The organism is Streptomyces sp. NPDC093097 (assembly GCF_044754325.1).
Classification (GTDB): Bacteria; Actinomycetota; Actinomycetes; order Streptomycetales; family Streptomycetaceae; genus Streptomyces.
On record NZ_JBIVOW010000001.1, the window covers coordinates 229,399 to 344,741 of the forward strand.

The window sequence follows — 115,343 nt, forward strand, 5'->3', positions numbered from 1 at the left end:
GGGTCGGCAGCGGGACGCCCCAGGTGCGGGTGTCCCGGTTCCGGACGGGCGGTCCGAAGGGGGCGCGCACCGTGCGGCCGACGAGCGGCGGTTCGGATCGCCGGCGGGCCCGGGCGACCCGGGCCATGGCGGCCGGCCGGGCGACCGCGGTCAGCGCGGAGGCCAGAGTTCCGCCGGAGAACCTGCCGTTGGTCCGCACGAAGCCGTCGATGCGCAGCGGGACGCCCTCGGGGAGCAGCCCCACCGTGTAGTGCACGCCCAGGTCGTACGGGACGGAGTCGAAGCCGCAGGCGTGCACGAGCCGCGCCCCGGACGCGCGGGCGGCGGCGTCGTGGCGCAGGTACATCCGGTCCACGAACTCCGGCTCGCCGGTGAGGTCCAGGTAGTCGGTGCCGGCCGCGGCGCAGGCCGCCACCAGCGGTTCGCCGTGCAGCAAGTAGGGCCCGACGGTGGTGGCCAGGACGCGGGTGCCGGCGGCGAGGGCGTGCAGGGTCTCCGGGGCGGCGCTGTCGGCCCGGAGCAGCGGCAGCTCCGCGCAGGCCGGGTTGACGGCCGCCAACTGGGCGCGCAGGCGCTCCAGTTTGGCGGTGCTGCGGCCGGCGAGCGCCCAACGGCAGTCGGCGGGGGCGTGCCGGGCCAGGTACGCGGCGGTGAGCGCGCCCACGAATCCGGTCGCTCCGTACAGCACGAGGTCGTGGTCCCGTCCTGAGATGTCCTGCCGTGGCATCTGCGTCCTCTCTGGTCCGACGTCCGAACCCTAGTGCCGCGGCACCAGGCAGCCGTGCGCGGGGCGTCAACGCACACAGGGGAGGGGAGCGTTGGGCGGCGGAACCGGGGAGGGGAGTGCGTCCGGTCTTGACGCGGGGGCGGGGCGGGGCCAGATTCATGCGGTGGCAGGGGACATCCGACGTCCGGTTCGGTCGTGTATGTGACGGCGAGGGGCCGGGCGGCTTCTGGAGGAGGCCGCTTCCCGTGAGGACGCACCCCGCGGACACCCCGGACCGGACGCCGCGCCGCGCCTGGTACCACGAGGTCACCCTGGGCCAGTGGAAGGCGCTGTCCGCCGCCTGGATCGGCTATCTCCTGGACGGCTTCGACTTCGTCCTGATCACCCTGGTGCTGACCGAGATCGCCCACGACTTCCACCTGGACACCGCCACCGCCGCCTCGCTCGTCTCCGCCGCCTTCATCACCCGATGGCTGGGCGGTGCGCTCCTGGGCGCGCTGGGCGACCGCCACGGCCGTAGAACGGCCATGGTCGTCAGCATCCTGCTCTACTCGCTCGGCACCTTCGCCTGCGGGTTCGCCTGGGACTACACCAGCCTGTTCGCCGCCCGGCTGGTGATCGGGCTGGGCATGGCGGGGGAGTACAGCAGCAGCGTGACGTACGTCCTGGAGAGCTGGCCCGTCCGGCTGCGCAACCGGGCGTCCGGGTTCCTCATCTCCGGCTACGCGGGCGGCACGGTCCTGGCCGGCCAGCTCTACGCCTGGGTGGTGCCCACAGGGGGCTGGCGCTGGATGTTCTGGATCGGGGTGCTGCCCGTCCTGGTCGCCGTGTGGATGCGCAGGTCGCTGCCGGAGTCCGGGGACTGGCAGGCCGAGATCGGCGACGCCTCGAAGGGCGGGACCGGGGGAGCGGTTCCGGAACACCCGCATCCGTTCCGGCTGCTGTTCGCCCGCGGGCCCCGACGGCCGGTCAACGCCGCGCTGACGGCGGTCGCCTTCGCCGCGCTGTTCTGCGTCTTCACCCCGCTGGGCGCGGGGTTCGTGCCCTGGTCGGCCACGGTCGCCGCGCTGTGCCTGGTCGCCTTCGCCGTACAACTGGGCGGCCGCCACGGCTGGCTGCGGTACGTCGCCCTGATGGTGACGGTGTTCTGCGCGTTCCTCTACAGCTGGCCGGTGCAGTCCCTGCTGCCCACCTACCTCAAGTCGGAACTGGGGTACACCCCCGCGCAGGTCGGCGAGGTGGTGTTCTTCGCCGGCTTCGGCGCCATGGTCGGCTGCTGGCTGGCCGGGTTCACGGGCGATCTGCTGGGGACACGACGTGCCTACGCCCTCACCCTGGTGGCCTCGTTGGCCTTTGTGTTCCCGGTGTTCGCGGTGCGCGGGAGCCTGGTGGGGCTGGGGGTGCTGCTCTTCGTCCTGCTGGCGCTGGGGCAGGGCATTTCCGGGATCCTGCCGAAGTACATCGCGGGGCACTTCCCGACCGCGACCCGCGCCGCCTCGCTCGGCTTCGTCTACAACGTGGGAGCGCTGGGCGGCGCGGTGGCGCCGGTCCTCGGGGCGCAGCTCGCCCGGGGCATGCCCCTGGGGCGGGCGCTGGCGGTCCTCACCTTCGGGCTGACGCTCCTGGTCGTCGTCCTGGTGGGCGGCGATGTACCCCGGCGGCTGGGGCGGTTGGTAGAGCGTCAGGAGACCGGTGACCACCTCGTGCCCGGTCCGGGGCGGGGTCCGGAGCAGGGCGGAGCGCGCCGGGCGGGCGCCTCGGAGGCCGACGGCGGGGAGGCGTCGGCCGGTGCGGCGTAGCGGTGGCGGGATTCCGGAGGCCGGTCCGGCGCATCGGTGGCGGCTCGGGGCGGTTCGGCCGCACGCGGAGGCGGCCGCTCCTCACTCCGTACTGTCGCCGTGCCGCCCCAGCGACACCCCGCGGACGCCGTCCAGTTCCGTCAGCGCCTCGATCAGGGGGTGCGCGGAAGCGCTGCCCTCCAGCCGGAGCAGCACCTCGGCCGCCGTGGTGACGCCGTCCGGAGCGGTCGCCACCTGGACGTCGGTCACCCGGAACCCGCTGCCGGTGCACAGCTCCAACATCCGTCCCAGCAGCCCCCGTTGCGTCTGGTAGACCAGGCGCAGTTCGACCTGGTCGTAGCCGGCCCCCGGGATGATCCGCTCCGACACCTTGGAGAAGCCGCGCACGACCAGGAAGTGCACGGCCGTCGCACCGATCCCGAGCAGCGGCAGCCCACCGCCGCACGCCATTCCGATGGCACAGGTCAGCCAGATGGTCGCGGCCGTCGTCAGCCCCCGGACCGCGTCCTTCCGCACGAAGATCAGGCCGCCGCCGATGAAGCCGATGCCGGAGACGACCTGCGCGGCGACGCGTGACGGGTCCAGCACCACGCCCTCCGTGCCCAGCAGCGCACCGAAGCCGTGGATGGACACTTCCATGAACAGGGCGCTGCCCACCCCGACGAGGGTGTGGGTGCGCAGCCCGGCGCTTTTCTGTCGGGCCTCGCGCTCCAGCCCGATCAGTGAGGACAACAGCAGGGCTATCGCCAGCTCGGCGAACTGACGCAGCCCCTGGCCGGCGTGGATGTCAAACAGTGCGGCGGCGAGGTGTGACATGACGACATTGTCCCTCCGCCGGCCCGGCGTTCGGTGCTCCGCGGGCCGTTGTCAGTGGTCGCGGTTAGCGTGTTCGGCGAGGGGTTGCGCGGGCGTACGCGCGGCCCGCCGGGTGGCGCCGTGGGCGGCGTCGGACGGGGGAGCGGACGTGGAGGACGGCATGGGCAGGGCGGCGCGGCCGACGGCGGCACCGGAGCGGGCCGGGGCGATGGCGCCCGGCCGCCGGATATCCGCCGTGCGGCCCATCGACCGGCTCGGCGGGGGATAGCGGCGCGGCGGCAGCGGCGCACGAAGGCCCGTGGCGGCGATGGCGGTTGAGCATCGGCGCGACGGGCCTTCGGGCGTTGGCGGCCACTTGGCACGGGGGTCTTGTGGAAAGTGGAACGCGTTCTTAACATCACGAGTGTTACATCAGAAGTGTCACAGTGCGGAAGGCGTGGGGCGCGATGACACAGTCAGGGAACGGCCCGCTGAGCGGTGTGCGGGTGGTGGAGCTCGCGGGCATCGGCCCCGGCCCGTTCGCGGCCATGCTGTTGGCCGATCTCGGCGCCGACGTCGTCCGGGTCGACCGGCCCGGAGGCGCGGGGTTGGGCATCGACCCGGCGTCCGACCTCACCAACCGCAACAAGCGCTCGGTGCTGGTGGACCTCAAACAGTCGGCCGGCGTCGCGCAGGTCCTCGATCTGGTCGAGCGCGCCGACGTCCTGATCGAGGGGTACCGCCCGGGGGTGGCCGAGCGGCTGGGCGTCGGGCCCGAGCCCTGCCTGGCGCGCAACCCCCGCCTGGTCTACGGCCGGATGACCGGCTGGGGACAGCAGGGCCCGCTCGCCGGCACCGCCGGACACGACATCGGCTACATCGCCATCACCGGCGCCCTCGGCATGATCGGCCCGCCCGACGGCCCGCCCGCCGTCCCCGCCAATCTGCTCGGCGACTACGCCGGCGGCTCCCTCTACCTCGTCATCGGCGTGCTCGCCGCGCTCCAGCACGCGCGCACCGAAGGCGGGTCCGGCCAGGTCGTGGACGCCGCGATCGTCGACGGCACGGCCCATCTGACGGCGATGATCCACGGCATGCTGGCGGCCGGCGGCTGGCAGGACCGGCGCGGCGCCAATCTGCTCGACGGCGGCGCGCCCTTCTACGGCACCTACGAGACCGCGGATGGCCGCCACATGGCCGTCGGCGCCCTGGAGCAGCGGTTCTACGCCGAGTTCATCCGCCTGCTCGGCATCGAGGACGAGGTCCCCGGCCGGGACGACCTCGCCGCCTGGGGGGAGCTGCGCACCGCCATCGCCGCCCGCTTCCGGACCCGTACGCGGGACGAATGGACCGCCGTCTTCCAGGAGTCCGACGCCTGTGTGGCCCCCGTGCTCTCCCTGCGCGAGGCCCCCGGACACCCGCACCTCGCCGCCCGCGGCACGTTCACCGAGCACGCCGGCCTCACCCAGCCCGCCCCCGCCCCCCGCTTCTCCGCCACCCCCGGGACGGTCCGCAGACCGCCCGCCCGCCCCGGTGCGGACACCGACGAGGTCGCCCGCGACTGGCAGGTGCCGAGCCTGACCGCCCCGGACGGCGGCCCGCGCGGCACCGAGGGGAAGGAAGCGGTCCACTGATGGCACCGTCCACCACCGTCCCGTACGCGGCCGCACCGCGGCGCGCCGCCGAGGAGGCCGGCGGCTCCGGCGGCCGGCCGCGCGAGACCGGCCCCGCGACGCTCGACGCCCCGCCCGCAGGCCCCGATCCCGCCGCGCCCCTCGGAGCCCGTCACGAACCGGCGCCGAGGGGCCCGCACGAGGAAGCGCCCGCCGGGGAGCCCCCGGGCCCCGGCCGCGCAGCCGGCACCGCCGTCCACCCACGCCCATCCCCCGAAGGGACAGCAGAGTGAAGCGCCAGATCTTCACCGAGGACCACGACGCCTTCCGCGAGACGGTGCGCACCTTCCTCGCCAAGGAGGTGACGCCCCACTACGAGCAGTGGGAGAAGGACGGCATCGTCAGCCGGGACGCCTGGCGGGCGGCCGGCCGGCAGGGGCTGCTGGGCCTGGCCGTCCCCGAGGAGTACGGCGGCGGGGGCAGCACCGACTTCCGCTACAGCGCCGTCCTGGCCGAGGAGTTCACCCGCGCCGGCGCCCCCGGATTCGCCGTCGGGCTGCACAACGACATCATCGGCCCCTATCTGACCTCGCTCGCCACCGACGAGCAGAAGCGCCGCTGGCTGCCCGGCTTCTGCACCGGCGAGACCATCACCGCCATCGCGATGACCGAGCCCGGCGCCGGCTCCGACCTCCAGGGCATCCGCACCTCCGCCGAGGACCGCGGCGACCACTGGATCCTCAACGGTTCCAAGACCTTCATCTCCAACGGGATCCTCGCCGACCTGGTCGTCGTCGTCGCCAAGACCACCCCCGAGGGCGGAGCGCACGGGCTGAGCCTGCTGGTCGTCGAGCGCGGCATGGCGGGCTTCGAGCGCGGCCGCAACCTCGACAAGATCGGCCAGAAGTCCCAGGACACCGCCGAGTTGTTCTTCCACGACGTCCGGGTGCCCAAGGAGAACCTCCTCGGCAAGCTCAACGGGGCGTTCGTGCACCTGATGACCAACCTCGCCCAGGAGCGGATGGCGATAGCGATCGCCGGGATCGCCTCCGCCGAGCACCTGCTGGAGATCACCACCCGCTACGTCAAGGAGCGCGAGGCGTTCGGCCGGCCGCTCGCCAAGCTCCAGCACATCCGGTTCGAGATAGCCGAGATGGCCACCGAGTGCGCGGTCACCCGCACCTTCCTGGACCGCTGCATCGCCGACCACTCCGAGGGCACCCTCGACGCGGTGCACGCCTCCATGGCCAAGTGGTGGGCCACCGAGCTCCAGAAGCGGGTGGCCGACCGGTGCCTGCAACTCCACGGCGGATACGGCTACATGAGCGAATACCCCGTCGCCCGGGCCTTCACCGACGGCCGCATCCAGACCATCTACGGAGGGACGACCGAGATCATGAAGGAGATCATCGGCCGCTCCCTGCTCGGCTGACCCTCCCGACTGTGCCGTCCGGGCCGTGATCTCGGCGGCCGACGCCGCGGCCCCGACCCCGGGCCGGAAACGAAAGGCTTTTCAGTGAGCACCGAAGCGTATGTGTACGACGCGATCCGCACCCCCCGCGGCCGCGGCAAGGCCAACGGCGCACTGCACGGCACCAAGCCGATCGACCTCGTCGTCGGCCTGATCCACGAGGTGCGGCGGCGCTTCCCCGGCCTCGACCCGGCCGCGATCGACGACATCGTGCTGGGCGTCGTCGGCCCGGTCGGCGACCAGGGTTCCGACATCGCCCGGATCGCCGCGATCGCCGCCGGGCTGCCCGACACCGTCGCCGGCGTCCAGGAGAACCGCTTCTGCGCCTCCGGCCTGGAAGCGGTCAACATGGCCGCCGCCAAGGTCCGTTCGGGCTGGGAGGACCTGGTCCTGGCGGGCGGTGTCGAGTCGATGTCGCGGGTCCCGATGGCCTCCGACGGCGGCGCCTGGTTCGCCGACCCGATGACCAACCTCGACACCGGCTTCGTCCCGCAGGGCATCGGCGCCGACCTCATCGCCACCATCGAGGGCTACTCCCGCCGCGATGTCGACGAGTTCGCCGCGCTCTCCCAGGAACGGGCCGCCGCGGCCTGGAAGGACGGCCGCTTCGACCGCTCCGTCGTCCCCGTCCGCGACCGCAACGGCCTGGTCGTCCTCGACCGCGACGAGCACATGCGCCCCGGCACCACCGCCGACTCCCTGGCGGCGCTGAAGCCGTCCTTCGCCGCCATCGGCGACGCCGGCGGCTTCGACGCGGTCGCGCTCCAGAAGTACCACTGGGTCGAGAAGATCGACCACGTCCACCACGCCGGCAACTCCTCCGGCATCGTGGACGGCGCGGCGCTGGTCGCCATCGGCTCCAGGGCCGTCGGCGAGCGCTACGGCCTTACCCCGCGGGCCCGCATCCTCTCCGCCGCGGTCTCCGGTTCCGAGCCGACGATCATGCTCACCGGCCCCGCGCCGGCCAGCCGCAAGGCCCTGGCCAAGGCCGGCCTGACCATCGACGACATCGATCTGGTCGAGATCAACGAGGCGTTCGCCGCGGTCGTCCTGCGCTTCGTCAAGGACATGGGCCTCAGCCTGGACAAGGTCAACGTCAACGGCGGCGCCATCGCCCTGGGCCACCCCCTCGGCGCCACCGGCGCGATGATCCTCGGCACCCTCGTCGACGAACTGGAGCGGCAGGACAAGCGCTACGGCCTGGCCACCCTCTGCGTCGGCGGCGGCATGGGCATCGCCACCGTCATCGAGCGCCTCTGACCCTCGTCCCACCCACAACGGAGTACGTACCCATGAGTGAGTCCACCACCATCCGCTGGGAACAGGACGAGACCGGCGTCGTCACCCTCGTCCTGGACGACCCCGACCAGTCCGCCAACACCATGAACAGCGCCTTCAAGGCCTCCCTCACGGCGGTCGCGGACCGCCTGGAGGCCGAGCGGGACGGTATCCGCGGCATCATCTTCACCTCCGCGAAGAAGACCTTCTTCGCCGGCGGCGACCTGCACGACCTGATCGCCATCACCCCCGACCAGGCCCAGCAGGCGTTCGAGGTGGGCAACGGCATCAAGCGCGACCTGCGCCGGATCGAGACGCTGGGCAAGCCCGTGGTCGCCGCCGTCAACGGCGCGGCGCTGGGCGGCGGTTACGAGATCGCCCTGGCCTGCCACCACCGCATCGCCCTGGACACCCCCGCCACCAAGATCGGCCTGCCGGAGGTCACCCTCGGCCTGCTGCCCGCCGCCGGCGGCGTCACCCGCACCGTCCGGCTGCTGGGCATCACCGACGCGCTGCTGAAGGTGCTCCTCCAGGGCACGCAGTACAACGCCGCCCGCGCAAAGGACAACGGGCTGATCCACGAGGTCGCCCAGAACCCCGACGAACTGCTCGCCAAGGCCCGGGAGTTCATCGACGCCCACCCCGAGTCCCAGCAGCCCTGGGACGTCAAGGGCTACAAGATCCCCGGCGGCACCCCGGCCCACCCGAAGTTCGCCGCCAACCTCCCGGCGTTCCCCGCCAACCTCAAGAAGCAGCTCAACGGCGCCCCTTACCCGGCGCCGCGCAACATCCTCGCCGCGGCCGTCGAGGGCTCCCAGGTCGACTTCGAGACCGCGCAGACCATCGAGGCGCGCTACTTCGTCGAGCTGGTCACCGGCCAGACCTCCAAGAACATGATCCAGGCGTTCTTCTTCGACCTCCAGGCCGTCAACGCCGGCCGCAGCCGCCCCAAGGGCGTCGAGCCGCGCACGGTCCGGAAGGTCGGCGTGCTCGGCGCCGGCATGATGGGCGCCGGGATCGCCTACTCCTGCGCCAAGGCCGGCATCGACGTAGTCCTCAAGGACGTCACGGTGGAGGCGGCCCAGAAGGGCAAGGCCTACTCCGAGGGGCTGCTCGCCAAGGCGCTGGCCAAGGGGCGCACGACCGAGCAGAAGCGGGACGAGCTGCTGGCGCGGATCACCCCCACCGCCGAGCCCGCCGACCTCGCCGGCTGCGACGCGGTCATCGAGGCGGTCTTCGAGGACGTCGCCCTCAAGCACAAGGTGTTCAAGGAGATCCAGCACATCGTCGAGCCCGACGCGCTGCTGTGCTCCAACACCTCCACCCTGCCGATCACGCTGCTGGCCGAAGGCGTCGAGCGGGACGCCGACTTCATCGGCCTGCACTTCTTCTCGCCGGTCGACAAGATGCCGCTGGTCGAGATCATCAAGGGCGAGCGGACCGGCGACGAGGCGCTGGCCCGCGCCTTCGACCTGGTCCGCCAGATCCGCAAGACGCCCATCGTCGTCAACGACTCGCGCGGCTTCTTCACCTCCCGCGTCATCGGCCAGTTCATCAACGAGGGCGTGGCGATGATCGGCGAGGGCCTGGACCCCGCCTCCGTCGAGCAGGCCGCGGCCCAGGCCGGCTACCCGGCCAAGGTGCTGTCCCTGATGGACGAGTTGACCCTCACCCTCCCGCGCAAGATCCGCAACGAGACCCGGCGCGCTGTCGAGGAGGCCGGCGGCACCTGGCAGCCGCACCCGGCCGACGCCGTCATCGACCGCATGGTGGACGAGTTCGAGCGCCCCGGCCGCAGCGGCGGCGGGGGCTTCTACGACTACGGCGAGGACGGCCGGCGGACCGGCCTGTGGCCGGGGCTGCGCGAGCACTTCCAGCAGGAGGGCGCCGCCATCCCGTTCGTGGACATGCAGGAGCGGATGCTGTTCTCCGAGGCGTTGGACACCGTCCGCTGCCTGGAGGAGGGCGTGTTGACCTCCGTCGCCGACGCCAACATCGGCTCCATCCTGGGCATCGGCTTCCCGGGCTGGACCGGCGGCGTGCTCCAGTACATCAACGGCTACGAAGGGGGCCTGCCCGGGTTCGTCGCCCGTGCCCGGGAGCTCCAGGCCGCCTACGGCGAACGGTTCGCGCCGCCCGCGCTGCTGGTCGAAAAGGCCGAGCGGGGCGAGAAGTTCAGCGACTGAGCCGGGCGTACGGGGGCGGGCCCACGCGGTCCGCCCCCGTCGACGGGACCTAGGCCGGGTGATCGTCCGCGCCCCGCGGCGCGCCGGTCTCCCGGCCGTCGCGGTCGCCGGTGCCGAGCCACTCCCGCAGCTCCTCCTTCATCGACCGCTGGAATGCGGTGACGAGTGCCTGCACCACCATCGGCTGCATGTGCGCGGACAGCGACTTCATCCGCGCCACCTCCGCCGCGTCCGGCCCGCCGTCCCCGCACGGCTCCCATACCGCGTCCTTGAAGAGCCGGCTGAGTTCCCGCGCCGCCGAGCGGGAGTGCTCGATGACGACGGTGCGCGCCGCCAGGATCGTCTCCAGCGGGATCGGCACGTCGAGCAGCCGCGTGCCCAGGTGCAGCAGCCCCGGGTCGACCCGGAAGACCTCGGGGTCCTCGGTCCGCACCAGGACGTTCATCGCCGCAAGCCGGTCGAGGTCCTCCTCGGTCAGCTCCCGGCCCACCCGCCGCTCCAGCTGGTCCCGGGTCGCGTCCTCCGCCTGGTCCGGTATCCAGCCGGCGACCAGCGCCCGGTGGATGGCCAGGTCCTGGGCGCTCAGATCGGGCGGCAGCTGCGCCAGATAGCGTTCGATGGCGGACAGGGTCAGGCCCTGGTGCTGGAGCTCCTCGATGAGCGCGAGCCGTGAGAGGTGGTCGGGTCCGTAGCGGCCGACCCGGCGCGGGCCGATCTCGGGGGGCGGCAGCAGTCCGCGGGTGCTGTAGAAGCGGATCGTGCGGACCGTGACGCCGGCGCGGGCGGCGAGTTCGTCGACGGTCAGGTCGGGGACGGACTCCATCATGTTCAACAGTATTGCTGTCTCACCAGTCCTGTGAAACCTACTTCGCCGCTCCGGGATGCGGCCGGGCCCGCTCCGCGCGGAGGTCGAGCGGGGCGTCGGCGGCGGCCGAAGCGCAAAGGGAAAGTCAAGCGATTTTCGTCGCCAGACAGGGAAGAGGCGGCCGCAAAGTGGCGGAGTGACGCCCGCGTTGAAGCTCCAACGGCATGTTATTTGCCACAAATACGGGCAAAGCCTGGGGCGAATGTGCGCCATGTGATCCCGCCCACAGACGGGGGGCGGCTCTTCGGGGAAGGTGTGCCGGTCGGTCGTCGCGCGATCCGCTGCGCCGGTCATGGTCAAGCTCTCCGAAAGCGAGATGAACCAGTAGTGAGCACAGAAACCGTCGTGGACCCGCAACAGCGGTCGTCGGACGGGGGGAGCAAGATCCAGCAGGACGCGGGGGACGTCGGCTACAGCAAGAGCCTCAAGAGTCGGCACATCAACATGATCGCCATCGGCGGCGCGATCGGCACCGGCCTCTTCCTGGGCGCCGGCGGCCGACTGCACTCCGCCGGTCCCGCGCTGGCCATCGCCTACGCGGTCTGCGGCCTCTTCGCCTTCTTCGTCGTCCGGGCCCTGGGAGAGATGGTGGTGCACCGCCCCTCGTCCGGCTCGTTCGTCTCCTACGCTCGGGAGTTCCTGGGCGAGAAGGGCGCCTACGCCGCGGGCTGGATGTACGTCGTCAACTGGTCGACCACCGGTATCGCCGACATCACCGCGATCGCCCTGTACACGCACTACTGGAGCATGTTCACCAGCATCCCGCAGTGGGTGATGGCGCTGATCGCGCTGGCGGTGGTGCTCACGATCAACCTGATCTCGGTGAAGATCTTCGGTGAGATGGAGTTCTGGTTCGCGATCGTCAAGGTCGCGGCGCTGGTCGCCTTCATGCTCATCGGGATCTTCCTGCTGGCCACCCAGCACCCGGTCGACGGGCACACCCCGGGCCTGCACCTGATCACCGACAACGGCGGCCTCTTCCCGACCGGTCTGCTGCCCGTGGTGATCGTGCTCCAGGGCGTGGTCTTCGCCTACTCCGCGGTCGAGCTGGTCGGCGTCACCGCCGGTGAGACCAGCGAGCCGCACAAGGTCGTACCCAAGGCCGTGAACTCGATCATGTGGCGGGTGGGGATCTTCTACGTCGGCTCGGTGATCCTGCTGGCGATGCTGCTGCCGTGGAACGTCTTCAGCGCCAACGAGAGCCCGTTCGTCACCGTGCTGTCCCACGTCGGCATCCCGCACGCCGGCGATGTGATGAACCTCGTCGTGCTCACCGCGGCGATGTCCAGCCTCAACTCCGGGCTCTACTCCACCGGCCGCATCCTGCGCTCGATGTCCATGGCCGGCTCCGCGCCGAAGTTCGCCGGCCGGATGAACCGCAGCCACGTGCCGTACGGCGGCATCATGCTCACCTCCGCGGTGTGCGTGCTCGGCGTCGGGCTCAACTACTGGCTGCCGGGCAAGGCGTTCGAGATCGTGATCAACATCGCCGCGCTGGGCATCATCAGCACCTGGTGCACGATCATGCTCTGTCACATGGTGTTCGTCCGCCGCTCCAAGGAGGGCCTGCTGGAGCGCCCGCGCTTCCGCCTGCCGGGCACGCCGGTCACCGACATCGCCACCATCGCCTTCCTGCTCGGCGTGATCGTGCTGATGTGGTTCGACAACGGCGTCGGCCGACAGACCGTGCTGATGATCCCGATCCTCGCCGCCGCGCTGGTCGGTGGCTGGTTCGTGGTCCGCAGCCGGGTGCGCCGGATCGCCGAGGGGCGCGAACTTGCCGAGTAGACCGCGCGGGGAGTGACACCCGCACCGACCGGGGCGGCCGCGGAGCCCGAGGGGCACCGCGGCCGCCCCGGCGCGTCCGGCCCGTTGTCAGTGGCCGTCCGTACCGTTGAGGCATGGTGGAGCGAACGGGGAGCGCGACCGCAAGTGCCCGTGCCGGCCGTGCCGTTGCCGCGGTGCGGGCCGGATCAGCCGCCGATGACCGGGTAGTGGTCGGAGAGGTTGGTGTAGGTGTACTTCTTGCCCCAGCTGGAGACGGTCCAGGGCGCCGACTCCTCCTTGATCACGGTGTTCCGCCAACCGGCCGGCCGCGCATGGCCGTTGCGGAACAGCACATAGTCCAGGTCCTCGCGGGGATCGTTCGGATAGCGGTCCGAGGCGATCGAGTTCTGCTGGGTGTCGAAGGAGTACGGGTGGCCGGTGCGGTCGTCCGCGGGCGCGAGGTCGGCGTTGGCCAGCAGCGCCTGGTACTCCGCGCCGCGGGAGTCGATGTTCATGTCACCGGTGACGATGACCTCCTCGTCGGCCGGGATGTTCTTGGCGTCGAGGAAGGCGTCCATCTCCTTGAGCTGCTTGGCGCGGTCGGCGGCCGCCTCGCCGGCTCTGCAGCCCGAGTCGGTGGACTGGGTGTGGGTGCCGACCACGTGCACCCTGGCGCCGGCCACGTCCAACTCCGCATAGACGAAGCCCTTGTTGGAGAGGGCGTCCGAGCCGCAGGCGTCCTTGTATATGTACTGCTCCTTGCGCAGCACCGGCCACTTGCTCAGCAGGGTGACCCCGCCGTCCTCGGGCACCAGGGACGAGTAGGCGCCGCCGGTGGCGTCCCAGCCGCTCTTGCTGCGGCCGACCACCGGGGTCTGGTGCGGATACTCCGCGGCGGCCCGCGACTTGAGCGCGTCGGAGGAGGAGTTGTCGAAGGCCTCCTCCAGCACGACCACGTCGTTGCCGTGGAAGAAGTCCGCGGACGCGATGGCCTGGGCCCGGTGGTCCTGGCCCCAGTTGGGATAGAGGTTCTTGCTCATCAGGAAGGTGTTGTAGGTGAGCACCTTCAGGTGGGGGGCGCTCGCGGCCGAGGCGGTGGGGGACCCGATGGCCAGGGTGGCGGCGAGGGCCGAGGCGATCGCGGCGGCCCGGGACGTACGCAGCGCGGAGTGCGGCACGGAAGCTCCCTGTTCAGGTGGGGGGAGAGGGACAGGAACCGGCGACGCACATCAAACCAGCCGGCATTACTTATAGGTAACCGCTCGGGGGGTAGGAGATGGACGGAGCGAGGATCCTGCCGAAGAGGCGAGGCGAGGCGAGGCGGCGCTGCCGCCGCCGCGGATCGCCCCGGCACGGTCACCGCTTCCCGGGACGCCCCCGCCCGCCGGCGCCCCGTGGATCCGCCGCCCGCCGGGAGCCGCCGTATGATGCGTAACCGTATGGACACGGAACGCAGCGCCCCCGACCGCACGGACCCCGCACCCCCGCCGCCCGGTGGCGTGCTCTGGACCCTGACCGGGGACATCAGATCGCTGCTGTCCCTGCCCGCCGCGCTGACCCTCCAGGTCGCCCATCGCGCGGTGGGCGCGGGCGTCGACGACCACTCGGTCTTCCGCACCGACCCCTGGGGCCGCGGCGAACGGTCCCTGGCCTCGCTCCAACTGTGGGTGTACGGCGGCCAGGCCGCCGCCGAGGAGGGCCGGCGGCTGCGGAAGCTGCACCGCACCGTCCTCGGCACCGACGCGCACGGCCGGAAGTACCACGCGCTCACCCCCGCCTACTACGCCTGGGTGCATGCCACCGGCTACCCCGTCTACCGGCACGCCCAGCGCTACCTCGGCCGCCCCTTCACCCCGGCCCAGGAGCGGCAGCTCTACGCCGAGTGGCTCCGGGTCGGCCGGATCCTCGGCATCCACGACCGCGATATGCCCCAGACCATCGAGGAGTTCTGGCCCTACTACCGCAAGGTCCTCGCCACCGAGATCGAAGAGACCGTGGTGGTAAGGGAGTTGATCGCCGTCGACCAGCCGCTGCCCGCCCCGGACCGCGGCCCCCGCTGGCTGCGGACGCTGCTGCGGCTGACCTGGCCGGTGCTGCGGCCGGGGCTCGCGCGGTTCCGGCGGTTCGTCACCATCGGGCTGATGCCGCCGGACGCCCGGCGCGCCATCGGCCTGCCGTGGACCGAAGCCCAGGAGCGCCGGCTGCGCCGACTGGGGCTGGTGGTGCGGCTGGTGGTGCCCCTCCTGCCGGAGCGGCTCCGGTTCCTGCCGGCCGCCCGGCGGGCACGTCAGGCCCACCGCGCGGCCCGTCGATAGCGACGCCGGCGGGCGGAGCCGGGCGCGCCCGGACCCCGCCCGCCGCCCCGGTCAGTGCCCGTCGTGCACGTCGTGGGTGGCCGCGATCTGCTTCCAGGACTTGGGCTGGGCCACCAGCCCCTGCGCGGCGAACGCCCGGACACCCGCGCCGGCGGCCGGCTTGGCGGGCTGGAACAGCCAGGTGTCGAAGAAGTCCGCCAGCGGCTTCCCGGACTTCTGCTCGGCGAACTTCACGAAGTCCGCGACACTGGCATTGCCGTACCGGTGCTCCGTCGGCCAGGACTTGAGCAGACCGAAGAAGACCTTGTCGCCGAGCTTGACGCGGAGCGCCTGGAGGGCCAGCGCACCGCGGTCGTAGACCGCCGAGTCGAACTGCTTGTCCGCGCCCGGGTCGCCCGGCTTCACCGTCCAGAACGGGTCGTCGGCCGGGTGCTGGGCGTAGACGTAGTCCGCCAGCTGCTGCGCGGTGCCCTCGCCCTCCTTCTCCGACCACAGCCACTGGCTGTACGCGGCGAAGCCCTCGTTGATCCAGATGTCCTTCCAGTCCTTCAGCGAGACGCTGTCGCCGTACCACTGGTGGGCCAACTCGTGTACCACGACCGAGACGTTGGTGCCGTTGTCGAACGCCTTCTTGCCGTAGAAGGGGCGGGTCTGGGTCTCCAGCGCGTAGTGCGCCGGGACGTTGGGGACGTAGCCGCCGACCGCGTTGAACGGGTACGGGCCGAAGACGCTCTCCAGCCACTCGGTGACCTCGGTGGTGCGCTCGATGCTCGCCCGCGCGGAACCGAGGTTCGCGCCCAGGTCCGGGCTGACCGCGTTGATCACCGGCACGCCGTCCGCGGTGGTGTCGGTGGTGATGTCGAACTTGCCGATCGCGAGCGTCGTCAGATACGTCGCCTGCGGCTTGTCCGAGCGCCAGTTGTAGCGCGTCCAGCCGAGCTTGGAGGTCTTGGAAGCCAGTACGCCGTTGCTGAGCGCCTGGGTGCCGTCCGGCACCGCGACGGAGATGTCGTACGTCGCCTTGTCGCTGGGGTGGTCGTTGCTGGGGAACCACCACACCGCCGAGTCCGGCTCCTGCGCCACCACCCCGCCGTCCGGCGTCCGGGCCCAGGCCGTGAAGCCGTCGATCTTCAACTCGGAGGGCTTGCCCGCGTAGCGGACCACCACGCTGATGTCCTTGCCCTTCTCCAGCGGCGCGGCCGGAGTGACCTCCAGCTCGTGCTTGCCGGAGGTGGCGTAGGTGGCCTTCTTGCCGTCGACCCGGATCTCGCTGACCTTCAGGCCGAAGTCCAGGTTGAAGCGGGAGAGGTCCTGCGTGGTCTTGGCCAGCAGGGTGGCGGTGCCCTCCAGCAGGTCCGTCGCCGGCTGGTACTTGAGCCGCAGGTCGTAGTGGGAGACGCGGTACCCGCCGTTGCCGCTCTCGGGGTAGTAGCTGTCGCCCACACCGGGGGCACCGGGCGTGAAGTCCGCAGCCGACGCCGGGATCGCCAGCATCAGGCTGAGCGCCGCCGCACCCGGGACCAGGAGTCTGTGACGCACGAGTCCTCCAACTCGTAGGGGAGGTGGATCTCTTTGGAGCTTATGTACGCACTGAACACCACGTCATGTCCATGGCCCCAGCTGACACATGACCGACATCTGGCCGACACGAGCCTCGGACGCGCCTCTTCTGCACGGGAGTTGACCCGCGCTACCGTCCGCCCGTGACGATACGCACGGGAACTCCCCACCCCCCTTGGACATCCCTCGTCCTGACCGCCGTGCTCGCCCTCCTCGCCCTGCTCGCCGCCCCCGGCGCGGTGAACGCGGCCCCGGCTCCCCGGGAGAGCACCCCCGTCTACTCCTACGACCGCGCCCTCCGCGAGACGGTCTGGGTGGACACCGGGCTCGACGGCGACGGCGACGGCCACCCCGACCGGGTCGCCGCCGACATCATCCGGCCCTCCGAACCCGCCCGGCAGGGCCGCCGGATCCCTGTGATCATGGATGCCAGCCCCTACTACTCCTGCTGCGGACGCGGCAACGACAGCCAGAAGAAGACCTACGACGCGCAGGGCCGCCCGGTCCAGTTCCCGCTCTTCTACGACAACTACTTCGTGCCCCGCGGCTATGCGACCGTCCTGGTCGACCTGGCCGGCACCAACCGCTCCGACGGCTGCGTCGACGTCGGCGGCCGCTCCGACATCCAGTCCGCCAAAGCCGTCGTCGACTGGCTGAACGGCCGGGCCCGCGGCTACTCCGCCCGCTCCGGCGGCAGACCCGTCACCGCGGACTGGTCCAACGGCAACACCGGCATGATCGGCAAGAGTTGGGACGCCACCATCGCCAACGGCGTCGCGGCCACCGGCGTCCCGGGCCTGAAGACGATCGTCCCGATCGCCGGTATCTCCTCCTGGTACGACTACTACTTCGCCCAGGGCGCCCCGCTCTACGACGGCGGCCCCGACGGGCTCGCCAGTGCCGTCGAGAGCCCCGGCGCGCACAAGAACTGCGCCGCGGTCCAGAAGAAGCTCGTCGACGGCGCCCCGCGCAACGGCGACTGGACCGGCCTGTGGACCGAACGGGACTACGTCCGGCACGCCGACAAGGTCCGCGCCAGCGTCTTCCTCGTCCACGGCATGCAGGACCTCAACGTCCGCACCAAGCACTTCGGCCAGTGGTGGGACGCGCTCGCCCGGCACGGCGTCCAGCGCAAGATCTGGCTCTCCCAGACCGGCCACGTCGACCCCTTCGACTACCGCCGCACGGACTGGGTGCGCACCCTCCACCAGTGGTTCGACCACTACCTGATGGGCTACGGCAACGGCATCGAGCGCGCCCCCATGGCCGATATCGAGCGGGCCCCCGACTCCTGGGCCACGGACGCCCGTTGGCCCGCGCCGGGCACCACCGCGGTCACCCTGCACCCGCGCAACGGGACCACCGCTGGCGTCGGCGCACTCGGCACCCGGCCCACCCCGGCCGGCCAGACCGCGGCCTTCACCGACGACCCCGCCCTCGGCGAGGCCGACTGGGCCGGCGCCGTCGACCGGGCGACACCGGCCAAGGCGGGCTTCACCACCGGCCCGCTTACCGCACCGCTGCGGCTCTCCGGCGCCGGCACGGTGACCGTCACCGCCACCCCCAGCACCACCAGCGCCCACCTCTCCGCCGTCCTCGTCGACCTCGGCCCCGACACCATCCGCAACTACGCCGGCGACGGCGAGGGCATCGTCACCCGCACCACCACGAGCTGCTGGGGCGCCGGCACCAGCGGCGACACCGGCTGCTTCAAGGACACCGCCGCCGACACCCGCACGGTCGGCTTCACCGTCTTCAGCCGCGGCTGGGCCGACCTCGGCCATGCCACCGACCCGCAGCACGGCCACCCGCTCACCCCCGGCAAGCCCTACACCCTCACCCTCCAACTGGCCGCGAGCGACCACGTCGTGCCCGCCGGGCACCGGCTCGCGCTGATCGTCGCCGGCACCGACGCGAACCTGATCGACCCGCCGGCCTCCCGCCCCACGCTCACCCTCGACCTGGCCCGCACCACCGCCCGGCTCCCGCTCACCGGCGGCGCCCCGGCCCTCGCCCGGGCCACCGCCGGCACCCCGGCCGCCCCACCGGCCCGGACCGCGCTGGGCGGCATCGCCCCGCCGGTGGCGCCCGACCGGCTGCCCTGACGGATACTGACGGCGACCGACCGGTCACGGCCGCCCCCGCGCAGGGGGCGGCCCACCGCCGTCGCCGATCTCCGGAGGCTCTGGTGTCACCCCTGCGCGCACTGCGCTCCCGCGGCCGACGACCGGGCCTCGCCCTCGGCGCACTGGCCGTCGCCGGCACCGCCGCGTTCGCCCCGTCCGCCTCCGTGCCCACCGCCCCGACGCCCCCGCCCCGCACGGGATTCGAGACCAGCCACGGCGCCCGCTGGACCAGCGGCGCGGAGGAGACCGCGTTCCTCGCCGCCGTCGGCCGGGCCTCCCCGCGCGTCCGCATCGACCGGATCGGCCGCACCGCCCAGGGCCGCCCGCTGCGCCTGGTCCGGATCGGCGCCCCGGCCCCCGCGACCCCCGCCGTCGTCCGGCACGGCAACTCCGTCCTGCTGATCTGCTCCCAGCACGGCAACGAACCCGCCGGCCGAGAGGCCTGCCTGACCACCGTCCGCGACCTCGCCCGCGCCCGGGACGCGGCCACCGCGCCCTTCCTGCGCCGCACCAGCGTCCTGGTCGTCCCCACCGCCAACCCCGACGGCCGGGCCGCCGACACCCGCGGCAACGCCGACCGCACCGACATCAACCGCGACCACCTCGCACTGGCCACCCCCGAAGCCCGCGCGATCGCCGCCGTACTCCGCGACTACCACCCCGACACCGTCTACGACCTGCACGAATACCGGCCCACCGCGCCCTGCTACGACAAGGACCTGCTCTCCCTGTGGCCGCGCAACCGCAACACCGCGGCCCCCGTCCACCGCGCCTCGACCGCCCTGTCCCGGGACTTCGTCGCCCCCGCCGCCCGGCGGGCCGGCTTCACCACCGGCGTCTACGGCATCTGGACCGACCCGCTGACCGGCGCCCCCGTCAGGCAGGTCGCCGGCGACGGCCAGGAGCGGATCCTGCGCAACACCGCCGGGATCAAGGGCTCCCTCGGGCTGCTGGTGGAGACCCGCGCCGTTCCCCTCACCGAGGCCGAGCGGGCCGACCCGGCACGGTTCAACCGGCGCCGGGTGGCCGCCCAACGCGCCGGTCTGAAGGGGCTGTTCGCCTTCCTCGGCCGGCAGCGCGGCCGCATCGAGGCGGCCACCGCGGCGGCCCGGACGGCCGGCCTCGCCGACCGCGGCCCGGTCCACCTCGGCGGTGCCGCCAACGAACCCCCGGCCGCGGACCGGATCCTGACCCGCCCGCCGCGCGCCTACCGCCTGGACGCCGCGCAGCTCACCCGGGTCCGGGCGGCCCTCACGGCACACGGGGTGCGCTGGCGACGGGACGGCGACGGCGGCGCCACCGTCCCGCTGCGCCAGTCACTGCGCACGCTGGTCCCGCTGCTCCTCGACGGACGGGCCCCGCATCACCTCGTGGCCGGCACCCCGACCGATCACTGAGGGGGCGGCTACCCAACGGGCAGCAACCGCACCGGGCGCACGAAGCTCGCCCGGCTCACCCGATTCACCCGGCCACCTCCGCGCGCACCAGCCGCAGCACCTCGTCCGCGCACCCCCAGGACACGGTCACCCCGGCACCCCCGTGCCCGTAGTTGTGCACACACACCGTCCCGTCCGGCAGCCGCTCCGCCGCCAGCCGCACCGTGGGGCGGGCCGGGCGCAGCCCCACCCGGTGCGCCAGCACCCGGGCCCGCGCCACCTCGGGGAAGTACCGGGCGCAGCGCGCCACGATCGCCTCCGCCACCGCCGGATCGGGCTCCCGCGACCAAGCGCCCTCCCGCGCCGTCCCGCCCAGCACCAGCCCGAAGGGCTGCGGCAGGACGTACGCGGTCTCCACCGCGCCCGCCTCGGCAGCGGTGAACCACTCCCGGACGCCCGGGTTCTCCACGATCACCAACTGCCCCTGCACGGGCTGCACCCCGGGATCCGGCACCAGCTCGCGGGCGCCCAGACCGGAGCAGTTCACCACCGCCACGGCGCCCTCGGCCGCCTCCGCCAACGACGCCACCGGGCGCGCCTGCACCGTCCCGCCGGCCGCCGCCAGCCGCCGCTCCAGATACCGCAGGAACACCGGCATCTCCACCAGCGGCGCATGGGCCCGCCAACCGGAGCCGCAGCCCGGCGGAAGCTCCTCGGCGCGGGCCCGCCGCAGCCCCGGGAGCGCCGCGTACCAGTCACCGAGGCCGTCCGCGGGGCCGTTGTCCCCGGCGGGCGCCCCCGGCTCGTCGGCCATGACGCCCGCCACCAGCCGCGACCCGGTCTCGGCCGGCGCACCGGCGAGGTCGGTGAACACCTCCAGGGAGCGCAGCGACCACCGGATCGCGTCGTCGTACGGCTGGATCCGGTACGGCCAGCACAGGCCGCCGGCCACCGCCGAGGTGGTGTCGGCGGCCGCGTCCCGGGCCACCACCCGTACCCGGTAACCGGCCTCGGCGAGCACGACCGCCGAGCTCAGGCCGATCACCCCGCCGCCGACCACGCATATCTCCGGGGCCACCGACCCGTCCGCTCCCGACGACCGCTGCTGCGCCATCTCCGTGCCCTCCTCGGTTTTCCTGGTCCGTGGTCTGCGGTACCTGTCCGATTCCCCGCCGACTGTGATCTTGTCCTGGTGTGATCTCCGCTTAACCCTCCCGTAGCGGGTTGGACGGAAGCAGAACGTACGCTGGTAGTGCCCCCGGTGGCCCGGCCCCGCGCCGCGCCACCGACCGGGCCCCCGGCACCGTCGGCCGATGACGCCCCTCGGAACCGCCCGCGGCCCCCATGGCCGCGCCCCCGCATTCCGTTCGTCCGTCTTCGCCCGAGGAGGCCCATGCTCCGCCACCGGCGCGCCCTGCCCGCCTGGCTCGCCCACCCCCTCCGCTGGCAGCGGCTGCCCGTGCCGTGGGCCGCGGTGGCCAGGGGGGCGCTCTGCGTGGGACCGCTGCTCGGCGCGGGCATCGCCACCGGCCACCCGGCCCCCGGGGTGCTCACCGCCGTCGGCGCGATGCTGGCCGGTGTCAACGACCGGCCGGGCACCCGGCGCACCGGCATCGTCCACATCGGCCTGCCCGCGCTGGCCTCCACGCTCGGCACGCTGATGGGCGCGTCCCTGCGGGCGGCCGACGCCGGCTGGTGGTTCGTGCCGGCCCTGGCCGCGGTTGCCTTCGTCTCCGGCGCGGGCAGCGTGGCCGGCCCGGTGCGCTCCACCGCGGCGATGCAGATGCTGGCCGCCACCGTCCTCGGCGCGGGCATGCCGCTGCCCGGCGCACCCTGGGCGAAGGCGCTGTACGTCCTCGCCGGATGCCTCTGGCTGCTCCTTCTGCGCCTGGTGCTGCGGACGCCGCGCCGGTCCGGCGGCCCGCTCAGCGGGGAGCGGGCCGCCGTCGCCACGGTCTTCGACGCGCTCGCCGACGCCCTCGCGGCGGTCGGCGGGTCCGGCGCGGAACCGGCCCGGCGCCGACTGACCGCCGCCATGGACCGCGCCGACGAGGCGCTGCGGCTGCGCCGGCTCACCAGCCGGCTGCTGCGCCGCCCCGCCCGCCCCGAGGAACTGCTGCTGGCGGAGCGGTTCGCCGCCGCCACCGCGCTCTGCGAGGCCAGCGTCGCGCTGCTGTGGGAGGCCCGGCCGCTGCCGTCCCGGGTTGCCGAGAGCCCGCGCCGGTTCGCCGAGGCGCTGCGTACCGGCCGCCCGCCGGGCCGGCTCTCCGCCCCGGAGAACAGCTCCGCCGGCCGCGGCGCCTTCGACCATGCGCTGCTGGACGCCGCCGTCGCCTTCGCCCGGGAGCGGCCGCTGCCGCGGCCCGCGGCCGGCGCCGACACCCCGCCCGCCCGGACCGCGCGGGCCCGCGGCTTCCTCAGCCCGGTCGCCCGGGAGTACGGGCTGCGGGTCGCCGTCTGCATCGGGGCCAGCGCCGCGGTGGCCCTGCTGCTCCGCGCCGAGCACTGGTACTGGCTGCCGGCGACGGTCACCTTCCTCGTCAAACCGGACCTGGGCCCGCTGTTCTCCCGTACCGTCAACCGCTTCGCCGGCACCGCCGCCGGCGTCCTGGTCTTCGCGGCGGCCGGGCTGGTGTTCCCCGGCAGCTGGTGGCCGGCCCTGGTGGCCGGCGCGGCCGGTGCGCTGCTGCCGTTCGCCACCCGGCACTTCGCGCTCCAGACCGGGGCGATCACGCTGATGGTGCTGTCGTTCGTGTACGTCGGCGGCGCCCCCCGGGCCGCCGGCGAGCGGATCGTCGACACCTCCATCGCCTGCGCGATCGTGCTCGTCGTCGGGCACCTCCCGCACCTGGCCGACCCGCGCCGCCGGATCGGCCAGCGGGTCACCGAGGCGCTGCGGAGCACCGAGCGCTTCCTGCGGTACGTCCTGGAGTCCCAGCCCGCCGGGGACGCCGCCGAGGCCGTCGGCCCCGCCCGTACCGGCGCGGTCGCCGCCCGGCGGCTGGCGCTGCGCCGGGACGCCTACCGAACGCTGGCCCAGGCCCGGGCCGCCGCCGAGACCGCCGCGGCGGAGTTCCGCGCCGCCCGCGCCGCCGACCCCGACTGGCTGACCATCGTCACGGCGGTGGAACGCATCGTGGACGCCGCCACCGCCTGCGCCATCCGCCTCGACCGCGGCGCCCGCCGCCCGAGCCCGGAGGAGGCCGAACGGCTCTGCCGTGCCCTGGCGGCGATGACCGACGCCCTGGAGGACCCCCGCCGCCGCCCGACCGGCACCCCGCCACCGGCCCTGCGACCGGTCCCGGACTGCGCGACCCTCACCGACGTCGCCGCCGAACTGGAGCGGCTGCGCGAGTACGCCGGGGCGCACTGACCGGTGGCCGTCCGTCCCGCTCACGCGCGGGGCGGACGGCCACCCGGCGACGGGGCTTCCTCAAGGGGCTCCGCGGAGCCCGGGCATCGCGGAGCCGAGTGGCGGCGGGGCCGTCTCCGCTGCCGTTACGGGGCGGCCACCGGCGCGCCCGTGGAACCGCCGGCCGCCCGCCGGCGCACCCGCACCGCCTCCGCCGCCCCGCCGAGCGCCAGTGCCGCCGCCACCAGCAGGGTGCTGCCCCACAGCGGAGCCCGATAGCCGAAGCCCGCGGCGAGCGCGACGCCGCCCAGCCAGGGGCCGGCGGCGGCGCCCACATTGAGCGCCGCGGTCGCGAAACCGCCGCCCAGGGTGGGCGCCTCGGTCGCCGCGTAGAGCACCTGCGCGATCAGGGTGGAGCCGACCGCGAACGACAGCGTCCCCTGGACGAAGACCAGCACCACGGCGGCCACCGCGTTGCCCGCCGTCAGCGCGAAGAGCGCCCAGCCCACGAGCAGCGCCGTCCCGCCGGCCGCGAGCAGCGGGCGCGGCCGCCGGTCCGCCAGCCGCCCGCCGGCCGTGACACCGGCGAACGAGCCCAGCCCGAACAGCGCCAGCACCACCGGCACCCCGGCCGCACCGAGCCCGGTGACGCCGGTGACCAGCGGCGCGAGGTAGGTGAAGGTGCAGAAGGTGGCGCCGTTGACCAGCGCGCCCAGCAGCAGGGCCACCAGCAGCTGCGGACGGCGCAGCGCCCGCAGCTCACCCCGCGCGTCCGGCGCCGCGGCGCCCGCACCGGAACCGGTCGAACCGGCCGAACCGGTTGAACCGGCCGAACCGGTTGAACCGGTCGAACCGGCCGAACCGGCCGAACCGGCCGTAATGGCTGAACCGGCCGGAACGGACCGCACGAGGGCGACGACCGCCGGCACCGACACCGCGGCCACCGCCCAGAACGCCGCACGCCAGCCCCACTCCTGCCCCAGCACGGCACCCGCCGGAACGCCCGCGATACAGGCCAGCGTCGTGCCGCCCAACAGGACGGAGGTCGCCCGGCCCTTGGCGTCCGGCGCGACCATCGCGGTCGCGGTCGCCAACGCCACCGCCAGGAAACCGGCGTTGGCCAGCGCCGCCACCACCCGGGTGGCCAGCAGCACCCCGAAGCTGGTGGTCACCGCGCCGACGAGGTGCACCAGCAGGAAGGCGACCAGGAAGACCAGCAGGGCGCGCCGCCGCGGCCAGCGCCGGCTCAGCAGCGCCATCAACGGCGCCCCGACCACCATCCCGGCCGCGAACGCCGAGGTCAGCGCGCCCGCGGCCGGGATGGACACCTGCATGTCGGCGGCGATGTCCGGGATCAGCCCGGACAGCATGAACTCGGACGTGCCCTGCGCGAACACCGCCAGCGCGAGGACGTAGAGAGCAAATGGCATGTGAAGATCTCCGCAACCACACCGTGGACCGGCACGGACCGCGGGCGGCGTCGGCGGACCGACGACGCGCGGTACGGCCGGTGAGGGAAGCGGCAGCCCCGGCTACCGCAATGACAAGACCTGCCCTGCGCGGGCGGTCCGGTGGTGGGAGAACTCCTCGATGCGGCGGCGCGGAAGCGCGCCCGCCGGCACGACGGCAGCCCGAAGGCGGCGGCGCCGCGGCCGCGGAGCGGCAACGTGAGGAGCCACCGGACGACGCCCGGTGGCTAGCGTCTTGAGGACTCGGGGCTGAGCATGATCGACAGGCTAACCACCCGCTCCGGCCCCCGTCCACGGTTTATCCGTGCGGGGTCCCCGCCGGCCCGTCCCGACTCGATGCCGGGTACGTCGACACCGACGCGACCCCGCCCGGTACCTCATGCCCTCGCCCGCACACCGCCCCCCGTCGCCGCCGTGCCCCCGCCGCCTCAGCGCGGAGACCGCGGTATCTGCGCGAAGACCTCGATCCAGAAGCGCTGCACCTCCGGCGCCGCCCCGACCAGATACGTCGCCCGCAACTTCGGCGGCAGCAGCGGGACCAGCCGGACCACCACCGCCCGGTGCTCCTTCAGCTGCGACAACTCCGCGTTCGCCAGCACCTGGTGGACCATGTCGCTGTCGTTGGTCCCCTCGCCGGACGCCTCGGCGGCCGTCCGCAGCCGGGCCTCCCAGGCGTCCGCGTCCCGCGCCAGTTCCGTCAGGCCGGTGACCGGGCGGTCGTTGAGCCGGTCGATCAGCGCGGTCAGCGGCACCGGGGCGTACTCGCCGTCGCCGAGGTAGACCGTGCCCATCTCCAGTGGCAGACCGCGCTGGTGGAGCTTGATCAGCCGCTCGATGGTGCGCTTGGTGATCCAGGCCCGGCCCTCCTCGTCGATGTCGTGCTTCCACCACTCCAGGACCGTCTCGGCGACCGCGCCGTACTTCGCGATCAGCCACTCGTTGGCCGGGATGTCGCCCGGCTCCACCGTCAACGAGGCGGTGAAACGCGTCGCCTGCGCGATGTTGTTGCGCGCGACCAGCAGCTTGCGGCCGAGGTGGTAGGGCGGATTCTGCACCGCTATCTGGGCCTTGAGGTGCGGGATCGGGCGCCCGGCCAGCGACCACTCCTGGGTGATCTCCATCAGCTTGGCGAACGCCGCCTTGTCCTTGGGGCGGTTGTACTCGTCCCAGACGATCGCCTTGGGCTCCGGGCCGAGGAACGGCGCGGCGAGGAGGGACTCCAACGCCCCGTCGGCGGTCGGGATCGGCGCGCACAGGTCCTCGACGTTGGTCACCGGCATCGAGAAGTACAGCGGCTCGCGGCCGCCCAGGCCCGCCCGGACCGTCTCCCGCACCAGCTCGGTCTTGCCGCACCCGGGCGGCCCCTGGAGCAGCACCGTCCAGCGGTTGCGCAGCGCGGCCCGCACCACCGCCCGCACCGGATCGGGGACCGTGGCGGGATTCTCGGCGCCCACCGCCGCCGCGATCCGGTCGAGGATCTCCGCCGTGCGGTCCGTGCCGCCCTTGCCGCCGGGCCGTTCCTCGACCAGCCTCAGCCGCTCGCCGTTGACCAGCGGCAGCCCCCAGCGCAGCGGAAAGCCCTCGCGGGCGTTGGCCAGGATGTGGTCCAGGGTGCGCGGCGAGAGGAGTTCGCGCAGCGGGAGCGGGAGCGCGGCCCAGGTGGTGAACACCTCGCGCAGATCCCACTCGTGGTACGTGGCCGCGAGCCGGTGCCGCCAGGAGGTGTCGTTGGCGGTCAGCCGGATCGTCACCATCCGGTCCAGCACCGCCAGATCGCTGCGCCGGGCCGCGGTCTCCGCCAGCGACTCGTTGTCGGTGAGGAAGACGCCGATGCAGCCCAGCTCCCGCAGATCGTGCTCGCCCAGCGTCCAGTTGCAGGCGATCTGCATCAGCTGCGACTGGAGCGTCGGCCCGGCCTGCAACGAGTCGTCGATCAGCAGCACGAACGGCCTGCCCGGCCGCAACTGGCTCATCACCAGCTGCCGCAGCACCAGTTCACCGGTCAGGGCGTCCCGCACCGGGGCGTTGGCGAGCAGATCGTCCGGGGTGAGGTTGGCGGCCGGGACGAAGACCAGCTCGGCGTCCGGATACGCGGCGGGGAGATGCGAGAAGAAGGTGGCCGTCTTGCCGATGCCGTGCTCACCGAAGATCTGGCCGGTCTGGCCCATGTCGATCATCGCGTCGATGAACGACTCCAGCCGGGACACCCCCGTCCACCCCTCCGGCGGCTCGGGGTAGGTGGCGTTCGCCCGCCAGCTCACCGGGGCCGGCTTCGTCGGTGTGGCGGTGCTCATCGGTCTCCTGTCGTCACGCGATGGCAGGCCATCGGCGGGGTGTGGTGGTCGGGCCAGTCGTCGCCGCCCTCCGTGATGAGCCAGATCCACTTGTCCGGCTCGGCGGGGGTGATCGCGGGGGCGTGGCCGTCGGTGAGCATCACCACGGCGTCCGGTATCTCCTCGAAGGGGCGGCCGCCCACCGTCGTGCGGCCCTCGACGTAGTCGGCCACCGCCTGGAAGCTGGTGCCCCCGCCGCCGTGCACCCCCTCACCGGGACGGAACGGCATCACCACGCCGTCGAACGACATCCAGTGCGCGCTCACCCCGTCGATCGAGCCGACCAGATCGGTCAGCCACGCGACCACCCGGTCCGGCATCGATCCCGAGGTGTCATACGCGATGACCAGCACCTTCTCGCGGACCGGGCCGCGCCGCGAGAGCAGCGGATCGTGCCCCAGCGCGGCCAGCAGCGCACCGCGCTTCTTCGGATAGACCAGCCGCTCGCCCTCCGCCAGCTTCGAGGCCAGCACATCGACCAGCCAGCGCTGCCACCAGTCGACCCGGCCGGTGCGCGGGGTCCGGCCGCGCAGCATCCCCGCGCCCAGCCGCCCCCACACCCGGCTCGCCCGCTCCGTCGTCCCGTCCGTGCGGTCCATCAGATCGAGCAACTCCCGCTCCGCGACGGGGTGTCCGCGGCGCGCCGCGAGCAGCGCGTTGAGCAACGCGGTGGAGACCGTGGCGTCGAGGGTGTCCTGATCGCCGCCGGCCACCGCGGGGTCGGACAGATGAGGGCAACCCGCCGCCGGCACCGGTGGGTCGGCCATCCGCTTGAGCTCGGTGAACACCCGCAGATCGGTCTCGACGAACGCGTCGTAGGGGAGCGGCGCCAGGCCCTGGGCCGTCAGGTCGGCGACGTAGTCGGCATGGACCGCGCGCGGATCGACGCCGGTCGGCTCGCCGTCCAGCAGCGGCAGCCCGGCGCGCCCGAGCCGCACCAGCGCGACGTGGTTGATGGCCACCTCGGCGGCCAGGGTGAACACCGGGTCGGCGCGCAGCTCCGGATCGGCCAGGAGATGGCGGTGCACCAGATGCCGGGACTCGTGGAACAGCACGAACTTGACGCCGTCCAGGCCCAGGCGGACGAAGAACTCCGGGTTGTAGAGCAGGAGTTGGGTGCCGTCCCCGGAGGCGACCACGGCCGCCGTCGCCACCGCCGTCGTCGGGATCTGGTGATGGCACTTGGCGTAGATCCACGATGCCACCACCGAGGCGGTCAGCCCGAAGTCCATCAGCGCGGCCTCCTTGAGCCGCCGCGCCTCGGCCACCACCTCCGGATCCGCCGGCCGCCAGCCCTCCAGGGCCCGCCGGTCGGCCGTCCCGATCACCGGCCGATGCCCGGCCGCCGTCATGTCGAGCGCCACGCCCCACCCCCGTTCTCAGCTGCCTTCATGGATACCAGCAGGCACTGACAACGGTCCGTGACGGGCGATTTGGCCGGGGGCCGGGCCGTGCGGCACCGGGAGTCGGCCCCCGCCGACCAGCCGGGCAGGTCCTACGCCACCGCCCCCGCCGGCGGGGGCGGCCCGAGCCGGTCGACACCGCCGCGCGGCCCGGGCCCTCGATCAGACCGAGCGGCAGCGGGCCGTCGTCCCGCTGCCGCTCAGGCGGAGCGCCGAAGCTCAGCGACCGCCCTTGCCGCCCAACAGCCCGGCCCGCCGCAGCGCGTCCGCCATCGCGTCGTTGACCGGCCCGGCCTCCCGGCCGCCGCCACGGCGCTCGCCGCCCCGCTGGCCGCCGCCCTGCCGCTGCCGCGGCGCACCGCCCCGGCCGCCCTCGCGCGCACCCCGGCCGCCGCCCGCGCCGCCGCGCCGCTCGCCGCCGCCGGCCGGCGCGCCCTTGGCGGGCTCGTCGTCCAGCCGCAGCGTCAGCGAGATGCGCTTGCGCGGGATGTCGACGTCGAGCACCTTGACCCGGACGATGTCGCCGGGCTTGACCACGTCCCGCGGGTCCTTGACGAAGTTCTTCGACATCGCCGAGACATGCACCAGGCCGTCCTGGTGGACGCCGATGTCCACGAACGCCCCGAAGGCGGCGACGTTGGTCACCACGCCCTCCAGGAGCATCCCCGAGGCCAGGTCGCCGATCTTCTCCACGCCCTCCTTGAAGGTCGCGGTCTTGAACTCCGGCCGCGGGTCCCGGCCCGGCTTCTCCAGTTCCTGGAGGATGTCGGTCACCGTCGGCAGACCGAAGGAGTCGTCGACGAAGTCCTCCGGGCGCAGCGAGCGCAGCACCGCCGTGTTGCCGATCAGCGAACTCACCTCGCTGCCCGCCGACTTCACCATCCGGCGCACCACCGGATACGCCTCGGGGTGCACGCTGGAGGCGTCCAACGGGTCCTCGCCGCCCCGGATCCGCAGGAAGCCCGCGCACTGCTCGTACGCCTTCGGGCCCAGCCGCGGCACGTCCTTGAGGGCCTTGCGGGAGCGGAACGGGCCGTTGCCGTCCCGGTGGGCCACGATGTTGTCGGCCACGCTGGAGCTGACGCCGGAGACCCGGGCGAGCAGCGGCGCGGAGGCGGTGTTGACGTCCACGCCGACGCCGTTCACACAGTCCTCGACCACCGCGTCCAGCGAGCGCGACAGCTTGGTCTCGGACAGGTCGTGCTGGTACTGGCCGACCCCGATCGACTTGGGGTCGATCTTGACCAGTTCGGCCAGCGGGTCCTGGAGGCGGCGGGCGATGGACACCGCGCCGCGCAGCGAGACGTCCAGGTCCGGCAGCTCCTGGGAGGCGAAGGCGGAGGCCGAGTACACCGAGGCGCCGGCCTCGGACACCATCACCTTCGTCAGCGTCAACTCCGGCTGCGCGGCGATCAGTTCGGCCGCCAGCTTGTCGGTCTCCCGGGAGGCGGTGCCGTTGCCGATCGCGATCAGGTCGACGCGGTGCTCCTCGGCCAGCCGCGCCAGGGTGGCCAGCGCCGCGTCCCACTTCTGCTGCGGCACATGCGGGTAGATCGTCTCGGTCGCCGCCACCTTGCCGGTCGCGTCGACCACCGCCACCTTCACACCCGTACGGAAACCGGGGTCCAGGCCCATCGTGGCGCGCGTACCGGCGGGCGCCGCGAGCAGCAGATCGCGCAGGTTCGCGGCGAAGACCCGGACCGCCTCGTCCTCGGCGGCCTGCCGCAGCCGCAGCCGCAGATCGAGCCCCAGGTGCACCTGGACGCGGGTGCGCCAGGCCCAACGGACCGTGTCCTGGAGCCACTTGTCGGCCGGCCGGCCGCGGTCGTTGATCTCGAAGCGGTGCGCGATGGACCGCTCGTAGGAGCTGGGGCCCTCACCGGCCTGCGCCGGGTCCTCCGGCTCCAGGTCGAGGTCGAGGACGTCCTCCTTCTCACCGCGCAGCATCGCCAGCACCCGGTGGGAGGGCAGCTCGGTGAACGGCTCGGCGAAGTCGAAGTAGTCGGCGAACTTGGCGCCCTCCTCCTCCTTGCCCGCGCGCACCTTCGCGGCGACCCGGCCGCGCGACCACATCCGCTCGCGCAGCTCGCCGATCAGGTCCGCGTCCTCGCTGAACCGCTCGGTGAGGATCGCCCGCGCGCCCTCCAGGGCCGCGACCGGATCGGCGACGCCCTTGTCCGCGTCCACGAACGCCGCGGCGGCCGCGGCCGGTTCCACCGACGGGTCGCTCAGCAGCCCGTCGGCCAGCGGCGTGAGGCCCGCCTCCCGCGCGATCTGCGCCTTGGTGCGCCGCTTCGGCTTGAACGGCAGATAGATGTCCTCCAGCCGGGCCTTGGACTCCGCCCCGCGGATCTGCGCCTCCAGCGCGTCGTCCAGCTTGCCCTGCGACCGCACGGACTCCAGGACGGCGGTCCGCCGCTCCTCCAGCTCCCGCAGATAGCGCAGCCGCTCCTCCAGGGAGCGCAGCTGCGCGTCGTCGAGCATCTCGGTCGCTTCCTTGCGGTAGCGCGCGATGAACGGGACGGTCGAGCCGCCGTCGAGCAGTTCGACCGCGGCCTTCACCTGCCGCTCCCTGACGCCGAGCTCGTCGGCGATCCGCGCTTCGATGGACCCGAGGGGCCCGTTGGGCTCAGTGGCTGCCGTCACGTTGATCCTGCCCGCCTTCCAGCGACTTGCCTTGCGCCTGCATTCTGCCGGTTGGCGGCCCGGGCTGTCGCACCGCCCGGCCGGCGGCGCCGGGGTGTGAGAAGACGCACGCCCCCCGGCGCCGCCCTCGGGTCACTCCCTGCCGAACAGCGCCTGGGGGAACGCCCCGGCCTCCATCAGGCGCGCGGTGAAGCCGGCCGCCAGCTCGGTCAGCCGGGCCACGCCCGCCGCCCCCAGGTGCTCGTACGGCGCCCGGTCCAGCCGGTCCGTGGTCCGCTCCAGCTCCTTGCGCAGCGCCGTCCCGGCCTCGGTCAGCCCGTCCGCGGCGTCCAGCAGCCCGCGGGCCCGCAGCCGCTCCTGTGCCGCCGTCAGTTCCTCCGGCGTCCAGCCGCGGGTCGCCAGGATGCCGCGGTGGCTCATCCCGTGCCCGCTGGCGGCGTGCGTGACCAGCGCCTCCACCGGGTCCAGCCCGGCGTCCAGCAGCGCCACCAGGTGGCCGTCGCCGCGGTGTTCGCGCAGCAGCGACGCGGCGTGCCAGTAGGCCAGGTGCGGCGCGTTTGGCACCGGCAGGTCCGCATGGGCGGAGTACAGCGGCCGGGCGTGCCGGGTGCAGCCCTCGGCGGCGCGCAGCGCGAGCTCGGCCGCCTCCGCCATCTCCGGCGACTTCAGCACCGCGTCCCCGAGCTGCCGGTGCGCGGTGGCGTCCACCGCGCGCAGCCGGGCTGCCAGGACGGCCTGCGGTGTGGTGACCGTCCAGACCTGCGGGATGTGCTGCGCGATCAGCTCGGGCTTGAAGGAGTAGAAGGTCGCGGCCACCGTCCCGGAGCCCACCGCACCCATCGGCGCGCTCCGCACGGCGAAGTACCCGGTGCGGCTGTCCGACATTCCCAACTCGGCCAACTCACCGGCGAGTTCCGGAGCGAAGTAGTGCGCCGAGTGGAAGGGGTTGAGGGCGTTGTGGCAGTGCCGGCCGGCCCGTTCGGGCAGTGCGCTGGAAGAGGTCATGCGGGCAGGCTACCGACCCGTTGGTATGGCGCCACCCCCGCGGGGTGCCGGGCGGGTGCCCGACCGGCTTGGCAGGAATGGTGGGAAATCCGTCATTGCCGCCATCGGCCCCACTGGCCAGGATGGACGGCATGGAACAGCGCGACGTGCTGGCCGTCCTCTTCGACGGCGTGCAGAGCCTCGACGTCACCGGACCGGTGGAGGTCTTCAACACCGCCGGGCGCGGCGCCCCCGGCGCATACCGCATCCGCACCGCGAGCCTGGACGGCGCCCCGGTCCGCACCACCAGCGGTCTGACCCTCGTCCCGGACACCGCCCTGGACGCCGCCGACCCCCCGCACACCCTCCTGGTACCGGGCGGCGAGGGCACCCAGGCCCCCGACCCGCGGCTGATCGACTGGTTGCGGGCGCACGCCCCGCGCGCCCGCCGCAAGGTCTCGGTGTGCAGCGGCTCCTTCCTGATGGCCGAGGCCGGCCTGTTGGACGGCCGCCGGGCCACCACCCACTGGCTGCTGTGCGCCCAACTCGCCGAGCGCTACCCCGCGGTGAGCGTCGCCCCCGAGCCGATCTACGTCCGCGACGGCGACGTGGCCACCTCCGCCGGCGTCACCGCCGGCATCGACCTGGCACTGGCCCTGGTCGAGGAGGACCTCGGCCGCGACCTCGCCCTGGCCGTCGCCCGCCAGCTGGTCGTCTTCCTCCGAAGGCCGGGCAACCAGACCCAGTTCAGCGCCCAGCTCGCCGCCCAGACCGCCGAGCGCCGCCCGCTGCGCGACGTCCAGCAGTGGATCACCGAGAACCCGGCCGCGGACCTCACCGTCGAGGCCCTGGCCGCCCGCGCCCGGCTCTCCTCGCGGCACTTCGCCCGCGCCTTCCGCGCCGAGACCGGGATGACCCCCGGCCGCTACGTCGAGCGGGTCCGCCTGGAAGCGGCCCGGCGGCGCCTGGAGGACACCGTCGACGGCATCGAACAGATCGCCCGGCGGTGCGGCTACGGCACCCCCGAGGCGATGCGCCGCGCCTTCGTCCGCGTCCTCGGCACCTCCCCGGCCGAATACCGCCGCCGCTTCCGACCCGCCCCCTAGACCACCACAGCGCCACGGAACACCTCACAAGGAAGAAGGAAAGAGGCCCCCATGCAGATCGCCGTCCTCCTCTACGACCGCTTCACCGCCCTGGACGCCCTCGGCCCCTACGAGACCCTCGGCCGTCTCCCCGGCGCCGACGTGGTGTTCGTCGCCGAGCGCACCGGCACCTACCGCAACGACCAACGCACCCTCGGCCTGGTCGCGGACGCCGCGCTCTGCGACGTCACCTCGCCGGACATCCTGGTCGTCCCCGGTGGCCCGGGCCAGCTGGCGCACATGCAGGACGGCCCGGTGCACGAGTGGATCCGCACCGTGGACGCCGGCACCACCTGGACCACCTCGGTGTGTACCGGCTCGCTGATCCTCGCCGCCGCCGGCCTCCTCAAGGGCCGCCGGGCGACCTCCCACTGGCTCACGCTGGACCAACTGCCCACCTACGGCGCCGAGCCGACGGGGGAGCGGGTGGTCTTCGACGGCAAGTACGTCACCGCCGCCGGCGTCTCCTCCGGCCTGGACATGGGGCTCTCCCTGCTCGGCCGGATCGCCGGGGACGCCGTCGCCCAGCGCGTCCAGCTCGGCATCGAGTACGACCCGCAGCCGCCCTACGACGCCGGCGCCCCGGAGAAGGCCCCGGCCGAGATCGTGGCCGCCATGCGGGAGGAGAGCCGCGCCATCCTGTCCGGCGGGCAGTGACGGCAGGCCCTGGTGCCGCGGCACTGGACGGGGCGTGACCGGAGGGCGGCGCCCTCCGGTCACGCCGGCCCGTCAGTACGGGAGACGGCGGCCGACTCAGCCCGCGGGCCACCGGAACCGCGGCGCCCGCCGCTCCAGGAAGGCCGCCGCCCCCTCCGCGAGCTCCCCGCTCTCCCGCGCCTGCGCCACCCAGTACGCCCCGCGCGCCTCCGCCTCCCCGGGCGGCACGTCCCACGTCCCGTCGGCCAGCTCCTTCGCCGCGGTCTGGGTCAGCAGCGACCGGCTCGCCAGCACCGCGGTGAACTCCGCGACCCGCTTGTCCAGTTCGCCCTCGGCCGCCACCTCGTCCACCAGCCCGGTCCGCAGCGCCCGCGCGCAGTCGATCAACTCCCCGGAGAACAACAGGTACTTGGCGGCCGACGGCCCCACCAGCCGGACCAGCCGCCGGGTCGCGGACGCCGGATACGCCACCCCCAGCTTGGCCGGCGTCACCCCGAACAGCGCCCCCTCCTCCGCGAACCGCAGATCGCAGGCGGCCGCCAACTGCGCGCCGCCGCCCACGCAGTAACCGCGTATCGCCGCCAGGGTCGGCCGGGGAAAGGCCGCCAGCGCCTCCTCGGCCGCCACCGCCAGCCCCTGCGAGTCCCCCGACGCGTCCCGCAGCGAGGCGATGTCCGCCCCGGCGCAGAACGTCCCCCCGTCACCGGTCAGCACCAGCGCCCGCACCGCGCGGTCGCCCGCCAGCCGCGCCAGCAGCGGCGGCAGCTCCCGCCACATCCGGACGGTCATCGCGTTGCGCTTGCCCGTATTGCTGATCGTGACGGTCGCCGTACCGCCGCCGACATGCGTTCTCAGACCCGGTTCCATGCCCGGATATTAGAGCGACCGCCGGGCGCCCGGCCGGATACGATCGGCGGTCTGATGTCTGCCACCCTCGTCGCCAAAGACCTCGCCGCCGGCCACGGCGAGCGCGTCCTGTTCTCCGGCCTCGACCTGGTCGTCGCCCCCGGCGACGTGATCGGTCTGGTCGGCGCCAACGGGGCGGGCAAGTCCACCCTCCTGCGCCTGCTGGCCGGTCTGACGCCCCCGGAAGAGGGCGCCCTCGCCCTCAGCCCGCCGACCGCCACCGTCGGCCACCTCCCCCAGGAGCCCGAGCGGCGCCCCGGGGAGTCCGTCCGCGCCTTCCTCGCCCGCCGTACCGGCGTCGCCGAGGCCCAGCGCGCCCTGGACACCGCCACCGCGGCCCTGGCCGACGAGCGCCCCGGCGCCGACGACGCCTACGCCACCGCCCTGGAGCGCTGGCTGGCCCTCGGCGCCGCCGACCTCGACGACCGCGCCGAGGAGACCGCCGCCCAGCTGGGCCTGGCGGTCAGCCTCGACCAGCCGATGACCTCCCTCTCCGGCGGCCAGGCCGCCCGCGCCTCGCTCGCCTCGCTGCTGCTCTCCCGTTACGACGTCTTCCTCCTCGACGAGCCCACCAACGACCTCGACCTGGACGGCCTGGACCGCCTGGAGGCGTTCGTCACCGGCCTGCGCGCCGGCACGGTCCTGGTCAGCCACGACCGCGAGTTCCTGGCCCGCACGGTCACCCGCGTCGTCGAGCTCGACCTCGCCCAGCAGCAGGTCAACGCCTACGGCGGCGGCTACACCGCGTATCTGGAGGAGCGCGAAAGGGCCCGGCGGCACGCCCGCGAGCGGTACGAGGAGTACGCCGACACCAAGACCGCCCTGGAGACCCGTGCGCACACCCAGCGCAACTGGATGGAGAAGGGCGTCCGCAACGCCCGCCGCAAGGCCTCCGACAACGACAAGATCGCCCGCAAGGGCCGGGTCGAGGCCACCGAGAAGCAGGCCGCCAAGGCCAAGCAGACCCAGCGGATGATCGAGCGGCTGGAGGTCGTCGAGGAGCCCCGCAAGGAGTGGGAGCTGCGGATGGAGATCGCCGCGGCACCCCGGGCCGGTGCGGTGGTGGCCACCCTCCGGCAGGCCGAGGTGCGCCGCGGCGACTTCCGCTTCGGCCCGGTGGACCTCCAGATCGACTGGGCGGACCGGGTCGCCATCACCGGCCCCAACGGCTCCGGCAAGTCCACCCTGCTCGCCGCCCTCCTGGGCCGGCTGCCGCTGGACTCCGGCGCGGCCTCGCTCGGCCCCGGCGTGGTGGTCGGCGAGATCGACCAGGCCCGCGGCCAGCTGTTCCACGGCAGCGGCGACCCCTCGCTGATGGACGCCTTCCGGGCCGCCGTCCCGGATCTGACCCCCGCCGACGTGCGCACCCTGCTCGCCAAGTTCGGCCTCAAGGCGGCGCATGTGCTGCGCCCCGCGCGCACCCTCTCGCCCGGGGAGCGCACCCGCGCCGCACTGGCCCTCCTCCAGGGCCGCGGGGTCAACCTCCTGGTGCTCGACGAGCCCACCAACCACCTCGACCTCCCCGCCATCGAGCAGCTGGAGTCCGCGCTCGCGACGTACCCGGGCACCCTGCTGCTGGTCACCCACGACCGCCGGATGCTGGCGGCGGTGCACACCACGCGCCGGATCGAGGTCGACGGCGGACGGATCACCGACCGGCCGGTGTGACCGTCCGCGGCGCCGCCCGGGGACCGCTCCGGTATGCGATTTGGTTCCTGGCCGGTGGCCCCGTAAAGTAATCCGAGCCGACGCGGGGTGGAGCAGCTCGGTAGCTCGCTGGGCTCATAACCCAGAGGTCGCAGGTTCAAATCCTGTCCCCGCTACTCGAAGAGAGCAACAGGCCTGGTGCACACGCACCGGGCCTGTTGTCGTCTCCGCATCCACAGACGCCCTTCGCTCGCCCTGCCCTCTCCCGACATAGGGGGTATACCGGGAAAAAACGGTCCTTGATCGAGGAGGCGGCGATGGTCGGCAGGTCACAGTCCTCCCGGCGCAGTCCGGCGGCGGCCCGGCTCGGGCGCAATTTCGGGCTGCTCGCGGGGCTCGGCGTCATCCTCGTCCTGGCCGGGATCGTCGGGCTCATCTACGTCGGTGTCGCCACCCTCACGACGATGCTGCTCTTCGGCTGGCTGCTGCTGATCGGCGGCCTGGTGGGTCTGGCGCACGCCGTCACCTCCCGCGGCACGAACTTCTTCTGGCTCGCGGTGGTCGTCGCGGCGCTGAACATCGCGGCCGGGGTGGTGGTGATCCGCCGACCCGACGCCACCGCCGCCGCACTGACCATGTTCGCCGCCCTGCTCTTCCTGGCCGGCGGGCTGTTCCGCCTGGTCGGCGCCGTCGTGGTGCGCGGGCCGCAGTTCGGCTGGACGCTGCTCCAGGGCGTCATCGGCCTGCTGCTGGGCGTGCTGGTGCTCGGCAACTGGCCGCAGAGCAGCCTGTACGTCATCGGCTGCTTCTTCTCGCTGGCGCTGCTCTTCGACGGGCTGGGCCTGCTCGCCATGGGGCTCAGCGGCCGACGCGTGGTCGGCATGGTGGAGGACAGCAGAGTGGCTTGATCCATACCCCGGAAGGGACGGTTTCCGCCGGGTGCGGAGCGCACCTCGCGGCGCCGCGTTGAAAATACGAAAGTAAAACGACGGAAGGTGTCGCGAGGTCAATCAATTCCGCCAGAGCCGGCCAATTGCCGTCGATAGGCGCTGACTTGCGTTCAGGAGGCCGGCCCGGACCGGCACATTCTCAACACTCGTCGTGTGAGGATGCCTTCCGGACCATCAGCAGAACCCCCCGAGGAACTGACCTCCCCGCACGCGTACGAAGGTGTCTGGCGGTTCACCGCCCCGGCACTGGAGTCGTCGGTGCCCCAGGCGCGCCACGCGGTCCGGGACCTGCTCACCGAACAGCGCGTGCCCGTCGCCGACGACGTCCTCGACGGGCTGCTGCTGATCGTCTCCGAACTGGTCACCAACGCCGTCCGGCACGCCGCGCTGCTCTCGCCGGAGATCGCCGTCCAGCTCACCCTCGGCGCGGGCTGGCTGCGGATCGCCGTCGAGGACGACCACCCCTACCGCCCCAAGGCGCTGGAGGCGGACGAGGGCGACGTCGGCGGCCGCGGGCTGTGGCTGGTCAAGGCGCTCACCGCGGAGGTGGGCGGCAAGTGCGACGTGGAGCTCACCGCCGGCGGCGGCAAGGCGATCTGGGCCGAACTGCCGCTGGCCCCGCTCGCTACCAGCCCACCGGCTTCCCGGTGAGCTCGCGCACCGCCGGCCGCGCCGCGTCCAGCACGGTCATGAACCACGCCGAGAACGGCACCTCGGCGTGCCGCTCGGCCAGCTCCTCCGGCGTGACGAACGCGACCTCGGCGATCTCCTCGGGAGCCGGCGCCGGCTCGGTGCGCAGCAGCCCCACGAACAGGTGGTTGTACTCCTGCTCCACCAGGCCGGAGTCCGGGTCGGGGTGGTTGTAGCGCACCGTCCCGGCCTCGGCCAGCAGCGCCGGGGCGACCCCGAGCTCCTCCGCGGTCCGCCGGGCCGCGGCCGCGAACGGCGTCTCCCCGGGATACGGGTGGCCGCAGCAGGTGTTGGACCACACACCGGGGGAGTGGTACTTCGACAGCGCCCGACGCTGGAGCAGCAGCCGCCCCTTCTCGTCGAAGAGGAAGACCGAGAACGCCCGGTGCAACTGCCCGGGAGGCTGGTGCGCCGCGAGCTTCTCCGCGGTGCCGATCGTCGTGCCGTCCTCGTCGACCAGCTCCAGCATGATCGGCTCGGCGGCGCCGTCCGGCGCTCCCACCGCGGCGGTTCCGGCGGTCTGTCCGTTGGCAGGTGTGATCGGCATGCGCATCCTTGTCGTCGGTCGTCGACGCCAAGTCTGCCCCACCGGGCTCCGCATCAGTGGCAGAGCGCCGCCGGGCGCCGCGGCGCCCGCGCGCCGGCGCCCGGCATGGCCCTCGCCACAGCAGACGCACAGCAACCGTGACCAGCCCCCGCATAACAGGCATCCGGGCCGGCGGCCAGTTGTTCCGGCGCGGCCCGATCCACCATGATGATCGTGGCAGGCGCAGCCGTAGCTCACTCGATCGAGTGGTGAATACGTGGTGAACGGCCGCATCCCGCGATCAGATAACCTCTGCCGACGTGCCCCCCGGCCTCCCAGGGCTGGTGTGCCACGCCCGCCGCCCGGGTAGTTCGTGTCGAATGCGGACCGACCGGCGCTGCTCGTCAGCATCCAAGGAGTGAGTTCGTCTGTCGACCGCTATCCTCACCGGTCCGCCGGTCGCCGGGTCGTCGCTCGAAGCCGACCTGCGCACACTGGGTTTTGAGGTCCGTACGGTCGGTGACCCGGCCGGCGCCGCCGAGCTGCTCGCCGAGGTACCCGCCCAGGAACGGGTGGCCCTGGTGGACCCCCGCTTCGTCGGCCACCTGCACGCCCTGCGGCTCGCCCTGACCGACCCCCGCTTCCCGGCCGCCGCGGCGCCCGGCGCACTCACCGTCCAGCCCGACGCCCGCGCCGCACTGGACCGCGCCGCCGGCCGCATTCCGGTCGGCGCCGGCACCGCCCACCTGACCGACCTGCTCACCGACACCCTCACCGACGCCCTGGACCGCGCGGACGTCGGACTGCACCGGGTCGAGCTGGGCAGCCTGGTCGCCACCATCGCGCTGACCCCCGCCCAGCGGGAGGAGGCCCGCGAGGCGGTCGCCGCGGTCGACGACGAGGCGGTCCGGCTGCGCACCGCGGTGAAGTCCCGCGACGGCTTCTTCACCACCTTCTTCATCAGCCCCTACTCCCGCTACCTCGCGCGCTGGTGCGCCCGCCGCGGGCTGACCCCGAACCAGGTCACCACCGCCTCCCTGCTCACCGCGCTGATCGCGGCGGGCTGCGCGGCCACCGGCACCCGCGGCGGCTTCGTCGCCGCCGGCCTGCTGCTGCTGTTCTCCTTCGTCCTGGACTGCACCGACGGGCAGCTGGCCCGCTACTCGCTCCAGTACTCGACGCTGGGCGCCTGGCTGGACGCCACCTTCGACCGCGCCAAGGAGTACGCGTACTACGCCGGACTCGCCCTCGGGGCGGCCCGCGGCGGCGACGACGTATGGGCGCTGGCGCTCGGCGCGATGATCCTCCAGACCTGCCGCCACGTCGTCGACTTCGCCTTCAACGAGGGCAGCGAGTTCGAGGGCGGCGCCGGGGCCGGGGGGCCCGCGGTGGCCCTGTCCGACCGGCTCGACCAGGTCGGCTGGACGGTCTGGGTGCGCCGGATGATCGTGCTTCCCATCGGCGAGCGCTGGGCCATGATCGCGGTGCTCACCGCGCTCACCACCCCGCGCATCGTCTTCTACGCCCTCCTCGTCGGCTGCGCGCTGGCCGCCTGCTACACCACCGCCGGCCGGGTGCTGCGCTCCCGGGCCCGGCGCGCCCGCCGCACCGCCCGGGCCGCCCGGGCGCTCGCCGACCTCGCCGACTACGGCCCGCTGGTCGAACTGCTCACCGGCGGCGGCCGCGGCCGGGGCCGGACCGGTTCCCTGCTGGCGCCCGTTATGGCGTTTCTCTCGTCCGCGGTGCTGCTGGTGTGGCTGATCACCCAGCCCGAGCCCGCGTCCTGGCTCACCGTCGGCGTCGCCGTCTGCTCCGCGCTGCTGGCCGCCGCGGCCGTGTCCCGCCCGCTCCAGGGCGCCCTGGACTGGCTCGTCCCGCCCTTCTTCCGGGCCGGCGAGTACCTCACCGTGCTGCTGCTGGCCGCCCGCGCGGGTGCCCACGGAGCGCTGCCCGCGGCGTTCGGGCTGGTCGCGGCGGTCGCCTACCATCACTACGACACGGTCTACCGCATCCGCGGTGGCACCGGGGCCCCACCGCGGTGGCTGGTCCGGGCGACCGGTGGACATGAAGGACGGATCCTCGTGGTCTGCGTCCTCGCCGCCGCGCTGCCCGCCACAGGTTTCGCCATCGCGCTCACGGCACTCGCCGTGATCCTCGCACTGCTGGTGCTCGCCGAGAGCATCCGCTTCTGGGTGTCCTCCGGAGCACCCGCCGTACACGATGAAGGAGAACCCGCATGATCGGCCTCGTGCTGGCCGCCGGCGCCGGACGGCGTCTGCGCCCCTACACCGACACCCTGCCCAAGGCGCTGGTGCCGGTCGATGGGGACACGACCATCCTGGACCTGACGCTCGGCAACTTCGCCGAGATCGGCCTGACCGAGGTCGCGATCATCGTCGGCTACCGCAAGGAGGCCGTCTACGAGCGCAAGGAGGCCCTGGAGCAGAAGTACGGCCTCAAGCTCACCCTCATCGACAACGACAAGGCCGAGGAGTGGAACAACGCCTACTCCCTGTGGTGCGGGCGTGACGCGCTCAAGGACGGCGTGATCCTCGCCAACGGCGACACCGTGCACCCGGTCTCCGTCGAGCAGACCCTGCTCGCCGCCCGCGGCAACGGCCAGAAGATCATCCTCGCGCTGGACGCCGTCAAGCAGCTCGCGGACGAGGAGATGAAGGTCGTCGTGGACCCCGCCAAGGGCGTCCAGAAGATCACCAAGCTGATGGACCCGGCCGAGGCGACCGGCGAGTACATCGGTGTCACCCTCATCGAGGGCGAGGCCGCCGCCGACCTGGCCGACGCCCTGAAGACCACCTTCGAGCGGGACCCCGACCTCTACTACGAGGACGGCTACCAGGAGCTGGTCAACCGCGGCTTCAAGGTCGACGTGGCCCCGATCGGCGACGTCAAGTGGGTCGAGATCGACAACCACGACGACCTCGCGAAGGGCCGTGACATCGCATGCCAGTACTGACCCGCCTCATTCCGTCCCCGGTCGTCGTCGACATCAGCGCCGGCGCCCTGGACGACCTGGCGGGTCTGCTGGCCGACCAGCGCATCTCGGCCTCCGGCAAGCTCGCCATCGCGATCAGCGGCGGCTCGGGGGCCCGGCTGCGCCAGCGGCTGGCCCCCGCCCTGCCCGGCGCCGAGTGGTACGAGGTCGGCGGTGGAACCCTGGACGAAGCGATCAAGCTCGCCGACGCCATGAAGAAGGGGCACTACGACGCGGTCGTGGGCCTGGGCGGCGGCAAGATCATCGACTGTGCGAAGTTCGCCGCGGCGCGCATCGGCCTGCCGCTGGTGGCGGTCGCGACCAACCTGTCGCACGACGGGCTGTGCTCGCCGGTCGCCACCCTCGACAACGACGCGGGCCGCGGCTCGTACGGCGTGCCCAACCCGATCGCCGTGGTGATCGACCTCGACATCATCCGCGAGGCCCCGGTCCGCTTCGTCCGCTCCGGCATCGGTGACGCGATCTCCAACATCTCCGCGGTCGCGGACTGGGAGCTGTCGCACCGGGAGACCGGCGAGGCGATCGACGGACTGGCCGCGGCCATGGCCCGGCAGGCCGGCGAGGCCGTGCTGCGCCACCCCGGAGGCGTCGGCGACGACAACTTCCTCCAGGTGCTGGCCGAGGGCCTGGTCCTCACCGGCATCTCGATGTCGGTGGCCGGCGACAGCCGTCCCGCCTCGGGCGCCTGCCACGAGATCAACCACGCCTTCGACATCCTCTTCCCCAAGAGGGCGGCGAGCCACGGCGAGCAGTGCGGCCTCGGTGCCGCCTTCGCCACCCACCTGCGCGGCGACCACGCGACCGCGGCGCTGATGGTGGAGGTGCTCCAGCGCCACGGCCTGCCGGTCACGCCGGGCGACATCGGCTTCACCGACGAGGAGTTCGTGCAGGCCGTCGAGTTCGCTCCGAAGACCCGTCCGGGCCGCTACACGATCCTGGAGCACCTGGACCTCTCTACCGACCAGATCAGGGACGCATACGCCGACTATGCCGAAACCATCAGTAGCTGAACTCCGCCCGGTCGTTCACCCCGAGGGCGTGAAGGACCGGCGCAGCGGTGAGCACTGGGCCGGCCGCCTCTACATGCGGGAAATCTCGCTGCGCTGCGACCGGTACCTGGTGAACACGAAGGTCACGCCCAATCAGCTGACCTACCTGATGACCGTCTTCGGTGTCCTGGCCGCCCCGGCACTGCTGGTGCCGGGGATCTGGGGCGCCGTGCTCGGCGTGCTGATGGTCCAGCTCTACTTGCTGCTCGACTGCATCGACGGCGAGGTGGCCCGCTGGAAGAAGCAGTTCTCGCTCGGCGGTGTCTACCTGGACCGGGTCGGCGCGTACCTGTGCGACGCGGCGGTGCTCGTCGGCTTCGGCCTGCGCGCCGCCGACCTGTGGGGCCCGGGGCGGATCGACTGGCTCTGGGCGTTCCTGGGCACCCTGGCCGCGCTCGGCGCGATCCTGATCAAGGCCGAGACCGACCTGGTCGGCGTGGCCCGTCACCAGGGCGGTCTGCCGCCGGTCAAGGAGGCGGCGTCCGAGCCGCGTTCGTCCGGTCTGGCGCTGGCCCGCAAGGCCGCCGCCGCGCTCAAGTTCCACCGGCTGGTCCTCGGGATCGAGGCGTCGCTGCTGATCCTGGTCCTGGCGATCGTGGACTCGGTGCGGGGGGACCTGTTCTTCTCGCGGCTCGGGGTCGCGGTACTGGCCGGCATCGCGCTGCTCCAGACCCTGTTGCACCTCGTGTCCATCCTGGCCTCCAGCAGGCTCAAGTGACCGCGGCGTCCGGTATGCGACTCGGAGCGGTTGTCCTCACCATGGGCAACCGCCCCGAGGAGCTGCGCGCGCTGCTGGAGTCCGTGGCCCGGCAGGCCGGCGAACCGATCGAGGTGGCGGTGGTCGGCAACGGCGCCCCGCTGCCCGAACTCGACGTTCCCGGGCTGTCGGTGCGGACGGTCGAGCTGCCGGAGAACGTCGGCATCCCGGCCGGCCGCAACGTCGGCATCGAGGCGTTCGGCCCGGGCGGCCGGGACGTCGACGCGCTGCTGTTCCTCGACGACGACGGGCTGCTGCCCAACACGGACACCGCGCAGCTGTGCCGGGAGGCGTTCGCCGCGGACCGCAAGCTCGGCATCATCAGCTTCCGCATCGCCGACCCGGACACCGGCCTGACCCAGCGCCGGCACGTCCCGCGGCTGCGTGCCTCCGACCCGCTGCGCTCGTCGCGGGTGACCACCTTCCTCGGTGGCGCCAACGCGGTGCGCACGGCGGTGTTCGCCGAGGTCGGCGGCCTGCCCGACGACTTCTTCTACGCCCATGAGGAGACCGACCTGGCCTGGCGGGCGCTGAACGCCGGCTGGCTGGTCGACTACCGGGCGGACCTGGTCCTGCACCACCCCACCACGGCCCCGGCCCGGCACGCGGTCTACCACCGGATGGTGGCCCGCAACCGGGTCTGGCTGGCCCGCCGCAACCTCCCCGCCCCGCTGGTTCCGGTCTATCTCGGCGTCTGGTTCCTGCTCACCCTCGCCCGCCGGCCTTCGCTGCCGGGACTGCGGGCGTGGCTGGGCGGCTTCAAGGAGGGCTGGGCCGCACCGTGCGGTCCCCGGCGTCCCATGAAGTGGACTACCGTGTGGCGCCTGACCCGGCTGGGCCGCCCTCCCATCATCTGACAAGCTCGTATCTGAGAGCATCAGGCGCGAACCGGGGCGTCCCCGGCAGCGCACCTTGAGGACGAAAGTGTCAACTGTGAGCGAGACAACGCACGACAGTGCGGTCGCCATGAGTGCCCCGCCATCCGCCGACGAAGGACTGACGGCCCTCCAGAGGGCCGAGAAGTACGGACTGGCGCAGAGCGGGGCCCGGCCCAGCCTTGTGGAGTACGTCGGGCAACTGTGGGCCCGCCGGCATTTCATCTCCGCCTTCGCCAGCGCCAAGCTGACCGCGCAGTTCAGCCAGGCGAAGCTGGGTCAGGTCTGGCAGGTGGCGACGCCGCTGCTGAACGCGCTCGTCTACTACCTCATCTTCGGCCTGCTGATCGGCACCCGTAAGGGCGTCCCGGACTACGTCCCGTTCCTGGTGACCGGCGTCTTCATCTTCACCTTCACCCAGAGCTCGGTGATGGCCGGTACGCGGGCGATCTCCGGCAACCTCGGTCTGGTGCGCGCGCTGCACTTCCCGCGGGCCTGTCTGCCGATCTCGTTCTGCCTGATGCAGCTCCAGCAACTGCTGTTCTCCATGGGCGTGCTGGTGGTCATCCTGCTCGCCTTCGGGCAGCTGCCCACGTGGTCGTGGCTGCTGGTGCTCCCCGCGCTGGTGCTCCAGTTCGTGTTCAACACCGGCCTGGCGATGATCATGGCCCGGCTCGGCAGCAAGACGCCGGACCTGGCGCAGCTGATGCCCTTCATCATGCGGACGTGGATGTACGCGTCCGGTGTCATGTTCAGCATCAGCGTGATCCTCCAGGGCAAGCACGTCCCGCACTGGGTCGAGGTGCTGCTCTACGCCAACCCGGCCGCCGTCTACATCGACCTGATCCGGTTCGCGCTGATCGACAGCTTCAAGGCCAGCCAGCTCCCGCCGCATGTGTGGGCGTTCGCGTTCGGCTGGGCGCTGCTGGCGGGCGTCGCGGGCTTTGTGTACTTCTGGAAGGCTGAGGAGCGGTACGGACGTGGCTGAGCAACTGGACGGCGTCCAGCCGACGGAGGCGGCGCAGGAGTGGGTCCCGACCGTGATCGCGGACGATCTGCACATCGTCTACCGGGTCTACGGCACCGGTACGGGCAAGGGCAGCGCGACCGCCGCGCTCAACCGCATCATCCGGCGCCGGCCGTCGGTGGGCGTGCGCGAGGTGCACGCGGTCAAGGGTGTCTCCTTCACCGCCTACAAGGGCGAGTCGATCGGCCTGATCGGCTCCAACGGCTCCGGCAAGTCGACGCTCCTCAAGGCCGTGGCGGGGCTGCTGCCCGCCGAGCGCGGGAAGGTCTACACCCATGGCCAGCCCTCGCTGCTGGGCGTGAACGCGGCGCTGATGAACGACCTCACGGGCGAGAAGAACGTCGTCCTCGGCGGTCTGGCGATGGGCATGTCCCGTGAGCAGGTCCGCGAGCGCTACGAGAGCATCGTCGACTTCTCGGGCATCAACGAGAAGGGCGACTTCATCTCGCTGCCGATGCGCACCTACTCCTCCGGTATGGCGGCCCGGCTGCGGTTCTCCATCGCGGCCGCCAAGGACCACGACGTGCTGCTGATCGACGAGGCGCTGGCCACCGGCGACCGCAAGTTCCAAAAGCGCTCCGAGGCCCGCATCCGCGAGCTGCGCAAGGAAGCGGGTACGGTCTTCCTGGTCAGTCACAACAACAAGTCGATCCGGGACACCTGCGACCGCGTGCTGTGGCTGGAGCGGGGCGAGCTGCTGATGGACGGCCCGACCGACGAGGTCATCAAGGCGTACGAGAAGGAGACGGGCAAATAGCCCGTCCGGCGCGCAAGGCCCTCGCGAGTTCGGTTCGCGGGGGCCTTCGAGTGTGAAGGAATGGTCAACTCCGCTGGATGCGGGAACAGTTGGGTCCTCCGCGGCGTTGACCAGATCGTTGCCTGAGGCTTCGGTACCCACGCGAACATCGCCCAGATGTACGACGTAAGCTGTACAGGTGCTGAACGGCACAAGTAGTGCAAGTCGGGCAAATATTCATCCGAGTGAGCGGCGAGAGCTTGCACGGAGCGCGTCGCGAGCCCGCGGCGTGTCCGAAATGGGATGTTTTGGCTTGGCGGTGTAGAACGGGAGACGTGACGGCAATGGCTACTGGTTCGCTCCGGCTCCACAACGCGCCGGGTAGCCCCCGGTGAGCCGAGGAGACGAGCAGGCGCGTCGCGCCTTCCTCCGGAGGGTGGCGGTGAGTGGCGGGAGGGACCACACGCGCACCGTGCTCGATCAGGCCGCGCACGAGAACTTCCCCGTAGCGCCGTTCTTCCTGCCCCGCGCCTGGCGCGCCGACCTGATGGCCCTGTACGGCTTCGCCCGTCTCGTCGACGACATCGGCGACGGCGATCTGGCCCCCGGCGGCGGCGACGCCGTCCTGCTCGGCCTGGACCGCGCCCAGTACGACGACCGCCCGGCGCTGCTCGACGCCCTGGAAGCGGACCTGCACCGGGTCTTCAGCGACTGCGCGCCCGGCCCCAAGCACCCGTTGATGCGCCGGCTCGGCCCGACCGTCCGCCGCTGCGGGCTGGCCCCCGGGCCCTTCCTCGGCCTGATCGAGGCCAACCGCCAGGACCAGCGGATCAGCCGCTACGCCACCTACGGCGACCTCGCCGCCTACTGCGAGCTGTCCGCCAATCCCGTCGGCCGGCTCGTCCTCGGCGTCACCGGCACCGCCAGCCCCGAGCGCATCCGGCTCTCGGACGCCATCTGCACCGCGCTGCAGATCGTCGAGCACATCCAGGACGTCGCCGAGGACCTCCGCCGGGACCGGATCTACCTCCCCGCCGAGGACATGAAGCGCTTCGGGGTCACCGAGGCCGACCTCGCCGCGCCGACCGGCGGCCCGTCGGTGCGCGCGCTCGTCGCCTTCGAAGTGGAGCGCGCCGGAGAACTGCTGGACCAGGGCGCGCCGCTGGTGGACAGCGTGCACGGCCGGCTCCGGCTGCTGCTGGCCGGCTTCGTCGCCGGCGGGCGCGCCGCGCTCCAGGCGGTCGCGGCAGCCGATCACGACGTACTCCCCGGACCGCCCAAGCCGACCAAGCTCAGCCTGCTCCGCGAGGTGGGGGCGACATTGCGACGAGAGGGGTGAGTCGGACCATGGAGGCAACCACACAGATGTCCCCGCCGGTGCTCGCTGCGTACCGCTACTGCGAGACGGTCACCGGGCAGCAGGCGCGCAACTTCGCGTACGGGATCCGGCTGCTGCCGGCCGACCGCCGGCAGGCCATGTCGGCGCTCTACGCCTTCTCCCGCCGGGTCGACGACATCGGCGACGGCGCTCTGGACCTGGACGCCAAGCGCGAGCGCCTGGAGGGCACCCGCGCGCTGCTGGCGCGCATCAAGGACGGCCGGGTCGCCGAGGACGACACCGACCCGGTGGCCGTCGCGGTCGCCGACGCCGCCCGGCGCTTCCCCATCCCGCTCGGCGCGCTGGACGAGCTGATCGACGGGGTGCTGGCGGACGTCCGCGGCGAGACCTATGAGACCTGGGACGAGCTGAAGGTCTACTGCCGCTGCGTCGCCGGGGCGATCGGCCGGCTCTCGCTCGGCGTCTTCGGCACGGCGCCCGGCGCGCTCGACGCTGAACGCGCCCCCGAATACGCCGATACGCTCGGGCTTGCGCTCCAACTGACCAATATCCTCAGGGATGTTCGCGAGGACGCGGGCAACGGACGGACGTATCTGCCGGCCGAGGATCTCGCCAAGTTCGGTTGTTCCGCGGGGTTCGACGGCCCGGTGCCGCCGCCCGGTGCCGACTTCACCGGACTGGTGCAGTTCGAGGTCCGGCGGGCCCGCGCGCTGTTCGCGGAAGGCTTCCGGCTGCTGCCGATGCTCGACCGGCGCAGTGGTGCCTGTGTGGCGGCGATGGCCGGGATCTACCACCGGCTGCTGTCGCGGATCGCCGACGATCCCGGGGCGGTGCTCCGCGGCCGGGTCTCGCTGCCCGGCCGGGAGAAGGCGTTCGTCGCGGTGCGCGGGCTCTCCGGGCTCGACGCACGGGCGATCGGCCGCCGGCAGGCCGCGAGCAGGAGGCGTGGATGACGTGCCGGACCGTCTGCACCGGTCACGGTCCGGCATCGGTGCGACGGGCAACCCTTCGCCGGATGTTGGCGTCCTTGACAGGCGTAAGGGGGAAAAGCACATGACAGCGGGGCGCGACGCCGTCCGACCCTCCGGCCGTCCCGAAGGGGCGGCCGCGGTGGTCATCGGGGGCGGACTTGCGGGCACCACGGCGGCGTTGGCGTTGGCCGACGCGGGCCTGCGGGTCACGCTGGTCGAGGGCCGGCCGCGGCTGGGCGGACTGGTCTTCTCCTTCCGCCGCGACTCCGCCGTCGGCCCGCTGACCGTCGACAACGGCCAGCACGTCTACCTGCGCTGCTGCACCGCCTACGGCGGCCATCTGGCGCGACTCGGCGCCGAGCGCCTGGCGCCCCTCCAGGAGCGGATGGACGTACCGGTCCTGGACGCCGACCTCATGCGGCTCGGCCGGCTCCGGCGCACCGCCCTGCCGGTGCCGCTCCACCTGGCGAAGGGCCTGGCGCGCTACCCGCACCTCTCGCTCGCCGAGCGGGCCGGCGTGGTCCGCGCCACCCTCGCCCTCCAGCGCCTGGACCCGGCCGATCCCGCGCTGGACGCCACCGACTTCGGCAGCTGGCTGCGCCGCCACGGGCAGAGCCCGCGCGCCGTCGAGGCGCTGTGGGACCTGGTCGGCGTCGCCACCCTCAACGCCCCTGCCGGCGACGCCTCGTTGGGCCTGGCCGCGAAGGTCTTCAAGACCGGGCTGCTCTCCGAGCCCGGCGCCGCCGACATCGGCTGGGCCCACGCCCCGCTCGGCGAACTCCACGGCACCCGCGCCGCCGCCGCGCTGGACAAGGCCGGCGTCCGGACCACCCTGCGCACCCGCGCCACCGCCGTCACCCGCGACGGCGACGGCTGGCGGGTCGAGGTGGCGGACGGCCCGCACGGCACTGCGACGCTGCGCGCGGACACCGTCGTCCTGGCCGTACCGCAGCGCGAGGCGCACGCCCTGCTGCCCGACGGCGCCCTGCCCGAGAAGGACCGGCTGCTGGACATCGGCACCGCGCCGATCCTCAACGTCCATGTCCTCTACGACCGCAAGGTGCTGCGCCGGCCGTTCTTCGCCGCGATCGGCTCCCCGGTCCAGTGGGTCTTCGACCGCACCGACGCCTCCGGGCTGGCCCGCACCGCCGGCCAGGAGCGCAGCCAGTACCTGGCCCTGTCGCAGTCGGCCGCGCAGGAGGAGATCGACCAGCCGGTGGCCAAGCTCCGCGCCCGCTACCTGCCCGAGCTGGAGCGGCTGCTGCCGGCCGCCCGCGGCGCCCGGATCCTGGACTTCTTCGTCACCCGCGAGCGCACCGCGACCTTCGCGCCCGCACCGGGCGTCGGCCGGCTCCGCCCGGTCGCCCGCACCCAAGTCCCCGGCCTGTTCCTGGCCGGTGCGTGGACCGCCACCGGGTGGCCCGCGACCATGGAGGGCGCCGTCCGCAGCGGCACCACCGCCGCCCGCGAGGCCCTCTTGGAACTCGGCGTCCCCCAGGCCCAGTTGCCTCAGGAGGCGGCATGACGACGCATACGCGCGACCGCACGAGCACAAGCATCGGAAACAGAGGAGAAACCGTGGCTTCCCCGGCTATCGACACCGCGAGCGTCACCGCGCTGCTGGAGCGCGGGCGGACACTCGCCACTCCCATGCTGCGTGCCGCCGTGGCCAGGCTCGCCCCTCCCATGGACACCGTCGCCGCCTACCACTTCGGGTGGATCGACGTGACCGGCAACCCCAGTGCCGGTGACGGCGGCAAGGCCGTGCGGCCCGCGCTCGCCCTGCTGTCCGCCGAGGTCGCCGGCGCCGACCCCGAGGTCGGGGTGCCCGGCGCGGTCGCCGTGGAGCTGGTGCACAACTTCTCACTGCTGCACGACGACCTGATGGACGGCGACGAGCAGCGCCGGCACCGCGACACCGTCTGGAAGGTGCACGGCCCCGCCCAGGCCATCCTCGTCGGCGACGCGCTGTTCGCGCTGGCCAACGAGATACTGCTGGAGCTCGGCACCGTCGACGCGGGCCGCGCCACCCGCCGGCTGACCCTGGCCACCCGCAAGCTGATCGACGGTCAGGCCCAGGACATCTCCTACGAGCACCGCGAGACGGTCACCGTCGAGGAGTGCCTGGAGATGGAGGGCAACAAGACCGGCGCCCTGCTCGCCTGCGCGGTCTCCATCGGTGCGGTCCTCGGCGGCGCCGACGACCGCACCGCGGACACCCTGGAGAAGTACGGCTACCACCTCGGCCTCGCCTTCCAGGCCGTCGACGACCTGCTGGGCATCTGGGGCGACCCGGAGGCCACCGGCAAGCAGACCTGGAGCGACCTGCGCCAGCGCAAGAAGTCGCTGCCGGTCGTCGCCGCGCTGGCGGCCGGCGGACCCGCCTCGGAGCAGCTCGCCGAGATCCTGGCCGCCGACGCCAAGAAGAGCGAGACCGAGATCGCCGACTTCACCGAGGAGGAGTTCGCCTCCCGCGCGGCGCTGATCGAGGAGGCCGGCGGCCGCGAGTGGACCTCCCAGGAGGCCCGCCGCCAGCACGCCACCGCCATCGCCGCCCTGGACGAGATCGACATGCCCGAACGGATCCGTGCGCAGCTCGTCGCGCTCGCGGACTTCGTCGTCGTACGAGAGAGATGATGACCATCAACGCGAACTAGATCGCAGTCGCCGGCCGGTGCCGCCCGGGTACCGGCCGACGGAATCCCTGACCACGCATTGATGGTTCACTGCAGAAGGGGACGCCATGACCGCGACGACCGACGGAAGCACCGGGGCGCTGCCGCCCCGGGCCCCCTCGGCCAGCGATGCCGACACCGAGACGATCGAGACAACCGAAGAGGCCGGCCAGGCCGGCAGACAGCGCACCACCGTGCGGCAGGTCACGGTGGACGCCGCGCGGGACGCGACCGCCCGCGCCACCGACTACCTGCTCTCCGTCCAGGACCCCGCCGGCTGGTGGAAGGGCGACCTGGAAACCAACGTCACGATGGACGCAGAGGATCTGCTGCTCCGTCAGTTCCTGGGCATCCAGGACCCCGAGCTCACCGAGGCCGCCGCCCGTCACATCCGCGGTGAGCAGCGCCCGGACGGCACCTGGGGCGCCTTCCACGGCGGGCCCGGCGAACTCTCCGTCACCATCGAGGCGTATGTGGCGCTGCGGCTGGCCGGCGACGCCCCGGACGCCCCGCACATGGCCGCCGCGTCCGCCTGGATCCGCGCGCACGGCGGTATCGCCGCAGCCCGCGTCTTCACCCGGATCTGGCTCGCCCTCTTCGGCTGGTGGAAGTGGGACGACCTGCCCGAACTCCCGCCGGAACTCATCTACTTCCCCAAGTGGTTCCCGCTCAGCATCTACGCCTTCGGCTGCTGGGCCCGGCAGACCATCGTGCCGCTCACCATCGTCTCGGCCAAACGCCCGGTGCGCCCGGCGCCGTTCGCCCTCGACGAGCTGCACACCGACCCCGGCAACCCCAACCCGCCCCGGCCGCTCGCCCCCGTCACCAGCTGGGACGGCCTCTTCCAGCGCCTCGACAAGGTGATGCGCCTCTACCGCCAGGTCGCCCTGCGCCGGCCGCGGGCCGCGGCGATGCGCTCGGCCGCCCGCTGGATCGTCGAGCGGCAGGAGAACGACGGCTGCTGGGGCGGCATCCAGCCCCCCGCCGTCTACTCCCTCATCGCCCTGCACCTGCTCGGCTACGACCTCGACCACCCGGTGCTGCGGGCGGGTCTGGAGTCCCTGGACCGGTTCGCGGTCTGGCGCGAGGACGGCACCCGCATGATCGAGGCGTGCCAGTCCCCGGTCTGGGACACCTGCCTGGCCGCCATCGCCCTGGCCGACGCCGGAGTGCCCGCCGACCACCCGCAGTTGCTCAAGGCCACCGACTGGATGCTCGGCGAACAGATCGACCGGCCCGGCGACTGGTCCGTACGCCGCCCCCAACTCCCCTCCGGCGGCTGGGCGTTCGAGTTCCACAACGACAACTACCCGGACATCGACGACACCGCCGAGGTGGTGCTGGCCCTGCGCCGGGTGCGCCATCCCGACCCGCAGCGGGTCCGGGAGGCGATCGATCGGGCGGTGCGCTGGAACGCCGGGATGCAGTCGAAGGACGGCGGTTGGGCCGCGTTCGACGCGGACAACACCAGCCCGTTCCCCAACCGGCTGCCGTTCTGTGACTTCGGCGAGGTCATCGACCCGCCGTCGGCCGACGTCACCGCCCATGTCGTGGAGATGTTCGCGGAGGTCGGGCAGGCCGACGACCCGCGCGCCCGCCGCGGCGTCGCCTGGCTGCTGCGGGAACAGGAACCCAGCGGCGCCTGGTTCGGGCGCTGGGGCACCAACTACGTCTACGGCACCGGCTCGGTGCTGCCCGCCCTGACCGCCGCCGGGATCCCGGTCTCGCACCCGGCCGTCCGGCGGGCCGTCGACTGGCTGGAGCGGGTGCAGAACGACGACGGCGGCTGGGGCGAGGACCAGCGCTCGTACCAGGACAAGAAGCAGTGGGCCGGGCGCGGCGCCTCCACCGCCTCGCAGACCGCCTGGGCGCTGATGGCGCTGCTCGCGGCCGGTGAGCGGGACGGCGAGGCGGTGCGCCGCGGGGTGCGCTGGCTGGTGGAGGCCCAGCGGCCGGACGGCTCCTGGGACGAGCCGCACTTCACCGGCACCGGCTTCCCCTGGGACTTCTCCATCAACTACCACCTCTACCGGCAGGTCTTCCCGCTGACCGCTCTCGGCCGCTACGTCAACGGCGGACCGGTCACCGGCGCCGCCGCCGGGGCACCGGTGGGGCCCTGATGCCAAGACGCCCCCCGCAGGACGCGGAGCCGCCGCTGCTGGTCGCCTGTGCGCTCGGCATCGAACGGTTCGCACTGCGGGGCGGTGACCACGGGGCCGAGGGTTCCCCGGTGGTCGTCCGCCGCACCGGCATGGGGCCGCAGGCGGCGGAACGCGCCCTGGCCGCCGCGCTGGACGACGGGACGGCCACCGCGGGCGCGCCGGTCGTGGCCAGCGGCTTCTGCGCGGGGCTGGCCCCGGGCATGCGGCCCGGGGACGTGATCGTCGCCGAGGCCACCCGGGACCACCGGCCCGGCGTGCCGGACCTGCCCTGCCGAGACAACGGCCCCCTGGTGGACTCCCTGCGGGAGCGCGGCCTGCGGGTGCACACCGGACTGCTGCGCGGCTCCGACCATGTCGTACGGGGCGCGGAGCGGGCCGAGTTGCACGCCCGGGGCGCGATCGCGGTGGACATGGAGTCCGCCGCGACGCTGCGGACGGCGGTGCGGTGCGGCAGTCCCGCGGTTGCGGCCGTCCGGGTGGTCGTGGACGCTCCGGAACACGAACTCGTGCGCATCGGGACCGTGCGCGGGGGAATATCGGCCTTCCGCGTACTGCGCTCGGTATTACCGGTTTTCTTTGAATGGCACCGTTCCTTGCTGCTCCCCAGGAGGTGAGCCAGATGGCCATGCCGCTCCGTCAGTCCATCCGGGTCGGGACCTATCTGTTTGAACAGAAAGTGCTGCGCAAGCGGGAGAAGTTCCCGTTGATCGTCGAACTGGAACCGCTCTTCGCCTGCAACCTCAAGTGCGAGGGATGCGGGAAGATCCAGCACCCGGCCGGTGTGCTCAAGCAGCGGATGCCGGTGGCCCAGGCGGTGGGAGCGGTGCTGGAATCCGGTGCCCCGATGGTCTCCATCGCCGGCGGCGAGCCCTTGATGCACCCTCAGATCGATGAAATCGTCCGGCAGTTGGTGGCCCGCCGGAAGTACGTCTTCCTGTGCACCAACGCGATGCTGCTGCGCAAGAAGATGGAGAAGTTCACGCCCTCGCCGTATTTCGCCTTCGCGGTGCACATCGACGGAATGCGGGAGCGGCACGACGAGTCCGTCGCGAAGGAAGGCGTCTTCGACGAGGCGGTGGCGGCCATCAAGGAGGCCAAGCGGCGCGGCTTCCGGGTCACCACCAATTCCACGTTCTTCAACACCGACACCCCGCAGACCATCATCGAGGTCCTCAACTTCCTCAACGACGACCTCAAGGTCGACGAGATGATGCTCTCGCCCGCCTACGCCTACGAGAAGGCCCCCGACCAGGAGCACTTCCTGGGCGTGGAGCAGACCAGGGAGCTGTTCCGGAAGGCGTTCGCCGGCGGCAACCGGCAGCGCTGGCGACTCAACCACAGCCCCCTCTTCCTGGACTTCCTGGAGGGCAGGGCGGACTTCCCGTGCACGGCCTGGGCGATCCCCAACTACTCGCTCTTCGGCTGGCAGCGCCCCTGCTACCTGATGAGCGACGGCTACGTCCCGACGTACCGCGAGCTGATCGAGGAGACCGACTGGGAGAAGTACGGCCGCGGCAAGGACCCCCGGTGCGCCAACTGCATGGCGCACTGCGGCTACGAGCCCACCGCCGTACTGGCCACCATGGGCTCGCTGAAGGAGTCCCTCCGGGCGGCCAGGGAGACCGTCGCGGGCAACCGCGGGTGACCCGGTGAGCGGGGGCGCCGGGGCCGCCGGGCTCCGGCGCCCCCAGCCCGTTCCCGCCGCTCGCCGTAAGGAGAACACCGTGACCGGATTCGACCTGACCCGCCTGCTCGCCGAACGCGGCGGCGAGCGCTACGACCTGCACAGCCGCCACCTCAACCACCAGCTGCCGCGGATGCTGCACACCATCGGCTTCGACAAGGTCTACGAGCACGCCGAGGGCGCCTACTTCTACGACGCCGACGGCCAGGACTACCTCGACATGCTCGCCGGCTTCGGAGTGATGGGCCTGGGCCGGCACCATCCGGTCGTCCGCCGGGCGCTGCACGACGTCCTGGACGCCCAGCTCGCCGACCTCACCCGCTTCGACTGCCCGCCGCTGCCCGGACTGCTCGCCGAGAAGCTGCTGGGCCACGCGCCCCACCTGGACCGGGTGTTCTTCGGCAACAGCGGCACCGAGGCCGTCGAGACCGCCCTGAAGTTCGCCCGCTACGCCACCGGCCGCCCGCGCGTCCTGTACTGCACACACGCCTTCCACGGACTGACCACCGGCTCGCTCTCCGTCAACGGCGAGGACGGCTTCCGCGACGGCTTCGCCCCGCTGCTGCCGGACACCGCCGTCGAGCTGGGCGACCTGGCGGCGCTGGAACGGGAGGTGAGGTGCGGCGACGTGGCGGCCTTCGTCGTCGAACCGATCCAGGGCAAGGGCGTCCTCGCCACCCCGCCCGGATTCCTGCGCGCCGCACAGGAGGTGCTGCACCGCCACAAGGCCCTGCTGATCGCCGACGAGGTGCAGACCGGCCTCGGCCGCACCGGCGACTTCTTCGCCTACCAGCACGAGGAGGGCGTGGAACCGGACCTGGTGTGCGTCGCCAAGGCGCTCTCCGGCGGCTATGTCCCGGTCGGTGCCACCCTGGGCAAGGACTGGATCTTCCGCAAGGTCTACTCGTCCATGGACCGGGTGCTGGTGCACTCGGCCAGCTTCGGTGCCAACGCCCAGGCGATGGCGGCCGGACTGGCGGTCCTCTCGGTCATGGAGGACGAGGAGATCGTCGCCAACGCCCGGCACACGGGCGAGCTGCTGCGGTCGCGGCTGGCCGCGCTGGTCGACCGGTACGAGCTGCTGCACGAGGTGCGCGGCCGCGGCCTGATGATCGGCATCGAGTTCGGGCGCCCCAAGTCCCTTGGTCTGCGCAGTCGTTGGACGATGTTGCAGACCGCGCGCAAGGGGCTGTTCGCGCAGATGGTCGTGGTGCCGCTGCTCCAGCGCCACCGCATCCTGACCCAGGTCTCCGGCGACCATCTGGAGGTCATCAAGCTCATTCCGCCGCTGATCATCGGGGAACGGGAAGTGGACCGGTTCGTCGAGGCGTTCACCGCCGTCATGGACGACGCGCACAGCGGCGGCGGCCTGATGTGGGACTTCGGGCGGACGCTGGTCAAACAGGCGGTCGCCAACCGCTGACCGCATACGGGGGAGGGCCCGCACGGTCGCCGAGGCGAGGGTGCGGGCCGTCGACGCGCCGACGGCCCGCGGGGCGTCAGTCCGTCAGCAGGCGGGCGCGCAGCCGCTCGCGGGTGGCGGGCGCGAGCTTGAGGCCGTCGGTGAGGTAGGGCTCGACCCCGCCCCAGGTCTCCTCGATTGCGTCGAACGCGGCGGTGAGGTAGTCGATGTGCGCGCCGAACAGCGGCGAGAGCAGTTCCAGGACCTCCGGGGACATCCCGGCGGTCGAGTGCGCCGAGCGGTGGATCTTGTAGCGCCGGCTGGGGTCGTTGGACTTGAGGTAGTCCGCCTCGATGGCGTCCCGCTCCACGCCGACCGCGAGCAGGGTGACCGCGACGGACAGGCCGGCGCGGTCCTTGCCGGCCGCACAGTGCATCAGCGCCGGGACGCTGTCCTCGGCCAGGGCGTGCAGCACCCGGCTGTGGTCCTCGGCGCGGGTGGTGATGATCTGGCGGTAGGTGCGGGCCATCCGGTCCGCGGCCTTGCCGTCGCCGAGCACGACCCGGAGCTGGTCCAGCTCGCCGTCCCGGACCATCGTCCAGAACGCCGCGCCGTCGGCGGGGTCGGTGAGCGGGATGTTGACGTTCCGCACACCGGGGAGGGCGACGTCGGGGCCCTCCAGCTTGATGTCGGAGGCGTTGCGGAAGTCGAAGACGGTGTGCAGGCCGAGGCCGGCGAGGAAGGTGGTGTCCGCCTCGGTGGCGTGCGCCAGATGACCGCTGCGGTAGAGCCGCCCGTGCCGGATGCGACGCCCGTCGACGGTCGGCAGTCCGCCCACGTCGCGGAAGTTGCGCACCTCCGCGAGCTCCGGCTGGGACTGGGGGACCTGCGGCGTCTGCTGCGTCACGGGCGCTCCTCGTGGTCGGCCACCGACGCTGCTCGTCGGCGGGGCGGGGCACCTTCGACGATACGACACCGGTGCGATGGACAACCGGTCTGCGACGGGGCGCAACGCCGATTGAGCGGGCGCGCATCATGCACCATGCGTGACGAGTGGGGAGCACTTCATGATTGATCGTTGTTCCGACTTGGACAGAATTTGACCTGGTGGCATTAATCACCTTCCGTCAACCCCTGGTTACGGTGGCGTAGGTCACTCCGGAAGGTGAAGTATGTCCCGACGTGGCAGACGATTCGAAGAACATCAGCAACGGCGCGACAGGCGCCATCGGGTCGTACGCAGCCGTCGGGGACAGCTTTACCGAGGGGGTCGGGGATCCCGGTCCGGACGGGGCGTACATCGGTTGGGCGGACCGCCTTGCGGTCCTCCTCGCCGACCAGCGGGACGAGGGGGACTTCCGCTACGCGAACCTCGCCGTGCGGGGGCGGCTCCTGGACCGGATCATCGAGGAGCAGGTGCCCCGGGCGAGGGAGCTCGCCCCCGCGCTGGTGACGTTCTGCGCCGGCGGCAATGACATCCTGCGGCCGGGCTCGGACCCGGACGCGGTGGCCGAGCGCTACGAGGCGGCGGTGGCCGCGCTGCGCGAGACGGTCCCCACGGTGCTGCTGTGCACCGGTTTCGACACCCGGGGGATGCCGGTCCTCAAGCATCTGCGGGGCAAGATCGCGACGTACACCGCCCATGTGCGGGCGATCGCCGACCGGCACGACTGCCCGGTGCTCGACCTGTGGTCGCTGAAGTCCGTGCAGGACCGGCGGGCGTGGAGCGAGGACCGGCTGCACCTGTCGGCCGACGGGCACACCCGGGTGGCGCTGCGCGCGGCGCAGGTGCTGGGACTCGAGGTGCCGGCCGACCCGGACCAGCCGTGGCCGCCGGAGACCGAGCGGACCGCCGCCGAGGCGCGGCGGGACAACATCCACTGGGCACGCGAGCACCTGGTGCCGTGGATCGGCCGCCGGCTGCGCGGCGTCTCCTCCGGTGACGACGTCGAGCCCAAGCGGCCCGACCTGCTGCCGCTGTAACCCTTCCGGTACCGAAGGCCCCGTGCCCGCCCCTGTGGTGGGACGGGGCCTTCAGTGCGTGGTCGTCCGGTACGGCAGATCGGCCCAGACCACCTGGCCGCTGCCGCCGTCGTCGGGCCGGGTGCCCCAGCTGTCCGAGAGCGCGCCCACCAGGAACAGCCCGCGGCCGCCCTCCTGGTCGAGGCTGCCGGGCAGGGCGTGCGGCGAGGTGGCGCCGGGGCCGCCCTCGTCGGTGATCTCTATGCGGATGTGCGCGCCGACCACCGCGATCTCGCAGCCGACCTTCTCGCTGTCGGTGTGCCGCACCGCGTTGGTGAAGAGTTCGGTGACCACCAACTCCACGTCGTCCCGCACCTGTTGAGCGGCGCCCCACTCGTGCAGCAGCGTGCTGACACGCCGCCGCGCCTCGGGCACGGACGTGCGCCGAGCCGGCAAGTGGAACGCGTCCTGCGGGCTCTGGGCGAGGTATCCGCCGCATCGCCCTAACGACGGAGCGTGTTTGTAGGAAGCCACGACATAACTATGTGCGATGTTGCTCACCGTTGGCAAGGATCAGTCTGTAATTTGCAGAACTGAAAGTGCAGTCTGTTCGAGCTGGTGACGGCATGACACACTGCTGACCACTGAAGCTGGTTGGAGGGGATGGGACGTGGCGGACCCACGGTCTGCAGGTGCACCGACCGTCCTGCGGGTGGTGCTCGGCAAACGACTGCAGGACCTGCGGGAGAAGGCGGGGCTCTCCTTCGAGCGTGCCGCCGCCGCGTTGGACGTGACCCACGCCACGATACGACGCATGGAGAAGGCCGAGGTCGGCCTCAAAATCCCCTACGTCGAGAAGCTGTTGGCGACCTACGGGGTCACCGACCAGCGGGAGATCGACGGATTCCTCTCCCTGGCACGCGAGGCCAACCGCCCCGGCTGGTGGCACCGCTTCCGTGACGTCCTCCCCGAGTGGTTCAGCGCCTTCGTCAGTCTGGAGAGCGAGGCCAACCTGGTCCGCTCCTACCAACCGCACTACATCCCCGGTCTGTTGCAGACCGAGGACTACGCCGCCGCCGTGCTCCGCGCCGGAATGCCGCACGCCACCCCGGCCGACATCGATCGCATCGTGGCCCTGCGCATGGAGCGGCAGGCGCTGCTGACCCGGGAGAACGCCCCGATGCTGTGGTCGGTCCTGGACGAGACCGTGCTGCGGCGGCCCATCGGCGGACCCAAGGTGATGCGCGACCAGGTCACCCGGCTGATGGAAGCCACCTCGATGCCCAACGTCCGGCTCCAGGTGATGCCGTTCGCCGCGGGCCCGCACCCTGCCATGTACGGGCCGTTCCACATCTTCCGCTTCCCGATCCCGGAGCTCCCGGACATCGCGTACGCGGAAAGCCTCGTCGGAGCCGTGTACTTCGACCAGCGCAACGACGTCTCGCAGTACCTGGAAGCCCTGGACCGGATGTGTGCGCAGGCCGCACCGGCACACGCCACCGCAGGCATTCTGGGTGGCTTTCGCAAGGAGATCTGAACCCCCCATGGATCGCATACGTATCTACAACGGGATGCCCGCCAACGAACTGGGCACAGACGGCTGGCACAAGCCGTGGAGCGGTGGCAACGGCGGCGAGTGCGTCGAGGCCATGCGCCTGCGCGACGGCCGGGTCGCCCTGCGCCAGTCCACCGACCCGGACGGTCCCGCACTGATCTACACGCACCGCGAGATGGTCAGTTTCATCGAGGGCGCGAAGGCCGGTGACGCCGACTTCCTGCTCTCCGTCGCGCCGTGCTCGGCGCACTGAGGGAGCGGTCATGAGCGACCAGCACGGCCCGCCCGAGAGGGACACCGGCCTTCCGCCGATCGGCCGCTACGCGCCCGGCCCCGACCACCTCGGCTTCGCCGCCGAGGAGATCGACACCAGCCGGCCGCATCCGGCCCGGATGTACGACTACTTCCTCGACGGCTGGGACAATTACGAGGTCGACCGGGTCGCCGCGGACCGGGTCCTCGAACTGCGCCCCAGGGTGCGCGACAGCGCCCGCGCCAACGGCGCCTTCCGCCGGCGCGCGGTCCGCGCCGTGGCGGCCGCGGGCATCCGGCAGTTCCTCGTCCTCAGCGTCGGCATCCCCACCTCGCCCAACGCCCACGAGGTGGCCCGGGAGACCGCCCCCGAGGCCCGGGTGGTGTACGTGGACAGCGACCCGATCGTCGCCACCCACGCCCGGGCCCGCCTCGCCAACACCCCCGGTACCGCCTTCGCCCTCGGGGACATCCGCGACCCCGGGGCGGTCCTGGCCGACCCGGCGGTCCGCGAACTGATCGCCTTCGACCGGCCGGTGGGCATCCTGGTCGGCGGCCTCGACTTCGTCGCCGACGAGGACCGGCCCGCCGAACTGCTCGCCGCCCTCGGCGCGGCGGTGCCGGCCGGCAGCCACCTGATCCTCTCGCAGAGCACCTGCGAGCCCTACGAGGGCTACCCGCAGGGCCGGGTCGACGAGGCGGCCCGGGCCTGCATCGAGGAGGTCTACAAGAGCGCCACCGCCCAGCTCGTACTGCGCACCAAGGCCGAGATCGCCGCCCTCCTCGGGCCGTTCACCGCGCTGGAACCGGGCGTCGTCCGGGTGCCGCTGTGGCGCCCGGACGAGCCGGTGCCCGGCCCGGAGGAGCTCAACACCATCGTTTTCTACGGAGTGGTGGGCCGCAAGGGCTGAACCGGCGGGGCCCCGGCACGGCCGGACGCCGGCACCGGGGCCCGGCCGGGCACGGAGAGCTCCAGAGGCGCGGAGAGCCGCCCGGGCGCGGGAATCCGCTCCAACACACCGCCCGCGAACACGTCGTACAGCGGCAGCGTCTCCAGATGGACGTAGCCGATGTGGCAGTCGCAGGCGGCCAGCGGGCAGGGGCGCGGGCGGAGCGCCGCGCGGTAGCTGCCGTCGTAGAGGTTGCCGAGCTCGGCCCGGACGAAGTGGCAGCGCCGGACCGTGCCGTCGCCGTCCACCGAGAGCACCGACTCGCCCGTCCGGCAGGGGAGTCCGGCGCTGCGGTGCGGATGCCGGCTGTACGGGAAGAGCGGATCGAGCGCCGTCCACACCGCGGCCTCGGCGTCGGTGTACGTCCGGCCCTCCGCGGCGTTGACCCAGAGGTAGACCTGCTCGGGGAGGTCGGCGCGGAGCCTGCGGGCCGCGTCGAGATGCTCGGGGAAGCCGACGACGCCCACGCTGAAGCGGACGCCGCGGGACGCCAACTCCCCGGCCTTCGCCAGGAAACGGTCGTACGGCGTCTGGCCCGGATGGTAGGTGCACCACAGGGCGAGGCTGTCGAGATCCGCCTCCGCCAGCCAGTCCGTACGGCAGCTGAGGTTGGTCTGGATCGCCACCCGGCGCACCTGCGGCAGCCGGCTCAGCTCCACCAGGGTGCGCCGGTACCAGGAGCGCACCAGGCCCTCGCCCCACGGGGTGAAGAGCACCGACAGCCGGTCGCCCGTCTGCCGCGCCGCCCAGCCGGCGAAGCGTTCCAGCGCGGCCCGGTCGGCGCGCAGCTGCTCGCGGCCCTCCCGCCGCTTGGCGAACGGGCAGTAGGGGCAGTCGTAGTCGCAGGACGCCAGCGGTCCGCGGTACAGAAGCGTCAAGTCCATCGCGTGGCCCGTCACTTGAGGGCGTAGCCGGCCATCTGGGACCGGACCGCCGGGGAGAACAGCATCGGGCCCAGCGCGTCGGAGTGCGCCAGCCCCTCGGGGGACAGCCTCAGCAGGTCCGGGCCCGCCGCCGCGTCCAGCCAGCCGCGCGCGGCGAACGCCGCCAGCTCCGCGGGGAAGTCCTCCGCCGGCGCGCTGCCGAAGCGGGCACGGTACTCCGCCACCGGCATGCCCGCCGCCTGGAGGACCGACTGCAGCAGATGGCGGCGGCGGGCCTCCTCGCCGGTCATCCGCCAGCCGAACTCGGCGCGGGTGAAGTCCGCGGCGGGGCGGGAGACGTAGTCGTCGATGATCGAGCGGATCCGCGTCATGCCGACCGCGTAGTCGAAGGAGTAGTGCAGCGCCGAGGTGTACGAGCGGGCGCCGCAGCCCAGACCGATCATGCCGTCGGTCTGGCAGGCGTGGTCGCCGCCCGGGCCGCTCGGGGAGCCGGCGCCGGCGGCCGGCGGGCGGCGGAACATCCGCATCGAGACCTGCTCGTAGCCCGCGGCCAGCAGATGATCCCGGCCGTGGCGGTACAGCCGCAGCCGCTGGGCGTCCCACGCGGGGTCCGGCCCGGCGCTCTCCCTGCGGCCCAGGCCCGTCAACGGCCGTACGTACAGCGGGTACAGATACAGCTCCTCGGGGCGCCAGCGCAGCGCGGCGTCCAGCGAACGCTGCCAGCTCCGCTCCGTCTGGCCGTCGATCCCGTAGATCAGATCGATGTTGAGCACCGGCACGTCCGCTGCCCGTATGCGGTCCAGTGCCGCCGCCACCTCGGCCGGGTCCTGCGGGCGGACCGCCGCCCGGGCCTCCGCCTCGACGAAGCTCTGCACCCCGATGCTGATCCGGGTCGCGCCGCGCTCGGCGAGCACCGCCAGCCGGTCGGCGGTCGCGGTCGACGGCGAGGTCTCCACCGACAACGGCACCGTCCGCAGCTCGGCGCCCATCCACCGCTCCGCGATATCGCACAGCCGCGTCAGCTCGGCCGCGCTCAGGAACGTCGGGGTGCCGCCGCCGAACGCCGCGGCGGCGAACCGGGCGCCGGGGGCCAGCGCCTCCCGCACGGACGCCGCCTGCCGCTCCAGGGCGTCCAGATACGCCGTGGTCAGCTCGCCCGGGGCGCCGATCCGGGTGAAGAGGTTGCAGAAGCCGCACCGCACCTCGCAGAACGGTATGTGCAGATACAGCGAGAGGGCGTCCTGCGGCTCGTCCGCCCACAGCTTGCGCAGCGCCGGCCGGTCCGGCAGCCGGCGGTACGCCGTCTTGTGCGGGTAGGCGTAGACATAGCTCTCGTACGGGGAGACGGGCTCCGCGGCCGGAGCAGGGGAGCGCAGGGGCAGCGGGGTGGTGCTCATCGGGCGGCCTCGATCGTGAACTGGGCGTAGGGGACGGTCCATACGGCCTCGTGGCCGAGGCGGTGGCCCGTATAGCCGTCGTCGCCGTACGTCGTGCCGTGGTCGGAGCAGACGATGGCGAAGCACGGCCGGCGGGCGGCGGCCGCGGCGAAGAGCCGGCCGATGTGCCGGTCGACGTACTCCAGGGCGGCGGCGTGGGTGGCGCGGCTGTCGCCGGCCTCACGGGTGGCCCCGGGCAGGTGGAACCAGTTCGGCTGGTGCAGCGCCGAGACGTTGACGAACAGGAAGAGCCGCTGCTCGGCCGGCAGCCCGGCGACGACCTCCTCGGCCCGGCGCACCTGCGCCTCGAACGACGTCGGCGAGGCGACCCCGAACTCCGGCTCCCAATGGGCCTCCTGGAACAGGCCGGGCAGCACCGAGCCCAGCGCCGCCTGCCGGTTGAAGAAGCCCACCCCGCCGATGCACACCGTGCGGTAGCCCACCGCGGCCAGCCCGGACACCACATCGGGGGCGTCGAACACCCAGGTGCCCGGCGAGGTCGTCTCACTGCCGGCGAACCGGGCCGCGAACAGCCGCGGGTGCCGTCCCGGGGACGCCGGGGTCGGCAGGAAACCGGCGAACATCGCCTGGTGGGAGGCGTAGGTGAAACTGCCCGGGGCGTGCCGGCGCTCCCAGCGGCCGGCGGGCAGGAAGCGGGCCAGATGCGGGATCCGGCCGGCCGCGGCCAACTCCTGCGCCACGTCGTAGCGCAGGGTGTCCAGCGTGACCATCAGGAGGTCGTGACTGCCCACGATCTCGTTCATGTCCGGCGCGCCCGGCGCCGCCCCGGGGGCGGCCGACGCGTCCGGAGCGGGGGCGGTGTCAGGGGCGTCCACGCAACGTTCCGTTCTCTTCGTTCTTCTGGTGCTTCTCGTGCCGCCGGCATACGGCGGCGACCTGCGCACCATAGGTGTCCAGGTCCTCGGCGCCACTGCCCGGCAGACCGGTCAACCGGGGCAGCAGATCCCCGAAGGCGTTCACCTCGCCCACCGCGAACCGCCGCCAGCCCGCCGCCGGCAGCAGGTCCACCCCCACGCACAGGGTGCGCGGGAAGCAGGCGGCGGCCGCCTCGCACACCGCGAGGGCATCGGACCAGCGGGCCCCCGACGCCTCGACGGCGGCCCGCGCGGCGTCCAGGTCGCCGCGGGCGCCGCCGAGGTGGAGGTTGGTCATCGGGGAGCGGCTGGTGCGCACCACGGCATGGGTCGCTCGGCCGGCCACGACCACCACGCGCAGATCGGCGGCCCGGCCGTGCTGCGCCGCCTTCGGAAGCCACCGCTCGATGTGCAGCCCGTCCGGGGCCAGCGCGTCCACGATCGCCGCGATCTGCTCCTCGCGGTCGTAGCGGCGCACCCGCAGGGAGTTGAACAGGCCGCTGTCCGGGGTGAGTTCGACCGAGGTGGTGGCGCGCAGCCGGCCCCGGCCGTCGCCCTCCAGGGCCACCACCCCGGACGCCGACGAGCCGTGCGCCGGCTTGAGGAAGGCCCGGCGCAGACCGGCGGACTCCAGCAGCGCCCGGACCTCCGACCAGCCGCCCAGGGCCGGCGCGGCCGGGCCCGACGTCGGGGACGCGGGCACCGGCACCCCGGCGGCCCGCAGCACCCCGTGGCAGCGCCGCTTGTCGAAGAGGACCGCCAGCTCGCCCGGATCGTCCAGCAGTACCGCCCCGCCCGCCGAGGCGGCCCGGGCGACCGCGCGCACCGCCTCGGTGAAGCGGGCGTACCACCGGGCGGTGCCGGCCACCGACGTCGGATCGGCCGCCCCCCGCAGCAGCCGCTCGACGTCGGCGTTCTCCCCCGGCGAGTCGATCCGCACGCTCTCGCCCGGGAGGAACTCGGCGCCCGTACGCAGCACTTCGGCCCATGGGAGCAGTCGCGGCGCGGGCAGCCCCGCGGCGCGGACCGCGTCGGCGAAGAGCGTCACCCGGCGGTTCTCGGGATTGCCGACCACGGCGAAGCGGGGCGGGCCCGCGGTGCCGGGTCGGTCGGCGGTGTGCAGGGGTGCCTCCGGACGGTCGGGGGTCCGGCGGGGCCGGACCCGGCTCAAGGGCGGCCGGCCGAGGGACGGAGCCGGCCGGGGGGAAGGACGGGACGGACGGAAGCCGCGGCCGCCCGCTCACGGACACCCGCGAACGTGCGCGCCGGGCCGCCCGGCCTACTCGGTGACCGCGGCGTACCGCCACACCTCCTCGCCGTCCTCGTCCGGCTCCTCGCTCTCGCCCATGACGACCTCGACGCCCTGCGCCGTCAGCGTCGTCCGCACCCGCTCGGCCATCGCGGAGGTGAGGTAGTGGTGCTCCAGGTCGAGCCGAGCGAGGTGGGTGAGCGGCTGGCCGGTGAGCAGCGCCTCGGCGCCGGCGTCGGTGAGCGTGCCCATCGACAGGTCCAGGCTCTCCAGCCCCGCGACGACGGGAGCCGAGGCGACGGCGGTGGCGATCTCGTCCTGGATCTCGCTGTTCTGCAACCCCAGGTGACGCAGGCGCGGGAAGCGGGCGCCGGACAGCGCCCCCGCCAGGTCGTCGATCTCGTAGTCGCCGCCGTACTCCGGTACGCCCAGCCACAGGACCAGCGACTCCAGGGCGGGCAGGTCGCTCTCGCAGATCCCGCGGACCGCGGCGGCCGGCAGCCCGCCGGACTCGAACCGCAGCTCCCGCAGCGCCTCGTGGCGCACCGCCGGGAACGCCAGCCCCTCGCCGCCGCGCACGCTCAGCCTCTCCAGCGCCGGGAACGCGGTGAGCAGTGGGGAGATGTCGGACTGCTGGATCCAGGAGATCTCCGCCTGCTCCTGTGCGATCTCGCCCAGGAAGAGCGCCCGCAGGCCGGCGAGCCGCTCCTTGGCGGCGACCAGGGCCGTGACGACCACCTCGGAGGTGTCGTCGTACGCCTCGCCCCACTGACCGACGATCAGCGCCCGGACGCCCGACAGGTCCACGGCCGCGGTGAACCGGCTCCAGAGCTCCTCGAAGCTGCCGTCCTCACCGTCTCCGTACGGATCGTAGGAGATCCGCCAGGCGACCGTGCCGGGCTCGGGGAGCGGGACCGGGGTGCCGGCGGGCTCCGGGAACGTGAAGACGGGCAACCCGCCGAACTCTTCGATGAACTCGTGAACGCTCATGGTCGCCATTCCTATCAACCACCACTGACAGTCCCGCCCGAGCCCACCCCCGTCGCGCCGCACTCTCATCGTTTCCGCAGGCCAGGGCCGATTGTCAGACCCTCCCCCTAACGTTTTCGGTAGCTCGCGACGCACGGCACGACCGCCGCGCGGCGGGCCCGGACGAGGGGAGCAACGGTCGTGTACCGACAGGGAGACGTACTGATCGTGCCGGTCGCGCCGACGGCGCTGCCGGAGCATGCGGCGGGGCTGCCGGACGAACCGCGCGACGCCCGCGGGCGGATGGTGCTGGCGCTCGGCGAAGTCACCGGCCACGCCCATGCGGTGGTCGGCCCCGGAGCGCTCAAGCACGTGACGGGGGAGTGGGGCCCGATGCTGCTGCACCTGCCGGACGGCGGCCGGGTGGTCCACGAGGAGCACGCCGCGATATCGCTCCCGAAGGGCTGGTACCGCGTGGTCCGCCAGCGGGAATACGTGCCCGGCTCGGTGCGACTGGTGGCGGACTAGGCCCTCTTGCACCAGATATCGGCCTGACGGGCACGGCCGGAGCCGGGGCCGGCAGCAGCACCGTACGGAGCGGCGTACGGGAACGAGCGCGGGAACGGAAGAGCGGGGAGAGCGGGGAGTTGGACGTGGCACAGGTGACGGTGGGGGAGAAAGTGACGGAGACGGAGACGGTGGTGGTGGCGGAAGCGGCGAACTCGGCGGCGTCGGCGGAAGCGGGCGGGACTGCCGGGGCGACCGTCGACGTCGAGGAGTGGCGCCGGGTGGCGGCTGCCACGGGGGCGGCGGACCGGGGTGCCGCCGAGGAGGGCGTGCGGCTGGCCTACCGGCTCGCCGGGCTGGTGGAGCCGGAGCGCGTGGAGTGGGCGGCCTCGCCGCGGGCGGCGGTGGCCCGGGTGCTCGCGGCGCCGCCGGGCGAGCTGGGCGCGAGCGTGCGCGACGCGGTCCGCAGCCGGCCCTGGGCGGCCGAACGGGACGCCCGGCACGCCGCGTTGGGACGCGCGTCCTGGAGCGCGCACTGGCAGCGCACCGGCGGCCGGCTGTGGGACACCACCCGCACACTGACCGAGCGGATGGCGCGGGGCGTCGTCGAGGAGCTGGCCGGGGCCGCGGAGGGCCCGGCCGCGGTGCGGCTGGCGCTGCTGGACGCGGTGCACGGACAACACGACGCACCCTGGCTGGCCGCGTTCGGCACGGCGGACGGGCGGCTGGCCGGACTCGCCGCGGTGGCCCGCAGCGCCGGCTGGTGGTGGCCGTACGAGAAGGTCGCCCTCGTCGCCGAGCGGCCGGCCGAGCTGCACCGGGACGAGGCCGGGCGGCTGGACCGCGCGGACGGCCCGGCGCTGGCCTTCCCCGACGGCTTCGCACTGCACGCCTGGCGGGGGATGCCGGTCCCGGCCGCCTTCCTGGACGAGCTCGCCGGCCTCACCCCGGAGCGCATCCGCACGGAGGAGAACGCCGAACTCCGCCGCGTCATGCTGGAGTTCTACGGCTACGACCGCTATCTGGCGGAGTCCGGGGCGCGGCCGCTGCACCGCGACGAGACCGGGGTGCTGTGGCGGATAGACCTGGCCGACGACGAGCCGGTGGTGATGGTCGAGGTGATCAACTCCACGCCCGAGCCGGACGGCACCCGCCGCACGTACTGGCTGCGGGTGCCGCCCCGGACGCGGACGGCGCGGGAGGGCGTCGCCTGGACCTTCGGGCTCGGCGCGGAGAGCTACGCCCCGGTGCGGGAGACCTGAGCCTGGGCGGCGGGCATCGGAGCCGGCGGGGGTGGCGAACTCTGCCCGGCGCGGAGGTCGTCCGGCCCGGCGAGGGCGGTGTGGGTGCCCGCTGCCGTGCAGGCGTGGGCACCCGCGACGGAGCCGAGCCGGGCGCACTCGTCCAGGTCCTGGCCCGTCAGCCGGCCGTAGAGGAAGCCGGAGGTGAAGGCGTCGCCGGCGCCGTTGCTGTCCACGACCGGCCCGGGCGGCACGGCGGGGGGCACCAGCCGCGGGGTGCGGTCCTCGTGCGTGAGGAGGTAGGCGCCGCCCGCGCCGGCGGTGGCGATGACGGCCTCGGCGCGCCCCTCGCTGAGGATGTCCCGCATGATCGACCCGATCCGCTCGCCGGCGCCCGTCGTGCTGAGGAAGACCAGCTTCGAGCGGAGCGCGAACTCGCGGTGGTGCTGGGTCAGGCCGTCCCAGTCCTGCAGGTCCGTGGAGACCGGGACGTCCAGCGCCTCGATGTCGTCGAAGAGGTAGCGGGCGAAGTGGGTGATCGACAGGTGGACGTGCCGGGTGCGGCGCAGAAGGGGGAGGTAGTGCTCGGGCGGCATGCGCAGATCGAGCGGGTCGCGGGCGTCGTAGAAGGACATCCGGCGGCCGTCCGGCGAGACGAGGTTGATGGCCCGGCGGGTGCCGTGCGGGGAGACCAGCGGGCGGAAGTCGACACCGCTGCCGGCCATCCGCTCGCGGACCAGGGTGCCCGGCGGGTCGTCGCCGAGGAAGTCCACGAATCCGGTGGTGAGTCCCAGCGCCGCGCAGCCGAGTGCGACACCGGTACCGGTGTGCCCGGCGCCCTCACGGATGGGCGGCACACGATGGCTGTCGGCGAACGGCATGGGCAGCGCGGTGACCCGCACGTTGGTGTCCACGCCCGATCCGCCGACGACGAGTACGTCATATGGCTCAGATACCTGCTGGAAGGTCACAAGCGTCCCTGAATCCCTTGCTGGTGAGACGAGTCCCGTGCTGGTGGGAGCGGCCGCGGCCGCGGTGCGCCCGCCGACGGGAGTCTAGACGCACACTCGCCTCATATCGGGATGTTCGGGACTGGTGTGACGCGTGGGAGGCACGGCGCCGAGAAGTCGCTGCTCACGTCCGGAGGGCGGGGGAGCGGAGGGTGAGTCGGCCGCCGCTCACCGCGCGTCAGGAGGGAGCGTGGGACGGGGTGCGCGGGACCGGCCGGTGAGCCGGTCATGGTGGGGACGGGGCGTCGGCACGGTGGGCCCGCGCCGAGTCTGCGGTCCCGACAGCGCCGAACTGCTGCTCTTCACCGACCGTGCGAACGCCACCGGCAACGCGCTCCATCAACGCGTCGGGTACCGGCGGCCGGTCGAGGACCACCTGGCCGTCGAGTTCGGCGCGGGGGAGCGGGACGGGGTGGCGGAGGGGCTGCCGGAGGTCGGGGGAGGGGAGGGCGCGGGGCCGCGCCGCGCCTGAGACGGGCCGTTCCGGACGGGTGCGTTCCGTGGCCGTCGCTGTGGTGGAGGCCGTTGGTAGAGGCCGCTCCCCCCGGTCGGCCGCGGCCGGTCGCGAGCCACCCGAACGTGGCGTTCACCTGGTGCTGTCGGCCGCCCCTCCGCCGTGGGGCGCGCCGGTCCGGGAATGCAGCGGACGGCCGCGTCGTTCGCACGGGGAGTGCCGGTGTCGTATCGGAGGCCGCCGTACGGTGGCCCGGCGGTGCCGGAACCCCGCGTTCGTGCGGTCCGTTGATCTTGTGACTGCCCCGACCATGGAGGTGCCGTGACCGCATCCCGCCCCCGCCCCGCACCACTGACCGCGCTGCGCCCCGCGAGCTTCGGCGCCGAGCCGACGGGGGAGCGGCTGGCGAGGATGCACAGCTCGCCGCAGTTCGTGGACGGCCAGTTCCGCAATCCGACCGCCACCCGGCGGGTGCTCCGCGGCGCCGCGCTGCCGATGATCCGTACGCAGCTCAACCGCGAGGGACGGCTGCGCAGGGCGCCGGTCGGACCGATCCCGGTGCACCGCCCCACCGCGGCGGACTGGGGCCGCCCGCCCGCCTCCGGGCTGCGGCTCACCTGGATGGGGCACTCCAGCGTGCTCGCCGAGATCGACGGACGACGGGTGCTCTTCGACCCCGTCTGGGGCGAGCGCTGCTCGCCGCTGCGCTGGGCCGGGCCCAAGCGCATGCATCCGGTGCCGGTGGCGCTGGCGGAGCTGGCCCCGGTCGACGCGGTGGTGATCTCGCACGACCACTACGACCACCTCGACATGCCCACCATCAAGGCACTGGCCGACTCCGGCGCGGTCTTCGTCGTGCCGCTCGGCGTCGGCGCCAATCTGGAGCTGTGGGGCGTATCCCCGGCGCGGATCGCCGAGTTGGACTGGCACGAGTCGACCCGGGTCGGCGGGCTCACCCTCACCGCCACGCCCGCCCAGCACTTCTGCGGCCGCGGACCGCGCGGGGCCCAGCACACCCTGTGGGCCTCCTGGGTCGTCGCCGGTCCCGAGCACCGCATCTACCACAGCGGTGACACCGGCTACTTCCCCGGTTTCGCCGAGACCGGGGCGGCGCACGGCCCGTTCGACGCCACGATGATCCAGATCGGCGCCTACTCCGACTTCTGGCCGGACGTGCACATGACTCCGGAGGAGGGGCTGCGGGCCCATCTGGACCTCCAGGGCGGGCAGCCGCGCGGAGTGCTGCTGCCGATCCATTGGGGCACCTTCAACCTCGCCCCGCATCCGTGGGCCGAGCCCGCCGAGCGCACGGTCGCCGCCGCATACCGGGCCGGGGTGGAGGTCGCCCTGCCGCCGCCGGGCCGGCCGTTCGAGCCTGCGGAGGTGCAGCTCGTGGAGCCATGGTGGCGTAGGGTGGCGCTACCGCCGATCCAGGGGTGGCCGAGTTGGCCGCCGGCGGGTCCCGCACCACGTGCCACCGCAGCCGTGGACGGAGCGGTGCCGACCGACCTGACCGAGCTCCCGACGTAGGTCGAGGCAAATGGGGCGGTCGGGGCGATGGTGTACCGCCCAACCGCCTTCGTTTGTACGGGGGTTCGGATCTTTTCGTGCACCCGTGCGGGCCATGCCTCCGCAAGGAGGTGGCGTGGGGTAGCGAAACCCCGAAGACGGTCCGAACCCCACCCCGGCAACAACTAGCGTGCGTCTCCGCGAACTGCCAACGGCCGATCCGGAGGGCACCGATGCCTACCGCAACCCCGCCGAGGACCGAGACGTCCCAGGAGGCTGCCAGGCCCCATGGGGGACGGCACGGCCGTTCGGCGTCCCCGGAGCCCGCGGCCGACGCGGCCTTACGGGCCCGCCTGGTCCGGCTCGCCGCCGTCCCAGCCCTGCTGACGGCGGTCCTCTGCGCGGGGGCCGCCGCGTTCGTGGTCCGCAGCGGCGGCGCCCGGCTCGGCGAGCGCGAGTGGGCGGTGCTGGTCGGCGGGCTCGGCGCGGTCTGCGCCGTCGTCCTGCTCGGCGGCCTGGCCGGGAACGCCGAGGCGCGTGCCCAGGCGCACCGCTGCGAACGGCTGCGCCAGGCGTGCGCCCGCGGCCAGGCCGACCTCGCCGACCTCCTCGAACAGGTCCGCAACGGCGTGTGGTTGCGGCCCCGCGTCGACCGGGAGCCGCTGCCGGAGCCCGGCGGCGAGCCCCTCGACCACCTCGCCCACGACCTCGCCGCCACCGGCCGGGCCGCCGAGGCCGCGCTCATCGAGGCGGTGGACATCGTCCGCAGCGACGCCACCGGCAACCAGCAGAAGCTGGAGGTCTTCGTCAACCTCGCCCGGCGCCTCCAGTCCCTCGTCCACCGCCAGATCCTGACCCTGGACGAGATGGAGTACCAGGTCGAGGACCCGGACCTGCTCAAGGGCCTGTTCGTCATCGACCACCTGGCCACCCGGATCCGCCGGCACGCCGAGAACCTCGCGGTCCTCGGCGGCGCCATCACCCGCCGCCAGTGGACCCGCCCGATCACCCTGACCGAGGTCGTCCGCTCCTCGACCGCCGAGGTCGAGCAGTACACCCGGATCAGGCTGGTGTCGCCCTTCGAGGGCACCCTGCGCGGCCACGCCGTCGCCGACGTCGTCCACCTGCTCGCCGAACTCGTCGAGAACGCCGCCGAGTTCTCCGACCCGGAGACGCCGGTCACGGTGCGGGCGCGGCACGTCACCGCCGGGCTCGCCGTGGAGGTCGAGGACCGCGGCCTGGGCATGTCGGCGGAGGAGCAGGAGCAGATGAACCGGCTGCTCACCGACCCCGAGCGGATCGACCTCACCGAACTCCTCGACGACGGCCGGATCGGCCTCTACGTCGTCTCCGCGCTCGCCCAGCGGCACGGCCTGGTGGTCCGCCTCCAGGGCAGCATCTACGGCGGCGTCCAGGCCGTCGTGATCGTGCCGCCGGAGCTGCTGGGCGCCAACTCGGCCGAGACCCGGGAGGAGTTCCCGGACGGTATGGAGGACGAGGAGACGGACCCGGTCCCGGTGCGCGGCCAACGGGCCTACGGCGACCGGTTCGACGACCTCCCCGACCGCCGCGCCCCGGCCGTCGGCCCCGCCCCCCGGGCCCTGCCCCCCGCCCGCTCCGCCGCCCAGGCCGCCCGCCGCCCGGTCCGCAGCCTCGCCTCGGCCACCGCCGCCAGCGTCGAGGCCGCCGCGACCGCCCCGCAGCACGCCTCCGGCCCGGCCGACATCCCGCCCGGCGCCCTGCCCGGTGGCGGCCACCCCGCCGACCACCACCCCACCGGGACCCGCCCGTTGGCCGCCCGCCCGGCCGACCCCGGCCCGGTGGTCCTGCCGCCCCCGCCACCGCCCCTCGACGACGGCGCCCGCCCCCGCCTGCCCCGCCGCGTCAAACAGGCCCACATCGCCCCCCAGTTGCGCGACGCGCCGGTCCGGCCGCCGCAGCGCGCCGACCCCGAACGCCTCCACGACCCCAACCTGATGGCCGCCTACCAACGCGGCTTCAGCCGCGGCGACCCCAGCTACGCGGCCGGCCTCACCGCCGCCGGCCGCCCCGCCCCCGCTCCGGCCCCCACCCCGGGCCGGGACGGCGGCGTCGGCAGCACCCCAGCCCCCCACCCGCTTTTCGCCCCCGACCACGAGGCCCCGACGGCCCGCCCCCGAGGAGACGACCCCGATCATGGTGAGTGATGTGCGCGCACAGACGGCCGCGGACTTCCGCGCCAATCAGCACACCGACCTTTCCTGGCTGCTGACCGGACTCGTCCAGCGGGTACCGCACACCCAGAGCGCCGTCCTGCTGTCCGCCGACGGCCTCGTCAAGGCCGCCCACGGCTTCGAACCCGACGTCGCCGACCACATGGCGGCCCTCGCCTCCGGCCTGTACTCCCTTGCCCGCAGCGCCGGTTCGCGCTTCGGGGAGGGCAGCGACATCCTCCAGGTCGTCGTCGAGATGGAACAGACCTTCCTCTTCGTCGCCGCCGCCGGATCCGGCGCCTGCCTGGCCGTCCTCGCCGACCGCGAGGCCGACGCGGGCGTGCTCGGCTACGAGATGGGGATGCTGGTCAAGAGCGTGCGGCCGTACCTGTCGACGGCCCCGCGCCAGCAGGCCCCGGCGGGTGGCCGTTGACCGTCGCGCTGCCCCGCCGGCAACGGCCGCTCGGCCCGGACGCACCCTGGGTCGACGACGTGGCGGGGCGACTGGTCCGCCCGTACACCGCCAGCAACGGCCGTACCCGCCCCACGGCGGACTTCGACCTGATGACCATGGTGCGGGCCACCGGCCGGCAGCCGGCCGGGCTCCAGGGGCCCGACTACGACCGGGTCCTGGGGCTGTGCGACGGGCCCGTCCCGGTCGCCGAGGTCGCCGCGCACATCCGGCTGCCGGCCGCCGTCGCCAAGGTGCTCCTCGCCGACCTCGTCGACTGCGGGGCGCTCACCGCGCGCACCCCCTCGGCCGTCGCGGCCGGCGCCGGCCCCCGTACCGACCGCGCACTGCTGGAGGCGGTGCTGCATGGACTTCGTGAGCGACTTTGACCCCCGGTTCCCGGCGGATCCCACGCCGCCGGAGGACCCCTGGTCCGATCCCTTCCCGACCGCGCTGAAGATCCTGGTCGCGGGCGGGTTCGGGGTCGGCAAGACCACCTTCGTCGGTGCGGTCAGCGAGATCGAACCGCTCAACACCGAGGAGCTCATCAGCCAGATCGGCGCCGGCACCGACGACCTGACCGGCGTCGAGGACAAGGCCACCACGACCGTCGCGCTGGACTTCGGGCGGATCACCCTCGGCCCGGACCACGTCCTCTACCTCTTCGGCACGCCCGGGCAGCACCGCTTCTGGTTCCTGTGGGACGAGCTGTCCCACGGCGCGCTCGGCGCGGTGGTGCTCGCCGACACCCGGCGGCTGGACCAGTCCTTCGCCGCGGTCGACTTCTTCGAGGGGCGCGGCATCCACTTCGTCGTCGCGGTCAACGAGTTCGACGGTTCCCACCGCTACGCGCCCGACGAGATCCGGGCCGCCCTGGACCTCGCCCCACAGGTCCCCGTCGTCCGCTGCGACGCCCGCCAGTGCGCCTCCGGCACCCGGGTCCTGGTGTCCCTCGTCGCCCATCTGCTCACCTCCCCTGTCCCTTCCGCCCTCCCGGAGCTGCCATGAACGTCCCCTTCGCGCGCTTCCCCTTCCGCTCCCGCTATCCGTCCTGGCACTATCCGACCTCCCAAGTCCCGGACTTAACCGAGGACCTGACACGGCGCCTGCTGATCACCCCGGAGGACCACGAGGCGCCGGCCCGGGTCGCCAGACTGCGGGAGCTGGGCATCGGCAAGGACCCGCTCCCCGCCTTCGACGACTTCGCCCGCAAGCTCGCCCGGACCACCAACACCCCCTACGCGATGGTCAACTTCATCGACGAGCGCGAGCAGTACTTCGCCGGCCTCTACGCCCCCGACCTCGACACCGCCGTCGAGCTGGGGCCGGCGCCGCCCAGCGGCCGCCCCGAGCGGGCCATGGCCCGCGACCACGGCTACTGCCCGTACGTCGTGGCGCGGCGCAAGGCGCTGGTGCTGGAGGACGTCTGCGACTACCCGCGGTTCGCCGGCAACCCCGTCGTCGACGAACTGGGCATCCGCACCTACCTCGGCGCCCCGCTGATCGACCGCACCGGCACCACCCTGGGCACCGTCTGCGTCATCGACCGCGAACCCCGCCCCTGGGGGCGCGAGGGGCTGTACACCATCAAGGCGTTCGCCGCCGAACTCGTGGAGCGGATCCACGAGATGGAGCGGCGGCAGCAGGAGGTCGACGCCTCCTGACCGGCCGGGCCGGCGGCGGGGCGGGGCCGCCGCGTCAGGACACCCCCGCCAACGCCTCGCGGTCACCGGGCAGTTCGTCCTCCACCGGCTTCCGCAGCAGCTCCGCCAGCCGGTCCGACCACTCGCCCTTCCCCTCGCCCAGCGCCAGTTCGCCCAGCCGCAGCAGCTGGATGTCGGAGGTGCCGGCCGGTGCGACGATGTGGTGCGCATCGCGCAGGAACCGCTCCACCGGGCGATCGGTGAACAGCCCGCAGGCGGCGTGGACGTCCATCGCGTCCCGTGCCGACTCCAGCGCCGACTCCACGTTCACCAGCTTGGCGTTCATCAACTCCGCGTCGCACGGCAGCCCTTGGTCGAGCAGGTGCACCGCGTGGTAGGCGGACAGCCGGGCGAGCAGCAGCCGGGACTGGATCCGGCCCAGCTTGAGCTTGATGGTGGGCAGCTGCGCGAGCGGGGCCCCGTAGCGCCGCCGCTCGGCGCAGAACGCGGTGGTCTCGTCCAGGACGGCCTGGTGGATGCCGAGCGAGACGGCGGTGAGGTTGGGCCGCCCGTACAGCACGCTGGAGGAGTAGGCCACGGACAGGCCGTCGCCCTCCTGGCCGAGCAGGTTGGCCGCCGGGACCCGGCAGTCGTCGAAGAACAGCTCGCCGAAGCTGAAGCCGTGCAGGCCCATCGCCGGCTGCTGGGGGCCGACCCGGAAGCCGGGGGTGCCGGACTCGACGAGGAACGCCGACAGGCCCCTGGAGCCCTCGCCGGTGCGGACCACCACTCCGTGCAGATCGCCGATGTGGCTGTTGCCGACGTAGATCTTCCGGCCGCTCAGGACGTAGTCGTCGCCGTCGCGGACCGCGGTGGAGGTCATGCCCAGCACATGGCCGCCGGACTGCGGTTCGGTGACCGCGATGGTCGGCAGGCAGTCGCCGGACGCGATCGCCGGCAGCCAGGTCTTCTTCTGCTCCTCGTTGCCGAAGTGGACGATCTTCGCCACGCCCAGCTGGGACGCCTGCACCATGGCGCCCATCGCGGCACTCACCCGCGAGAGCTCCTCGATGATCAGGGTCTTGGCGACGTGCCCGACGCCCATCCCGCCGTACGCGGGCTCCACCGTGGCGCCTATCCACCCCTGGCGGGCGATCAGCCGCGACAACTCGGGGCAGACGGTGCGGTTCGCCTCCAGCTCGGCGATCCGGGGGCGGACCTCGCGCTCGGCGAAGTCACGCACCTGGTGCCGGAGTACCTCATGCCGCCGGTCGGTGAAGTAGCGATGCAAGACGGGCCCTCCCCTGCGGACTGCTCACTGCGGACCGCTCCGCCTCTGGGCGACACGGGCGGTGCCGCCGCGGATCGTACCGGAAATGATCTTGACGCTGCGGTGTGCAACATCCGTTGGCATACCAGCTCCGGGTCGCGCAAAACCTCAACCGAGCGCATCCGTATGGCGACTTGGAGTGCGCGCACGCGCCGCGCAACCCTTACTCGGAGCGTGCTGCGACGCGGTCCCGCAACGCCGCGGAACCGCGCCACCCCGCGCCCCCCCCCGGGCGTCAGTGCCCGAGGTCGCAGCAGGAGTCCCGGCGCTGCTGCCGGCCCACCTCCAACCAGTCGGTTCCGGCCGCCGCGCGCACCGCCGGCCCACCCGGCTCCGGGAACGACTCCACCAGCGCCCGCTGCTCGTAGAGCCGCCCGCCCTTGAGCACCGCCGGGGTCCGCACCAGCGCCGCGATGTCCCGGAACGGGTCGCCGTCCACCAGCGTCATGTCGGCGAGCTTGCCGACCTCCAGCGTCCCCAGATCCCGCTCGGCACCGAACACCCGGGCCGGCAGCACCGTCGCGGTCCGCAGCGCCTCCACCACGCTCAACCCGCCCTGGTGCAGCGCCCGCAGCGCCAGATGCAGCGACAGCCCCACCGGCACCAGCGGCTGGTCCGTGCCCAGCGCCACCAGCCCGCCGCCGGCCAGGATCCGGCGGTAGACCCCGACCTCGACCCCGATGTCGGCCAGCTGCGCCTCCGTCGGCCGGCGCCCGGCGTTCTCCTGCACCACCGCGCTGTCCCACGGCGGCATCAGCCGGCTCACCCGCACGTCCTCGGCCAGCGCCGGATCCGCGCCGATCAGCGGCGACGCCGAGAACGGCGTGGCCAGCATCCGGAAGTCGCCGTGCGTGTAGACCTCCGCCACGTCCTGGTACGCATGCCCCGAAGCGGACACCGCGTGCCCGAACTCCAGCCGCTGCGTGGCCTGGAGGTGCGTCGTCAGATCCTGGCCCAGCTGCACGCCCGGGGTGAGCAGATGGCTCCCCGAACGCACCCCGAGCCGCTCGTGCGCGAAGCGGGCCGCCTCCTCCATCACCCAACCCGGCGCCCGTACATAGGTCTTGACGAAGTCCCAGTCCAGCGCCGCACCCCGGGCCAGCGACCGGCGCAGCCCCGCCGCCGTCCGGTGCGCCCGCCCCATGCTGTACGCCACCCGGTCGCCGTCCAGCAGCTCACCGCAGGTCAGCAGCCGCGGCCCGGTCAGCGCCCCGGTCGCCAGCGCCTCCCGCAGCCGCGCCTGCTCATAGGAGAAGCCGCCGCAGGACACCGTGGTGGTGATGCCGTACGCCAGTTGCAGCGCGGTCTGCCGCCCGCCGTAGGTGGTCTGCCAGGGGTGGGTGTGCGCGTCCCACAGCCCCGGCAGCACCGTCCGCTCCGCGGCGTCCACCCGGCGGGCGGTGCCGGCCCGGGACGCCCGGTGCGGCTCCACGGCCGTGATCCGCCCGTCCCGCACCACCACGTCGACGTCCTCGCGCACCGTGTCACCGGTGCCGTCCCAGAACCGGCCCGCGCGGACCACGGTGTCCCGGGCGCGCGCCGGCCGCTGCGTCAGCGCCACCGCAACGGTCCGCGCCGCACCGCCGGACACCGGGATCAGCCGCAGCTTCCCCGCCGACAGGTACAGCAGCGTCCCGGAGTCCCCGGACCACGACGGATGGTCCGCGGCCTCCTCGGTCAGCTGCCGCGGCGCGCCCGCCGGCGTCCCGTCCGGCCGCACCGGCAGCACCCACAGCGCCGACTCGGCGATCAGCGCCAGCCACGTGCCGTCCGGCGACCACACCGGCCCGGAGTCGTAGCGGTCGGAGATCGAGACATGCTCGGCGACCTCGTACAGCCGGTCCTTCCCGGTCTCCGCGTCGACGATCCGGATCACGTTGTAGCCCTCGCGGAACCGGCGGTTGAGCCGGTTGCGGTCGCACAGCGCCAGGAAGCGCCCGTCCGGCGACCAACTGGGCCGGCCCGGCAGCCCGCCCGCACCCATCGGCGCGGCCAGCACCCGCTCCGCGCCGCCCGCCAGCGTCCGCACGGCGAGATTGCCCGCCATGTCCAGCGCCGCCAGCCGGCCGCCGTCCGGCGACAGCGCCGGCTGCACCCGCCCGCCGGCCGCCAGCACCGTCTCCGCCCCCGAGTCCAGCTCATGGCGGCGCACCGCGAACAGCCCGTCCCGGTCGTCCGCGTACACCAGCGACCGCCCGTCCCGGGACCAACTCGGCGCGAGCACGTACCGGGTGGCCGCGGCGGCGGTGATCCGGCGCGGGGCGCCCCCGCCGGAAGTCGGCGCCACCCACAGGGAGTTGAGCGCGGCGAACGCGACCTTGCGGCCGTCGGGGGAGAGCGCCGGCAGATGGATGCCGCGGACCGGGCCGCCCGCTGTGCGCGCGAAGCCGTAGTCCTTGACGCGGTACCGCGGCCGGTCCAGCGGCAGCCGCGCGGCGAACGGGACGGTCTCGACCCGCTGCGGCGCGTCGGGCCGGACGATCCGGAACTGCCCGCCGACCGTCAGCAGCAGCTCCTCCCGCGACACCCAGCGCGGCGGCACCGGCTCCACGTCGCCGTCCACCGCCACCGCCGCACCGTCCACCACCAGCGTGCAGGTCGGTCCGGGAGCGTCGGTGGTGCGCAGGTACGCCAGCCGCCCGGCGGGGGACAGCGCGGGCACCATCACCTGCGCCGCGGCGGTCTCGGTGTGCTCGGTGCGCACCGGGCCCCGCCCGTCGGCGGGCACCGACGCCACCGTCCGCGAGACCAGCGCCGTGCCGTCCACCCGGCCGCGGACGAAGACGATCCGGGAACCGTCCGGCGACCAGCACGGATCGAAGTCCTCCCAGGCGCCGCCCTGATGGGGACCGTCCTGGCCGGGCAGTCCGGTCACCCGGGTCAGCCGCCCGGACGCCACCTCCAGTACCCACATCCGGTACGGGCTGCCGGCCACCGGGTCGCCGCCGCGCTCCGAGGCGAACGCGATCCGTGTCCCGTCGGGCGACCAGGCCGGCCCCCGGTCGTCCCAGGGGCCGTCGGTCAGCTGCGTCAGGCCCGAGCCGTCCGGGGCCAGCGCCCACAGATGGAAGTTGCCGCCCCGATAGGCGCAGACCGCCAGCCGGCGGCCGTCGGGGGAGTACACCGGGCGGGTGGGCTCCAGATCGGGCGGGGTCAGCGCCCGTGCCTGGCCGCCGCGGCGGGGCAGCGACCACAGGACGTTCTGCACCTCGGCGACCAGCCGGTCACCGGACGGGGCGAGGGTGGCCGCGCCGTTGGTGGCGGCGGTGAAGGAGAGCACCGTGGGCGCGCCCGCGGACGGGGCCACCGGCCCGGTCGCGGCCGCGGGGGTGGCGATGCCGGCGAGTCCGGTCGCGGCGGCGGCCGAGGCGGTGCCCTGGAGGAATCTGCGGCGGGTCAGCGGATAGCGCGGGATCGAGGGGTGTGCGGAGCGGTCTGCGGTGTCCAACGTTCCTCCTGTGAAAGGGGGTTGCGGAGCAGTGCCGGCACAGAACCGCCCGATCGTGTCACGCCGGGCGGGCCACGGGCCATCTCCGCCACGCGCGCCCCATGGCCAAGCGCCGCGCCGCGGGCCAGAGTGGGCGCGACCACCGACCCACCGGCCCCAGGAGTGCACCATGCAGCAGGACGTCCACCACGCCCCCGACGGCGCCCGCATCGCCACCTACACCTGGCTCCCGGAGACCGGCACCCCGCGCGCCCTGGTCCAGATCGCCCACGGCGCCGCCGAACACGCCCGCCGCTACGACCGCTTCGCCCGCTTCCTGACCGGCCACGGCTACGCCGTCATCGCCTCCGACCACCGCGGCCACGGCGCCACCGCCCCCTCCACCGGTGGCCGCGGGGTCGCCGGCGACGACGCCTGGCGGGCCGTCGTCGGCGACCTCAAGGGCATCGGCGACCACGCGGCCGCCGCCCACCCCGGCCTCCCGCTGGTCCTCCTCGGCCACAGCATGGGCGCGATGCTGGCCCGCGACTACGCCCAGGAGTACGGCGCCGACCTCGCCGGACTGATCCTCACCGGCGCCTTCCGCACCCTGCCCGGCCTCGACATCGACGCCGCCGCGGCCGAACTGGAGGCGGAGAGCGCCACCCACGGCCGGGCCCACCCCTCCGCCTTCCTCCCCCGCACCTTCGGCTCCTTCAACGACGCCTTCGCGCACCGCACCGGCTTCGAATGGCTCTCCCGGGACACCGCCGAGGTCGACCGCTACGCCGCCGACGACGACTGCGGCTTCCCGTTCTCCGCCGGCCTGGCCCTGGACTGGGTACGCGCCATCCGCAAGATCAACGACCCCGCCCACCTCGCCCGGATCCCCCGCGGCCTGCCCGTCCATGTCGCGGTCGGCGACCAGGACCCCTGCCACCAGCGGATGACCCTGGTCCACGAACTCCTGGAGGACTTCCGCTACCTCGGCACCCGCGACCTCACCTGGCGCGCCTACCCGGACGCCCGCCACGAGATCCTCAACGAGACCAACCGCGACGAGGTCCAGGACGACCTGTTGACCTGGCTCGACGCGCACCTCTGACCCGCCTACCGACCGAGGAACCCGGTGAGGCGCTCCCGCAGGCCCCGCGGATCGAGGCCGTGCGCCGCCAGGTGCTCGTCGAGCTGCCCGTAGCGGCGCAGCTCCCGGCGGCCGACGCCGAGCCCGAGCACCCGGTGCGGCCGGTCCGCCAGCGCGTCGTTGGCGTGGCCGGTGGAGGTCCCGGCCAGGTACGGCTCGACCAGCACCACGTCGGCGGAGCCGGCGGCGTCCGCGGCGGCCCGCAGCGCCCGGCCGTCGAAGGGCCGCACGGTCGTCGCGTAGAGCACGGTCACGTCCAGCCCCTCGGTGGCGGCCAGCACGTGGTCCAGCATCGGTCCGACGGCGACCACCACCCCGCGGCCCCCCTCCCGCACCGTCGTGAACCCTGCCCCGTCCACCGGCCGCGGCGCCCCGTCGGCCTGTACGGACAGCCGCACGTAGACCTTGTCGTCACCGGCCGCGGCGGCCTTCCGGAGCAGCGCCTCGGCCTCGTCCGGGTGGCCGGGCACATGCACGGTCCAGCCGTCGAGGGTGTCCAGCAGCGCCACGTCACCCGGTGCCATGTGCGTGAAACCGCCGCTCGGCCAGTCGTAGGAGGCGCCGGCGCTGACCAGCACCCCGCCGGTCCCCTGGTGGCCGAAGTCCAGCTTCAGCTGCTCGAAGGGGCGCTCCACCAGGAAACTGGCGAAGGTGTGCACGATCGGCCGCATCCCGGTCAGCGCCAGCCCGCCGCCGACCCCGATCAGCAACTGCTCGCGGATGCCGACGTTCACCACCCGCTCGGGGTGCCGCCGGGCCGCGTCCGCGAAGCCGTCGACGCCGATGTCGGCGAGCACCACGGCCAGCCGCGGGTCCTCGTCCAGCAGCCGCGAGGTGACCGCGGCGAAACGCTCACGCATGGTGTCCATCACTGAATTCCTCTCGAAGTACGGGTCGTTCAGGGGGCGGGGCCAGGTGGCGCGGTCAGGCCGCGCGCGCCGGGCCGGTGGCGCTCTTCGGCTCGACGCGGGCGACCACCGCGTGCGGCCGCCCCGGGTGCGGGGCGCGGAACGCCTCGTACAGCGCCCGGTGGTCGCGGCCGTCCACGGTCGTCGCGGACCAGCCCGCGGCCTCGAAGCGCGAGGCGATCCCGCCGCGCCAGCCGTGGGTGGCCGAGGAGTTGTCGACGACGAGGGTGTGCAGCCGGTCCAGACCGGCCGGGCCGGCGTAGGCGAGCGCCTCGTGGTTGCTGCCCTCGTCGAGTTCGGCGTCGCCGATCAGCACCCACACGGCCGGTTCGGTGCGGCCCTGGGCGCGCAGTCCCAGCGCGGTGCCGACGGCCAGCGGCAGCCCGTGCCCGAGCGATCCGCTGCCGATCTCGACGCCGGGCACCAGCATCCGGTCGGGGTGGTGGCCCAGCGGCGAGTCGTAGGCGCCGAAGCCGGGCAGCCAGTCGGTGGGGAAGAAGCCCTTGGCGGCCAGCACCGCGTAGTAGGCCATCGGGCCGTGGCCCTTGGAGAGCAGGAAGCGGTCCCGGTCGGGATCGTCGGCGGTGGCGGGGGAGACCCGCAGCACCCGGTCGTAGAGGACCCAGAGGGCATCCAGGGTGGAGGTGGCCGCCGGGCCGTGCTTCTCGTCGCCGGTCATCAGCCCCATCAGCCGGGGCAGTTCACCGAATCCGCGGGAGCCGTGCAGCGGGGTCGCCACGGTCGTGTCCGTCGCTGTGTTCGTCATGCGAGAGACTCTGCAACCTCAAGTTCGCTTGAGGTCAAGGCGGGCCGCTGTGGCCGCAGGTCGGGGTGCCGGTGGAGCGCTCGCGCCTGCATCGTGGCCGCCCGGCGTCGCCGTCGCGCGAGTGCGGGGCGTCCCTCCCGGTCACCCTGGTGTCCGCGCCGGTCGACAGATGGCGACAACCACCCTCTGAAGTGCGGTATTGTTGTCTCGCACGAACGCTCCGGGGAGTCCCCGGGGTAGCGGGCAACGGGACGTGGCGCAGCTTGGTAGCGCACTTGACTGGGGGTCAAGGGGTCGCAGGTTCAAATCCTGTCGTCCCGACTTGCGGAAACGTGAGTCGGAGGCCGTGTCGGAAGTATCCGACACGGCCTCTTTCGCGTTCTCCGGCGGGCGCCGGTCCGCCCCGGTGCGCGCCCCCATGGATCTACGCACTGTTGTTGCGTCGTCACTCAACTCCCGGTTAAGTCCGCCCGTCCTCACTGTCCGTATGTGGACTGGTGCGGCGTGTTCCCGGCGTGCCAGGATGGTGGCCTGGCATCGGCGGCCTTAACTGCTCGTTGGGTCGGCGCGACGAACGGGGGACGACTGTGGGGGGCGACGGCCGGTCCAAGGCAGAGGGCAGTGTGCTCGCGGAACGGCTCAACCACCTTTTCGCGCACATGCATCCGCCCGGCGCCCCGTACACCAACGCCCACGTGGCAGAGGAGATCAGCCGGGGGGCGACGGAGTACGGCGGCGTCAAGGTCACCGAGCAGTACCTGTCGATGCTGCGCAACGGACGGCGGGCGAATCCGAGCCCCGAACTCCTGCGCGCGCTCGCGAAGTTCTTCGCGGTGCCCGTCGGGTACCTGCTGGGGGACCTCTCGCAGCCGCAGGCCGCGCGGGTGGAGGAGGAGCTCCGGTTCCTGGCCGCCATGCGGGACCAGCGGGTGCGCGCCATCGCGCTGCGCTCGGTCGGGCTGCCCCCGGAAGTCCAGGACAGCCTGACGACGATCATCTCCCAGTTCCGCCGGCAGATGAACCTGCCGGACGGTCCGCCGGAGCAGGGAGGTGAGCGGCGTGGCGCACGGCCCGACACCGACCGCTGAGCGCGACGGGGTCTTCACCACCTGGCGGCGGGCCGGACACAAGGACGGGACGAGCATGCGAGTGGGGCAGATGCGCAGGCGGTGCAAGCAGCTCATCAAGGAGCTGCGGCTGCCCGCCGCGACCGATCTGCGGGGGATCTGCGACCTCGTCGCCGCGCGCGTCGAACGGCCCGTCCACCTGGTGCCGATGAGCCTGGGCGGGGTGGTCTCCGGAATGACCGCCACCACCGACGACGGCTACTGGGTCTTCTACGAACTCAAGACCTCCGCCTGGCACCAGACCCACATCGTGCTGCACGAACTCAGCCACCTCCTCCTCGGCCACGCCCAGGACCCGGCCGTCACCGAGGACGCGCTGCGGATGTGGACCCCGTCCGTCGACGTCGCCACCGCGATGCGGCGGATGGGCCTGACCATGGGCTTCGCCCGGCACCACGGCTACGACAACCTCGCCGAGCGGGAGACCGAGGTGCTCGGCACGCTGCTGATGGAGCATGTGGTGCCCTCCGAGGCCGAGCGGGAACTCCCGCCGGAGGGGCCGGCCGCCGAGGTCGCGGCCGCACTGGGCCCGGCCCTCCAGCACATCCGCCACCAACGGGAGGCCGCCCAACGGGAAGGAGGCAGCGGTGTTTGACGTCGTCTACCTCTGCTTCGGGGCCGCCGCCTGGGCCCTGGTGGCGTACAAGGCGGTCGCCTGGCTCCGGGACCGCGGCAACACCGACCTGGGGCTGACCTGCGTGATGACGGGCGGCGTCGCCACCGTCTTCCTCTTCTCCGCGCCCAGCCTCTACCGGGGCTTCGACCGGCTGGTCGGTGTCGCCAACCTCGCCATGGTCTTCCTCTACTCCTCCGTCATGGTCTTCGCCGCCGGCGCGCTGGTGCTGCTGCTCCGCTGGACGGCGGGCGAGGGCGAGGCGGCCCGCGCCCGCGCACGGGCCAAGGCCCGCACCGCGGTCGGCGCGGTGGCGCTCCTCTGGGCGGTGGCCGTCACCGGCTTCGCGGTCGGCCGCCCCGACGCCGTGGAACACCCCCGCGACTTCAGCACCGCCTACACCGACGCCCCCGGCGTGATGCTCTTCCTGGTGCTGTATCTGGCCGTTTTCGGCGCCAGTCTCGCGGGCCTGGGGACGCTCTGCCCCCGGTACGCCGCCCGGCTCGGCAGCTCGTGGCTGGCCCGCGGACTGCGGGTGCTGGCCGCCGGCTGCTGGCTCGGCCTGGTCTACTGCGCCTGCAAGGTCATCGGCTTCGTCCTGTCCTGGGCCGGCCGCCCGGCGCCCTGGCTCTCCAACGGCGTCGCCCCCCTCAGCGCCTCGGTCGCCGCGATCCTGGTCCTGGCCGGCTTCAGCCTGCCGGCCGCCGGCCCCCGCGTCGCTGCCTGGCGCCGGCTGCGCCGCCTGACGCCCCTCTGGCGGACCGTCACCGAACTGACCCCCGAGGTCACCATGGACGACGGCCGGTGGAGGGGCCGTTGGCCCTTCGCCGACCTGGAATGGCGTGCCAACCGCCAGATGGCCGAGATCCGCGACGTCCAACGCGGCATCCGCCGCCATGTGGAGTCCGACGCCATCGACATCGTCCTCGAACGCGCCCGCGCCGTCTCCCTGGACGGCCGGCAACTGGCCGCGGTCGCCGAGGCCGCCGCCCTCCGGCGCGGCCTGGAGAACCGCGCGGTGGGCCACCTCCCCGCGCACGGTGCCGACAGCGTGGTGGTCACCTGCTCCCGGAACGGCGCCGAACTCACCGCCGAATACGAGCACTTGGCACTGGTCGCCGACGTCTACCACTCGCCGCTCATCGAAACCGTCCTCACCGAGTTGCGCCAGCGCAGCGCCACCCCGCGCAGCTGACCGCAACCCCACAGACAGGGTGGCCCGGTACGGGGGTCCGGGCCTCCCACCCCACCCACGGCGGCACCGACCCACCCGGCCGGTGCCGCCCACCCTCCGGCGGAGGGTCCCTGGCCCCGCCGTCACCCTCCCGTCTGCCGGGCGGCGCCCGGTCCACCCTCCGGGCGGGCAACGGGTGTTCGGCGACACGCCCTAGGCTCAGGCGCCATGGAGAACACCGCCGAGACCGGCCCCGACGCACCCATCGACACCACCCCCCTCCTGGACGACACGTACGCCGCCTGCGCCGCGCTCCGCGCAGCCGGCCCGGTGCACCGCATCACCGGCACCGACGGCCTGCCCGCCTGGCTGGTCACCCGCTACGACGACGTCCGCAGCGCCCTGGCCGACCCCCGGCTCTCGCTCGACAAGCGCCATGCCAAGCCCGGCAACTACCGCGGCTTCTCCCTTCCGCCCGCCCTCGACGCCAACCTGCTCAACATGGAAGCGCCGGACCACACCCGCATCCGCCGCCTGGTCGCCAAGGCGTTCACCCCGCGCCGCGTCGAAGCGCTCCGCGCCCCCGTCCGACGGATCGCCGACGAGCTGCTGGACGCCACGGCCGCCAAGGGCCGCGCGGAACTCGTCGCCGACTACGCCGGCCCGCTGCCGATCACCGTCATCTGCGATCTGCTCGGTATCCCCGCCGAGGACCGCCGCGACTTCCGTGCCTGGTCGGATGCGCTCATCACGCCCGACCCCAGCCGCCCGCAGGCGATGAAGGAGGCGATCGGCGCGATGCTGGAGTTCTACACCGGGCTGATCGCCGCCAAGCGCGCCACCCCCGGCGACGACCTGCTCTCCGACCTGATCGCGGTGCGCGACGACGCCCCCGACGACGCCGGTACCGACCGCCTCACCGAGGACGAACTGACCTCCCTGGCCTTTCTCATCCTCTTCGCCGGCTACGAGAACACCGTCCAGCTCATCGGTAACGCCGTCCTCGCCCTCCTCGACCACCCCGAACGGCTCACCGCGTTGCGCCGAAATCCAGCCGAACTGCCCACCACCGTGGACGAGTTCCTCCGCTACGACGGACCGGCCTCCCTGGCCATCCGCCGCTTCCCCGTCGAGGACGTGGAGATCGGCGGCGTCCGCATCCCCGCGGGTGAGAGCGTGCTGCTCTCCCTCGCGTCCGCCAACCGCGACCCGGACCGCTTCCCCGACCCGGACCGGTTCGACCCGACCCGCGCCCGCTCCGGCCACCTCGCCCTGGGCCACGGCATCCACTACTGCATCGGCGGCCCGCTCGCCCGCATGGAGACGGAGATTGCGATCGACGCCCTCATCAGCCGTTTCCCGGGGCTGCGCCTCGACATCCCCCGGGACGAAGTACGACACCGCCGGACGATCCGGGTACGTGGCCTGATTTCGCTGCCCGTGGCCTGGTAATCCGAGAGCGCACACGTTTTTGATGCGTAACCGTTCAGTGATGCGGTAGAAAAGTGCTGTGACCCGCCCGGTGTGCATCCCCCGTCGCACCGGGCGGGTCCTTCTGTTGCGCTCCCTTACGACCCGTCACATCACCCGCATCACCACCTTCGTGGCTCATCTGGCGCATCCGCACTGCGCACCCCGCCCGCCCTCCTTAGCGTGACCCCATGGCATTTGACGCGCTCGTCCCCAAGAAGGCAGGTGTGCTGGCGCTGATCGCCGCCGCCGGAGTGTCCCTGGCGCCGGCACCAGCCGATGCCCGTCCCGCCGCGCCGACGGACCGTCAGATCGCGGCCGCCACCCGGCAGGCGCCCGGCGGTCTCAGCGCCCTGGCCTGGATGGTCACCGATGCGGACACCGGCACCGTGCTGGCCGCCAAGAACCCGCACCGCAGACTCGCCCCGGCCAGCACCCTCAAGACCCTCTTCGCCGTCACCGTGCTGCCCAAGTTCCCCGCCGACCGCGTACGCGAGGTCAGCGCCGGCGACCTCGCCGGCCTCGGCGCCGGCAGCAGCGTCGTCGGCGTCCACGAGGGCGGCCGCTACACCGTCGCCGATCTCTGGCGCGGCGTCTTCCTGCGCTCCGGCAACGACGCGGTGCACGTCCTCGCCGCCATGAACGGCGGCTGGTCGGCCACCGCCCGGGAGATGCAGCAGACCGCCAACCGGCTCGGCGCCCGCAACACCACGGTCAAGTCCCCGGACGGCTACGACACCCCCGGCCAGGTGTCGTCCGCCGCCGACCTGACGGCCTTCGCCCGCGCCGGCCTCGCCGACGAGCAGTTCGCCCGCTACTGCTCCACCCTCCGCGCCAGGTTCCCCGAGGGCGGCGCTGACAGCGTCCAGATCGAGAACACCAACCGGCTGCTGGTCGGCTCGCACGGCATGGCCCGCTACCCCGGGATGATCGGCGTCAAGAACGGCTACACCAGCAAGGCCGGCAACACCCTCATCGCCGCCGCCCGCCGCAACGGCCACACCCTCATCGCCACTGTGCTCAACCCTCAATCGGGCGAGACCAACGGCGTCTACAAGGAGGCCGGCTCGCTGTTGGACTGGGGCTTCGACCATGTCAACCACCCCAGCCCGGTCGCCGACGACACCGGCCCCGCTGAAGACACGCCCTAGCAGGCACCGGCCGGCCTCGCCGGCAAGCCGCCGGCACTTCGCGGTGCGTGTCCTACGGCTCTGCTCAGGCCAGAAGATTGCCGAGGAACAGGTAGGCGAAGCCGAAGTAGACGAACACGCCGATCAGGTCCATCACCGAGGTGATCAACGGTGCGCTGAGCGTGGCGGGGTCGGTGCCGATGCGGCGCGCGACAAAGGGGAGGAGGCCACCGATGACGCCGCCCAGGACGGTGCACACCAGCATGCTCAGGCCGACGGTGGCGAGGACGCCTGCGTCAAGTCCTCCCTTGGCGAAGTAGGCGAGGGCCACCTCCAGTATGGCGATCACCGCTCCGAGCCCCGCAGCCACACCGAGCTCTCGCCTCGTCACGAACCAGATGTCCCGCCACCCCGGGCGCAGTTGGCCCAGCGCCATGGAGCGGAGGACGAGAGTGGCGGCCTGGCTCCCGGTGTTGCCGCCCATGTCGACGATGGGGGCGATGAAGGCCGCCAGGACGATGACCTCTTGGAGCATGTCCTCCTGAGCTGCGACGAAGGTGCTGGTGACCAGGCCGAACACGGTGAGGATGCCGAGCCAGAACACCCGGACACCGAAGATCCGGCGCAGCGGTGACGCGCGCAGGTCGAGGTCGGGCCCGCCCAGGGCGGAGGTGCCGCCGTAGCGGGCGAGTTGGGTGGCGTCCTGCTCGTGGTCGATGTCCATGGCGTCGTCCACGGTGACGATGCCGATCATGCGGTTGTCCTCGTTGAGCACGGGGACGGCCAGCAGGTCGTACCGGCGGATGCACTCGGCGGCCTTCTCGTCAGGGTCGTCGGCGTGCACGGTGACGGGGTCGGGGCGCATCAGCTGGTCGACCGAGGCGTTGTCGGCAGCCAGGACGAGGTCACGCAGGGAGACGGTGCCGCGCAGATGGCCCGTGCCATCGAGGACGTAGACCACGTAGATGGTCTCCTTGTCCGGTGCCGTGGCGCGGACCGCGCGCAGGGCGTTGGCCACGGTCGTGCCCGCGGGGACGGTGGCGTACTGGGAGGTGACGGCCGCGCCCGCGGTGCCTTCCGGATAGCGCGCGAGGTGCAGCATGTCGTCGCGTTCGGCCTGGGCCAGGGACGGCAGCAGCCGGCGCTGTCCGTCCGGGCTGAGCCGGTTGTACAGGTCGGCCCGCTCGTCGGAGGGCAGCGCGGACACCAGCGGCACCACCGCGGCAGGCGGCATCTCGGCCAGGACGGCGTCCTGCTGCACGTCCGGAAGTTCAACGAACAGGCGGGCCTGGGCCTTGGCCGGAACCGGTGCCAGGAGGGCGGCCACCTGCTTCGGTGGGCTGTCGCGCAGGGCGTCGGCGACGTCGGCCGGCGGCGCGCTGCGCATCAGCCTTGCGAACGCGTCGGCATCGGGCCGGTCGAGTAGGGCACGGGCGTGGAAGACTATGTCCTCGCGGTTCATGAAAAGACCTTTTTCGAAATCATCCGCAGGGGCACCGAGCGAAATGGCGACATGCTCGGCCTACGTGTGGAGACGACTGCCATGTAGCGGGCAGCGCGGAAACCGGGAAGTGCCCGGTCAGAATTCTCGGCAGCCTCGACGGACTGCCGAGAACGGGTACCGGCGAGCGGTGATCAGCAGCTGGCCACAGGTGACGGCGTACTGGCGTAAGGCGAATCACCGCTCTGGGAACTGGCGGAGCCTTTTCGCATGTCGTCACCTCCTGCTGCTCAAGGCGCACGGGGGCGCCGCGGAAACACACGCGGAGGCGGATAGGGGCCCTCGTATGGAGCCCTGGCACCTCTCTCGACAGAGCTTTGGCACTGCACGGCGTGCCCGCTTTGCGGGAGCCACTTGGGCTCAACCCTTAGACCGGGAAGAGCTGTCCTGAACCGGGGCGTCTTTCGACGTTTGGGGTCAGTGGCCTATGTCCGTGCAGACGCCTCACCTAGCGAGGTGCATGCGTAAGGGACGCTACAAAGCGCGCAAGGAATCAGTCAAGTCCTCACCAAGATTAATGTGATCGAGGTGCGGAAATTCCGGTGGTCACAGGCGTGGCGTCACCGCCATCGGGGCTGGTGAGGCCGGGTGCCGGGGTGCCCGGGTAGCCGGGTCCGGCCCCTGGAATCAAATACAGCTCACCCTCGCGTGGCCCCGTCGGCGGTTTCGTCACTCGATTCCGTCGGCGGACGGGCGGACGTGACCCGAAGGCTTGGTCTTAAGTCCCCGAATAGACAGGACGAAAGTCCCTACTGACCTCCCGGGACAGAACTGAGACTTATCCAAACCTTTACCTCACCCGCGTGGATCCTTAAGTCCGCTCTCGCAGGAGGCCCTTCCCCATGCAGCATGAAACCGCGCCCAGTGTGCTGGCCTCCGGTGGGGGGCTGTCGGGCATAGAGGACGCCGTGAACCACGTCGTCCAGCCGGTCACTGATCTGGTCCACAAAGTCATCTTCTACGAGGTGGATATCGCCGGTGCCGGTATCCCTCTCATCGTGCTGTGGCTGCTGGTGGGAGGCGTGGTCTTCACCGCCTACCTCGGTGCGATCCAGTTCCGCGGCTTCAAGACCGCCTATGAGATCGTCAAACGGAGCGGCAAGGGCGCGGATGCCGACGCGCCCGGCGAAGTGACCCAGTTCCAGGCGCTGATGGCCGCGTGCGCCGGCACTGTCGGGCTCGGCAACATCGCCGGTGTCGCAGTGGCGGTGACCGTGGGCGGGCCCGGTGCCACCTTCTGGATGATCGTGTGCGGACTGCTCGGCATGGCGCTCAAGTTCGCTGAATGCACCCTGGGCGTGAAATACCGCGTCGTGCACGAGGACGGCAGTGTCTCCGGCGGACCCATGCACTACTTGCGCCGAGGTCTGGCCGACCGCGGGTATGCGGGCCTGGGCCGGGTGATGGCTGCCGTGTTCGCGCCGATCATCATCGTGTTCGGTCTGGCCGGCGGCAACATGTTCCAGGTGAACCAGACCCTCGCGCAGTTGCGCTCCGTGACCGGCGGCGAGGACGGTGTGCTCGGCAGCCCCGGTGCGGGGCTGGGTATCGGCCTGGCTATCGCCGCGGTCATCGGTCTGATTCTGCTGGGCGGCGCCAAACGGCTGGGAGCGGTGGTCGGCAAACTGGTCCCGGTCATGGCGATCGTGTACGTGGCGGGCTGCCTGGTGGTACTCGCCGCGAACGCGGGGGCCATGCCCGGTGCCGTCAGGCTCATCGTCACGGATGCCTTCAGCATGGAGGCGGGCGCCGGCGGCCTGATCGGCATCATGGTGGTGGGATTCACCCGCGCCGCCTTCTCCAACGAGGCCGGCCTGGGCTCGGCCCCGATCGTTCAGGCCGCCGCCAAGACCCGGCATCCCGCCTCCGGCGGCCTGGTCTCGATGCTCGGCCCGTTCATCGACACCGTCATCGTGTGCACGATGACCGCTCTGGCCATCATCGTCGCCAACCCCCCGATGTACGCCGAAGCGCGGAAATCAGGCAAGGCCGAGGGGGTGGAGCTGACCTCGGCGGCATTCGAGACGGTCATGCCCTGGTTCCCCTACGTGTTGACCGTCGCCGTGATCTTGTTCGCCCTGTCCACCACCGTCACCTGGTCCTACTACGGGCAAAAGTGCTGGGAGGGCATGTTCGGCCGCAGCCGGCGCAGCGACCTCACCTTCAAGGCCGTGACCATCGGTTGCGTGGTCCTCGGCTCGATCCTCACCCTGGGCGCGGTCCTGGACCTGGCAGACGGCCTGCTGTTCATTCTGGCCCTGATCAACATCCTTGCGCTGTACCTGATGGCTCCGGTTGTCAAGAAGGAGCTCAAGGACTACCTGCGACACCGCAAGCAGGTCGATGCCCGCGAATCCGCGTCCGCCGCCGAACAGCTCGACAAGGACGAGGAGTTGGGCCGGGTCTGACCAGGCAATCGGGGCGCTGAGGGAATTTCAACCTGATGTGCCCGGCCAGTGGGCGCTCAAAGTTGAGCATCCTCACCTCACGGAGGGCCAGGGGGAATCGTGGCGTCGGCCGCGGCATGGCATCCTCGTCGGTTGTGACTTCGACGAGGATGCCTGCCGGCCGCGACTACCCCAACTGCACCTCGTAGAAGCACAGATGGTCCTTGATCTCGGCGACCGCGGCATGCGGGTCGGGGTAGGCCCAGGCGATGTCCTCAGGGCCTTGTTCGAGGGACCAGTAGGAGGCGGTGCCCTTGAACGGGCAGACCGTGTGTGTCTGCGACGGGGTCAGCAGATCGGTGCGGACGTCCTCCGGCGGCAGGTAGTAACGCACCGGGTAGCCGGTCTCGAAGAGCAGCAGCGGCCGCCGGCTCTCGGCCAGCACCTGCCCGTCGACCACGACCCGGACGGTCTCGGTACCGGGCTTGACCTCAATGCGGTGACCTTGTGTGGACATCACCCTGATCTCCGTTCGTGAGTCGGTGGTTACTTCCTCAGGGTCGCATCCGGGACGGGTTCAGGGTGATCCCTGAGGTCGGCGCGCCCCGCGAACGGCACAGTGTCAGGCATGGCCGAAGCGGGGCGGAGAGGGGGAGCCGAATGGGGAGGCGAGCAGCGGCCCGGCGGGGCCTGACCGGGGCCGGGCCCGGGAATCGCAGGGAAATTCCCGGGCGGCGGCCGTCGGCCGGGCGGGGTGCGGACCGGGGGTCAGGCGCCGACCGGGCGGATGCCGCGGCCGGCCCAGTCCGGGGCCGGTGCGGCGAGCGCGGCGAGCCGGGCGTGGGTGGCGTCCGGGAACGGGACGGCACCCCCCTGGTTCTGGTCGACGTGAAGGGCGAAGAGCTCTTCGGTGGCCACCGGGTCGCCGGTGGGGTCACCGGAGGCATCGCAGCGGTACATCTCGTGGAGGATGCGCAGCTTCTTCGCGGCCGCGCCCAGCACCGTGGTGCGGACGGCCAGTCGGCTGCCGCGCGGGACCTCGTCGAGATAGCGGACGTGGGCCTCGACGGTGTAGAGGGAGCAGCCCGTGCGGGCCCGGTAGTCGGCGTCGAGGCCGGACGCGTCCATCAGGGCGTCGGTGGCGAAGCCGAAGACCAGGACGTAGTACGCCTCGCTGAGGTGGCCGTTGTAGTCGATCCAGTCGTCCTGGACGGCCTGCCGGAAGAGGGGGAGGGGTGCTGTGGGGTTCATCAGGCCGGGCTCCCGGGCGTGTTGGGGTGCTGCTCGCCCTCGTCGCCGGTGGGGGCGCTGGCGCTCTGGTCCGCCTGGTGGGGGAGGCGGCCGGTGGCGCGGAGCACGTTGATGACGCCCTGGTCGCGCTCGGTCACCAGGTCGGCGTAGGTGCGGTCACCGGCGGCGGTGGCGCAGCCGTCGACCATGGCGTCGCGGAGTTCCCGGTCCAGTTCGGGGGCCTCCAGGCGGGTCCACGGGGACTTCAGGGAGGGGCCGAAGTGGTCGAGCATATGGGCCATGCCGCCCTCGCCGCCGGCCAGCGCGAAGGTCAGGCAGGGGCCCATGAACGCCCACCGCAGGCCCGGGCCTTCGGTGATCGAGGCGTCGATGTCCTCGACGGTGGCCTCGCCGTTGGCGACCATGTGCAGCGCCTCGCGCCACAGCGCCTCCTGGAGGCGGTTGGCGATGAAGCCGGGGAGTTCGCGGTCCATGGTGATGACCGACTTGCCGGCGAGGTCGTAGAAACGGGACGCCCAGTCCACGGCCTCGGGGGCGGTGTCGGTGCCGCCGACGACCTCGACGAGCGGGATCAGGTACGGCGGGTTGAAGGGGTGGCCGACGACGAGGCGGGACGGGTCGGCCGCCGTGGTCTGCATATCGGTCATCGGGTAGCCCGAGGTGGAGGAGGCGATGACCACGCCGGCGGGCGTCGCGGCGTCCAGCTCGGCGAGGAGCGAACGCTTCAACTCCAGCTTCTCCGGGGCGCTCTCCTGGACGAAGTCGGCTTCGGCGACGGCCTCGGCGAGGGTCGGGGCGACCGTCAGCCGGTCCGGCGAGGCGCCGTCGGCGAGGCCCAGCTGCTCCAGGGCGGGCCAGGCGGCGGAGACCAGGCGGCGGAGCTTCTCCTCGGCGTCGTCGGCCGGGTCCCAGGCGGTGACGTCGTAACCGCGGGCGAGGAAGTGGGCGACCCAGCCGCCGCCTATGACGCCGGCGCCGATGCACGCCACACGACGTGCGGCTTCGGGGGTGGTGGAGGGGGTGAAGGGCATGGCGGGTGTGCTCCTGGGCGGGAGTGGGAGTGGGAGTGGAAGTGGGGGTGGGATACGGGATGCCGGGGCGACGGGGGTGTGCGGGTGCGGGCGCAGGGGCGGGCGGGGACGGTGCGGCCGGACGGACGATCCGTCCGGCCGCACCACCTACGGGAGCCCGTCCACCCGCCTAGCGCGCGCTGCGCCCCCGCGTGCCGTGCCTCAGCCGCGCGGCTTCAGGCCCAGGCGGGCGCGGGCCTGGTCCGGGGTGGCGACGGTCGAGCCGAGGAGTTCGGTGATCTGGACGGCGCGTTCGACGAGTTGGGCGTTGGTGGCCTTGACGCCGCGGCTGAGGTAGAGGTTGTCCTCCAGGCCGACGCGGACGTTGCCGCCGAGCAGGATCGACTGGGCGACCCAGGGCATCTGCATCCGGCCCAGCGCGAAGCTGGCCCACTGGGCGCCCTCGGGCAGCATGTTCACCATCGACTGGAGCACTCCGGGGTCGGCCGGGGCGCCCCACGGCACGCCCATGCAGAGCTGGAAGACGGTGGGGTCGTCCAGCAGCCCCTCGGCGAGCATCTGCTTGGCGAACCACAGCTGGCCGGTGTCGAAGATCTCCAACTCCGGCCGGACGCCGAGTTCCTGGATCCGCTTGGCGCCGGCGCGCAGCATGTCCGGCGTGGAGACGTAGAGCGAGGAACCGTCGCCGAAGTTGAGGGAGCCGCAGTCCAGGGTGCAGATGTCGGGGAGCAGATCCTCGACGTGCGGGAGCCGCTCCAGGCCGCTGACCAGGTCGGTGCCGGGCAGCTGGGTGAGCGGGCGCTCGGGGTCGATCACCAGGTCGCCGCCCATGCCGGCGGTGAGGTTGATGATGACGTCGGTGCCGGTCTGCTTGATGCGGTCGACGACCTCGGCGTAGAGGCGGGGGTCGCGGGACGGGTCGCCGGTCTCGGGGTCGCGGACGTGGATGTGCACCACCGCGGCGCCCGCCTCGGCCGCCTCGACGGCGGACCTCGCGATCTGCTCGGGCGTCACGGGGACGTGCGGGGAGCGGCGGACGGTGTCGCCGGCGCCGGTGAGGGCGCAGGTGATGATGACCTCGTTGTTGGGGGTGGTCATGGGATCCCTTCGGATAGGAGGGGTGCGCTGCCGGAGCGGGGCGCGGGGTGTGCAGGGGATGGGGGAGGTCTGTTGGGGAGCGAGTGGTTCGTCCCGGGGCAGGGCGGTTCGGCACGGCACGGCATGTGGGCGATGCGCGACGCGCGGTAGGCAACAGGCAGTGGGTGAGGGGCAACGGGCGGTAGGCGCGGGCTCGTTGTCGGCTCAGACGGGTCCGGCCGGATCGGTCCGGCTACGGCGGGGGCGTCAGGGGACCGAGGAGCGCACCCCCGGACCGTCCTCAGGTGGTGGTGGCGGCGGTCGGTGGCCGACGGTCGCGGTCCAGTTCGTTCTCCACGAAGGTCAGCAGGGCGGCGTGCATGGTGTCGGGGCTGGTGCTGTCCGGGGCGGTGGCCAGGACCTGGGTGGCCAGGCCGTCGATGAGCGCGGTGAGCCGGAGGGCGGTGACGTCGGGGTCGACGGGGCGGAAGACGCCCTGGTCGACGCCGCGTCGCAGCACGTCGGCGACGGTGGTGCGCCACTGCCGGTAGTAGTGCTCGTGGAGGCGTCCCACGGCGGTGTCGCGGGCGGCCTGGGCCCACAGGTCGAGCCAGACCAGCCACTGCCGGCGCTGCTGTGCGGTGCGCGGGGTCTGCAGGGCGATCAGGTGCAGCAGTTCGGCGCGGGCGTCGGGGGCGGTGGCCAGTCCGGCCGCGCGGCGTTCGGTGTCCTCGTCCATGCACCAGCGGACGGCCGCCTCCAGCAGTTCGTCGCGGCCGGGGAAGTGGTAGTGGACGGCGGCCGTGCTGGTGCCGCAGGCGGCGGCGATGTCGGCGACGCGTACGGCGTGGAAGCCGTGCTCGGCGATCAGCCGGACGGTCTCCCGGACGATCTGCAGCGGACGGCCGCCGTCGGGCACGGTGGCCGGGCCGCGCTCGGGCGGTGCCGCCGGGCGTTCGGGGGCGCCGAGCAGCCAGCCGGTGTCCACCCCGCCGATGTCGGCGATCCGGACGATCTCGGCGAGGGCGAAGCGCCGGGTGCCGCTCAGCGACCGGGACAGCTTCGAGGGGTCCATCACGATCCGGCGGGCGAACTCGCGGTGGCTGCAACCGAGCCGGGCGATCACCTGCCGGACGCGGTCGGTGACCTGTCCGGTGTCGTCGGCGATCCGGCCGCCGGGGTCTGCATCCATGGCCGGGGACGCTAACAGGGTGTTGAGAACATCGCAACGGTTGATGTGAGCGAGGGGCGGGAAGTACCTGTTCCTGGCGGGTGTGAGGGGTGGTGTTGCGGGGAAGCTGATGCATGAGTCAGTGATGTGGCGGAGGGGGTTCCGCCGCCCGGAGTGAGGAGGTGGACAGGCCGCAATACGGGTGAATGTGGCACAGTGACGGCATGGCTGACCGGGGAGCGAAGCGGCCCACCGTGTCGGTGCCGGACGACTGGCCCGCCCACCCGGACCTGACCCTGGCGCTCAACGGCATGGGCGGCTTCGACTGGGACCTCGACAGCGGGCTGATGCATCTGGACCCGCCCGCGCTGGACGTCTTCGACCTCCGTCCCGGGGAGTACGACGACCGCCCGGCCACCCTCGGCTGCCGGGTGCCGGGCCGTGAGGCGGCCCGGCTCGACGCCCTGGTGGCCGGGGCCCTCAAGGACGGCAGCCACTCCTACGGCGCCTATTTCCGGGTCCGGCTGCGCGACGGCGAACTGCGCTGGACCCATGCCCAGGGCAGCATCCGCCGCGACCCCACCGGCCGGCCCCGCCGCATCATCGGCGTGGTGCGCGACGCCACCGAGGAGTACATGCAGGCCGCCGAGCGGATCGCGCTCACCGAGGAGCGCCGGCGGCACACCAGCGTCGTCGAGCGCACCACCGCCGCCCTGGCGCACGCCCGCACGGTCGGTGAGGTGATCGGCGTCCTCGCCGACGAGCAGGGGCTGAGCCGGCTGGGTGCCGAGAACGTCATCCTGGGCCTGGTCGAGGCCGGCCGGATCCGGCTGGTCTCCGAGGGCAGGGCCGGCAGCTACGTCCCGGACCTGGAGTACACCCGCGTCGGCGACGAGTTCCCGATGAGCGAGGTGGTGCGGACCCTCGCCCCGCGGTTCGTCGGCAGCCGCACCGAGTTCCGCGACCACTACCCCCGGCTGTGGCCGGCCGTCGAGCCGCTGAACGTCGGCTCCGGGGCGTATCTGCCGCTGATCGCCCAGGGCCGTCCGATCGGGGTGATCGGGCTGTTCTTCGAGCGCGAGAGCGACTTCCCCGACCAGGAGCGCAACGTGCTGGTCGCGCTCGGCAGCAGCATCGCGCAGAGCCTGGCCCGGGCGATGCTCTACGACCAGGAGCACGAGATCGCCGCCGGCCTCCAGCAGGCGATGCTGCCGCGCCGCATCCCCGGCGTCCCCGAGGCGCAGATCGCGGTCCGCTACCGCTCCGCCCGGATGGGCCGGGACATCGGCGGCGACTGGTACGACGTGATCCCGCTGCCGGACGGCCGGGTCGCCGCGGTCATCGGCGACGTCCAGGGCCACGACACCCAGGCCGCGGCCCTCATGGGCCAGCTGCGGATCGTGCTGCGCGCCTACGCCGCGGAGGGTCACGCCCCGGCCACCGTGATGGCCCGCGCCTCCGCCTTCCTCAACGAGCTCGACACCGACCGCTTCGCCACCTGCACCTACGTCGACGCCGACCTGAGCACCGGCGCCGCCCGGTTCGTCCGGGCCGGCCACCTCGACCCGATGGTGCGGCACGCCGAGGGCATCTGCCGGCGGCTCCCGGTGGCCGGCGGGCTGCCGCTGGGCCTCTCGTCCGAATTCCGGCTGCTGGACTACCCGGTGACGACCGTGCACCTCGCCCCCGGCGACACCCTGGTGCTGTGCACGGACGGCCTGGTGGAGGAGCCCGGTTCGGATCTGGACACCGGGCTGCGGCACCTGGCCCGGGAGGTCCGGGGCGGCCCGCAGGACGTCCAGCAACTCGCCGACCGGCTCTGCGAGTCGGCGGACGGCCGGCGGGGCGAGGACGACATGGCGCTGCTGTTGCTGCGCCGGCTCGGGCACCCCGAGCACGACACGGTGGGCCGCCTGCGGCAGCACATCGCCCCCGCCGAACCCGAGGCGCTGTCCGCCGCCCGCCACACGATCCGCTCCGCGGTCCGCGCCTGGGGCGCCGGTGAGCGCGCGGAGGAGATCGAACTGGTCGCCGACGAGCTGATCACCAACGCGCTGCTGCACACCGACGGCGAGGCGGTCGTCGACATGCGGATGCCGCACGGGGCGGAACGGCGGCTGCGGCTGGAGGTCGAGGACGGGTCCAGCAGCCTGCCGCGCCGCCGCGAACCGGGCGAGGCCGGGGTCTCCGGCCGCGGTCTGCTGCTCGTCGACCGGCTCGCGGATGTGTGGGGAGTGGAACCGCGCGGCGGTGGAAAGTGCGTATGGTGCGAGTTCAACTGCCCCTGACCGGGAAGGCGATGGCCGATCCCGGAACACAGCGGGAACGGGCGCCGAGGGATCGGCACGGCCATGTGAGGACTGCTCTATGGGATCGCGGGCGGAACAGCGCGAGAGCGCCCGCCAGTCGGCGGCGCGACTCGACGCGGAAGGCGTCGGAAACATCGCGCTGACCTGGGTGGACAATGCGGGCATCAGCCGCGTCAAGACCATTCCGGCACGGCGGTTGACGGACGTCGTCGAGCGCGGCGTGGGGATGTCGCCGGTCTTCGACGTCTTCACCTCCGACGACGCCATCACCGCCTCCGACCACCTCGGCGGGCCCGACGGCGATCTGCGGCTCTTCCCCGACCTGGACCGGCTCACCACCCTTGCCGGGCAGCCCGGTTGGGCCTGGGCGCCGGTCGACCGCTACGACCAGCTCGGGCAGCCGCATCCGGCCTGCCAGCGGCTGTTCGCCCGGCGGATGGCGGACCGGGCCGCGGCCGCCGGCCTCGACCTGCGGATGGGCTTCGAGACCGAGTGGGTGGTCACCCGCACCCCGCAGGGCCCCGCCGATGCCGAGGTGCTCGACTACCCCTGCGCCGGCCCCGCCTACGGCATGGCCCGGGTCGTCGAACTCTCCGACTACCTCCGCGACGTCACCGAGGCGCTCACCGTCCAGGGCGTCGAGGTCCTCCAGATCCATCCCGAGTACGCGCCCGGCCAGTTCGAGGTCAGCACCGCCGCCGGCGACCCGGTGCGCGCCGCCGACGACGTCGTCCTGGTCCGCGAGACGATCCGCGCGGTCTCCGCCCGGCACGGGCTGCGCGCCTCCTTCGCCCCGTCCGTCGTCGCCGGCGAGGTCGGCAACGGCTGCCACCTCCACCTCAGCCTCCACCGCGACGGGACGAGCCTGCACCGCGCCGCCGGCGCCGAGTGGGCCCTGGCGCCCGACGCGGTGGCGTTCCTCGCCGGTGTGCTGGACGCGCTGCCCGCCCTGCTCGCCATCGGCTGCCCCTCGCCCGCCAGTTACCTGCGGCTGCTGCCCTCCCACTGGGCCGGTGTCTACCAGATCTGGGGTGTGGAGAACCGCGAGGCGGCGCTGCGGCTGGTCACCGGCGCGCCCGACGATCCCGACGGCGGCCACGCCGAGATCAAGCCCTTCGATGCCGCCGCCAACCCCTACCTCGCCGTCGGCGCGGTGATCGCCGCCGGACTGCACGGCATCGACACCGCGGCCCGGCTGCCCGCCCCGCAGACCGGCGACCCCGGCGTCCTCGGCGTCCGCGAGCGCGCCCGGCGCGGCATCGTCCGCCTGCCCGCCACGCTCACCGAGGCCGCCGACCGGTTCGAGAAGTCGGCGCCGCTGCGGGAGGCGCTCGGCGAGGTGCTGCACGGTGCGGTGCTCGCGGTCCGGCGGGCCGAGGAGGCGCACTTCGCGGAGCGCGAGCCGGAAGAGATCGCCGCGGCCACCCGCTGGCGCTGGTGAGCGCCGCGGACGCCCCGGGGCCCGGCCGCCCCGGCCCGCCGCCCCCGGTCGGCGCCACCGGCGCCCCGCTGCTGGAGGGACTGCCGCCGCTGGTGGACCACCACTGCCACGGGGTGATCCGGTACGCACCGGACCCCGGGACGTTCGCCGCGTTCCTCACCGAGGCGGACCGGCCGCCGGCGGCGGGCACCACGTTCTTCGACACCCAGACCGGCTTCGCGGTCCGCCGCTGGTGCCCGCCGCTGCTCGGCCTGCCCGCGCACTGCCCGCCCGAGGAGTATCTGGCCCGGCGCCGCGCACTGGGCCCGGACGAGACCCGGCGGCGCCTGCTGTCCGCCACCGGCATCGGCGCGTACCTCGTCGACACCGGGCTGCCCGGCGACCTGACCGGGCCGGCCGAGACCGCCGCGGCGGGCGGCGCCACCGGGCACGAGGTGGTGCGGCTGGAGACGCTCGCCGAGCGGACCGCGGCCGGGTACCGGGGGAGCGCGGGGGCGGCGCGCGCCGGGGAGTTCGCGGACGCCCTCGCCGGCGCGGTGCGGACCGCGGCGGCCACCGCCGTCGCCTTCAAGTCCGTGGCCGCCTACCGGCACGGACTCGCCCTGGACCCCCGGCCGCCCGGCCCGGACGAGGTGCGGACCGCGGCCCGCGCCTGGCTGGCCGCCGGCGCCCCCCGGCTCACCGACCCGGTCCTGCTGCGCCACCTCCTCCGGCTCGCCGTCGCCACCGGCCGCCCGCTCCAACTCCACACCGGTTTCGGCGATCCCGACCTGCGGCTGGACCATGCCGATCCGGCGCTGCTCACCGACCTCGTCCGGGCCACCGCGGACACCGGCACCGACCTGGTCCTGCTGCACTGCTACCCGTACCACCGGCAGGCCGCCTACCTCGCCGGGGTCTTCCCGCACGTCTACGCCGACGTCGGGCTGTCGCTGACGCACACCGGGCCGCGGGCCGCCGCGGTGCTCGCCGAGTTCCTGGAACTGGCGCCGTTCGGCAAGCTGCTGTTCTCCACCGACGCCTACGGCCTGCCCGAGCTGTACGTGGTGGGCAGCGCGCTGTTCCGGGTGGCGCTGGGGGAGGTGCTGGGCGGCTGGGTGGCGTCCGGGGCCTGGTCGGCGGCGGACGCCCGGCGGGTGGGCGCGATGATCGCGGCGGGCAGCGCGCGCCGGGTGTACGGGCTGGCGGGCGGCGGCGACGGCGGGGGAGGCGAGGGAGTCGGGACGTAAGGGGTGCTCGGCCGGTTCACCTGTTCCGCCGCGGGTGTGCGGCGTGGTTTACTGCCGCGTGCCACGTACAACGACCTCTGACGCGACGGCCGATGACCAGGCCGGAAGGGGCGAAGAGCCCCGGATACCGCGGCGCGGCCGGATCTTCGCCGATCTGACCCCGCTGCGCACCTCCCCCGACTACCGCCGCCTGTGGTGCGGCACCACCGTCTCCTGGATGGGCCAGCAGATGACCGCGCTGGCGGTCTCCCTCCAGGTCTACGCGATCACCGGCTCCACCTTCTCCGTCGGCCTGGTGGGCCTGTGCTCCCTGGTCCCGCTGGTCGTCTTCGGGCTCTACGGCGGCGCCATCGCCGACACCGTCGACCGCCGCAAGCTGGGCCTGTACAGCGCCACCGGCGCCACCGTGATGTCGGTCGTGCTGGCCGCCGCGGCACTCGCCGGCTTCCACCACGTCTGGCTGCTCTACACCGTCGTCGCGCTCCAGGCCGTCTGCTTCGCGATGAACTCCCCGGCGCGGACGTCGATGATCCCCCGCCTGCTGCCCACCGAGCAGCTGCCGGCCGCCAACGCCCTCCAGTCGCTGACCTCCAACCTCGGCCTGATGGGCGGGCCGATGCTCGGCGGCGTCATCGTCGGCATGTGGGGCTACCAGGCGGCCTACCTCATCGACGTGGTGGCCTTCGGCGCCTCGCTGTACGCGATGTGGCGGCTGCCGTCGATGCGGCCCGAGCAGGGCGACGGGCCGGCGCGCCGCGCCTCGGTCCTGGACGGCCTGCGCTTCCTGGCCACCCGCCCCAACCTGCGGATGACGTTCTTCTCCGATCTGGCGGCGATGGTGCTGGCCCAGCCCCGCGCGCTGTTCCCCGCGGTCGCCGCCCTCTGGTTCGGGGGCGACGCCAAGACCGTCGGCCTGCTGGTGGCCGCCCCCGCGGTCGGCGCCGTCCTGGGCGGACTGTTCTCCGGCTGGCTCGGCGGCATCCGCCGGCACGGCCTGGCCATCCTGATCGCGGTGGCGTCCTGGGGCGCGGCCGTGGCCGCCTTCGGCCTCTCCCGGCACCTGTGGCTGGGCCTGTTCTTCCTGGCCGTCGCGGGCTGCGCGGACACCGTCTCCATGGTGTTCCGCAGCACCATGCTCCAGGCAGCCACCCCGGACGAGATGCGCGGCCGCCTCCAGGGCGTCTTCATCGTGGTGGTCGCCGGCGGCCCGCGGCTCGGCGACTTCCTCGCCGGTTCCGCGGCCGACCTGACCTCGCCCGCCGTGGCGGTGATCGGCGGCGGACTGGCCTGCGTCCTGGTCGTCACCGCACTCGGGCTCGGCCGGCGCGCCTTCGCCCACTACGACGCCCGCGATCCGCAGCCCTGACCCCGCGGCGCCCGGCCGGCCGGTGGCGCCGCCGGCCCGCCGGGCGCTGGAACCCGCCGGGCGCCGGAACCCGCCGTGCGCCCGGGCCGTGGACGGGCCAGACTCGGGTACGGGGGCTCATACCGGCCACCCGTCGTCCCGTCCCGGAGGCCCGCCGTGCAGCGGCAACCGCACATCCGCCGTGACCGCATCCCCGACCGCGGCCGGCAATCCCCCACGGTCCCCCCGGACCCCGGAGGCCCGCCGCCCGGCCCCGTCCCGGAGCCGCCGCCCGGCCCGATCCCCGAGCCGCCGCCCGAACCGCTCCCGGGACCGCCCCAGCCGCCCCAGCCGCCCGAACCGCTCCCGCCGGAACCGTCACCGGTGCCCCGGCCGCCCGGGCCCGACCCCGATCCGGTCCCGGACCCGGACCCGGCCCCCGGGCCGCTCAGCCGCACACCGGCCCGGCACCCGTAGGGCCCGGGCCCGCTTGCCCGTCCTTGCTCCTGCCACCGCACGCACCGCGAGGAGGTGCCGAACATGGCCATCGCCACGGTCAACCCGGCGACCGGCGAGACGCTCAAGACCTTCGACGCGCTCAACGCGGGCGAGATCGAGGACCGCCTGGTCCGCGCCGACCAGGCGTTCCAGGAACACCGCAACACGTCCTTCGCCCGCCGCGCCGAACTCCTGCACACCGCCGCCGAACTGCTCGAAGCCGACCAGGACGGCACCGCCCGCACCCTCACCACCGAGATGGGCAAGCCGCTGGCCCAGGCCCGCGCCGAGGTCGCCAAGTGCGTCAAGACCATGCGCTGGTACGCCGACCACGCCGAGGCGCTGCTGGCCGACGAGCAGCCCGCCCCCGCCGACGTCAAGGACTCCGGCGCGGCCCGTGCGGTGGTGCGCTACCGCCCGCTGGGCACCGTCCTCGCCGTGATGCCGTGGAACTTCCCGCTCTGGCAGGTCGTCCGGTTCGCCGCCCCCGCCCTCATGGCCGGCAACACCGGGCTGCTCAAGCACGCCTCCAACGTGCCGCAGACCGCGCTCTACCTGGAGGAGCTGTTCCGCCGCGCCGGCTACCCCGAGGGCTGCTTCCAGACCCTGCTGATCGGCTCCGGCGCGGTCGAGGACGTGCTGCGCGACCCGCGGATCGCTGCCGCCACCCTCACCGGCAGCGAACCCGCCGGCCGCGCGGTCGCCGCCACCGCCGGCGACGAGGTCAAGAAGACCGTCCTGGAGCTCGGCGGCAGCGACCCCTTCGTGGTCCTCCCCTCGGCCGACCTCGACAAGGCGGCCCGGGTCGCCGTCACCGCCCGCGTCCAGAACAACGGCCAGTCCTGCATCGCCGCCAAGCGGTTCATCGTCCACGACGACGTCTACGACGCCTTCGCCGAACGGTTCGCCGCGGGGATGGCCGCGCTGACCGTCGGCGACCCGATGGACGAGAACACCGACGTCGGACCGCTCTCCAGCGAGCAGGGCCGCTCCGACCTGGAGGAACTGGTCGACGACGCGGTCCACCAGGGCGCCCGGGTGCTGTGCGGCGGCCGCCGCCCGCCGGACCGCCGCGCCGGGTGGTTCTACGAGCCGACCGTGCTCACCGGCATCACCCCGCAGATGCGGATCCACCACGAGGAGGCGTTCGGCCCGGTCGCCTCCCTCTACCGCGTCATCGACCTCGACGAGGCGGTCGCCCTCGCCAACGACACGCCGTTCGGGCTCAGTTCCAACGCCTGGACCCGGGACGCCGACGAACAGGAGCGGCTGGCCCGGGACCTCCAGGCCGGCGGGGTGTACTTCAACGGCATGACCGCCTCCCACCCCGGCCTGCCGTTCGGCGGCGCCAAGCGCTCCGGCTACGGCCGGGAGCTCTCCGGCCACGGCATCCGGGAGTTCTGCAACATGACGACGCTGTGGTACGGCCCGGAGGACTGACCCCGGCGCCCCCTGGGCCCGGCGCCCGGCCGGGTCAGGGGGCGGCCCACAGCGTGACGGTCAGCTCGAAGGTCGGGTTGCCCGGGCCCGCGCCGCTGCTGCTGTCGGAGGTGTCCACCTTGCTGAAGGTCACCTTCGCCACCTGGTTCCGCTTCGTCACCACGCACCAGACCGTGCCGGCGGTGACCTTCGCGGCGTCGGTGTTCGCGCCCAGCGGGCTGTCCTCGGCGTCCGCCCGGCACGCCTCCCCGGTGTTCGTCCGGGCGTCGGCGGTACCCGCCCGGACCGGGCTGCCGACGCCGCTGCTGGGCATGATGACGGCCTGGGCGCCGTTCCGCCCGTTCTGGCAGCCGATGTAGTCCAGGGTGGTGTTCTCGACGGTGTCCATCAACTGCGCGGTGACCGCGGGCTTGTCCAGGTCCAGGGCCTGGAACACCTGGCCCGTGCAGCTCGGCGCGCGCCAGACCACCTGCCGGTCGCGGAAGACCACCTTCGCGGTGGCCGCGGGAGCCTGGGACGGCGGCGCGGTCGCCGTGGTGTCCGGCGGCGCGGTGTCGGAGCCGCCGGATCCGGCGGAGCCGCCGGGGGTGGTGGTCCCGCCGGTCGTGGTGCCCTCAGCGGTCCTGCCCGCACCGCCGTCGTCCCCCGTGACCAACCCCCTGACCAGCGACGACGTCAGCAGTACGGCGAGTGCGCCGCCCACCGCAGCGGCGATCAGCACCGGCCGGGCGCGGCGCGCGGGCCGCGGCGGCACAGGGGCGCCCACCGGGAACGGCGGCGGGCCGCCAGGCGGAGGCGGGGGCGTGCTCGGCGGGGGCGGTGCCGCCGTACCCGCGGTGCGGGCCGCCCCGGGGACCCCCGAGGGCCCGCGCAGCAGCACCAACGAGCCCGCCGCGCCGGCCGAGCGGCGCTGCGGCCGCGGCAGCCCCCGGCTCCGGAGCGTGTGGTCCACCCGCTCGTGGACCTCGTCGAGGGTGAGCGGCACCGGCCCGGCCAGGGCGTCCAACAGGGCGCCGGTGAACGCGGTGTAGGTCTCGCCCGCCGGCGCGTGCGAGGGCGCGGTCCGGGTCGTGGACGTCAGGGTGTAGGTGCCGGCCAGATCGAGCTGACCGACCGCCAGATCGGCCGGATCGGACATCGCGGAGACCGCCCGGCCGGAGAAGCAGCAGTCCACGACCAGCACCCGCGCCCTCGCCCGGGCCCCGCCCACATGCCGTTTGACCAGCTCGATCGGGACGGCGGAGAAACCCACCTGGTCGCGGTCGGTGTGCACCAGCCCCAGGTGCAGCAGCCCGCCCTCGTCCAGGACGCCGTGCCCCGCGTAGTAGACCAGCAGCACCTCCTCGGCCTCCCGTACCGCCCAGGCCAGCGCCGCCCCGACGGCCGAGGCGTCGGTGGGGTCGGGCACCACCCGGCAGTGCTCCGGGGCCAGCAGTCCGTGCTCGGGGTGGGTCAGGGCCGCCCACAGCCCCCGGAGGTTGGCCGCGACCGAGGGGATGGCCGGCAGACCGGTGAACCGGCCGGTGCCGATCAGTACGGCGCGGCTGGCCGGTCCGTGCGGGAACCACCGGCCGTCGGGTCTGCCACTCATCGATGCCCTCCCCGTGCATGACGAACGGTCGCCGCCATCCTGGCACGATCACCCCGGTTTGCGGCCCCGTACGTCCGGGCCCGGCGGGGGATTCCATGCGGAGCCCATCTCCGGTGCCGGGTACCGGAGTTGGGGCCGGATCAGGCTTGGTCTCCGTTCGGGGGGTCCGGCACCGTGAACTCGCACCACAGCGCCTTGCCCGCCCCCCGCGGCTCGGCGCCCCACCGGTCCGCCAGCGCCTCCACCAGCATCAGCCCCCGCCCGGACGTCGCGGTCTCACCGGGCCGCCGGCGGCACGGCCACTGGCTGGACCGGTCCTCCACCTCCAGCCGGATCCGGCGCGGGGAACCGGGCAGCAGCTCCATCGACACCAGGGCGCCGCTCTCGGTGTGGGTCAGCGCATTGGCGATCAGCTCCGAGGCGGCCACCTCGACATCGTGGGAGACCGCGCCCGCCCGCCACTGGTCCAGCGTGCGGCGCAGCGCCGAGCGGACCTCGGCGGCGCCCGCCGGATCGGCCTGGTGGACGTGGAGCCGCAGCCGCGGGGTGGCCCGCTCCCCGGGCACCGCGCTCCGGTGCAGCAGCAACAGCGCCATGTCGTCGTCCGAACCCGGCTGCGCCCAGAGGTGTTCGGAGAGCCGGTCGGCCAGCGCTTCCAGTTCGGTGGGCCCGGCGCGGACCGCGGCGGAGAGCGCGTCCATCCCGTCGGAGATGTCCCGGCCGGGCTGTTCGACCAGCCCGTCGGTGCACAGCAGCAGCGTCGACCCCGGCTCCAGGAACAGCTGGGTCTCGGGGAAGTGGTCCTGACCGAAGCCGGTGGCCAGGCCCAGCGGCAGCCCGCCGCGGATCTCCGGCCAGTCCACGTGCCGGGAGCTGTTGCAGACCAGCGGGCCCAGATGGCCGGCCCGGGCCAGGCGCAGCGCACCGGACTCCAGGTCCGCCTGGACGTAGGTGCAGGTCGCGAACCGCTCGGTCTCCAGCTCCGCGAGGAAGCGGGAGGCCCGCACCAGCACCGTCTCCGGGGCGTGCCCCTCGCTGGCGTAGGCGCGCAGCGCGATCCGCAACTGGCCCATCACCGCCGCCGCGTGGGTGTCGTGCCCCTGGACGTCGCCGACGACCAGCCCGGTGCGGCCCTGCGGCAGGGCGATCACGTCGTACCAGTCGCCGCCGATGTCCCGGCCGACGCTCGCCGGGTGGTACCGGACGGTGACCTCGCCGCCGGCGATGGGCGGCAGCCGGCGCGGCAGCATCGCCGCCTGGAGCCCGGTGGCGAACTCCCGCTCCTGGTCGAAGAGGGTGGCCCGCTGGAGGGACTGGGACACCACACCGGCCAGCGCCAGCGCCAGGTTCCTGGCCTCCGGCGAGTGCACCGCCGGCTCGTGGTTGAGCAGTCCCAGCGCCCCGAGGACGGTGTCCTGGGCGATCAGCGGCAGGAAGGCGGCGTTGCCGGTCGGCAGCACCTCGACGTACGGGCGCAGCCGCGGGTAGCGGGCGATCAGCTCGCCGCGGGTGCTGAGGAAGTGCGGCTGCCGGGACCGCGCCGCGTCGGACAGCGGGAGGGTGTCGTCCAGGCCGGAGTGCAGCATGTTGCGCGGCACCTCGCCCTCCAGTCCGGCAGCGGCGATCACCTCGAACCGGCCGCTCTCCACCAGGCCCAGCACCAGCGCGTCCGCGCCGAACCGCCGGGCGCCGCCGGTCCCGGTGAGCACCCGCGTCACGTCCTGCACCGACAGCGCGCGGGCCAGCGCCGCGGTGGTCTGCTGCACCATCACCGTCTGCCGCTGCCGCTCCTGCTGGAGCGAGCGCAGCAGCGCGGAGTCGGCGAGTTCGCCGGTCGCCTCCCGGACGATGCCGATGATCCGGTACGCCGCGCCCTGCGGGGTGCGCAGGATCCGCCCCTGGGAGTGGGTCCACCGCCGCGTCCCGTCGCGGCACCGGACCCGGAAGTACGCGCCGTAGGAGGCGCTGCCGTCCTGGAGGGACTGGGAGAGTGCCGCGTCCAGCCGCAGGCCGTCCTCCGGCGGCACCCGGGAGATCAGGGACATCGGCGCGCCGTCGTACTCGTCGGGGCGCAGGTCGAAGACCTCCAGGGCGCCCGGGTCCAGCTCCATGACCCCGCCGTCGAGATCCCAGTCGAAGGTGCCCATCCGGTTGAGCGACAGCCGTTCCCGCAGCGCGATCGGCTCGCGGTCGGGGACCCGGGGCGCCGTCGCCTCTCCCTGGGGCGCTGCCCGGTCGGCACGGGGGTCGTAGCCCTCCGCGGAGGGGTCGGGGGGCCGCTCGGCCATGCGAACACCTTAGGCGGGGGCCGCGGGCCCCGCATTCCCGGCGGCCATGACCCACGGTGACGGGCATGACCGCAGGTCACGGCCGGGCCCGGACCCCGCCCCGCCGGAGCGGTCCCGCAGGCGTACCGCGCCCCGGCGGCCGGGCGCACGGCACCCGGCGGGTGTGGCCGTCGGCGGCCCGCCCCCCTCCGGCGGGCCGCCGACGGTCACGTCAGGTCGGCCGCCGCTCCGTGCCGTCCGGCGCCGGCCGCGAACCGCGCCGCGCCCGCCAGCCCCTCCGCCAACACGGCCTGCCCGTGGCGGAGTTCGGCGGCCATGGCCGTCTCCTCGTCCCGCCCCTCCTGCTCCAGCAGCGAGGCGCGGTCGCTGCGCAGGCAGGACTGCGGCAGGCGGGCCAGCTCCGCGGCCAGTCGCTCGGCCGCGGTGCGCGCGGTGCCGGCGGGGACCACGCGGTTGACCAGGCCGATGTCCAGGGCCTCCGCGGCCGGGACCGGGCGCCCGGTCAGCACCAGGTCCATCGCCCGGCCCGTCCCGATCAGCCGGGGCAGCCGCACCGTCCCGCCGTCGATCAGCGGGACTCCCCACCGCCGGCAGAACACCCCGAAGACCGCGTCCTGTTCGGCCACCCGCAGATCGCACCAGAGCGCCAGCTCCAGCCCGCCGGCCACCGCGTGCCCGGCGACCGCCGCGATCACCGGTTTGCGCAGCCGCATCCGGGTCGGGCCCATCGGCCCGTCGCCGTCCGGCGCCACGCGGTTGCCGTGCGCGGTGCCCATCGCCTTCAGATCGGCGCCGGCGCAGAACGTGCCGCCCTCGCCCCACAGCACCGCCACCCGCGCCTCCTCGTCGGCGTCGAACGCGCGGAAGGCGTCGGCGAGTCGGCGGGCGGTCGGGCCGTCCACCGCGTTCCGGGCGGCGGGCCGGGACAGCACCACCGTGGTCACCGGCCCGGCCCGCTCGACCCGTACGGCGGCGCCGCTCTCCTCGGGCATCAGACGGACTCCCCGCCGGTCCGGGCGCGCCCGAGGATTCCGGTGAGGTCGGCGCCGGGCGGCAGGGTGCCGAAGGCGTGCCCCCACTCGCCGTCCAGCCGGGAGGCGCAGAAGGCGTCGGCGACCGCCGGGGTGCTGTGCCGCACCAGCAGTGCTCCCTGGAGGACCAGCGCCAGCCGCTCCGCCAGCGAACGGGCCATCAGCTGGGCCCGCTCCGGATCGCCGAGCTCGCCGAGCATCTTCCGCAGCCCGGCCACCGCCGCGTCCAGCCGCCGGTCGGCGCCGGCCGCGGCGTCCACCTCGGCGAAGTAGGCGTCCAGCGCGGCGGGTTCCTTGGCCAGCGCGCGCAGTACGTCGAGCGCGGCGACGTTGCCCGAGCCCTCCCAGATCGACAGCAGCGGCGCCTCCCGGTACAGCCGCGGCATCCCGGAGTCCTCGACGTAGCCGTTGCCGCCCAGGCACTCCAGGGCCTCCGCCGTGTGGCTGCTGCCCCGCTTGCACACCCAGTACTTGCCGGCCGCCAGCGCCAGCCGGCGCAGCGCCGTCTCCCCGGCGTCGCCGGCCCCGGACCGGTCCACCGCGGCCGCCAGCCGCATCGCCAGCGCGGTGGCCGCCTCCGACTCGACGGCGAGGTCGGCCAGCACCGAGCGCATCAGCGGCTGCCGGTCCAACTCCCGCCCGAACGCCCGCCGGTGGGCGGTGTGGTGCAGCGCCTGCCGGAGCCCCGCCCGCATCCCGGCCGCCGAGCCCAGCACGCAGTCCAGCCGGGTCATGTTCACCATCTCGACGATGGTCCGCACCCCGCGGCCGGGCTCGCCGACCGGCCAGGCCACGGCCTCCTCGTACTCGATCTCCGACGAGGCGTTGGAGCGGTTGCCCAGCTTGTCCTTCAGGCGCATCAGGTGCATCCCGTTGCGGGTGCCGTCCGGCAGCACCCGCGGTACCAGGAAGCAGCTCAGCCCCTCCGCGGTCTGCGCCAGCGCCAGGAACACATCGCTCATCGGGGCCGAGGTGAACCACTTGTGGCCGGTGAGGCGGTAGCTGCCGTCCCCGGCCGGCACCGCGGCGGTGGTGTTGGTCCGTACGTCGGAGCCGCCCTGCTTCTCCGTCATCGACATCCCCGCGATCAGCCCGCGCTTGGTCAGCGGGGCGCGCAGCCCGAAGTCGTAGGTGCGGGAGGTGAGCAACGGCTCGTACCGCGCGGCGAGTTCCGGCGCGGCGCGCAGGGCGGGCACCGCGGCGTAGGTCATCGAGATCGGGCAGCCGTGGCCGGCCTCGGCCTGCGACCAGACGTAGAACTTGGCGGCGCGCACCAGATGCGCCCCCGGGCGGTCGTCGGTCCACGGCGCGGCGTGCAGACCGTGTTCCACGGCCGTGGTCATCAACTGGTGCCAGGCCGGGTGGAACTCGACCTCGTCCACCCGGTGCCCGTACCGGTCGTGGGTCTGCAGCCGGGGCGGCTGCTGCTCCGCCCAGTGCGCCTGCTCCTGCACCGCGGCGGACCCGGCGAGCGCACCGATCCCGACCACCTCGGACTCGCCCCATGCGCCGCCCTCCCGGCGCAGCGCCTCCAGCAGCGCGGGCTCGTCCGCGGCGTTGAATCCGGTCAGCGGCGGGGCCTGATTGGTGACTTCATGGGTGACGGTCATACCGTGACGTTACAGATTTCCGACGGATGATGGAAGGGTGTAAGGCGGGTGGGTGCGGTGTCGGCGGCGACCCTGGTCCCACTGCCCCCGGCTGCCCCGCCCGTTCCGTACGACCTAGACTTCCGGCACCTATGAACGACGCCCCGCTCGCCCTCCGCCCGCTGACCGCCCGCTCCGTCCTGCTGAGCACCCTCCTCGGCCACCACCCGCCGCGGCTGCCGGTGCGCGCGCTGGTGCGGGTCGGCGAGCTCTTCGGCATCGCCGAGGGCACCGTCCGGGTCGCGCTCTCCCGGATGGTGGCGGCCGGCGACCTCCGCCAGCACGCGGGCTGCTACGCGCTGACCACCCGGCTGCTGGCGCGCCAGGCCCGGCAGGACGAGAGCCGTGCGCCGCGGACCCGCCCCTGGTCCGGCGACTGGGAGATCGCCGTGGTCAGCGCCGACGGCAGCCGCCCGCCGGCCGAACGCGCCGCACTGCGGCAGGCGATGGCCGCGCTGCGGATGGCCGAACTGCGCGAGGGCAGCTGGCTGCGCCCCGCCAACCTCGACCGGCCCCGCCCGGACGTGGCCACCGCGCAGTGCACCTGGTTCACCGGCACCCCCGACGGCGACCCGGCCGCGCTGGCCCGGAGCCTGTGGGACCTGGACGGCTGGGCGGCCCGCGCCGACGCACTGCGGGCCGCGCTGGACCGCGCCGGCACCCCCGCCGACCGCTTCACCGTCGCGGCGGCGGTCCTGCGCCACCTCCTCACCGATCCGCTGCTGCCGGCCCCCCTCCTCCCCGGCACCTGGCCGGGCGCCGCACTGCGCACCCGCTACGACGCCTTCGAGGCCGAATTTCGGGAGCTGCTCCAGCAGTTCCTCACCCCCGACGACCGGTAGTGCGCTTGCCCCGCGCACGTGCCACCCCGTCGACGCGCCGCGTCCCGGCCCCCGCGACCGGCGGGTCGGCGGGGCGGAGGGGCGCACGGGCGGCGCGGTGACGCGCGGGGAGGCGGGGCACACGGGCACGGGCGGGAGCGCACGGGGCGGGTCGGCCGGAGCGGTGCCGGTGCGCCGGGCCGGTGCGCGCCGCGCGGCGGCCCGGCGGGCCGCGGGCCACCTGCCGACTTCCGCCGAAACCCGGGTGGTTGCACCGTCCGGCCGGCCGTGCGCGGTGTGTGCGGCCCCCGCCGCGCGTATGCATCGACGCCGGCGTGGCCACGGCGGGTAACGGCCCGCAGTCGAACGGCCGGGCGATCGCCGCCCGGTCCGGCACCCCGGTCGCGAGGGGTGCGCCCCTACCCGCCGCGCTCGTGCGCCATGCGGAGGATTCCGTCCCCCTTCCGGCGGCGAGGGGGCAGGCCGGCCGCCGAAAGCGCTACCGCGCGCTCTCCCGATGTCGACGCGGCCCGTGGTTGTCTCGTCCTCGTCGAATTCGACGCGACGGAGAAAGACGAAGAAAACCGCATCGGAGAAACCGCTCAACGATCCAGAATCCCAGAACTCGCCGAAATCGCTGACATCTCTGCGCGCTCGCCGGAATACCGGCCAAGCCGGCATCCCGGAACGAGCGACACATCAGTACGCACAGCACAAGCGACGGGAGCACGCACATGGAAACTCAGCAGGTTCCGGAAACGCAGGAATCGCCGACGGCGCGGGAATGCCCGGCCGCGGAGACCCGCGCAGCGGCGGACCGCGCCGCCCGCGGCGAGGCACTGCGCGGCCGGGGGGCCCGGAGCGTCACCGCGGCCGCCGTCCTGCTGGCCGCCGGCGCGTTGGGCACGGTGCCCGACGAGCCGGCCGAAGCCGTCAGCAGTGGCATCTGGGACCGCCTGGCCCAGTGCGAAAGCGGCGGCAACTGGCGGATCGACACCGGCAACGGCTTCTCCGGAGGGCTGCAGTTCGGCCACTCGACCTGGCACTCCTACGGCGGCGGCGCCTACGCGGCACGCGCCGCCCGGGCCTCGCGCACCCAGCAGATCCAGGTCGCCGAACGGGTCCTGGCCCGCCAGGGCTGGGGCGCCTGGCCCGCCTGCTCGGCCTCGCTGGGGCTGCGCGGAACCTCCCACGGCGGCGCACACACCCTGCCGGCCCGCGGGCACGCCGCACCGCAGCGTCCCCACCACCGGCACCCGGCACCCGGGAAAAACCCCTACAAGAAGCCGCCGCAGCACCATTCCGGCAGCACAGTCGTGGTCAATACCGGGGACACACTGAGCGGTATCGCCGTCGTCCACGGAAAGCCCTGGCGGGAGATCTACCGCAAGAACCGCCAGGTTATCGGCACGGACCCGAACCTCATCTTCCCGGGCACCCGACTGCGGGTCCACGGCACCGGCGGACAGTGAGGAACGGAGCCCTGACGGCCGCCTAAGCGGGGCCTCGTCCGGTCGAATCCACCGGTAAATCGACCGGACGAGGAAGCGGGAAACCCCGGAAAATTCCAACGGAATGGGGAGGGAACACGCAACGCCCCCCAGCGCATCCGGAGGGTTTCCCGGGGAATTCCAGGAGCCTTTTCCGAGGGGGAGGAGGGCAGGCCGTCCGCGGCGCCACGGACGGTCTGCCCCGCCCGCTGTCTCAACCCCGCCGGACCCGCCGCCGGATTTCGTAGGCGGCCAGGACGACACCCAGCGTGAGCAGGCTCAGCCAGAACTGCGCCCGGCTGTCCGGCAGCACCGCCATCGCCCCGATCACCAGCGCCATCAGCGCGATGGTCAGCCGGCTGAGCCACGGATAGCCCCACATCCGCAGGGTCAGCCGTGCCGGCTCGTCGCGTTCCAGACCGCGCCGCATCCGCAACTGCGCCACCGCGATCGCCAGATAGACGAACAGCGCAATGGCGCCATAGGAGTTGATGAGGAAGGAGAAGACGACATCGGGCGAGAGCCACGCCGCGACCACCGACAGATATCCGACCGAGGTCCCGGCCAGCAGTGCCCGGCGCGGCACCCCGCTCGCGCTCACCTTGGTGAAACCGCGCGGCGCGTCCCCGTTGCGGGTGAGCGCGAACAGCATCCGGGAGGAGGTGTAGAGCGCGGAATTCAGGCAGGAGAGCACCGCGATCAGCACGATGGCATTCATCACCGTGCCGGCCGCGGGCACCGCCAGCCGGTCCAGCACCGCCGCATACGGACTGACCTCGATCGCCTTCGACGTCCAGGGCACCACCGCGACCACCACGAAGACCGACAGCACATAGAACGCCACCACCCGCAGCACGATCGACCGGATCGCGCCGGCCACCGCCCGCTCCGGCTCGGCCGATTCCGCGGCGGCCACGGTGACGATCTCCGCGCCGGTGAAGAAGCCGACGCAGGGCACGACGGCGGCCAGCACCGCGCCGATCCCCTCCGGCGCGAAGCCGCCGTGCGCGGTGAGCTGCGACAGCCCGCCGGACGCAGCGGGCCACAGCCCGAGCACATACAGCGCGCCCAGGAAGAGGAACACCACGATCGCCACGACCTTGACCGACGAGAACCAGAACTCGAACTCGCCGTAGGCGCGCGCCGAGACCAGGTTCGTCGCGGTCAGCAGCGCCATCAGCACCAGGCTGACCGCCCACAGCGGGGCGCCGGGCAGCCACAGCCGGATGATCCGGCCCCCGGCCACCGCCTCGACGGCGACCACGACCACGAAGAAGTACCAGTACAGC

The 115,343-nt window shown here is 73.3% G+C and carries 94 protein-coding genes, 2 tRNA genes and 1 riboswitch (2 of these 97 only partly in view); of the genes, 60 read left to right on the forward strand and 36 right to left on the reverse strand.

Going from position 1 to position 115,343, the window contains the following annotated elements; translation table 11 throughout:
* On the reverse strand, positions 1-727 hold the 5' portion of the coding sequence (locus tag ACIQE0_RS00900) for a saccharopine dehydrogenase family protein (protein WP_402328077.1). Its footprint begins 461 nt before the window's first position; only the first 727 of its 1,188 coding nucleotides appear in the window; its start codon is at positions 725-727; its stop codon lies off the left edge, out of view.
* A gap of 245 nt (positions 728-972) precedes the next feature.
* Between ACIQE0_RS00900 and ACIQE0_RS00905 the strand changes: the two genes are divergently transcribed.
* The gene (locus tag ACIQE0_RS00905; protein WP_402328079.1) at positions 973-2,526 is read left to right on the forward strand and encodes a sialate:H+ symport family MFS transporter; all 1,554 of its coding nucleotides are present in this window, start codon (positions 973-975) and stop codon (positions 2,524-2,526) included.
* An 81-nt stretch (positions 2,527-2,607) separates the two neighbouring features.
* On the opposite strand, the gene ACIQE0_RS00910 is transcribed toward ACIQE0_RS00905, so the two are convergent.
* Positions 2,608-3,342, reverse strand: a complete 735-nt coding sequence (locus ACIQE0_RS00910) for an MgtC/SapB family protein (RefSeq protein ID WP_366330049.1) — start codon at positions 3,340-3,342, stop codon at positions 2,608-2,610.
* A 446-nt stretch (positions 3,343-3,788) separates the two neighbouring features.
* Between ACIQE0_RS00910 and ACIQE0_RS00915 the strand changes: the two genes are divergently transcribed.
* The 5 genes from ACIQE0_RS00915 to ACIQE0_RS00935 all read left to right on the forward strand — a co-directional run bounded on the left by ACIQE0_RS00915 (position 3,789) and on the right by ACIQE0_RS00935 (position 9,869).
* Entirely contained in the window at positions 3,789-4,955 is a 1,167-nt protein-coding gene (locus tag ACIQE0_RS00915) for a CaiB/BaiF CoA transferase family protein (RefSeq protein WP_402328081.1), read from the forward strand.
* Positions 4,955-5,227, forward strand: coding sequence for a hypothetical protein (locus tag ACIQE0_RS00920; protein WP_402328082.1), 273 nt, complete (start codon positions 4,955-4,957; stop codon positions 5,225-5,227). Before ACIQE0_RS00915 ends, ACIQE0_RS00920 begins: the two co-directional genes overlap by 1 nt.
* Positions 5,224-6,366 (forward strand): acyl-CoA dehydrogenase family protein, encoded by a 1,143-nt coding sequence (locus tag ACIQE0_RS00925; RefSeq protein WP_402328084.1) that lies wholly within the window; start codon positions 5,224-5,226, stop codon positions 6,364-6,366. Before ACIQE0_RS00920 ends, ACIQE0_RS00925 begins: the two co-directional genes overlap by 4 nt.
* Positions 6,367-6,450: 84 nt before the next feature.
* Entirely contained in the window at positions 6,451-7,665 is a 1,215-nt protein-coding gene (locus tag ACIQE0_RS00930; RefSeq protein ID WP_366330046.1) for an acetyl-CoA C-acetyltransferase, read from the forward strand.
* Between the two features lie 32 nt (positions 7,666-7,697).
* Positions 7,698-9,869, forward strand: coding sequence for a 3-hydroxyacyl-CoA dehydrogenase NAD-binding domain-containing protein (locus tag ACIQE0_RS00935; RefSeq protein WP_402328086.1), 2,172 nt, complete (start codon positions 7,698-7,700; stop codon positions 9,867-9,869).
* A 49-nt stretch (positions 9,870-9,918) separates the two neighbouring features.
* On the opposite strand, the gene ACIQE0_RS00940 is transcribed toward ACIQE0_RS00935, so the two are convergent.
* A complete protein-coding gene (locus ACIQE0_RS00940) occupies positions 9,919-10,695 on the reverse strand; it encodes a MerR family transcriptional regulator (RefSeq protein ID WP_366330044.1) in 777 nt (258 codons plus the stop codon).
* A gap of 384 nt (positions 10,696-11,079) precedes the next feature.
* Here ACIQE0_RS00940 and ACIQE0_RS00945 point away from each other — a divergent pair, with 384 nt between their 5' ends.
* Positions 11,080-12,522, forward strand: a complete 1,443-nt coding sequence (locus ACIQE0_RS00945) for an amino acid permease (protein WP_402328615.1) — start codon at positions 11,080-11,082, stop codon at positions 12,520-12,522.
* Positions 12,523-12,707: 185 nt separating this feature from the next.
* Here the strand turns inward: ACIQE0_RS00945 and sph are convergent, their stop codons facing one another.
* Positions 12,708-13,679, reverse strand: a complete 972-nt coding sequence (sph, locus tag ACIQE0_RS00950; RefSeq protein ID WP_402328088.1) for a sphingomyelin phosphodiesterase — start codon at positions 13,677-13,679, stop codon at positions 12,708-12,710.
* 261 nt (positions 13,680-13,940) lie between these two features.
* On the opposite strand from sph, the gene ACIQE0_RS00955 reads away from it, so the two are divergent.
* Positions 13,941-14,816: an oxygenase MpaB family protein gene (locus tag ACIQE0_RS00955; protein ID WP_402328090.1), complete on the forward strand. Its 876-nt coding sequence runs from the start codon at positions 13,941-13,943 to the stop codon at positions 14,814-14,816.
* A 51-nt stretch (positions 14,817-14,867) separates the two neighbouring features.
* Here the strand turns inward: ACIQE0_RS00955 and ACIQE0_RS00960 are convergent, their stop codons facing one another.
* Positions 14,868-16,355, reverse strand: a complete 1,488-nt coding sequence (locus ACIQE0_RS00960) for a M1 family metallopeptidase (RefSeq protein ID WP_402328092.1) — start codon at positions 16,353-16,355, stop codon at positions 14,868-14,870.
* A gap of 164 nt (positions 16,356-16,519) precedes the next feature.
* On the opposite strand from ACIQE0_RS00960, the gene ACIQE0_RS00965 reads away from it, so the two are divergent.
* Positions 16,520-18,481 carry a Xaa-Pro dipeptidyl-peptidase gene (locus tag ACIQE0_RS00965; protein ID WP_402328094.1) on the forward strand — a complete coding sequence of 654 codons (1,962 nt, stop codon included), beginning with the start codon at positions 16,520-16,522 and terminating at the stop codon, positions 18,479-18,481.
* A gap of 83 nt (positions 18,482-18,564) precedes the next feature.
* Positions 18,565-19,899, forward strand: a complete 1,335-nt coding sequence (locus ACIQE0_RS00970; RefSeq protein WP_402328096.1) for a M14 family zinc carboxypeptidase — start codon at positions 18,565-18,567, stop codon at positions 19,897-19,899.
* A gap of 64 nt (positions 19,900-19,963) precedes the next feature.
* Here ACIQE0_RS00970 and ACIQE0_RS00975 read toward each other — a convergent pair whose 3' ends face one another.
* Complete coding sequence (locus tag ACIQE0_RS00975; protein ID WP_402328098.1) at positions 19,964-20,992, reverse strand: FAD-dependent oxidoreductase; 1,029 nt, start codon at positions 20,990-20,992, stop codon at positions 19,964-19,966.
* A gap of 279 nt (positions 20,993-21,271) precedes the next feature.
* On the opposite strand from ACIQE0_RS00975, the gene ACIQE0_RS00980 reads away from it, so the two are divergent.
* Entirely contained in the window at positions 21,272-23,251 is a 1,980-nt protein-coding gene (locus tag ACIQE0_RS00980; protein WP_402328099.1) for an FUSC family protein, read from the forward strand.
* 125 nt (positions 23,252-23,376) lie between these two features.
* Here the strand turns inward: ACIQE0_RS00980 and ACIQE0_RS00985 are convergent, their stop codons facing one another.
* The 5 genes from ACIQE0_RS00985 to ACIQE0_RS01005 all read right to left on the reverse strand — a co-directional run bounded on the left by ACIQE0_RS00985 (position 23,377) and on the right by ACIQE0_RS01005 (position 32,086).
* Positions 23,377-24,660 carry an MFS transporter gene (locus ACIQE0_RS00985; protein ID WP_402328101.1) on the reverse strand — a complete coding sequence of 428 codons (1,284 nt, stop codon included), beginning with the start codon at positions 24,658-24,660 and terminating at the stop codon, positions 23,377-23,379.
* Positions 24,661-25,127: 467 nt separating this feature from the next.
* The gene (locus ACIQE0_RS00990; protein ID WP_402328103.1) at positions 25,128-26,993 is read right to left on the reverse strand and encodes an AAA family ATPase; all 1,866 of its coding nucleotides are present in this window, start codon (positions 26,991-26,993) and stop codon (positions 25,128-25,130) included.
* A complete protein-coding gene (locus ACIQE0_RS00995) occupies positions 26,990-28,384 on the reverse strand; it encodes a hypothetical protein (protein ID WP_402328617.1) in 1,395 nt (464 codons plus the stop codon). The genes ACIQE0_RS00990 and ACIQE0_RS00995 overlap by 4 nt, the downstream gene beginning before the upstream one ends.
* A gap of 270 nt (positions 28,385-28,654) precedes the next feature.
* Positions 28,655-31,081, reverse strand: coding sequence for a Tex family protein (locus ACIQE0_RS01000; RefSeq protein WP_366330035.1), 2,427 nt, complete (start codon positions 31,079-31,081; stop codon positions 28,655-28,657).
* 132 nt (positions 31,082-31,213) lie between these two features.
* On the reverse strand, positions 31,214-32,086 hold the full coding sequence (locus ACIQE0_RS01005) for a hypothetical protein (RefSeq protein WP_402328105.1): 873 nt from the start codon (positions 32,084-32,086) through the stop codon (positions 31,214-31,216).
* Positions 32,087-32,217: 131 nt separating this feature from the next.
* On the opposite strand from ACIQE0_RS01005, the gene ACIQE0_RS01010 reads away from it, so the two are divergent.
* The gene (locus ACIQE0_RS01010; protein WP_402328107.1) at positions 32,218-33,171 is read left to right on the forward strand and encodes a GlxA family transcriptional regulator; all 954 of its coding nucleotides are present in this window, start codon (positions 32,218-32,220) and stop codon (positions 33,169-33,171) included.
* A 51-nt stretch (positions 33,172-33,222) separates the two neighbouring features.
* Positions 33,223-33,867 (forward strand): DJ-1/PfpI family protein, encoded by a 645-nt coding sequence (locus ACIQE0_RS01015; protein ID WP_366330032.1) that lies wholly within the window; start codon positions 33,223-33,225, stop codon positions 33,865-33,867.
* A 96-nt stretch (positions 33,868-33,963) separates the two neighbouring features.
* Here the strand turns inward: ACIQE0_RS01015 and ACIQE0_RS01020 are convergent, their stop codons facing one another.
* Positions 33,964-34,734 carry an enoyl-CoA hydratase/isomerase family protein gene (locus ACIQE0_RS01020; protein WP_402328109.1) on the reverse strand — a complete coding sequence of 257 codons (771 nt, stop codon included), beginning with the start codon at positions 34,732-34,734 and terminating at the stop codon, positions 33,964-33,966.
* Positions 34,735-34,788: 54 nt separating this feature from the next.
* On the opposite strand from ACIQE0_RS01020, the gene ACIQE0_RS01025 reads away from it, so the two are divergent.
* The 4 genes from ACIQE0_RS01025 to ACIQE0_RS01040 all read left to right on the forward strand — a co-directional run bounded on the left by ACIQE0_RS01025 (position 34,789) and on the right by ACIQE0_RS01040 (position 38,021).
* Entirely contained in the window at positions 34,789-36,441 is a 1,653-nt protein-coding gene (locus ACIQE0_RS01025) for an ABC-F family ATP-binding cassette domain-containing protein (protein ID WP_366330397.1), read from the forward strand.
* 81 nt (positions 36,442-36,522) lie between these two features.
* Positions 36,523-36,596 (forward strand) — tRNA-Met (locus ACIQE0_RS01030).
* A gap of 141 nt (positions 36,597-36,737) precedes the next feature.
* Positions 36,738-37,328: a DUF308 domain-containing protein gene (locus ACIQE0_RS01035; protein WP_366330396.1), complete on the forward strand. Its 591-nt coding sequence runs from the start codon at positions 36,738-36,740 to the stop codon at positions 37,326-37,328.
* A 201-nt stretch (positions 37,329-37,529) separates the two neighbouring features.
* The gene (locus tag ACIQE0_RS01040) at positions 37,530-38,021 is read left to right on the forward strand and encodes an ATP-binding protein (protein ID WP_402328619.1); all 492 of its coding nucleotides are present in this window, start codon (positions 37,530-37,532) and stop codon (positions 38,019-38,021) included.
* Here the strand turns inward: ACIQE0_RS01040 and idi are convergent.
* The gene (idi, locus tag ACIQE0_RS01045; RefSeq protein WP_402328112.1) at positions 37,996-38,607 is read right to left on the reverse strand and encodes an isopentenyl-diphosphate Delta-isomerase; all 612 of its coding nucleotides are present in this window, start codon (positions 38,605-38,607) and stop codon (positions 37,996-37,998) included. The two genes, ACIQE0_RS01040 and idi, sit on opposite strands and share 26 nt — an antisense overlap.
* 407 nt (positions 38,608-39,014) lie before the next feature.
* Here idi and ACIQE0_RS01050 point away from each other — a divergent pair, with 407 nt between their 5' ends.
* The 15 genes from ACIQE0_RS01050 (at position 39,015) to ACIQE0_RS01120 (ending at position 56,297) form a co-directional block, all read left to right on the forward strand.
* On the forward strand, positions 39,015-40,826 hold the full coding sequence (locus ACIQE0_RS01050) for a DUF5941 domain-containing protein (RefSeq protein WP_402328621.1): 1,812 nt from the start codon (positions 39,015-39,017) through the stop codon (positions 40,824-40,826).
* Complete coding sequence (locus tag ACIQE0_RS01055) at positions 40,823-41,560, forward strand: phosphocholine cytidylyltransferase family protein (protein WP_366330394.1); 738 nt, start codon at positions 40,823-40,825, stop codon at positions 41,558-41,560. The genes ACIQE0_RS01050 and ACIQE0_RS01055 overlap by 4 nt, the downstream gene beginning before the upstream one ends.
* Complete coding sequence (locus ACIQE0_RS01060; protein WP_366330393.1) at positions 41,548-42,609, forward strand: iron-containing alcohol dehydrogenase family protein; 1,062 nt, start codon at positions 41,548-41,550, stop codon at positions 42,607-42,609. The genes ACIQE0_RS01055 and ACIQE0_RS01060 overlap by 13 nt, the downstream gene beginning before the upstream one ends.
* Positions 42,587-43,366, forward strand: coding sequence for a CDP-alcohol phosphatidyltransferase family protein (locus ACIQE0_RS01065; protein WP_366330392.1), 780 nt, complete (start codon positions 42,587-42,589; stop codon positions 43,364-43,366). Before ACIQE0_RS01060 ends, ACIQE0_RS01065 begins: the two co-directional genes overlap by 23 nt.
* A gap of 14 nt (positions 43,367-43,380) precedes the next feature.
* Positions 43,381-44,262, forward strand: coding sequence for a glycosyltransferase (locus tag ACIQE0_RS01070; RefSeq protein ID WP_366330391.1), 882 nt, complete (start codon positions 43,381-43,383; stop codon positions 44,260-44,262).
* Positions 44,263-44,338: 76 nt separating this feature from the next.
* Positions 44,339-45,268 carry an ABC transporter permease gene (locus ACIQE0_RS01075; RefSeq protein WP_366330390.1) on the forward strand — a complete coding sequence of 310 codons (930 nt, stop codon included), beginning with the start codon at positions 44,339-44,341 and terminating at the stop codon, positions 45,266-45,268.
* Entirely contained in the window at positions 45,261-46,064 is an 804-nt protein-coding gene (locus tag ACIQE0_RS01080) for an ABC transporter ATP-binding protein (RefSeq protein WP_402328115.1), read from the forward strand. Before ACIQE0_RS01075 ends, ACIQE0_RS01080 begins: the two co-directional genes overlap by 8 nt.
* Positions 46,065-46,515: 451 nt before the next feature.
* Positions 46,516-47,382, forward strand: a complete 867-nt coding sequence (gene hpnC, locus ACIQE0_RS01085; RefSeq protein WP_366330388.1) for a squalene synthase HpnC — start codon at positions 46,516-46,518, stop codon at positions 47,380-47,382.
* An 8-nt stretch (positions 47,383-47,390) separates the two neighbouring features.
* Positions 47,391-48,335: a presqualene diphosphate synthase HpnD gene (hpnD, locus tag ACIQE0_RS01090; protein ID WP_366330387.1), complete on the forward strand. Its 945-nt coding sequence runs from the start codon at positions 47,391-47,393 to the stop codon at positions 48,333-48,335.
* A gap of 100 nt (positions 48,336-48,435) precedes the next feature.
* Positions 48,436-49,878: a hydroxysqualene dehydroxylase HpnE gene (gene hpnE / locus ACIQE0_RS01095; RefSeq protein WP_402328117.1), complete on the forward strand. Its 1,443-nt coding sequence runs from the start codon at positions 48,436-48,438 to the stop codon at positions 49,876-49,878.
* Complete coding sequence (locus ACIQE0_RS01100) at positions 49,875-50,990, forward strand: polyprenyl synthetase family protein (protein WP_366330385.1); 1,116 nt, start codon at positions 49,875-49,877, stop codon at positions 50,988-50,990. Before hpnE ends, ACIQE0_RS01100 begins: the two co-directional genes overlap by 4 nt.
* Before the next feature lie 106 nt (positions 50,991-51,096).
* Positions 51,097-53,148, forward strand: coding sequence for a squalene--hopene cyclase (gene shc, locus ACIQE0_RS01105; protein WP_402328120.1), 2,052 nt, complete (start codon positions 51,097-51,099; stop codon positions 53,146-53,148).
* Positions 53,148-53,804, forward strand: a complete 657-nt coding sequence (locus ACIQE0_RS01110; RefSeq protein ID WP_366330383.1) for a 1-hydroxy-2-methyl-2-butenyl 4-diphosphate reductase — start codon at positions 53,148-53,150, stop codon at positions 53,802-53,804. Before shc ends, ACIQE0_RS01110 begins: the two co-directional genes overlap by 1 nt.
* Before the next feature lie 5 nt (positions 53,805-53,809).
* Positions 53,810-54,835 carry an adenosyl-hopene transferase HpnH gene (hpnH, locus tag ACIQE0_RS01115; RefSeq protein WP_366330382.1) on the forward strand — a complete coding sequence of 342 codons (1,026 nt, stop codon included), beginning with the start codon at positions 53,810-53,812 and terminating at the stop codon, positions 54,833-54,835.
* A gap of 79 nt (positions 54,836-54,914) precedes the next feature.
* Positions 54,915-56,297 (forward strand): aspartate aminotransferase family protein, encoded by a 1,383-nt coding sequence (locus ACIQE0_RS01120; RefSeq protein ID WP_402328123.1) that lies wholly within the window; start codon positions 54,915-54,917, stop codon positions 56,295-56,297.
* Positions 56,298-56,373: 76 nt separating this feature from the next.
* On the opposite strand, the gene ACIQE0_RS01125 is transcribed toward ACIQE0_RS01120, so the two are convergent.
* On the reverse strand, positions 56,374-57,183 hold the full coding sequence (locus tag ACIQE0_RS01125) for a tyrosine-protein phosphatase (protein WP_402328125.1): 810 nt from the start codon (positions 57,181-57,183) through the stop codon (positions 56,374-56,376).
* Between the two features lie 275 nt (positions 57,184-57,458).
* Here ACIQE0_RS01125 and ACIQE0_RS01130 point away from each other — a divergent pair, with 275 nt between their 5' ends.
* Entirely contained in the window at positions 57,459-58,259 is an 801-nt protein-coding gene (locus ACIQE0_RS01130; RefSeq protein ID WP_366330379.1) for an SGNH/GDSL hydrolase family protein, read from the forward strand.
* A gap of 51 nt (positions 58,260-58,310) precedes the next feature.
* Here ACIQE0_RS01130 and ACIQE0_RS01135 read toward each other — a convergent pair whose 3' ends face one another.
* Entirely contained in the window at positions 58,311-58,694 is a 384-nt protein-coding gene (locus ACIQE0_RS01135; protein ID WP_366330378.1) for an ATP-binding protein, read from the reverse strand.
* 214 nt (positions 58,695-58,908) lie between these two features.
* Between ACIQE0_RS01135 and ACIQE0_RS01140 the strand changes: the two genes are divergently transcribed.
* The 3 genes from ACIQE0_RS01140 to ACIQE0_RS01150 are packed head-to-tail and all read left to right on the forward strand — an operon-like array spanning position 58,909 to position 60,956.
* Positions 58,909-59,775, forward strand: a complete 867-nt coding sequence (locus ACIQE0_RS01140) for a helix-turn-helix transcriptional regulator (protein WP_366330377.1) — start codon at positions 58,909-58,911, stop codon at positions 59,773-59,775.
* 7 nt (positions 59,776-59,782) lie between these two features.
* A complete protein-coding gene (locus ACIQE0_RS01145) occupies positions 59,783-60,046 on the forward strand; it encodes a DUF397 domain-containing protein (protein ID WP_366330376.1) in 264 nt (87 codons plus the stop codon).
* A 10-nt stretch (positions 60,047-60,056) separates the two neighbouring features.
* Positions 60,057-60,956: an SAM-dependent methyltransferase gene (locus tag ACIQE0_RS01150; protein ID WP_402328128.1), complete on the forward strand. Its 900-nt coding sequence runs from the start codon at positions 60,057-60,059 to the stop codon at positions 60,954-60,956.
* On the opposite strand, the gene ACIQE0_RS01155 is transcribed toward ACIQE0_RS01150, so the two are convergent.
* The 5 genes from ACIQE0_RS01155 to ACIQE0_RS01175 all read right to left on the reverse strand — a co-directional run bounded on the left by ACIQE0_RS01155 (position 60,929) and on the right by ACIQE0_RS01175 (position 66,429).
* Complete coding sequence (locus ACIQE0_RS01155) at positions 60,929-61,879, reverse strand: STM4011 family radical SAM protein (protein ID WP_402328130.1); 951 nt, start codon at positions 61,877-61,879, stop codon at positions 60,929-60,931. The genes ACIQE0_RS01150 and ACIQE0_RS01155 overlap by 28 nt on opposite strands.
* 11 nt (positions 61,880-61,890) lie before the next feature.
* Entirely contained in the window at positions 61,891-63,276 is a 1,386-nt protein-coding gene (locus tag ACIQE0_RS01160; RefSeq protein WP_402328132.1) for an STM4012 family radical SAM protein, read from the reverse strand.
* Positions 63,273-64,079: an STM4013/SEN3800 family hydrolase gene (locus ACIQE0_RS01165; RefSeq protein WP_402328623.1), complete on the reverse strand. Its 807-nt coding sequence runs from the start codon at positions 64,077-64,079 to the stop codon at positions 63,273-63,275. The genes ACIQE0_RS01160 and ACIQE0_RS01165 overlap by 4 nt, the downstream gene beginning before the upstream one ends.
* 58 nt (positions 64,080-64,137) lie before the next feature.
* A complete protein-coding gene (locus ACIQE0_RS01170; RefSeq protein ID WP_402328625.1) occupies positions 64,138-65,313 on the reverse strand; it encodes an STM4014 family protein in 1,176 nt (391 codons plus the stop codon).
* A gap of 156 nt (positions 65,314-65,469) precedes the next feature.
* Entirely contained in the window at positions 65,470-66,429 is a 960-nt protein-coding gene (locus tag ACIQE0_RS01175) for an STM4015 family protein (protein WP_402328134.1), read from the reverse strand.
* A gap of 180 nt (positions 66,430-66,609) precedes the next feature.
* Here ACIQE0_RS01175 and ACIQE0_RS01180 point away from each other — a divergent pair, with 180 nt between their 5' ends.
* Together ACIQE0_RS01180 and ACIQE0_RS01185 are read left to right on the forward strand one after the other, a co-directional pair.
* A complete protein-coding gene (locus ACIQE0_RS01180; RefSeq protein ID WP_366330371.1) occupies positions 66,610-66,936 on the forward strand; it encodes a hypothetical protein in 327 nt (108 codons plus the stop codon).
* Between the two features lie 260 nt (positions 66,937-67,196).
* Positions 67,197-68,177, forward strand: a complete 981-nt coding sequence (locus ACIQE0_RS01185) for a DUF6745 domain-containing protein (RefSeq protein ID WP_402328627.1) — start codon at positions 67,197-67,199, stop codon at positions 68,175-68,177.
* Here ACIQE0_RS01185 and ACIQE0_RS01190 read toward each other — a convergent pair.
* Positions 68,153-69,070 (reverse strand): carbohydrate kinase family protein, encoded by a 918-nt coding sequence (locus tag ACIQE0_RS01190; protein WP_402328136.1) that lies wholly within the window; start codon positions 69,068-69,070, stop codon positions 68,153-68,155. The genes ACIQE0_RS01185 and ACIQE0_RS01190 overlap by 25 nt on opposite strands.
* A gap of 313 nt (positions 69,071-69,383) precedes the next feature.
* Between ACIQE0_RS01190 and ACIQE0_RS01195 the strand changes: the two genes are divergently transcribed.
* From ACIQE0_RS01195 to ACIQE0_RS01225, 7 genes are all read left to right on the forward strand, one after another.
* The gene (locus tag ACIQE0_RS01195) at positions 69,384-69,638 is read left to right on the forward strand and encodes a hypothetical protein (RefSeq protein WP_402328138.1); all 255 of its coding nucleotides are present in this window, start codon (positions 69,384-69,386) and stop codon (positions 69,636-69,638) included.
* A 303-nt stretch (positions 69,639-69,941) separates the two neighbouring features.
* On the forward strand, positions 69,942-71,150 hold the full coding sequence (locus ACIQE0_RS01200; protein ID WP_402328140.1) for an MBL fold metallo-hydrolase: 1,209 nt from the start codon (positions 69,942-69,944) through the stop codon (positions 71,148-71,150).
* Positions 71,151-71,362: 212 nt separating this feature from the next.
* On the forward strand, positions 71,363-73,315 hold the full coding sequence (locus tag ACIQE0_RS01205; RefSeq protein WP_402328142.1) for a sensor histidine kinase: 1,953 nt from the start codon (positions 71,363-71,365) through the stop codon (positions 73,313-73,315).
* The gene (locus ACIQE0_RS01210; RefSeq protein WP_366330367.1) at positions 73,305-73,754 is read left to right on the forward strand and encodes a roadblock/LC7 domain-containing protein; all 450 of its coding nucleotides are present in this window, start codon (positions 73,305-73,307) and stop codon (positions 73,752-73,754) included. Before ACIQE0_RS01205 ends, ACIQE0_RS01210 begins: the two co-directional genes overlap by 11 nt.
* Entirely contained in the window at positions 73,751-74,161 is a 411-nt protein-coding gene (locus ACIQE0_RS01215) for a DUF742 domain-containing protein (RefSeq protein WP_366330366.1), read from the forward strand. The genes ACIQE0_RS01210 and ACIQE0_RS01215 overlap by 4 nt, the downstream gene beginning before the upstream one ends.
* Complete coding sequence (locus ACIQE0_RS01220; protein ID WP_402328144.1) at positions 74,139-74,780, forward strand: GTP-binding protein; 642 nt, start codon at positions 74,139-74,141, stop codon at positions 74,778-74,780. Before ACIQE0_RS01215 ends, ACIQE0_RS01220 begins: the two co-directional genes overlap by 23 nt.
* Entirely contained in the window at positions 74,777-75,436 is a 660-nt protein-coding gene (locus ACIQE0_RS01225; RefSeq protein WP_366330364.1) for a GAF domain-containing protein, read from the forward strand. The genes ACIQE0_RS01220 and ACIQE0_RS01225 overlap by 4 nt, the downstream gene beginning before the upstream one ends.
* Positions 75,437-75,470: 34 nt before the next feature.
* On the opposite strand, the gene ACIQE0_RS01230 is transcribed toward ACIQE0_RS01225, so the two are convergent.
* Both ACIQE0_RS01230 and ACIQE0_RS01235 read right to left on the reverse strand, forming a co-directional pair.
* On the reverse strand, positions 75,471-76,706 hold the full coding sequence (locus tag ACIQE0_RS01230; RefSeq protein ID WP_402328147.1) for an acyl-CoA dehydrogenase family protein: 1,236 nt from the start codon (positions 76,704-76,706) through the stop codon (positions 75,471-75,473).
* Between the two features lie 274 nt (positions 76,707-76,980).
* Positions 76,981-80,193: an amidohydrolase family protein gene (locus tag ACIQE0_RS01235; RefSeq protein ID WP_402328149.1), complete on the reverse strand. Its 3,213-nt coding sequence runs from the start codon at positions 80,191-80,193 to the stop codon at positions 76,981-76,983.
* Between the two features lie 169 nt (positions 80,194-80,362).
* Between ACIQE0_RS01235 and ACIQE0_RS01240 the strand changes: the two genes are divergently transcribed.
* Positions 80,363-81,277 carry an alpha/beta fold hydrolase gene (locus ACIQE0_RS01240; protein WP_402328151.1) on the forward strand — a complete coding sequence of 305 codons (915 nt, stop codon included), beginning with the start codon at positions 80,363-80,365 and terminating at the stop codon, positions 81,275-81,277.
* A 5-nt stretch (positions 81,278-81,282) separates the two neighbouring features.
* On the opposite strand, the gene ACIQE0_RS01245 is transcribed toward ACIQE0_RS01240, so the two are convergent.
* Together ACIQE0_RS01245 and ACIQE0_RS01250 are read right to left on the reverse strand one after the other, a co-directional pair.
* Positions 81,283-82,185 carry a transketolase gene (locus ACIQE0_RS01245; protein ID WP_366330360.1) on the reverse strand — a complete coding sequence of 301 codons (903 nt, stop codon included), beginning with the start codon at positions 82,183-82,185 and terminating at the stop codon, positions 81,283-81,285.
* A 55-nt stretch (positions 82,186-82,240) separates the two neighbouring features.
* Positions 82,241-82,990 (reverse strand): transketolase, encoded by a 750-nt coding sequence (locus ACIQE0_RS01250; protein ID WP_366330359.1) that lies wholly within the window; start codon positions 82,988-82,990, stop codon positions 82,241-82,243.
* A 247-nt stretch (positions 82,991-83,237) separates the two neighbouring features.
* Between ACIQE0_RS01250 and ACIQE0_RS01255 the strand changes: the two genes are divergently transcribed.
* The 6 genes from ACIQE0_RS01255 to ACIQE0_RS01280 all read left to right on the forward strand — a co-directional run bounded on the left by ACIQE0_RS01255 (position 83,238) and on the right by ACIQE0_RS01280 (position 88,525).
* Positions 83,238-83,311: transfer RNA gene (locus ACIQE0_RS01255), tRNA-Pro, on the forward strand.
* A gap of 338 nt (positions 83,312-83,649) precedes the next feature.
* Entirely contained in the window at positions 83,650-84,078 is a 429-nt protein-coding gene (locus tag ACIQE0_RS01260; RefSeq protein ID WP_366330358.1) for a helix-turn-helix transcriptional regulator, read from the forward strand.
* 61 nt (positions 84,079-84,139) lie between these two features.
* Complete coding sequence (locus ACIQE0_RS01265; RefSeq protein WP_366330406.1) at positions 84,140-84,712, forward strand: hypothetical protein; 573 nt, start codon at positions 84,140-84,142, stop codon at positions 84,710-84,712.
* On the forward strand, positions 84,705-85,925 hold the full coding sequence (locus tag ACIQE0_RS01270) for an MAB_1171c family putative transporter (protein WP_402328153.1): 1,221 nt from the start codon (positions 84,705-84,707) through the stop codon (positions 85,923-85,925). The genes ACIQE0_RS01265 and ACIQE0_RS01270 overlap by 8 nt, the downstream gene beginning before the upstream one ends.
* Before the next feature lie 207 nt (positions 85,926-86,132).
* Complete coding sequence (locus ACIQE0_RS01275; protein ID WP_402328155.1) at positions 86,133-87,356, forward strand: cytochrome P450; 1,224 nt, start codon at positions 86,133-86,135, stop codon at positions 87,354-87,356.
* 209 nt (positions 87,357-87,565) lie between these two features.
* On the forward strand, positions 87,566-88,525 hold the full coding sequence (locus tag ACIQE0_RS01280) for a D-alanyl-D-alanine carboxypeptidase family protein (protein ID WP_402328157.1): 960 nt from the start codon (positions 87,566-87,568) through the stop codon (positions 88,523-88,525).
* A 64-nt stretch (positions 88,526-88,589) separates the two neighbouring features.
* Here the strand turns inward: ACIQE0_RS01280 and mgtE are convergent, their stop codons facing one another.
* The gene (gene mgtE, locus ACIQE0_RS01285) at positions 88,590-89,966 is read right to left on the reverse strand and encodes a magnesium transporter (RefSeq protein WP_402328159.1); all 1,377 of its coding nucleotides are present in this window, start codon (positions 89,964-89,966) and stop codon (positions 88,590-88,592) included.
* A 333-nt stretch (positions 89,967-90,299) separates the two neighbouring features.
* A riboswitch (M-box (ykoK) riboswitch) is annotated at positions 90,300-90,468 on the reverse strand.
* Between the two features lie 379 nt (positions 90,469-90,847).
* On the opposite strand from mgtE, the gene ACIQE0_RS01290 reads away from it, so the two are divergent.
* Entirely contained in the window at positions 90,848-92,413 is a 1,566-nt protein-coding gene (locus tag ACIQE0_RS01290) for an alanine/glycine:cation symporter family protein (protein ID WP_402328161.1), read from the forward strand.
* Between the two features lie 166 nt (positions 92,414-92,579).
* On the opposite strand, the gene ACIQE0_RS01295 is transcribed toward ACIQE0_RS01290, so the two are convergent.
* From ACIQE0_RS01295 to ACIQE0_RS01315, 5 genes are all read right to left on the reverse strand, one after another.
* The gene (locus ACIQE0_RS01295; RefSeq protein ID WP_366330352.1) at positions 92,580-92,909 is read right to left on the reverse strand and encodes a DUF427 domain-containing protein; all 330 of its coding nucleotides are present in this window, start codon (positions 92,907-92,909) and stop codon (positions 92,580-92,582) included.
* Positions 92,910-93,160: 251 nt separating this feature from the next.
* Complete coding sequence (locus tag ACIQE0_RS01300; RefSeq protein ID WP_402328163.1) at positions 93,161-93,643, reverse strand: thioesterase family protein; 483 nt, start codon at positions 93,641-93,643, stop codon at positions 93,161-93,163.
* Positions 93,643-94,674, reverse strand: a complete 1,032-nt coding sequence (locus tag ACIQE0_RS01305) for a 3-hydroxyacyl-CoA dehydrogenase NAD-binding domain-containing protein (protein ID WP_402328165.1) — start codon at positions 94,672-94,674, stop codon at positions 93,643-93,645. The genes ACIQE0_RS01300 and ACIQE0_RS01305 overlap by 1 nt, the downstream gene beginning before the upstream one ends.
* Positions 94,675-94,875: 201 nt before the next feature.
* Positions 94,876-95,772 carry a 3-keto-5-aminohexanoate cleavage protein gene (locus tag ACIQE0_RS01310; protein WP_366330349.1) on the reverse strand — a complete coding sequence of 299 codons (897 nt, stop codon included), beginning with the start codon at positions 95,770-95,772 and terminating at the stop codon, positions 94,876-94,878.
* Between the two features lie 280 nt (positions 95,773-96,052).
* A complete protein-coding gene (locus ACIQE0_RS01315; RefSeq protein ID WP_402328167.1) occupies positions 96,053-96,943 on the reverse strand; it encodes a TetR family transcriptional regulator C-terminal domain-containing protein in 891 nt (296 codons plus the stop codon).
* A gap of 203 nt (positions 96,944-97,146) precedes the next feature.
* Between ACIQE0_RS01315 and ACIQE0_RS01320 the strand changes: the two genes are divergently transcribed.
* From ACIQE0_RS01320 to ACIQE0_RS01340, 5 genes are all read left to right on the forward strand, one after another.
* A complete protein-coding gene (locus ACIQE0_RS01320; protein ID WP_402328169.1) occupies positions 97,147-99,210 on the forward strand; it encodes a SpoIIE family protein phosphatase in 2,064 nt (687 codons plus the stop codon).
* Between the two features lie 79 nt (positions 99,211-99,289).
* Entirely contained in the window at positions 99,290-100,672 is a 1,383-nt protein-coding gene (locus ACIQE0_RS01325; RefSeq protein ID WP_402328170.1) for a glutamine synthetase, read from the forward strand.
* A 71-nt stretch (positions 100,673-100,743) separates the two neighbouring features.
* A complete protein-coding gene (locus ACIQE0_RS01330; RefSeq protein ID WP_402328629.1) occupies positions 100,744-101,901 on the forward strand; it encodes an amidohydrolase family protein in 1,158 nt (385 codons plus the stop codon).
* Positions 101,902-101,959: 58 nt separating this feature from the next.
* The gene (locus ACIQE0_RS01335; protein WP_402328172.1) at positions 101,960-103,267 is read left to right on the forward strand and encodes an MFS transporter; all 1,308 of its coding nucleotides are present in this window, start codon (positions 101,960-101,962) and stop codon (positions 103,265-103,267) included.
* 519 nt (positions 103,268-103,786) lie between these two features.
* Positions 103,787-105,184 (forward strand): NADP-dependent succinic semialdehyde dehydrogenase, encoded by a 1,398-nt coding sequence (locus ACIQE0_RS01340; RefSeq protein WP_402328174.1) that lies wholly within the window; start codon positions 103,787-103,789, stop codon positions 105,182-105,184.
* 34 nt (positions 105,185-105,218) lie between these two features.
* Here the strand turns inward: ACIQE0_RS01340 and ACIQE0_RS01345 are convergent, their stop codons facing one another.
* The 4 genes from ACIQE0_RS01345 to ACIQE0_RS01360 form a co-directional block, all read right to left on the reverse strand.
* A complete protein-coding gene (locus tag ACIQE0_RS01345) occupies positions 105,219-106,775 on the reverse strand; it encodes a caspase domain-containing protein (protein ID WP_402328176.1) in 1,557 nt (518 codons plus the stop codon).
* Between the two features lie 140 nt (positions 106,776-106,915).
* Positions 106,916-109,063: a SpoIIE family protein phosphatase gene (locus ACIQE0_RS01350; protein ID WP_402328177.1), complete on the reverse strand. Its 2,148-nt coding sequence runs from the start codon at positions 109,061-109,063 to the stop codon at positions 106,916-106,918.
* A 206-nt stretch (positions 109,064-109,269) separates the two neighbouring features.
* Positions 109,270-110,055 carry a crotonase/enoyl-CoA hydratase family protein gene (locus ACIQE0_RS01355; protein WP_402328179.1) on the reverse strand — a complete coding sequence of 262 codons (786 nt, stop codon included), beginning with the start codon at positions 110,053-110,055 and terminating at the stop codon, positions 109,270-109,272.
* The gene (locus ACIQE0_RS01360; RefSeq protein ID WP_402328181.1) at positions 110,055-111,704 is read right to left on the reverse strand and encodes an acyl-CoA dehydrogenase family protein; all 1,650 of its coding nucleotides are present in this window, start codon (positions 111,702-111,704) and stop codon (positions 110,055-110,057) included. The genes ACIQE0_RS01355 and ACIQE0_RS01360 overlap by 1 nt, the downstream gene beginning before the upstream one ends.
* Positions 111,705-111,835: 131 nt before the next feature.
* Between ACIQE0_RS01360 and ACIQE0_RS01365 the strand changes: the two genes are divergently transcribed.
* Positions 111,836-112,585 carry a PaaX family transcriptional regulator C-terminal domain-containing protein gene (locus ACIQE0_RS01365; protein ID WP_402328183.1) on the forward strand — a complete coding sequence of 250 codons (750 nt, stop codon included), beginning with the start codon at positions 111,836-111,838 and terminating at the stop codon, positions 112,583-112,585.
* A 713-nt stretch (positions 112,586-113,298) separates the two neighbouring features.
* Complete coding sequence (locus ACIQE0_RS01370; RefSeq protein WP_402328185.1) at positions 113,299-114,036, forward strand: transglycosylase family protein; 738 nt, start codon at positions 113,299-113,301, stop codon at positions 114,034-114,036.
* A 232-nt stretch (positions 114,037-114,268) separates the two neighbouring features.
* On the opposite strand, the gene ACIQE0_RS01375 is transcribed toward ACIQE0_RS01370, so the two are convergent.
* Positions 114,269-115,343, reverse strand: partial view of an amino acid permease gene (locus ACIQE0_RS01375; RefSeq protein WP_366330337.1) — the 3' portion only. It continues 362 nt past the right edge of the window; only the last 1,075 of its 1,437 coding nucleotides appear in the window; the start codon falls outside the window, past its right edge — the gene reads right to left on this strand; it ends in the stop codon at positions 114,269-114,271.

Bases quoted from the DNA above. Each gene is read 5' to 3' on its own strand.
- ACIQE0_RS00910 (WP_366330049.1), bottom strand. From the start codon at position 3,342: ATGTCACACCTCGCCGCCGCACTGTTTGACATCCACGCCGGCCAGGGG.
- ACIQE0_RS00915 (WP_402328081.1), top strand. From the start codon at position 3,789: ATGACACAGTCAGGGAACGGCCCGCTGAGCGGTGTGCGGGTGGTGGAG.
- ACIQE0_RS00920 (WP_402328082.1), top strand. From the start codon at position 4,955: ATGGCACCGTCCACCACCGTCCCGTACGCGGCCGCACCGCGGCGCGCC.
- ACIQE0_RS00935 (WP_402328086.1), top strand. From the start codon at position 7,698: ATGAGTGAGTCCACCACCATCCGCTGGGAACAGGACGAGACCGGCGTC.
- ACIQE0_RS00940 (WP_366330044.1), bottom strand. From the start codon at position 10,695: ATGATGGAGTCCGTCCCCGACCTGACCGTCGACGAACTCGCCGCCCGC.
- ACIQE0_RS00955 (WP_402328090.1), top strand. From the start codon at position 13,941: ATGGACACGGAACGCAGCGCCCCCGACCGCACGGACCCCGCACCCCCG.
- ACIQE0_RS00975 (WP_402328098.1), bottom strand. From the start codon at position 20,992: ATGGCGCAGCAGCGGTCGTCGGGAGCGGACGGGTCGGTGGCCCCGGAG.
- ACIQE0_RS00980 (WP_402328099.1), top strand. From the start codon at position 21,272: ATGCTCCGCCACCGGCGCGCCCTGCCCGCCTGGCTCGCCCACCCCCTC.
- ACIQE0_RS00985 (WP_402328101.1), bottom strand. From the start codon at position 24,660: ATGCCATTTGCTCTCTACGTCCTCGCGCTGGCGGTGTTCGCGCAGGGC.
- ACIQE0_RS00990 (WP_402328103.1), bottom strand. From the start codon at position 26,993: ATGAGCACCGCCACACCGACGAAGCCGGCCCCGGTGAGCTGGCGGGCG.
- ACIQE0_RS00995 (WP_402328617.1), bottom strand. From the start codon at position 28,384: ATGACGGCGGCCGGGCATCGGCCGGTGATCGGGACGGCCGACCGGCGG.
- ACIQE0_RS01005 (WP_402328105.1), bottom strand. From the start codon at position 32,086: ATGACCTCTTCCAGCGCACTGCCCGAACGGGCCGGCCGGCACTGCCAC.
- ACIQE0_RS01010 (WP_402328107.1), top strand. From the start codon at position 32,218: ATGGAACAGCGCGACGTGCTGGCCGTCCTCTTCGACGGCGTGCAGAGC.
- ACIQE0_RS01015 (WP_366330032.1), top strand. From the start codon at position 33,223: ATGCAGATCGCCGTCCTCCTCTACGACCGCTTCACCGCCCTGGACGCC.
- ACIQE0_RS01020 (WP_402328109.1), bottom strand. From the start codon at position 34,734: ATGGAACCGGGTCTGAGAACGCATGTCGGCGGCGGTACGGCGACCGTC.
- ACIQE0_RS01025 (WP_366330397.1), top strand. From the start codon at position 34,789: ATGTCTGCCACCCTCGTCGCCAAAGACCTCGCCGCCGGCCACGGCGAG.
- ACIQE0_RS01035 (WP_366330396.1), top strand. From the start codon at position 36,738: ATGGTCGGCAGGTCACAGTCCTCCCGGCGCAGTCCGGCGGCGGCCCGG.
- ACIQE0_RS01040 (WP_402328619.1), top strand. From the start codon at position 37,530: ATGCCTTCCGGACCATCAGCAGAACCCCCCGAGGAACTGACCTCCCCG.
- idi (WP_402328112.1), bottom strand. From the start codon at position 38,607: ATGCCGATCACACCTGCCAACGGACAGACCGCCGGAACCGCCGCGGTG.
- ACIQE0_RS01055 (WP_366330394.1), top strand. From the start codon at position 40,823: ATGATCGGCCTCGTGCTGGCCGCCGGCGCCGGACGGCGTCTGCGCCCC.
- ACIQE0_RS01060 (WP_366330393.1), top strand. From the start codon at position 41,548: ATGCCAGTACTGACCCGCCTCATTCCGTCCCCGGTCGTCGTCGACATC.
- ACIQE0_RS01065 (WP_366330392.1), top strand. From the start codon at position 42,587: ATGCCGAAACCATCAGTAGCTGAACTCCGCCCGGTCGTTCACCCCGAG.
- ACIQE0_RS01070 (WP_366330391.1), top strand. From the start codon at position 43,381: ATGCGACTCGGAGCGGTTGTCCTCACCATGGGCAACCGCCCCGAGGAG.
- hpnD (WP_366330387.1), top strand. From the start codon at position 47,391: ATGGAGGCAACCACACAGATGTCCCCGCCGGTGCTCGCTGCGTACCGC.
- hpnE (WP_402328117.1), top strand. From the start codon at position 48,436: ATGACAGCGGGGCGCGACGCCGTCCGACCCTCCGGCCGTCCCGAAGGG.
- ACIQE0_RS01100 (WP_366330385.1), top strand. From the start codon at position 49,875: ATGACGACGCATACGCGCGACCGCACGAGCACAAGCATCGGAAACAGA.
- shc (WP_402328120.1), top strand. From the start codon at position 51,097: ATGACCGCGACGACCGACGGAAGCACCGGGGCGCTGCCGCCCCGGGCC.
- ACIQE0_RS01110 (WP_366330383.1), top strand. From the start codon at position 53,148: ATGCCAAGACGCCCCCCGCAGGACGCGGAGCCGCCGCTGCTGGTCGCC.
- hpnH (WP_366330382.1), top strand. From the start codon at position 53,810: ATGGCCATGCCGCTCCGTCAGTCCATCCGGGTCGGGACCTATCTGTTT.
- ACIQE0_RS01145 (WP_366330376.1), top strand. From the start codon at position 59,783: ATGGATCGCATACGTATCTACAACGGGATGCCCGCCAACGAACTGGGC.
- ACIQE0_RS01150 (WP_402328128.1), top strand. From the start codon at position 60,057: ATGAGCGACCAGCACGGCCCGCCCGAGAGGGACACCGGCCTTCCGCCG.
- ACIQE0_RS01155 (WP_402328130.1), bottom strand. From the start codon at position 61,879: ATGGACTTGACGCTTCTGTACCGCGGACCGCTGGCGTCCTGCGACTAC.
- ACIQE0_RS01160 (WP_402328132.1), bottom strand. From the start codon at position 63,276: ATGAGCACCACCCCGCTGCCCCTGCGCTCCCCTGCTCCGGCCGCGGAG.
- ACIQE0_RS01165 (WP_402328623.1), bottom strand. From the start codon at position 64,079: ATGAACGAGATCGTGGGCAGTCACGACCTCCTGATGGTCACGCTGGAC.
- ACIQE0_RS01175 (WP_402328134.1), bottom strand. From the start codon at position 66,429: ATGAGCGTTCACGAGTTCATCGAAGAGTTCGGCGGGTTGCCCGTCTTC.
- ACIQE0_RS01205 (WP_402328142.1), top strand. From the start codon at position 71,363: ATGCCTACCGCAACCCCGCCGAGGACCGAGACGTCCCAGGAGGCTGCC.
- ACIQE0_RS01210 (WP_366330367.1), top strand. From the start codon at position 73,305: ATGGTGAGTGATGTGCGCGCACAGACGGCCGCGGACTTCCGCGCCAAT.
- ACIQE0_RS01220 (WP_402328144.1), top strand. From the start codon at position 74,139: ATGGACTTCGTGAGCGACTTTGACCCCCGGTTCCCGGCGGATCCCACG.
- ACIQE0_RS01225 (WP_366330364.1), top strand. From the start codon at position 74,777: ATGAACGTCCCCTTCGCGCGCTTCCCCTTCCGCTCCCGCTATCCGTCC.
- ACIQE0_RS01240 (WP_402328151.1), top strand. From the start codon at position 80,363: ATGCAGCAGGACGTCCACCACGCCCCCGACGGCGCCCGCATCGCCACC.
- ACIQE0_RS01245 (WP_366330360.1), bottom strand. From the start codon at position 82,185: ATGGACACCATGCGTGAGCGTTTCGCCGCGGTCACCTCGCGGCTGCTG.
- ACIQE0_RS01250 (WP_366330359.1), bottom strand. From the start codon at position 82,990: ATGACGAACACAGCGACGGACACGACCGTGGCGACCCCGCTGCACGGC.
- ACIQE0_RS01260 (WP_366330358.1), top strand. From the start codon at position 83,650: ATGCATCCGCCCGGCGCCCCGTACACCAACGCCCACGTGGCAGAGGAG.
- ACIQE0_RS01275 (WP_402328155.1), top strand. From the start codon at position 86,133: ATGGAGAACACCGCCGAGACCGGCCCCGACGCACCCATCGACACCACC.
- ACIQE0_RS01280 (WP_402328157.1), top strand. From the start codon at position 87,566: ATGGCATTTGACGCGCTCGTCCCCAAGAAGGCAGGTGTGCTGGCGCTG.
- mgtE (WP_402328159.1), bottom strand. From the start codon at position 89,966: ATGAACCGCGAGGACATAGTCTTCCACGCCCGTGCCCTACTCGACCGG.
- ACIQE0_RS01290 (WP_402328161.1), top strand. From the start codon at position 90,848: ATGCAGCATGAAACCGCGCCCAGTGTGCTGGCCTCCGGTGGGGGGCTG.
- ACIQE0_RS01295 (WP_366330352.1), bottom strand. From the start codon at position 92,909: ATGTCCACACAAGGTCACCGCATTGAGGTCAAGCCCGGTACCGAGACC.
- ACIQE0_RS01300 (WP_402328163.1), bottom strand. From the start codon at position 93,643: ATGAACCCCACAGCACCCCTCCCCCTCTTCCGGCAGGCCGTCCAGGAC.
- ACIQE0_RS01305 (WP_402328165.1), bottom strand. From the start codon at position 94,674: ATGCCCTTCACCCCCTCCACCACCCCCGAAGCCGCACGTCGTGTGGCG.
- ACIQE0_RS01310 (WP_366330349.1), bottom strand. From the start codon at position 95,772: ATGACCACCCCCAACAACGAGGTCATCATCACCTGCGCCCTCACCGGC.
- ACIQE0_RS01315 (WP_402328167.1), bottom strand. From the start codon at position 96,943: ATGGATGCAGACCCCGGCGGCCGGATCGCCGACGACACCGGACAGGTC.
- ACIQE0_RS01320 (WP_402328169.1), top strand. From the start codon at position 97,147: ATGGCTGACCGGGGAGCGAAGCGGCCCACCGTGTCGGTGCCGGACGAC.
- ACIQE0_RS01325 (WP_402328170.1), top strand. From the start codon at position 99,290: ATGGGATCGCGGGCGGAACAGCGCGAGAGCGCCCGCCAGTCGGCGGCG.
- ACIQE0_RS01340 (WP_402328174.1), top strand. From the start codon at position 103,787: ATGGCCATCGCCACGGTCAACCCGGCGACCGGCGAGACGCTCAAGACC.
- ACIQE0_RS01345 (WP_402328176.1), bottom strand. From the start codon at position 106,775: ATGAGTGGCAGACCCGACGGCCGGTGGTTCCCGCACGGACCGGCCAGC.
- ACIQE0_RS01350 (WP_402328177.1), bottom strand. From the start codon at position 109,063: ATGGCCGAGCGGCCCCCCGACCCCTCCGCGGAGGGCTACGACCCCCGT.
- ACIQE0_RS01355 (WP_402328179.1), bottom strand. From the start codon at position 110,055: ATGCCCGAGGAGAGCGGCGCCGCCGTACGGGTCGAGCGGGCCGGGCCG.
- ACIQE0_RS01360 (WP_402328181.1), bottom strand. From the start codon at position 111,704: ATGACCGTCACCCATGAAGTCACCAATCAGGCCCCGCCGCTGACCGGA.
- ACIQE0_RS01365 (WP_402328183.1), top strand. From the start codon at position 111,836: ATGAACGACGCCCCGCTCGCCCTCCGCCCGCTGACCGCCCGCTCCGTC.
- ACIQE0_RS01370 (WP_402328185.1), top strand. From the start codon at position 113,299: ATGGAAACTCAGCAGGTTCCGGAAACGCAGGAATCGCCGACGGCGCGG.